Genomic DNA, 115,343 nt, shown 5'->3' on the forward strand with positions numbered 1-115,343 from the left:
ATGTAAATTAACTGAAGAGTTAGGAATTAAAACTATAGTAAGCTTAAACCCAATTATGGTTGATGGAACTGGAATGTGTGGTGCCTGCAGAATTACTGTAGGAGATGAAACTAAGTTTGCTTGTGTTGATGGTCCAGAGTTTGATGGACATAAAGTTAACTTTGATGAAGCTCTTAAGAGATTATCAATGTATAAAGATGAAGAGATAAACAAAGATACTATGAAACCTGGTTGTGGAAGAGGAGGAAATGCATAATGGATAGAATGAAGAGAACTCCAATTGCAGAGCAAGATCCAAAAGTAAGAGCTAAAAACTTCGAAGAAGTTTGTTTAGGATATACAGAAGAAGAAGCAGTTCAAGAAGCTACAAGATGCTTAAACTGTAAGAATAAGCCATGTGTTGGTAAATGTCCAGTATCAATAGATGTACCAGAGTTTATACAACATGTTAAAAATAAAGACTTTGCAGAAGCTGCAAAAGCGTTAGATAAGTACACAGCACTTCCAGCAGTTTGTGGAAGAGTATGTCCACAAGAATTACAATGTGAGAGCAAGTGTGTTCTTGGAATAAAAGGAGAGCCAGTAGCTATTGGTAAACTTGAAAGATTTGTTGCTGACTGGTCAAGAGAAAACAATGTAGACTTAACTAAAGAAGTTGAGAAGAAGAATAAAAGAGTAGCTGTAATAGGTTCAGGCCCAGCAGGAATAACTTGTGCTGGAGACCTTGCTAAAATGGGTTATGATGTAACTGTATTTGAAGCATTACATGAGCCAGGTGGAGTTTTAGTTTATGGAATTCCAGAATTTAGATTACCAAAAGATACAGTAGTTAAACATGAAATAAACAACCTAAGAAAATTAGGTGTAAAAATTGAAACTAACGTAATTGTTGGTAGAACAGTTACCATCGATGAGTTAATTAATGATGAGAAATTTGATGCAGTATTTATAGGTTCAGGAGCAGGTCTTCCAAAGTTTATGGGAATACCAGGAGAAAACTTAAATGGAGTATTCTCAGCTAATGAATTCTTAACTAGAAACAACTTAATGAAAGCATTTAAAGAAGAGTATTCAACTCCAATTAAATCAGGTAAGGTTGTTGCAGTAGTTGGTGGCGGAAACGTTGCTATGGACGCTGCAAGAACAGCATTAAGACTTGGTTCTGAAACTCATATTGTTTACAGAAGAAGTGAAGCAGAACTTCCAGCAAGAGTTGAAGAAGTTCATCACGCTAAAGAAGAAGGCGTTATCTTAGACCTTCTTGTAAATCCTGTAGAAATACTTGGAGATGAAAAAGGCTGGGTTAAAGGCATGAAGTGTGTAAGAATGGAACTTGGTGAACCAGATGCATCTGGAAGAAGAAGACCACAAGTGGTTCCAAATTCTGAATTTACATTAGAGTGTGACACAGTAATCATGTCTCTAGGAACATCACCAAACCCATTAATTCCTGCAACAACTCCAGAACTTGAAATCAATAAATGGAAATGTATAGTTGCTGAAGAAGAAACAGGATTAACTTCAAAATCTAAAGTATATGCTGGTGGAGACGCTGTAACAGGCGCTGCAACAGTTATCCTTGCTATGGAAGCTGGTAAGAAGGCTGCTAAAGCAATAGATACTCAACTTTCAGCAGAGTAATGTAAATTTAAAATTTAAGGTCGCCTTTGGGCGACCTTTTTATTTTAAATATATTTTCATTTTGAATATAAGTTGAAGAAGGATTTTTCAATCTATAAAACAAACTTAAAGAAGAGTACAATAGGTAAGATTCAAATCAGTATAGCAGTTGCTAATGAGTAGGTTAATATATTAGATAAATAGTAACTTTAATGGAATAATTTATATCAGTGATGTTGAGAATATTCATAGCATTACTTTTGATAGTTTAGCAACAATTCGGAAGCTTAAAGTATGTAATGTTCTTTAAAGGGTTGTTCACCAGCTTTGTAACTCTTTGGCCTAGATAAGTTGTGTTGATGTAACAAAGGCAGTTTGTTCACAAAAATACTTTTGTTTAGTCAAAAGCAGTTCCACAAAATGAACTTGTTCATTGTCTTATAAAAATTAAGTTTACTTAATCCATTTTGGAGATTATCATAGAAGTAATAATTAGAAATATTTGTATATGGAATGGAGTGATACCATGGACTTTAAAGAATTAATAGAGGAAGAAGGTAAAGTTATACTGAAAGGAGTAACAAGTTTTGAACTTCCTCATATATTTGATTGTGGTCAATGTTTTAGATGGCATAGACAAAGCAATGATAACTATATAGGGGTAGCCTTTGGCAAGGTTATAGAAGTAGAGAAACGTGATAAGGATGTTATATTGTACAACACCAATTTAGAAGATTTTAATAGTATATGGTGTGATTACTTTGATTTAAGAAGAAATTATAGTGATATAAAAGAAGAATTAGGCAAGGATCCACTTCTTAAAAAAGCTGTAGATTTTGGTTATGGAATAAGACTTCTTCAGCAGGAACCTTTTGAAATCTTAATATCCTTTATAACTTCAGCTAATAATAGGATACCTATGATAAAAAGAGCTATAGAAAATATAAGCAAAACCTATGGAAGTCAATTAGAGTACAATGGGAAAATTTATTACACTTTTCCTACACCAAAAGCACTGGAAAAGGCTACTATGGAAGATATAGAAGCATTAGGAGTAGGGTTTAGAGCTAAGTATATAGTAGATGGAATTAAAAGTGTAGTAGAAGGTACAAAGAGTTTAGAACATATTAAAAGTCTTAATGATGATGACTGCCATGAGGGCTTGAAAGACTTTAACGGAGTTGGTCCAAAAGTTTCTGACTGTATAATGTTATTTTCTATGCAAAAGTATTCAGCTTTCCCTGTAGATGTGTGGGTAAAAAGAGCTATGCAATTTTTTTATTTAGCTCCTGATGTATCCCTACCTAAAATAAGAACCTTCGGAAGAGAAAAATTTGGTGAGCTTTCTGGCTTTGCACAGCAATACTTATTTTACTATGCAAGGGAAAACAATATTAAAATAGACTAAAGTTTTTTATGCTTATATTAAATTTTATAAGTTTAATAGGAGAATATCTATGGAAAAAAGTAAAAACTGGCTACGGTTAACAAAGGATAAAATAAAAGAAAATAGGTTAAAAATTTTTTTAATACTTATTTCAATTCCCTTAATTATAGGAGCTTATCAATTGTTTTTTAGACATTCAACTATGTTTAGGAATCCAGAAGAATTTAAGCAGTGGATATTATCTTATGGATCTTTTAGCATAATAATGTTTGTGTTAATCCAAATCCTTCAAGTTGTAATATTTTTTATACCAGGTGAAGTAACTCAGGTGGCAGGAGGATACATATTTGGTGCCCTTTGGGGTAGTATATTATCTAGTGCCGGGATTTTGATGGGGAGTACCCTAGGATATTTATTTGCAAAATACTTTATAAAAAAATATGTAATAAGGATGATTGAGAAAAGAAATCTAAAAAGATTTAAAAAGGTACTTGATGCAGGAAGCAATAAAATTGTAATTCTCATAATCTACTTAATACCTGGAATACCTAAAGATGTACTGGTGTATGTAGCTGGGGTGTCAAATGTAACCCTAGTAGACTTTATACTTTACTCTTCAATAGGAAGATTTCCGTGGATACTTGCATCAGCATTTTTTGGTGAAGGAATACATATGGAAAACTACTCCTCCATGATAATGATTGCTATAGTAGCTATAGCCTTATTTATTCTTGGATTTTGGAAAGGACATAGTATTATTGACTTTTTTCATAGAATGCATAAAGAGAAAAAGTGATAATATAAGAAAAATAGAGATAATTTGAAATAAATCGGAATAATGGCCAAATTTGGGCTAAAGTATAATGTGATTGCACTTGATAATAATGGAAGTTTTCTTTATTATAAATATTGTAATTAGCACTCGATAGTGATGAGTGCTAACAAAGAGTATATTATAAAATTTATATAATTATAAACTTAAGGAGGTTTTTTTATGAACATCAGACCACTTGGAGACAGAGTTGTTATTAAAAGATTAGAAGCAGAGGAAATGACTAAAAGTGGAATAGTTCTACCAGGCGCATCAAAGGAAAAACCACAAGAGGCAGAAGTAGTAGCGGTAGGTCCAGGAGGCTATGTTGATGGCAAGGACATTAAAATGGAGTTAAAGGTAGGCGACAAGGTACTATTCTCTAAGTACTCTGGAAGTGAAATTAAATTTGAAGGTAAAGAATACATTATTTTAAGACAAGACGATATATTAGCAGTAATTGAGTAATAAAAGGCTACTGCACAGTAAAATTACTGAAAATGAGAAATTAAAGTTATTAGAATAATAAGAAGGAAGTAGGAGGTTTTTAATATGGCTAAGAGCATTTTATTTGGAGAAGAAGCTAGAAGATCTATGCAAAGAGGTGTAGATACTCTTGCAGATACAGTTAAGGTTACACTTGGACCAAAAGGAAGAAATGTTATATTAAATAAAAAGTTTGGATCACCACTTATAACTAATGATGGTGTTACTATTGCTAGAGAAATAGAGCTTGAAGATGCTTATGAAAATATGGGAGCTCAACTTGTTAAAGAAGTAGCTACTAAAACAAATGATGTAGCAGGAGATGGAACTACTACAGCTACAGTTTTAGCTCAAGCTATCATTAGAGAAGGTTTAAAAAATGTTACTGCAGGATCAAATCCGATGCTAATTAGAAATGGTATTAGAATGGCTGTAGATAAAGCAGTAGAAGAAATAAAGAAACATTCGAAACCAGTTAATGGAAAAGAGGACATAGCAAGAGTTGCAGCTATATCTTCTGCTGATGAGGAAATCGGTGCATTAATTGCTTCAGCTATGGAAAAAGTAGGTAACGAAGGAGTTATCACTGTTGAAGAATCAAGAACTATGGGCACTGAACTAGATGTAGTTGAAGGTATGCAATTTGACAGAGGATACTTAAGTGCATATATGGTAACAGATCCAGATAAAATGGAAGCTATTTTAGAAGATGCATACATCTTAATAACTGAAAAGAAAATTGCTAGCATCCAAGAAATTTTACCAGTTCTTGAACAAATTGTTCAACAAGGAAAGAAGTTATTAATTATAGCTGAAGATGTTGAAGGAGAAGCTCTTGCAACTTTAGTTGTTAACAAATTAAGAGGAACTTTCACTTGTGTTGCTGTTAAAGCACCAGGCTTTGGAGATAGAAGAAAAGAAATGTTACAAGATATAGCTACTTTAACTGGTGGTACTGTAATTTCAGAAGAATTAGGTCATGACTTAAAAGAAGCTACAATTGATATGCTTGGAAGAGCTGAAAGCGTTAAAATTTCTAAAGAAAACACAGTAATAGTTAACGGAAGAGGCTCTAAAGATGAAATAGAAAACAGAGTAAATCAAATTAAGAGACAAATTGAAGATACAACTTCAGAGTTCGATAAAGAAAAATTAATGGAAAGACTTGCAAAACTTGCAGGAGGAGTTGCTGTAATTAAAGTTGGAGCAGCTACTGAAACCGAACTTAAAGAAAAGAAATTAAGAATAGAAGATGCTTTAGCAGCTACAAAAGCAGCTGTTGAAGAAGGAATAGTTGCTGGTGGTGGTACTGCATACGTAAGTGCTATACCAGAGGTAGCAAAATTAACATCTGATATTTCAGAAGTTCAAGTTGGTATCAACATTGTAAGAAGAGCTCTTGAAGAGCCATTAAGACAAATAGCTACAAATGCTGGAGATGAAGGTTCAGTAATAATTGAAAAAGTTAAAGCTTCAGAATCACAAATGGGATATGATGCTTTAAGAGGACAATTTGTAGATATGATTAAAGCTGGTATTGTAGACCCAACTAAGGTTACAAGAAGTGCACTTCAAAATGCAGCATCAGTAGCTTCAACTTTCTTAACAACAGAAGCTGCAGTAGTTGATCTGCCAGAAAAGAACGCACCAGCTCCAATGGCACCAGGCATGGGAATGGACGGAATGTACTAGAATATAGGCCAAAATAAAGAAAGTCTAATAGTTTAAAAGCTATAAAAGCAAGAGCTATGTGAAAATTTATGTTTCACATAGCTCTTTTATAATGCAATTACAAGGTTAACTTAGATAAGTAGGTTTTAAAAACTTCTTTACACTCTAGAGAAATATCTTCAGGAGGATCAGTAGGTCTTTGAAGAAAGTATCCTTGGCCTCCATAGGCACCAAGGCATATGAGAGTTTCTAGTTCTTCTTTGCATTCAATGCCTTCTACAATTATTTTCATATTGCAATAGTTTGACATATGTATTAAACCTTTAATTAAGTTTTCTTTTAAAGTGTCCTTGTGGATATTATGAGTTAAATCCATATCTAATTTTAAATAATCTGGCATAACATTTAAAATAGTTTTTAGCCCAGAATAACCAGAACCTACATCGTCTAAAGCTACTTTTATTCCTAAGGATTTTATGTCCCTAATTATATTCTTATAATTATCTACTAAATCAATAGGGCACTGCTCTGTAATTTCTATTACTAGGTTTGAAGGATTTACATTATTGTCTCCTAAACATTTAAAGGTACTACTAGCAAAAAAATCATAGTTAGCCATGGCAAGAGGAGTCATGTTAATGAAAAGTTTATAATCCTTTAAAAAGGGGATAAAAGCTTCAATTGCTTTTTTTCTAGCGAGTTCATCTAAAGTAGTAACCTTATTAGAGAGTCTTGCAGTTTTAAAAAGCACATCTGGTAAATGAAGGGGGGATTCCTTAGGTCCTCTACAAAGTGCTTCATAGCCCAAAATTTTGCCTGTAGCAAGATTAACAATGGGTTGGAAAACCATGTTTATAGCTTCAGTCTCTATAATTTGGCTAAATTCCATGTTTAGATGGCGAGTTCTATATTTTAATTGCTTATCCATAATCTACCTCCGCTTAACTTACCTTCATTATTGACAAATATTAAGAAATTAAATACAGTTGAAATAATGTGTTGACAAAACCTATATAATTAAATAAAATATATATAATTAATAAAACAAACGAACATTGATTATTAATAATTTAATAACGTTAGCTCATATATACCTTGAATATGGCAAGGAGTATCTACCGGAAACCAATAATTTCTGACTATGAGTAAGATTACATTGTACAATGATGAAATTGGACATGTTAGTTTTACTTATAGAAGTATAGCTAACATGTTTTTTTGTACCCAAATTATGAATTAATTATTAGCTAATAACATTCATGTAAGAGTTGCATTTTAAAATTACATTTGTGAAAGTGAGCATAAAGAGAGATTGTGTGCTTAATTAGAGAGTTTTACTGCAACAAATAAAAAATATAGTAGAAAAGAGGATGACAATCATGGCAATAATATTAAAACAAGCATATACCTTTGATGATGTACTATTAGTTCCAAATAAGTCAGATGTGTTACCTAAGGATGTTAAGCTAGTAACTAATCTTACTAAAAAAATAAAATTGAGCTTACCATTAATTAGTGCGGGAATGGATACAGTTACTGAAGCTAAAATGGCTATAGCTATGGCTAGAGAAGGTGGCATAGGCATAATTCATAAGAATATGTCCATAGAAGCTCAAGCTAGTGAAGTAGATAGAGTAAAAAGACAAGAAAATGGAGTAATTAAAGATCCTTTTTCACTATCTAAGGATAGGACTATAGAAGAAGCACTAGGTTTAATGGCAAAGTATAGAATTTCAGGAGTGCCAGTTACTGAAAATGGAAAGCTAGTTGGAATCATCACTAACAGAGATACAGTATTTGAAACTGATTATTCAAAGAAAATAAGCGAAGTGATGACTAGTGAAGGACTTATAACAGCTCTTGAGGGCACAACTATAGAGGAAGCAAAAGAGCTTCTAAGAAAACATAAAATTGAGAAATTACCATTAGTTGATGAGAACTTTAATTTAAAAGGACTTATCACTATTAAAGATATAGAAAAAGCCGTTAAGTACCCCAACGCTGCAAAAGATGAAAGAGGCAGACTTCTTTGTGGAGCTGCCGTAGGAGTAACAAAAGATTTAATGATTAGAGTAGATGCTTTAGTTAAGGCTCATGTAGATGTAATAACAGTAGATACTGCACATGGACATTCTAGAGGAGTTATTGAAGCAGTTAAAGAAATTAAAACTAAGTATCCTGAACTACAAATTATTGCAGGAAACGTAGCTACAGCAGCAGCAACAAAGGAATTGATAGAAGCTGGAGCAGATTGTATTAAAGTTGGAATTGGACCAGGCTCAATTTGCACTACAAGAGTAGTAGCAGGAGTTGGTGTTCCACAGCTTACTGCAGTAATGGATTGTGTAGAGGAAGCTAATAAGTATGGGGTTCCTGTTATAGCAGATGGAGGAATTAAGTACTCTGGAGACGCAGTAAAAGCATTAGCTGCAGGAGCTAAGGTTGTTATGATGGGTTCTTTATTTGCAGGTTGCGAAGAAGCACCAGGAGAAATTGAAATTTATCAAGGAAGAAGCTATAAAGTATATAGAGGCATGGGTTCCATTGGAGCTATGGCTAATGGAAGTAAAGATAGATACTTCCAAGAAGATAACAAGAAACTAGTACCAGAAGGAGTAGAAGGAAGAATTCCTTATAGAGGTTCGGTAGTAGAAACCATATATCAACTTGTAGGTGGAATACGTTCTGGTATGGGATATTTAGGAGCAGAAAATCTAGAAGAATTATATAAAAATGCTACCTTTGTGGTTCAAACTTCCTCAGGACTCAGAGAAAGTCATCCTCATGATATAGTGATGACTAAAGAAGCACCTAATTACAGCGTAAATGTATAAGGATAAAAAGCTTTATAAATTACATTAAAAACAAAAAAATATAGCTTAAAATAAAGTTCTTATTTACAAAATACATTTACTAAAGAAAATAAAGGAGGAAGCTAATACCATGGATAGAGAATTAGTTTTAGTAGTTGATTTTGGCGGACAATACAATCAGCTTATCGCAAGACGAGTTAGAGAAAATAGTGTTTATTGTGAAATAGTTCCTTACACAACTTCAATAGAAAAAATAAAAGAATTAGCACCTAAGGGAATCATTTTTACAGGTGGACCTAATAGTGTATACGGTGAAAATTCACCTAAAATAGATGAAGAAATATTTAATTTAGGTATTCCAGTGCTAGGAATATGCTATGGAGCACAGCTTATGGCTCATACTCTAGGAGGAAGTGTTAAAACTGCACCTGTTAGAGAATATGGTAAAACCAATGTAGATTTAGTTTTAAATAGCCCGCTATTTGAAGGCATTGAAGAAAATCAATGTTGGATGAGTCATACGGATTTCATAGAAGGAAAGCCAGAAGGCTTTGAAATTATTGGATCTACAGAACAATGTCCAATAGCTGCAATGGGAAATAAAGAAAAGAAGCTTTATGGAGTTCAGTTCCACCCAGAAGTTCAGCATACTTTATTTGGAGAAAAGATGCTATCTAATTTCCTTAAGAACATATGTAATCTTAAAGGAGATTGGTCCATGGCTTCTTTTGCAGAAGAGAAAATAGCAGAGATAAAAAATCTTGTTGGAGATAAAAAGGTACTATGCGCCCTATCTGGAGGAGTAGATTCTTCAGTAGCAGCAGTACTTGTTCATAAAGCCATTGGAAAGCAATTAACTTGTGTATTTGTAGACCATGGTCTTTTAAGAAAAGATGAGGGAGATCAAGTAGAAGAAATCTTTAAAAAAGGTTTTGATATGAATCTTATCAGAGTAAATGCTCAGGATAGATTCTTAGGAAAGCTTAAAGGAATTTCTGACCCAGAGAGAAAAAGAAAAATCATCGGGGAAGAATTTATAAGAGTATTTGAAGAAGAAGCAAACAAACTTGGTAAAATAGATTACTTAGTTCAAGGTACAATCTACGCTGACGTAGTAGAAAGTGGTACAAATACATCAGCTACTATAAAAAGTCACCATAATGTAGGAGGACTTCCAGAGGACATCACCTTTGAGCTTATAGAGCCACTTAGAGAATTATTTAAAGATGAAGTTAGAGCAGTGGGTGAAGAAATTGGAATACCACACCACTTAGTTTGGAGACAGCCCTTCCCAGGACCAGGTCTTGCAATTAGAGTTTTAGGGGAAATTACTGAAGAAAAACTAGAAATAGTTAGAGAAGCAGATGCAATATTTAGAGACGAAGTAGCAATAGCAGGACTTGAAAGTGAAATATGGCAATACTTTGCTTGCCTTCCTAACATTAGGTCTGTTGGAGTTATGGGAGATGAAAGAACTTATTGCCACACAGTAGCACTAAGAGCCGTAACATCATCAGATGGTATGACCTCTGATTGGGCTAGAGTGCCTTATGAAGTTCTTGATAAAGTATCAAGAAGAATTGTGAATGAAGTTAAAGGAGTAAACAGAATTGTTTATGATGTAACTTCAAAACCACCTTCCACTATTGAGTGGGAGTAAAATAGCCTTTCTCTTACTAAACATATATTTTATTTGACGCATAGATAGCCTGTCTATGTGTCTTTTTTAGTATATAGTAAATTCAAGGGACTTCAACTTTTGGCTCAAAGAAACCTAGATAAAGTCTTGGCACTAGTAAATTTCAAATTAGATATAAAAGATAAAAGGGATACAAAGAAATAAAGGATATGAATGACACAAGTTGTTGAAGCTTCTTTAAAAAGGGGCGTGAATATGTATTTCTGGCTTTTAAGATAAAAAGTTAGCAATTTCTTAATTAAAGAAAGTTATTTTCATAAATTATTGTTATAATAATAGATAGTGATATTATTAATATTTAGTAAGAAGGGGAATGAAATGCAGTTTTTAACAGGTAGTGAAAAAATTAAAAGCTTAAGAAAAAAGTTTAAAATGACACAAGATGATTTTGCTAGTGAGAACTTTACAAGAGGATACTTAGGGCTTTTGGAGAATGGAAGAAGAAATATAACTGAAGATGCAGCTAAGATTATCACAGAAAGATTTAGGGAAAAAGCAAAGGAACTTGGATCTGATATAGAAATAGATGATAGATATTTTTTAAGAACTATAGAAGAAGAAGCAGAAAAATACTGTATGGAAAAGCTAGCCACTGACTTAGCCTATGAAGAACTAGAAGATATCATAAAAATTGCAGAACATTATGATTTGAAAAATGCCAAAGCAGAAGGGTATAAAGTACAAGGTGACAAGTATTACAATGAGAGCAAATATTTAGAGGCCTATAAAAATTATTTTTACTCCTTAGATTCATTAACTGATAATGTACACTTAAAGGAAAGATGCTATCTCTATAATAGATTGGGTGCATGTAAATATGCATTGTTAGATTATGCTGAAGCTATAGTTTATTTTAATAAAGCAATAGTTAATTCGGAAATTGCTAAGGAAATATTTACCTTGCAAAATGCATTATATAATTCAGCGCTTTGTTATCAAAGTTTATCTAATTTGGAAGAATCACTTAATTGTATTGAAAAGTTTTTAGTTATGTGTGATAAAGAAAAAGAATTAGAAAGATATATTTATGCAAGTAGTTTCAAAGCAAGTTGTTACGAAGATAAAGGGGATTTAAACACAGCAATTGAAATTTATAAAGAGCTAATATTATTGATTAGCAATACTGACGAAAAGGTGTCAGCTTATCTTTATAATAACTTAGGTTCATTGTATGTAAAGAAGGGTAATTTAACTGAAGCCTTAGAGTATTATAATAAATCTCAGCAAATTAGAGCTAGTATAGATAAGAAAAATTTATCTCATACTTTAATTGAAAAATCATCAGTTTACATGGCAAAAGAACTTTATGACGAAGCATTGCTTATAGTTAGCTTAGGGCTGGAAAATGCGAGAGAGAATAATGATTATGAGTATACCTTAAAAGCATACAAAATCATGGAAGAGATTTATACTAAGCTTGAAAAGGAAGATAAAATTAAAGAGATTATTAAAGAATTATTACTTTTATTGGATGAAACAGATAACAAATTAATAAGGATTAGCTACTATAATAAACTTCAAAGGCTTTATTTTGAGGATAAAGAATATGAATATGCTTACGATTGTCAAAAAAAGATACAAAAATTGTTGAATTAAGTAGCTATATGGGTTATAATGTAATCATGGGATGGAGGGGTATTATGAGAATGAGGAAATTTTCAAAATTAATATTATTAGTGTTAGTTGGGATATCATTGTATAGTATAGGAGGTAAAGTTATAGACGGGGAGAAACCACCTATACTTGTAAAAGGTACATATGAGATGGTTGAGTCAATTTGGTAAAGGGTAAGTAAAGTCAGGCTAGGTAGAAGTTAGAATTCTATCTAGCCTGACTTTTTTATTTTATGATTATTTTACAAAAACTAAACTTTATTGCTGTTAGCTACTGGTAATACAGCGTATAGCGCTAAACCTATGAGTACATTCATAATATGTGATAGAATACACAATGACACATACTTATTGAGAATTAATCACTCTAGTATAAATGCTTAAAGATAAAGGTAAAGTTAATTAGGTTTTTAAGTATTGAGGCAAAAGAGTTGGTAGATGTATTTATTTTAAATTCTTAAAAGTTACATAAAGGATAAAGAAAAGTATCCAATTTAAAAATAGCAGGAATAATCTTCTTTAAAACATAGAAATTAAGAATGGATATACAATTCATTCAATATAGTTGATTCCATATAAGGAATTGAATAATATAACATGATAAATAAATAGCTACCAAGGATATAACCTTGGTAGTTATTTGATTTATGTTGCCATGTGGTAAGAAGTTTACGGCATGTTTCTTAAGATTTAATGCCTAAGTTTGATAAAAAATATAAAATGGTTTATACTAAAAAGTGGAAATGAACTTGTTCGTTATTTAACTTAGTAGTAATGGATTGCTACTTAAGTGTAATTTATATAATTATAGAAAATATGGTTTACGGAGGCGTACTATGAAGTCACCAATATACTTAAATATTAAAAAAGCAGCACCTTTTGTTGATGCAGAAGATATATTAAAGCTAAAACCTATGGTTACTGATGCTCATCACACTTTACATAACAAAGATGGAGCAGGAAATGAGTTTTTGGGATGGCTTGACTTACCTGAGAACTATGATAAGGATGAGTTTCAGAGAATTAAAGTAGCAGCAGAAAGAATAAAGAAAAACTCTAAAATCCTTGTGGTAATTGGAATTGGAGGATCATATCTGGGAGCTAGAGCTGTAATTGAGGCACTAACTCATAGCTTTAATAACAATTTGCCTTATGAAAAGAGAAAAGCACCAGCAGTGTTATTTGCTGGAAATAATATAAGCTCTACTTATTTATCTCACCTTATAGATATTGTAAAAAATGAGGATTTTTCAATAAACGTAATTTCAAAGTCAGGAACTACTACAGAACCTGCTATTGCCTTTAGAATTTTTAAGGAACTTCTTGAAAATAAGTATGGAAAAGAAGAAGCGAAAAATAGAATATATGTAACAACTGATAAAGCTAGAGGAGCCTTAAAAAGTCTTGCTAAGGAGGAAGGTTATGAAAATTTCGTAATTCCTGATGAAGTTGGAGGTAGGTTTTCGGTTTTAACAGCAGTAGGGTTACTTCCAATTGCTACAGCAGGACTAAATATTGATGAATTAATGAAGGGTGCACAAGAAGCTAGAAATGAATATGCTTGTGAAAAATTAGAAAATAACAATTGCTATAAATATGCAGCACTAAGACACTTTTTATATATCACAGGAAAAACAACGGAGATCATTGTAAACTACGAGCCAAGTCTTCAATACTTTAGTGAGTGGTGGAAGCAGTTGTTTGGAGAGAGTCATGGAAAAAGTGGTAAGGGAATCTTTCCTGCTTCAGTGAATTTCTCTACAGATTTACACTCCATGGGTCAATATATTCAAGATGGGTTAAGAAACCTTTTTGAAACTATTATAAATGTAGAAACTCCTAAGGTGGAACTAACCTTAAAGGAAGACGATAAAAACGTAGATGGACTTAACTTCTTAAGTGGGAAAACCATAGACTTTGTAAATAAAAAAGCTATGGAAGGAACGGCTCTAGCTCATAATGAGGGGGGGGTTCCTAATATAGTAATAAATCTTAAGGACCTTACTGAATACAGTATTGGATACTTAATTTACTTCTTTGAGAAAGCTTGTGCTATAGGTGGATATATGTTAGATATAAATCCTTTTGACCAAGAAGGGGTGGAAGCTTATAAAAAGAACATGTTTGCCCTACTTGGGAAACCAGGTTATGAGGAATTAAAGGAAAAACTAGAAGAAAAGCTAGGGGAATAACTATGAGAATAATTGTAGATGCAGATGCATGTCCTGGAAAGCACATTATTGAAGAAGTAGCAAAGGATTTTGGACTAGAATTAATACTTTACTGTGACATTAACCACATACTAACAAGTACTTACGCTACAGTTAAGTACATGGATAGTGGGTTTCAAAGTGTAGATATGAAAATTGCCAATGAAGCAAAGGTTCAGGATATTGTAGTTACTCAAGATTATGGTGTAGCAGCTATGGTTCTTGGAAAGAAGGCCTATGCCATAAGTCCTAAGGGGAATATATACAATAATGATAATATTGATAAATTACTATTTGAAAGACATCTTTCTGCAAAAGTAAGAAGAGGTGGAGGAAAGACTGCTAGCCATAAAAAGAGAAGTAGTGAAGATGATACAAGGCTTAGGGAAAACCTTATAAGATTAATAAGAAAAAGTGAAGTTAATTTATAAGAAAGGATTTAGTAGGGTAATTTTTGGTTACCTTACTAAATCCTTTTGATCTCTTATTGAGTTTAATTTTAAAATTCAATCTTACTAATAAGCTTATCTTAAATAAGATAATTAACCATTTGCTCTAGCCATACATAATGGAATTTAATTCTAGTCACCTTCAAGAACCTTAAGAGATTCAAAGTAAGTTCAATGTATGAATTGGGTCTTAACTTTGGTTTCATACAACAGAAATGAAAATAGTAGGGTTAAAGTCAATTAATGACCAGGTTTAAATTGGTCCATATCAACAAAGGTTTTAGGGCCTTCAGGAAATAAAAGACCATTATTGGTTCTTTCAATTATAGGGTAACTATCCTCTGCTTTGTGAATAGTTATATTCTTTTTCTTATAAGTGTACTCAGGATCATAGTGAAAATCTCTATCATTTTTATCCATAATCATCACTGCTACTTAAAATATGGACAAATATACCCATATCAAGATTTTTCCTTTTTCAACGTGTCTACTTTGGCAATATTACTATTACTACTCATATTTGATATAACACTCCAAAGGCTTAAATTCCCGACTAGCCATCGGTACATATATACAATAGCTTGATTATGCTACTTTGTATATTTCACAATCCCTCAAATTAAGACTAGCATTTTTATCCCTATCATGAATTATACCACATTCAGAACATACCCACTCTCTATCAGAAAGTTTTAATCCTGTAAATATAGCACCACAATCATGACAAGTTTTACTTGAAGGATAAAATCTATCCACAATTCTTAATTCTACACTATATTCATTACATTTGTTTAATAGTTTAATTCTAAACATATTAAAACCTTGCTTTGATATAGCTTTTGAAAGATGTCTATTCTTCATCATTCCTCTAACATTTAAATCTTCAATGACTATAAAACTTGGTTTTTGTTTTATTAACTCATTTACTACTTGGTTTAAATAATTTTCTCTTATATTAGATAATCTTTGATGAAGTTTTTGTACCTTAACCATTTGTTTTTGGATATTTTGTCTAGTAGCATTACCTCCTTCTTTTTTATTATTTTTATTTCTTTCTTTTAAATTTTCATATTTCCTTGAAAGTTTTCTTTGTTCTTTTAGTAGTTTCTTTTCTAATCTTTTTACTTCTTTTGTTTTATTAATGTTTTTATAAGTTGTTTCATTAGAACATATAGCAAAATCCTTTAATCCTAAATCTATACCAATTCCTTCCTTTGTATTTTTTTGATATTTCTCTTCAACTTCTATTAAAACTGAAACATAATATCTATCTGCTTTTTTTGAAACAGTTCCGCTTATAATATTAGCATCTGTTGGAATATATCCTTTTTCTTTTAAATGCACCCATTTTAATGATGGTATATTTATTTTATTTCTTTCAACTCTCCAATCAGTTTTGTTGGTTTTAGGGAAATATAATTTAACATCTGATTTATTTTTCTTTTTAAATCCTGGAAACTTACTTTCACCTTTGAAAAATCTTTTATAAGAAGTTTCAGCATTACATATGGCTTTCTTCCTTGCCTTAGAGCCACAATTATTAATCCAATTATATTCTTCTAATATTTTAATCTCGTTATTTATATATTTGTCAAAATCATTTGCACTCATAAATGCTTGTTTTTTATCAATTAAGCCATCTTTATATTGCCTATATAGTTCATTATTCTTAGCGATGTATGAGTTATAAAGCCATCTGCATATTCCAATGGATTGATTAATCTTTTGTATTTGTTGCTTTGTTGGATTTATCTCCGTTTTGTATGCTTTTAGCAATATCCTCATCCTCCTTTATGGTATTTTTAGCATCTGGGGAAGTTTTTATTACCTTTAATTATAATTTACAAAAAATAAAGAAAAAACAGTATTTTGTTGTTACATATTATGGAATTATAGTATAATGTAAGTATTGTTATTAAATAAAGAGGTTTGCTTATGGGTTAAATGTTTTTTCAAGGTTCATAGGCGAAAAACCTGTCCATTATTTAAGGAGGATAACTGAAATGAATGAAATGAATATTATTACAAGTTTAGAGAGTCCTCAAGAAAAAAATAAAGAAATTAAGATATCTATTGAAAATAAAATAGAAGATGGATTATTATATAAATTTTTAATTGGAAATGATGGTAAGTGGAGCACCCTTAAGGATTTTCATAGGGATAGCTATGCCCTTTGGAGCCCTAAGGAAGATGGGAAATATATGATAATGGTACATGCTAAGAGGGAAGGTAGTAAAAAATCTCACGACTATACTTCTAAGGTGGATTTTATCATTGGAACCATAGAAGAAAAGTTAATTAAACACATAGCTTTAGATAAAACTGAAGGAAAAATTGGTGAAAAGATTAATATTACTGTTGAGCCTAATACCCTTCCTGTTATGTACAGGTATTGGATTAAGGAAGAAGCAAGATGGCACTTAATTAAGGATTACTCTATAGAAAATACCTTAGCTTATACAGCAAAAGTAGAAGGGGAATTTGAAATTTTAGTGGAGTGCAAAAAGGAACATTCGGCTAATATTTTTGATGATTTTGCTTCAGAGAAATTTAAGGTATTACCCGTAGAAAAGGTAGAAATTAAAAATTTCAAATGTCTTTGTGAGGAGCTTTTAGTAGGAGAAGAATTAACCTTTGAAGTAGAGGCTGCCTTTGATGAAAGCAGAACTATCTTATATAAGTTCATAAAACTTCATGAGGATGGTAATGCAGAAATAGTTCAGGATTTTTCAACAAAAAGACTAGTAAGCTTTTCGGAAGGAAAACCAGGGAAGTATAAGCTTCTATGCGTTGCTAAAGATATGTATTCTCAAAGCTTGTATGATGACAGAGCGGTAATGAATTATAAGGTGGATTTATATAGACCTATTAAAGTGATAAGTATAACTTCAGATTTAAGCTCTCCACAGGTAGAAAATACCCCTATAACTCTTAAAGGAATTGCAATAGGTGGTAAGAATCTTCGTTACAAATTTATAGTAGATGGAAATGACCCTTATTCTTCAGAGTATCAGAAAGAAAATGTCTGTACTTGGACTCCCAAAAAATCAGGAAAGTATATAATAGAGCTTTTAGTTAAGGATGAGAGCTTTCCACAGGAATTTGAAGCTAGAGAGACTATGGAATTTACCATAGAAGAAGATTTTATAGAAAATGTGATTATAGAGGATATAGTGCTAGATAAAAAGAAGGATTTATTAATAAATGAGCCTGTAAATATAAAGGTAGCTGCTAAAGGCGGATTAGAGTTAATATATGAATTCATAGTAACTAAGGATGAAGAAGTTATTGATAAATTGGAGTACAGTGAATATGATTGGGTGGATTTTACTCCAGAGGAAGTTGGAGAATATAAGCTGGAGGTAAGAGTTAAGGATAGACGGTCAAAACGGGAATATGATGTGCATTCAATAATTTATATTCAGTGTAGAGAGTATGTTCCAGCAAGAATAGATTATATCTTAACAGAAAATAAAAAGCTTTATCTTGTAGGTGATAGCTTTCAAATTGAAGTAATTGCTGAAAATACAAAAAATACCTTGGTTCAGTATAAAGTTAAAATTAACGGTCATGAAGTGGAAGAAACAGAGTATTCTAAGGAAAAGAAATTTAAGTTAACACCTAAATGTGCTGGAGAATATGTGATAGATATATATGCGAGAAATTTAAGCAGCACTAAAAATTATGACGCTAAAAAACAGGTTAGGTTTATTGTAGCTGAGGCACCACCTATAAACAATTGTAAAATAAGCACAGAGAGTAAGACTTTTAAGTGTAATGAAGCTGTGAACTTTACTGTAGGCTGTGAAGGTGGCAAGGATATAGTTTACGAGTTTTATTTAATGGAAAAGGGTGAGTGGAAGGTTATCCAAAAGTATAGCAAAAAGAATTATTATACTTTTATTCCCTTTACCAAAGGATATTACAAGCTACTAGCTTTATGTAAGAGCAGTTTTAGTAAGTTAACCTATGAAGACTACCACATTGTTGAAATTGAGGTTAATGAATAAACTTTTAGGCAATGCTTTAAGTAGGACTATGCAAATATATAAGCTTCAAAATTATTTCTACATCATAAAATAATTTTAGACAACTTATATTAAAGAGGATGTAAGATACAATTAGAGATATTTATGCAATAGCTTTATTGCATTCTATATATCAGTAAATCTATGAGTCGCTTTATGGTATACTTAAAGGGGTTTATAAATTTTTTATAGCATATCATAATATAAAGAAGAAAAGAATATAAATAGAAATCCAGGTACGTTTGAAGGTTTGCTATAACATTGATATGGAAAATAAGGGTGAGGTGAGGATATGAGATATGTTATAAATCAAAAGATTTTTACTTTTGGAGATGACTTTAGCATAATGGATTATACAGGAAGAGAAGTTTATTTCGTTAAAGGAAAAGTTTTTTCCCTAGGGGATAAATTAAAAATGTATGATAATCAAGGGCAAGAGGTTGTAAATATAAGACAGAAAATAATGGCTTTTTTACCAGAATATTATATTGATTTATATGGACAGGAAGTTGCTAGAGTTAAAAAGCAATTTACTTTTTTTTCTCAAAGGTTTAATATAGATAGCGCTCTTGGAAGTTATGAGATTTGTGGAAACATAGTTGCTCATAATTTTACTATCTATAAAAATGGAACCTTAATAGCAGAAGCTAGTAAGAAGTGGCTAGCAATTAGAGATAGCTATACTGTAGATATAGAAGAAAGTGAAAATCATGCCTTTATCCTTGCATTATGTATCATCATTGATCAGGCATTACATGATAACAATAGAAATAATAAATAGTTATTTTCAGTATAGGGTTAATATTAGAAAATATTAGCTCTATATTTTTGTTGGAAAATTTAATATAATTGATATTAAGAAGAATTTTAAATTAAACTTAAAGAAAAAGTAAATTTTGGTTTTAAATAATACATATTAGATTTAAACATAGGGGAGAAAATCATGAGCAATAATATAAGTGTCAATAATAATTTAAACAACTACAACATAAACACTAAAACTATAAAAAATACCTCAGCTAATAGTGTAAATCCTTTAGATGGATTAACTTCACCTAATCCCTTACAGGCTTTAGGTATGGGAGGGTTAGGTCTTGAGGAAATGTTAGGTGCCCAAAGTGGACAAGGAGATCAGGGCATGGCTCAAATTCTTCAAATGAGTATGCTGTCAAAGTTATTTGGAGGAGGAGAAGAAGGTTCTAATTCCGGTGGCTTTCAAATGGTTTTAGGAGCCTTAGTTAAGGCCTTAAATGAAAAACAACAGGCAAATAAGATTGGATTAGATAGTAATAATCAGTTTAGTGGAGTACATATTAATGAGTTAAATTTAAGATCTGTAGTGGCACCTCAAACTGTAAGTGCAACTAATGAGAACAAGACACAAGGAGAAAGAATAGAAGCTGCAATTAAGGCTGCCTCACAAAAACATGGAATTAGTGAAGAACTAATTAGAGCAATCATAAAGGTAGAATCTAACTTTAATCCAACTGTAAAGTCATCAGCAGGGGCTATGGGCTTAATGCAACTTATGCCTGGAAATGTTAAGGATTATGGTGTTAAGGACCCTTATAATATAGAGGAAAATGTAGATGCTGGTACTAGGCATATTAAGGATTACTTAAAGCTTCATAACAATAACCTTGATATGGCATTGGCTGCTTACAATTTTGGGCCAGGAAACATGAGAAGAAGAGGCATAAGCAGTGAAGCTGATTTTTATAAGCTTCCAACAGAAACAAAAAATTATTTAGTAAAAATAAGAAAATATTACAATCCATAAATTATCTTATTGGTACATTTAACGAAATAGCTATGGATTAGAGGAAATAGAAAAAACTTCTCATAGTAAAAGGTGAGAAGTTTTTTCTTTATATAAGGTTGTCATAATATAGTAAATCCTTTAGAATTAATAGGTATGTTAAATATGTTATTATGTAAATAATAAAGAAGGTTAAACAACAGTAGTAAAAACATCAGAAAACTTTAGAAAACAGTATGCTTTATTTACAAGGTGTGTATAATAGCGTTAAGAGGTGATTCTTTTGAAATATTATTCAATAGGAGAGTTTGCCAAAGCTAGAATGATACTGGGGAAGAGAGTTAGGTTATTTCCAACTAAAGAGCAAGAACAAAAACTGTGGCAATCAGTAGGTACTGCAAGGTTTATATATAATTGGACACTTACAAGGCAAGAAGAAAACTATAAAAGTGGTGGTAAGTTTATATCTGATAATGATTTAAGAAAAGAATTAACTATCTTAAAGAATACAGAACTTAACTGGCTTAACCAGGTATCTAATAATGTGGCTAAACAAGCTGTTAAAGATGGGTGTGAAGCTTATAAGAACTTTTTCAAAGGATTAGCTGATAGACCAAAATTTAAGAGCAGAAGAAAGTCTAAACCATCTTTCTATAATGATACAGCAAAGCTTAAAGTTAAAGAAAGTGACCTATTAATTGAAAAAGTAGGTTGGGTAAAAATAAAGAAAAATGCAATACCTATGAACTGTAAATATACTAATCCAAGAATAAGTTTTGATGGAAAGTACTGGTTTATATCAGTAGGTTTAGAAAGAGAGAAACCAATAATAGAACTAACTACTGAGAGCCTAGGAGTTGATTTAGGCATAAAAGATTTAGCTATATGCTCCAATGGAATGACTTTTAAAAATATTAATAAAACAAGAGTTGTAAAAAAGCTTGAAAAAAGGCTACGTAGATTACAACGTAGTGTGTCTCGCAAATACCTAAAAAATAAAGAAGGGAGTAAGTTTGTCAAAACAAGTAATATTATAAAAATGGAAAAGCAGATTAAATTACTTCATAGAAAATTAGCTAATATAAGAAGTAATCATAATCACCAAGCAACCAATAAGATAGTGAAAACCAAGCCATCAAGAGTTGTTATGGAAACACTTAATATTAAAGGCATGATGAAGAATAAGCATTTATCAAAAGCAATAGGAAAACAATGTTTATATGAGTTTAAAAAACAAATTCAATATAAATGTGAGTTCAATGGAATTGAGTTTGCAGAAGCTGACAAATGGTATCCCTCATCAAAAACTTGTAGTGAGTGTGGTCATGTAAAACCCAAGCTTTCATTATCAGTAAGGACATATATCTGTGATAATTGCGACTTAGTTATAGATAGAGATTATAATGAAAGTATCAACTTATCAAGATATGAATTAGTAGTCTAATCACTTAAAAGATACTACTAATATGTACCATGCGTTGTATGGGAATTTAAGCCCTCGGAGTGTTATATCAAACGAAAGTAGTATATTCTTTTGAATTACAAAATCGGACACGTTGAACAGGGAACTAAACAAGCTTTATAAGGTTTTATAAGGTTTTGGCAACGGTATATAAAATAAATAACAAGTCCAAGACTTGAGCAATAATTTGTGTGTGCAAGGGGAAGTAGGGTTACAGAAACAAATACTATTAAGCTGGAAGTAACAACTTTTGCAGACACATTGTAATGGGAGAGGTGCTAACCTATAGACTAGTTATTTTTGAGGATACTTAAGTATTTTGAAAGTGAGGAATAGTTATGGAACGTTTAGATAAAATATTAGCTAATTTAGGTTACGGAAGTAGGAAAGAAGTGAAGGCTCTTTGTAGAAAGGGAGAAGTAGTAGTTGATGGAACTCCAGTAAAAGATAGTGCTGAAAAGGTTGATCCTGTAAATTCAACTATTGAAGTTAAAGGAGAAAAGATTAATTATAGAAAGTTTATATACTTAATGATGAACAAGCCAAGTGGAGTAGTTAGTGCTACCTTTGACAATTATGATGAAACTGTAATTGATCTTTTAGACCCTGAATATCAAGTGTTTGAACCATTTCCAATAGGAAGACTAGATAAGGATACTGTAGGATTACTACTTATAACTAATGATGGGGAGCTAAATCATAAGTTAATTGCTCCTAAAAACCATGTAGATAAAGTTTATTATGCTGAAATTAATAAACCTATAGATGAAAGTGATATAGTAAAGTTTGCAAATGGAATTACTTTAGATGATGGATATCTTTGTATGCCAGCTAAACTAGAGGTTATTAACTCTAATGAGGATGGATCAGAAGTTCATGTAACAATCCAAGAAGGTAAGTTCCATCAAGTAAAAAGAATGTTTGAAGCTGTAGACAAGAGCGTGGTTTATTTAAGAAGAATCAGCTTCGGACCACTAAAATTAGATGAAACTGTAGAAGAAGGTAACTTTAGAGAACTTACAGAGGAAGAAATAGAACTTTTAAAAAATGTTTAAAGAGTGTTTGTAGCTTAGATTCAATGTGATTTAAAAACTTATATAGCTATATTTTAATTCATTTTCATGCAGGTAAATTAAAAATTTAGAAGCTTTAAGGAAAAGAATCTTGAAATAAACTTATACTTATTTACTTTTCAAGGTGTACATTTTATGAAAAAGGTTAAAAATTTGAAAATGAACTGAGAATGGAATGTAAAAATATGTTGAATTAACACTTTGTTTATACTTTATTTATAGTTTATTTTATAAATACACTTGAAAAAAATAAAAAATCTTATTATAATAAACTTGTTAAATAAATAAAGAGAATTATAGCCCCCTTTTTATTTATTCGTACAGTCCATCCCCAAGGGCTGTATACCCTTTAATACATGCCGAATTTTGTTGTAAACATAGTTTGTCATGAAAAAATTCCTCTGGGAGAGACCAGAGGAATTTTTTTGTTATTTTTTATTGTTAATATTATGTAATGTTAACAAATATTGTGGTTAAATAATATATAATAGATATATAAAGAGTTAAGCTAGAAGTTTTAGCTACTTAAATAGCTAATTAGTGAATAGTTATAACCTAGGAGTGAAAAAATACGAAGAGTACATAGTAAGGTATCTTCAAAAAATAAATAAGTCAGTATGTTGGTCTATTTTGTGTTATACTGCGTCAACAGAACCCTTAGATAGCTCCACTATCTAAGGAACCTGTTTCCTTGTCTAACCCCAAATATACTTCACATCCTTGCCTTGTTATTTGTTTTCAGATACCTAAAAAGGAGGTCAAAATGAATATTAGAGAAGTTTTAATTAACTTTATGAAAGAACAAGCATATAAGCCTATGAATATAAAAGAGCTTGCAAAAATCTTTAGTATAAATAAAAGAGATATGAAGGAATTTGAAAAGCTACTAGATGGAATGGAAGCTGACGGACAAATAATTAAAAATAGAGCAGAGTATTATGGAATTCCAGAGAGAATGGGAATGCTACCAGGAACCTTTCAAGGTCACCAAAGGGGCTTTGGATTTGTAATTGCTGATGAGGAAAGACCAGACATATTTATTCCAGCAAACAATGTAAATGGTGCTATGCATAATGACAGAGTTTTAGTTAAAATCCTAAGAGAGAAAGACAAGGGAAAAAAATGTGAAGGTGAGATAGTACAGGTTATTGAAAGAAGAAATACAAAACTTGTAGGAACTTATGAAGATAGTAAGAATTTTGGTTTTGTAGTTCCGGATAATCAAAAGGTTGCTCAAGATATATTTATTCCTAAAGCAGATAGAAATGGTGCCCAAAGTGGTCAAATCGTTGTGGTGGAAATAACTCGTTGGCCAGAGCAAAGAAGAAATCCAGAGGGAAAAGTTATCGAAATATTAGGAAATAAAGGTGATAAGGGTATTGATATCCTAACTATCATAAGAAAACACAACTTACCTGAAGAATTCCCAATAGAAGTTGAAAACTTTGCAGAAAGAATTCCAGAAGAAATACCTGAAAGTGAATACAAGAGAAGAAAAGATTTAAGAGATGTAAAAATGGTAACCATAGATGGAGAAGATGCTAAGGACTTAGACGATGCTGTTTCCATAGAAAGGCTTTCTAATGGAAATTACAAGTTAGGAGTTCATATTGCAGACGTATCTCATTATGTTAGAGAAAATAACCCACTAGATAAAGAAGCTTTCAAAAGAGGAACTTCAGTATATCTTATAGATAGAGTTATTCCAATGCTTCCAAGAAAGCTATCTAACGGGGTGTGCAGTTTAAATCCAAGAGTAGATAGATTAGCTTTAAGTTGCTTTATGGAAATTGATAATACAGGTAAGGTTTTAGATCATGAAGTCTTTGAAAGTATTATTAAAACCAATGAAAGAATGACCTATACTGATGTTACAAAAATCCTTAGAGATAAAGATGAAGAGTTAATTAAAAAATATGAGTACTTACATGAAGACTTTAAGCACATGGAAGAGCTTTATGAAATACTTAATAAGAAAAGAATGAGTAGAGGTGCCATAGATTTTGAGTTTGAAGAATGTAAAATAATCTTAAATGAAAATGGTAAACCAATTGATGTTAAGCCTTACGAAAGAGCAGTTTCAAATAGAATCATAGAAGAGTTTATGCTTATTGCCAACGAAACAGTGGCAGAACACTTCTTCTGGATGAATGCTCCATTTGTGTACAGAATTCACGAAGATCCAGATGAAGAAAAGCTAATGCACTTTAATGAGTTTGTTCATAACCTAGGATACTTTGTAAAATGGAACAATGATGTTCACCCTAGAATGCTTCAAGAAATTCTAGAGAAGGTAAAAGGTAAGAAAGAAGAAAATGTAGTAAGTACTTTATTACTTCGTTCAATGATGAAGGCTAAGTACTCACCAGAATGTGTAGGACACTTTGGTCTTGCGGCTAAATACTATTGCCACTTCACATCACCAATTAGAAGATACCCAGATCTTACAATCCATAGAATTATAAAAGAATTAATAAATGGAGGACTAGGGGAAGGCAGAGAGAAGAAGCTTAGAAAATTTGTAGACGAAGCCTCTAAACAATCCTCTGATACAGAAAGAATGGCAGTAGAAGCTGAACGTGAAGTAGATGACTTAAAGAAAGCTGAGTACATGTCAGAGAAAATTGGGGAAGAGTTCGAAGGAATTATTTCTTCAGTCACAAATTTTGGTATGTTTGTAGAACTTCCAAACACCATCGAAGGTCTAGTACACATCAGTGCCTTAGGAGACGATTATTACATCTTTGATGAAAAGCACATGGCTTTAATTGGAGAGAGAACTAAGAACATGTATAGACTTGGAGACTCTGTTAAAGTAGTATGCTCAAAGGTTGATATCGCAGCCCATGAAGTTTACTTTGATATAGTTAAAGAAGGTAATGAAGTAGAAGAAGAACTTACAGTGGGAGCATATCCAGTAATATCTTTAAGTGAATTTGAAGATGAAGACCAGGATGAAGCAAGTTATTTCAGACATGAAGATACCACTGAAGATCAAGATAGTGGAACAAATAACACTGTAATAATACAAAAAAGTAATATAGACAACTTAGATGAGTAAACTATAGATACCATAAAAGAATTAAATATTTATGATTTATAATCATAAAATAAACTGGAGCTGTTAAATTAACAGCTCCTTTTCCTCGAAGTAAATGATTTACAAATCTTTGGAAATATAGTATATTCTAAATTACAGGGAACTGAACTTAAAACCTTATGTATAGATAATATGAAATAGTTCTTTTAAGGCTTACTAGTAAAAGGACATGAAAATATTTTAGAAGCCTTTAATTTATAAATTAAAAGTAGGTGAAAATATGGCTAAGAAATTAGGAACTAAAACCGTAGTTGAAAATAGAAAAGCAAGACACGATTACTTCATAGAAGAGACCTTAGAAGCTGGTATTGAATTAGTTGGAACAGAAGTTAAATCCATAAGAGCGGGAAAAGCAAATCTTAGGGATTCCTATGCTGATATAGTAAATGGAGAAGTTTTCGTTAAGAATATGCACATAAGTCCTTATGAGCAAGGAAATATTTTTAATAGAGATCCATTAAGAGAGCGTAAATTACTTCTTCATAAAATACAAATAACTCAATTAATAGGATACACAGCTCAAAAGGGGTATACTCTTGTGCCACTATCTCTTTATCTTAAAGATGGAAGAATTAAAGTTGCTCTTGGTGTATGTAAGGGTAAAAAGGATTATGATAAGAGAGATGCAATGTTAGAAAAAGCTGCTAAAAGAGATATTGATAGAGAAATGAAGGAAAAGTATAGATAACACTAAACTTATTTCCAACATATGTAATCATTGTACCTTGCTATTATTTTAAATTTAGTGTAATATATATTTTGTAGTCACCGATTGCTAATAACAGCTGGTGGTTACAAAATATATGAACTTTGCATATTATAGTTTGTTCTTGCATAAAATAATTGTGCAGTATATAATATAGTAACTTCATATTTCAAAGAAAATTGAATATAGCATTGAAAGTTAACAACTTTGATCTAGTAAATTTAGATAAGCTAAAAAACAGCTTATGGGAATTTGCCAGAGATGCGAAATGCGTTTAAAAGAAGTTTATCATGGGGGCGTACTGGTTTCGACGGGGGTACGTGGCACCTAGGAAGCGAGTGGAGGGAACTCATGGGCCCGCCTTAAAAAACTATGGGAATAAAGATAAACGCAGAAGATAATTTCGCGTTAGCTGCTTAGTTCAGCTCGTTCTACCTTTGAGTCCCACGACTTAGGATAGAGCGTCATTTAGTGGGGAACCGAGCTTAGGAAAGCTTTGACTTAAGAACGGAATTAATGAAGCTACTGAAGTGAAAAGCCTGTTCGTCGGCGTTTCATGGAGGGAATGTTAAAAGATGAACTGCACTCGGAGATGCCTAGTTGTGATGGCTTTCGGACAGGGGTTCGATTCCCCTCGCCTCCACCAAATACATAGTGTTATCAATGGTTTATAGCACTTTAACGATTAAGATTACAAGTTCGATTCGGAAGAAATTCTTCTGTGTTCGATACCTGTAATCTTTTTTATTTGAGGTGTTAAAATGGCTAAAAGACTACAATTAACAAAAAATGTTACTCCGATTGGCTTTGATAACGAGGTAACAGCAGAATATTTCGACCTACAGGATTTTATTGAAAAGCAGAAAGACTTTATCATCTACAAGAGGTCACAAAACCTGTCTACAAGGACTTTGTACGATTATGACAGGGCTTTTCTTTACATGAATAATTACATTAATGAGTACTACTCGGACACCACAATTCGATACGACATTACATTGATTAGAGGGTATATTTCATTTATGTTAGAGAAGGTTTCTCCAAACACTACCAATATCAGAATACGCTATTTAAAGGTATATCTAGCGTTTTTAGAAGATGAAGGATTTGTTAAGGATAGAATCAACGAAAGAGTCAAAAAGGTTAGGGAGGTTAAGAACGAGAAGCAACCTCTAACTCAAACCGATATAAAGAAGTTACTCAAGGTAATCAACATGACTTCATACGCAGGATTAAGAGATTATGTTATAATACTTCTCATGCTATCCGTAGGTACAAGGGTAAATGAAACTGTCAATATAAGGGTTAAGGATGTGAATTTAAAGGATAAGTATATCATCATAAACGGAGAAACTGCAAAGAACAGGACACAAAGGATTGTACCATTGAACAATAAGTTACAACCATATGTTAAGAAGCTAGTGGAAATTGCTAATGATGTTAACAGTGAGTATCTTTTTCTATCAAGTGTATCACACAGTAAGGTAGCTTTATCTCATATCAAGAGTCAACTAATAGAGTACGGAAAGAAGGCAGGTTTGGATAAAAGTACCTCTCCCCATAAGTTAAGGCATACAGCATTAACCAACATGATAAAGAATGGCAGTAATCCGTTAGATGTCTGTAGAATAGCAGGGCATTCTTCTTTAGAAATAACCATGGCATACTACCATAACAGCATAAATGATTTACACAAGGCTATACAAAAGGATACTTTATCTGATTTATAATACAATAAAAGCTATAAAAAAGAGTGGTTAAGGATTTTATTTCCTCACCACTTTTTTGCTATTGCTATTACTATATATAAATTAAGTTTTTAGGACATACATTGACACTTGTAAAACCATTGGGAATAGTCATTCTAGAGGGGAATTGTGCTGATTTTATAGTGGTAAAAATAGGACATTGCTTAAATACAAATCCGTAAATTTTCCTCGTACCAATACCAATGACACAAAATGGAAGGGTTTAGATATCCCCCCACCCTAAAAAACAGTTCCATCAGAGAGATGGTTAATTTATAGTTCTATCACAAGTCATGTTTAATGCCTCTTCATAGTCATAATATATTGTAGCAAATGCATCATCATCATTCTTATTAACGTAACAGATAACGAAAAACTGGTCAAAGTCTTGAAGGTAATGACTGTGTATAACATAACCTTCATGACGTTCTTCCAGGATTTCTAACAATACTTTCTTAATTACTTCTACATCTTCAGTTTTCCTATTGGCTTTACTATTAATTGTCATTTAATTCACCTCTTTGTTTTTATTTATTATTTTTTAGTTGTGTTCTTGGTTATTATCTAAGATAAAGCTGATAACCACTCTGGATTTCTAGAAACCCCGAGGGTAATAACTAGTAAGGTACTTGTAGGGTAGTCGTTCAATTTAGTATAAATTCTTAATATGAAATATCCGTTACTTAATATGAGTTTATTATTTTATATCTATATAACGGACTGAATTTTAAAAAATTATAATAGATAAAGTAACAATCTGCTTTAGCAGATAAATTTCAATATATCTATATCAATTTAACTATTTCAATCTAACTATTAGTGTTATCAGCACTTCCTAAAGGGGGTTCATAGCATTACCTAGTAAGTGTTGTTAGAACTCCCTCACTCACACAGTAGCTTAAGATAATATTTAGTTGATTTACCTTTGTCCACCTTTTCGGTAAGCAGTTGTCTTTTAATGAGTGACTTCTTCAACTTTCTCCATTTTCTATTACCAATTCCCATAAACTTTGTTATTTGGTCTGCATCAAGAACAAAGAATATACCTCCATCATCTTTCCAATAAATATCGCCGTTTTGGTAACTGTATTGGCTTAATGTTTGTCTTGAATACATTATTGAATATAACTCCATCTCATCTTTACTCATTAAATATGGTGATTTCATTAAGCTTGTCCAGTATCTTATAAAAGGTTGATTGTTATTATCAATAAAAGTGAACCCAGTTCCTTTGACACTCATTTTTTCATTCCTCCTAAAATTATAATGTTGACTTATTTATCATTTTTGTACTAGAAGAGTCTTTAAAAACTCTGTATACTCATTAATCGATTTAGGTCACCAATTGGGGACATTTACAAAAATTGATGTGATGAATAAAACCCATACAAACCTTGGTGTAAAAAGGTTTAAAGGCATATATCAAAAAATTATGAACGGGTAGGTTTTTGTGAGTTTTTAAAAACATCTATACGTAGATAACAAGATAAATAGTCACAATGGGACATATGGTAATAGAATTGTTATAAGATTTTATCGAAAACACTTAATTGATAGATGTTTGTAATTACATGATGTATAATTACATTAATATACAATTGCAAAATATTACTTACATACAGACATAAAGACTTATGTTTAAGGAGTGGAACAAGAGTGCCTTTTAATGAATATCAAAGTTTGATGAATAATACAAAATGGGAAGAAATTAGATTAGCCATGTATGATTACCCATTAACAATACAATGGAGGGTAAAAAATATTGATAATGGATATATAAGCAATTGGGATGCAGAGTGGTTCTATCATTTTAGATTGGGAGGATATGATACTATTGAATGGTTAGAAATGAAAGTACATAATGTAGAAATGAAAAATGATATTATTAATATACTAAGAAGAATCCATGTAGCTGGGGATGTTTTGAAGGACTCTATAAAGGTATATGGCTATAAAAAGGATGGCTTTATTGATTATATATAATATTTCGTATTTTTATAAAGTGCCACAAGGGTAAAATAATATGTCTTATTAATGAAATTAAGAGTTTGAGAGGTATTATTATATGGAAAATAACTTAAATAGTAGTAAATATATAAAGATGAATGATTATAGCGGAAATTGGTACTTTTATGATGAAGAACTAAGAGTTTCAGATGAGGATATTAATAAGATAAAACCTCTATCTATAAATTTTAGCGAACTTCTATGGGAAAAGTATATTAGTAATCGCAATCGTCATTTTAAACTACTTGATAGTCATGATAAATTGTCACTCTTGGAGAAGCAAGGTTATAATTGGTTAGAGGATTGGAATAGTGGCACATACGATAACTTCACAAATTATTTGAGTAAAAACTTACCTTACAATCAAGAAGATACTATAATAGTGTTTTGGTCAAAGGAATCTGCAGTTGAAACAAATTGGAGTATATTTATAAAGCATTGGGTTAACTTCTTTTTTGATGACGAAGGGGTAGTATTAATTAATACATCAAATGAAAAGGTATTAGTATTTTGTTCGGATGGCGTTTTATTAAAAGGAAAGAGAACTTCTGAGTTATAACTCCTATGACGGAATATTCTTATGAAGCATCACAAGGGTAAATTATGAAGGAGTTAATTACAATAATAAAATTTATAAAGATAGGATGATTGTTTTGAATAAGATTTTAAAACTTAGAGATATTTTATTAAATAGTGAAGATTTTAAATGGAGTGACGCATTATTCTTAGTTAGGGATGAAGAGTGGACATTAGATTCAGAATGTGCTGTTCTTGACCCCGATGATGTAGAAGATGATGCAGATGAAGAACCAAGATTCGCAAGTGATAATAATATGAAATATGCTTTAAGCATGCAAGATATTCAAAGCATTGTTGATAATGCTAATCAACAGCATGAATACAGTTCAGAAGGTGAATTATTACAGGCATTTTTATATTACTATGACCATGATGCCTATATAGAGTTTGATACTAAGTAATTTTCTTTTTATACACCCATCTTTCCGATAGCCTACATCACTACCCTTCATAGAATCAATTCTATGCAAAGGGAATTGTCAAGGAAAGAACCCTCAATAAAGATACGGAAAATAAAAAATTGAAGGCTTAAATAGAATCAGAGAATGTGTTATTGAGTAACACCCGACTCCGATATACAACTATCTTTAAACACCCCTACCCCTTACGTATTTACAATACCTTTGAACCATATAAAGTTAGATAGAGTTAAACTGTTTATCAGAAGTGTACTTATAACAAATATATTAAAGTAATGCTAAAGTGTTTGTTATAAGTTAAATTCTAATTTTATAAACAAATGTTTGTTAATATTATTGATTACAAACAAACACTTTGGTATAATATATTCATGAAGTAAGTTATATCAAAGGGGTTGTTATAGTATGAATATTGGGTATGTAAGGGTAAGCACTGTCGAACAGAATGATGGTAGACAAGTTGAAGCATTGGCTAAGCACAATATAGAAAAGTGGTTCAAGGAAAAAGTATCAGCTAAAGATACGAATAGACCACAGTTACAAGCTATGTTAGACTTTGCTAGAGAAGGAGATACAATATATATACATGATTTTTCTAGACTTGCTAGAAGTACAAAAGACTTGTTAGAGTTGATTGAATTACTTCAAGCCAAAGGAATTAATCTAGTAAGTAATAAAGAGAATATTGACACCTCTACACCAACTGGTAAACTGATGCTTACTATGATAGGTGCAATAAATGAATTTGAACGTATGAACCTTTTAGAAAGGCAAAGAGAGGGCATAGCATTAGCTAAAGTTGAAGGTAAATATAAGGGTAGAAAGGAAATAGGCTATCCGTCTAACTGGGAAGATGTTTATAACCAATGGAAGAATAGAAAAATTACTGGTAATAATGCTATGGAATTACTTGGACTTAAACGGAATACATTTTATAAATTGGTGAAGGACTATGAACAATAGGTTTGTAGTTCTTTTTTTATTTGTAGTTGTCATATTTCGTTGCGATTTGTTTATTACTATAAAAAGGTATGTTATAATTTTTGATATGTGTTGTAAGTATTACAAATAATAAATCAGAAAGTGAAGTAATATATGAATTTTATGGGTGTCAATTGGGATGTAATATTTAATGCAAAAAACTATTTTGTACCATGTCTTATATTTTTAATTATATTTATAGTATTATTTATTAAATATAGAGAGGTTATATTTTTTTTAGGTATATTTATGATGTTAATAGGAATTTTTGAATATTCTCCTTGGGGGAAAAATATTAATTCTATAACTAAAACTGTTCTATTGATAATTCAATTAATATTAGGGGTCATAATAGCAGGATTAAGTAGTAGATATAATAACAGGAGGTAATATAAAAAAAATAATTTCTAAAATTGTAGTATTTTTATTTGGTAGTTTTCATGTAAGATGCATCAAAGTAGAATTGCAGAATAAAGCTGAAAAGTCTATCCGTCAATGGCTAGAGTAAAATGGGGGCGATTAACACTTCTCAATACGGAATGTTTACTGGGTGTTATATTCGACTTACTATACTTACATTTTTATAAGAGGTTTTTACACTTTTTAGGCCTATTTGTTTACTCCAAGTCTATATTATGATAAAATGAAAAATAACAGCAAATCGGATACTCCGAATGGGACTTTTGATGAATAATTGCTACAAGCATTGATATAACTGGAAAAACTAAGATAAGTGGAAGCTTTCGGACAGGGGTTCGATTCCCCTCGCCTCCACCATTGAAACCCTCGACTAATTAAATTAGTCGAGGGTTTTTTCCATTTGTAAGGAAGTTTAGAATTACATAAGGTGAACCGTATTATAAGTGACGTAGACTTTCTTGTTTAAGAATTATAAAATTTGAGGTTTAGTATAATATAAATGACTTCTTTATCATTGATACAGAAGAATTGCTCGTATTCTGTCATAGATTTCCTTGAACTGTTTATTGCATTTTAAAAGTAAGTGTGATATAATCTGAACAAATATGATGATTGGAGTTGGAAAGATGATTAAATTTTCTTGCTAGTTTTACCAAGCATAATAAAATTGTGGGTTCGTATAATGCCATTTTTTTGTTGTGCCTATGCAAGAGATTAATTGTTTTTCCGCTCAGAAAATATATACTCGTCATGCTCCTAATAGGGGTTTGTCTTTGCTGTATTTATGAGCTGCAAGAATAATAATTTCTTGCAGCTCATATTTTTTATAAATCGTGAGAATAAGTAGGAGGGATTATACAATGGATAATAAAGATACTTCGCTAACGCATGATAATCTTCATATAGAGCCGGATGCTTCGGGCGACATTTATATGGAGTAATACTAGTCGCCTATTGGTCCGACTTTGTTATTTGTACTTTTAATTACAAAGGAGGATAAAAATATGTCTTTAATAAATGTAACAAATCTGACCTTCGCTTATGAAGGCAGTTATGATAATATTTTTGAAAATGTAAGCTTTCAAATTGATACCGATTGGAAATTGGGCTTTACCGGAAGAAATGGACGAGGAAAAACTACCTTTCTGAATCTTTTACTTGGTAAATATGAATATACTGGAAATATCTCAACGAATGTAACCTTTGAATATTTTCCTTATGAGGTGCAGGAACAAGAAAATTTTACTATAGATATCATAAGAGAAATCAGTCCAAATTCAATGGATTGGGAAATAATGAAAGAATTATCGCTTTTAGATATAGATGATGATGTTTTATACAGACAGTTTTATACACTATCAAAAGGAGAACAGACCAAGGTATTGCTTGTTGCTATGTTTTTGAAGGAGAACTCCTTCTTGCTTATTGATGAACCTACAAATCATTTAGATGCTGAAGCTAGAAAAAAACTAAGTAGTTACCTTAGAAAAAAGAAAGGATTTATTCTGATTTCACATGATAGGAATTTTTTGGATAACTGTATTGATCATGTTCTTTCAATAAATAAGACGAATATAGAAATACAAAGAGGTGATTTTTCCAGCTGGTGGGAAAACAAACAAAGGCAGGATAACTTTGAGCTTGCAGAAAACGAAAAACTTAGAAAAGATATTAATCGCTTATCGGAGGCTGCTAAACAAACAAGTAATTGGTCTCATGAAGTAGAAAAATCAAAAAAAGGAACAACAAATTCTGGCTCCAAGCTGGATAAAGGTTATGTTGGACATAAAGCTGCTAAAATGATGAAACGTTCTAAGTCAATTGAAAGCAGACAGCAAGCTGCTATTGAAGAAAAGTCTAAACTTCTCAGAAATATTGAAAGCTCTGACAGCCTGAAGATTTCACAGCTTGTTTGTCATAAAAACAAGCTTGTGGAACTTGAGAATGTTTCCATATTTTACGGTGACACCATGGTTTGTAAAGATATTAGCTTTAGTATTGAGAAAGGTGACCGAATTGCACTTAAAGGTAAAAATGGTTCAGGGAAATCAAGCCTTATCAAGCTTATTTGTGGTGAGGATATAAACTACACAGGTAATTTCGATAAAGGAAGTCAGCTTAAAATATCATATGTGTCACAGGATACATCGCATCTTAAGGGAAATCTCACTGATTACGCTTCAAATAACAATATTGATGAAAGTCTTTTTAAGGCTATTTTAAGAAAACTTGATTTTTCCAGAGAGCAATTTGAAAAAGATATGTCATCCTTCAGCGGCGGACAAAAGAAAAAAGTGCTCATTGCAAAGAGTCTTTGCGAAAAAGTTCATGTGCATATCTGGGATGAACCACTTAATTTTATTGATATTATCTCTCGTATGCAGATAGAAGATCTACTTCTTGAATATGCACCAACCTTATTATTTGTAGAGCATGACAGTGAATTTTGCAAAAATATTGCAACAAAGAGTTTTGAACTTTAGCTTTATGAATGAGAATATGTTAAAAGGGGGAGTGACAGAACTCCTCTTTTTATTTGTCAAAATAGAGTAACAATCAACGGAGGAGATTGTATGGAACAAAAACAAAGGGCAATAATTGTAGGCTGTAATCTCAAGAGTGATAAGGAATTTTTAAATATGGTAGAGGAGCTATATAGTCTAGCTGATGCATGTAATATTGAGGTAGTTGGTGAAATTATTCAAAAATTAGAGCGAGTGTATCCGTCACATTATATAGGTAAGGGAAAAATCCAAGAAGTGATTACATTAATCCATAAGAAAGAAGTAGATATGGTTATTTTTAATGATGAGTTGTCTCCTTCACAAATTCGTAATTTAGATATAGCTTTAAAATGTAAAGTAATAGATAGAACGGTTCTAATTTTGGACATTTTGTCTAAGAGGTCTAAAAGCAAAGAAGCACATCTGCAGGTGGAAATAGCAAAATTACAATACATTCTGCCGAGAGTAACTGGACTTGAAGGATCATTAGGTCTGCAGGAAGGAAGTGCCAAGTTTATAAGCAGAGGCTCAGGAGAAGCAAAGCTTGAACTAGATCACAGAAAGATTAAGGATAAAATCAGTGGACTTCAAGCAGAACTGAAAAAACTTGTAATAGAGCGTCAAAATCAAAGAAAACAGCGAAAAAAATCAGGAATACCTGCAGTTGCTTTGGTAGGATATACAAACGCAGGTAAGTCAAGCATTATGAATTCCATGATTGATTTGTACAGCTCTTCAATTGATAAGAAGGTATTTGAAAAGGATATGTTATTCGCTACCTTAGAAACTTATGTAAGAAACATTAAACTGCCCAATAATAAATCCTTCCTGTTAACTGATACAGTAGGATTTATCAGTAAGCTTCCTCACCAGCTTGTAAATGCATTCCGCTCAACTTTAGAGGAAATTACTGAAGCAGATATGTTAGTTCATGTAGTTGACTATTCAATCCCTAATTATAAGCAGCATATTGAAGTTACAAAGAACACATTAAAAGAATTAGGTGCAGATAATATACCTATTATTTATGCCTATAATAAGACAGATTTAGTAGCGGGTGAAATCACAAAAGATGAGAAAGATTGCATATATATTTCTGCTAAAAATAAGGCTGGAATAGATGAGTTAGTAAATGAAATTTGCACGAGGGCTTTCATACAGAATGTTTGCTGCCAACTGCTAATCCCTCATGATAAAGGAAATGTATTGTCATACTTTAGGGACAATGCCAATATCAAATCAACTGAGTATAACAGTGATGGAGCGCTTATATCCATGGAATGTAAGGCAATAGATTATGAAAGATATAGGCAATTTGAAAGCATGATTAAAATATAGTTAGTGATTTAAAGTCAAATTAGTATTTATTCATAATTATTATAGAGTTTAGAATAAATCCATAAAATTGTATTATATTTTGTAAGGAATTTTAAATTATTAAAGGTGAGTTGTACATAAATGAACTAGACTTTTTAGGATAAGTATTGAATGATTTAAAGGTCATGCTACATATATAACAACCGCCTGTAAGTGGTTTAAATAGCTGTTTACATGCGGTTGTGGTTTTTGATAGGTATGGATAGCTCTACCTAATATATGGATTTAATGAAATGTTATAAAATCATTTTATTTGAGATGTTTTGGAAGTTAATCAAGAAGATCATTTGTATTTTATGTTATGTTTAGTATATTATATAGGGAATACGGTTTTGAGATAATAAATTTACACAAAGATCATCAATAAAGAGAAGTATTTAGAGGATATTACCTAAAGATTTAAGCTAATAACTCGATAAATAAAGAGCTGAAGAAAATCGAAACTTATTTTAGTTTTGGTCAGTGTAATATTTAATTTTCAAATAACTTTTGTGGGAAGGTAATTAAACATGAACAATGAAGTTGAGATAATTAAAAGAGAAATAAAAGATAATATAATAAATCTTATAAACAGTAATAGATTAGCAGAGGCTAAAGAATTGATAGGTCAGTACAAACTTAAAGTGATAGATGATTTGGAAATCAGTTCAATTATGGCAGTAATTTATATTAATGAAGGTAAATTTAATGAAGCAGAGCAAATATTGAGAGATGGATTAAAGCAACAAAGTAATAACTTTGATTTAATGTATAATTTAGCATATTTATATGAAAATACTGATTTAAAGTGCTTGCCACTGGCTTTAAGCTATTATAAAAGATGTTGGGCAATTACAGAAGATAACGATCATAAAACTGATATTTTAAACAAAGTTAATAACTTAAAAATGAAACTTGTAACCTTAAATGAATCTGATAGACCTCTAGTAAGTATAGTAGTGCTTGCCTACAATCAATTAGAGTATACAAAATTATGTATAGAAAGTATTTATAAGTATACTTCGAATACTAAGATAGAACTTATTACAGTTAATAATGGTTCGTCTGATGGTACAAAAGCGTATTTTAGTAGTTTGTCAAATGTAAAAAACATTAATATAGTGAATAATGTTAGACCCGTGGATGGATTTAATGCAGGGATAGAATCTGCTGAAGGAAAGTATACTGCATGTGTTTGTAACGATTTTATATTTACGGAAAATTGGTTAGATAATTTACTAAAATGTATTGAATCTGATGAATCAATAGGTTTTGTTTCTCCTGGTGCAAATTTGATAAGTAATAATCAACGTATAGATTGCAGCTATAGCTCAATAGATGAAATGCAAATGTTTGCAAAAAACTATAATATGTCTGATTCAAGTAAATGGGAAGAAAGAATTAAACTATTGCCTTGTGTTTTATTATGTAGAAGTAACCTTTTAAAAGATATTGGTGGATATGATCCAAGATTTTATTATGGTGAGTTTGCTGATGATGATATTAGTTTTAGAATTAGAAGATTAGGGTATAAGTTAATTTATGCAGGAGATACATTTACACATCATGCTGGTTCAATAACTACTGAAAAGGATCATGTAGAAAATAATTCAATAGCAGTAAGTAGAGAAATTTTTATTAATAAACACCACATTGATCCACCTATAGAGTCAACTTTTAATTCTAGTATTGTTAATACAGTAAATTATAAACGTAGAAAAAATATAAATATATTAGGAATTAATACTTTTTGTGGCGGAACACCCTTACAAGTAAAAAATAAATTTAAAAACTTAGGCTTAAGCTCAGTTAAAATAACAAGTTTAACAGAAGCTAATAAATATATGGAAGACTTAAAAACAGTTTCTGAAGAAGTATATTGTATAGGTAATGATAAGTTGGAAGAGAGCGTATCAAATAAGAATTTTGATATTATAATCTACGAAAATGGGATTGAAAATGTTAAGGATATTAATAATACAATCAGTATTTTAAAAAGTTGTCTAAATGAAGGTGGACAATTTATATTCGCTATGTATAACGAATCCTATTACCAAAATTTATTTTGTGTTGATGATTATGAGAAAAGTTTATATAGTGATGGATGTAAATCGTCTTACTTAAATCTACACAAAATAGTTGATATTTTATCGAATAGTAAATTTAGCAACATATCAATCGATAGATTTGTAATTAGATATAATAAAGAACTAGTAAAGAGTTTAGTGAGTGGTGTTTTACCTGAAACTCAAAAGAATTTTCAAGAAAATATTACAACGTATAAGTTTATAATAAGTTGTGAAGTGTAATGCTGTATATTAAGATAAATAGAAAGGTAGATGGTTCATATGAAATTGGTAATATTAGCAGGGGGTTATGGTACGCGCTTAAGTGAAGAAACAATAGTAAAACCTAAGCCAATGGTTGAAATAGGTGGACGTCCTATCATATGGCACATAATGAAGATTTATTCATATTATGGCATAAATGAATTTGTAATTTGCCTAGGGTACAAAGGATATATGATAAAGGAATACTTCGCTAATTACTTTCTACATCAATCTGATGTTACCTTTGATATTGCCAATAATTCAATGAAAATTCATGATAATAACAGTGAACCTTGGAAAGTAACTTTGGTAGATACAGGTGAAGGAACATTAACAGGTGGAAGACTTAAAAAAGTTCAAAAATATGTAGGTGACGAGACATTTTGTTTCACTTATGGAGATGGATTAAGTGATGTTAATATAAAAAAGCTTACAGAGTATCATTATGAGCAGAAAAAAAAAGGAGTAATTGCAACTTTAACAGCGATAAATCCACCTGGAAAATATGGAACTCTAGGCCTAAAAAGTGATAAGGTAATTAATTTTAAGGAGAAACCACAAGGGGAAGATAGTTGGATTAATGGTGGTTTTTTTGTGCTAGAACCAGAGGTTTTTAATTTAATAGAAGGAGATAAAACTTCATGGGAGTTGGGACCACTTGAGTATATTGCTAGAAATGGTAAGTTAGCTGCCTATAGACATAACGGATTTTGGCTTGCTATGGATACGTTAAGAGATAAAATTAAACTTGAGGAGCTATGGGATAGTGGAGAATCCCCATGGAAGGTGTGGTAATATGAAGGAATCATTTTGGAAAGGAAAAAGAGTTCTTATTACCGGTAGCACAGGTTTTAAGGGATGTTGGTTAAGTCTATGGCTTAATAAGTTGGGTGCTGACGTAATTGGGTATTCTTTGCAGCCTCCTTCTAATCCAAATATGTTCGAAACTATTAAATTAAAGCAAAAGATTACTTATATATATGGGAATATACTGGACATGGATAAATTAATGAATAACTTCGAAAAGTATGAACCAGAAGTAGTGTTCCATTTAGCTGCCCAACCACTTGTAAGAAAATCTTATGACGAACCATTTGAAACCTTCAATACTAATGTAATGGGCACCGTAAATGTATTTAATGCAGTTCGAAATTCAAAATCTGTAAAAGTAGTAGTTAATGTAACCAGTGATAAGTGCTACGAAAATAAAGAGTGGAATTGGGGTTACAGAGAAAATGAATCAATGGGGGGGCATGACCCATATAGTTGCAGTAAAGGGTGTGCAGAACTAATTACTAATTCTTTTAGAAAGTCATATTTTACTGAACAAAATATATACCTAGCTTCAGCAAGAGCTGGAAATGTTATCGGTGGTGGCGATTGGGCAGAGGATAGACTAATTCCTGATATAGTAAGATGCTTAGTTAATAATCAAAATCCTGTTATAAGGAATCCATATTCGATAAGACCGTGGCAGCATGTTTTAGAACCTCTTGGTGCTTATATGTTAATAGCAGAAAAAATGTGGGAACATGGACATAAGTATGCAGAAGGATGGAATTTTGGACCTGAAAATGAGAGCACTGTAACAGTAGCTGAAGTAGCTAATCAATTAATGACTTTATGGGGTATGGATGAAGGAATTATTCTTAATATAGATACTCAAAAAAAACTTCATGAAGCACAATTTTTAAAACTTGATTGTTCTAAAGCTAGATATAAGCTTGGATGGTCTCCTAAACTAACTATAAAGGAAACCTTGGATTGGACAATGAAATGGTATAAAGCTTTTGAGGATGAGGTTGATATGTACAGATTTTCACTATCACAGATAGAAAATTATGAGAAGTTAAGGAGCAATGAAAATGGAGTATAAAGCTTGTAGATTTTGTGGAACAGAACTGAAAGATACATTTGTAAACTTAGGAATGTCACCACTTTCAAATTCATATATAAAGTATGAAAATCTTAAGAGAAAAGAAAATTATTATCCTCTTCACGCTTACGTTTGTTCCAAATGCTTTTTAGTCCAACTTGAGGAGTTTGAATCTCCAGAAAATATATTTAGTGATTATGCCTACTTTAGTTCGTATTCAAATAGTTGGTTAAAACATGTGGAAGAATATGTTGATATGATGGCAAAGAGGCTCAAGCTCAATACAAATTCAACGGTAGTAGAAATAGCTAGTAATGATGGGTATTTGCTCCAATTTTTCAAAGGGAAAAACATACCTGTACTGGGGATAGAACCTGCTAAAAATGTAGCTTTAGAGTCAGAAGCAAAGGGAATAAATACAATTAAAGATTTTTTTGGTTTACGGTTAGCAGAGGATCTTAAAAGCAATAAAGTGGAGGCAGATTTGCTTATAGCCAATAATGTCCTTGCACATGTTCCGAATATCAATGATTTTGTTGCAGGAATGAAAAAAATATTAAAGAGTACAGGTGTTATAACTATTGAATTTCCGCATCTACTAAGATTAATAAAGGAAAATCAATTTGATACTATATACCACGAACACTATTCATATCTATCTCTTATTACAGTTACAAGGGTTTTAGAAAAGCATGGACTTGTTATATTTGATGTTGAAGAAGTGCCTACTCACGGTGGTTCTTTAAGAATTTATGCAAAGCATTTTGAAGATTCAGCTAAAGAACTTAATAATAATGTAGCTACGATTTTAAATGAGGAAATAGAATTTGGATTGGATGACCTAAACACATATAAAGCATTTTCTAAGCGTGTAGAAAATATTAAGAGAAATATATTAAGTTTTCTTATTAAGTGTAAAAGTGAGGGAAAGCAAATTGTTGGATACGGAGCACCTGCAAAGGGAAATACGCTTCTAAATTATTGCGGTATAGGAGTTGATTTCTTAGACTATACTGTAGACAAAAGTCCTCATAAGCAAGGGTTGCGCTTGCCAGGTAGTCATATACCGATATATTCTCCAAGTAAGATTATGGAAACAAAACCTGATTATGTAGTTATACTACCATGGAATATAAAGGAAGAGATAGTGGAGCAGATGGGAATAATCAAAAAATGGAATGGAAAATTTGTTACATTGATCCCTAATATAGAGGTTAATTAAATGATATTTAAGGAAACAAAATTAAAGGGTGCATATATAATTGAAATAGAACCAATAGAAGACGAAAGAGGATTCTTTGCACGTTCATGGTGCAAAGAAGAATTCGAAAGCATTGGGTTAAATCCTAATTTAAAGCAGTGTAATATCTCTTATAATAAACATAAAGGAACAATTAGAGGTATGCATTTTCAAACTGCGCCTTATGAGGAAGCAAAACTTGTTAGATGTATAAGAGGGGCAATTTATGATGTGATTATAGATTTAAGGGAGCATTCTGAAACTTTTATGAAGTGGATTGGAGTTGAAATTACTGCCGAAAATAGAAAAGCTCTTTATATTCCAGAAGGGTTTGCTCATGGATTTCAAACAATAGAAGAAAATTCAGAGGTTTTTTATCAGATGTCAGAATCTTATCATGCTGAACATGCTGCAGGGATTAAGTGGAATGATACTACCTTTGGTATAGAATGGCCGTTACCTATCATAAGTATATCTGATAAGGATAATAGCTTTCAATCTTTTAAAGTAAAGTGAGATGTAGATTTATGATAATTATTTCAAAAGATGCAGTAATAGCAAAGATGGCTGATATAGAAGATTCAGTGAAAGGCACTAACATTATAATTAATGAAGGAGTCCATATTGATTCTTTTGTAAAAATAAAACCTGTTGGTGGTGTTGGAGATGTGCATATTGGTAAGAATTCCTATATAAACTCTTGTACTGTAATTTACACGGGAAATGGAGTGGAGATAGGTGAGGACGTATTAATTGGACCCAATTGCACATTAGCACCTACAAATCATGAGTATAAAGTAAAAAACAAAACGATAAAGATGCAAAGGTTTAAAGAAAGCAAGGGTGGAATTATTATTGAAGACGATGTTTGGATAGGAGCAAACTGTGTTGTTCTAGATGGAAGTATAATAAAGAAAGGTGCGGTGATTGGAGCGAATTCTTTAGTAAATGGAGAAGTGCCTGAATATTCAATTTGTGTTGGCAGTCCGGCAAGAAAAATAGGAGAGAGGGAATAACATGTACACAATATTCGGAGGAAGAGGATTCATTGGTGGTAATATTGTAAAAAAGTTAAATGAAAATAAAATTGAGTTCTTCATTCCTGAAAAGAATGACGAGAGCATATATGAAAAAAACTTAGGCAAGGTGATTTATTGTGCAGGTGTAACTTCTGATTTTAGGGAACGACCTTATGATACAGTAGATGCTCATGTAAATTATCTATCTAAAGTTTTAAGATATAGTAGTTTTGAATCTTTTGTGTATATTTCCTCAACTAGGGTATATTTTAATTCAACTCGTGGGAGTGAAGATGTTGCTTTAAGTGTAAATCCACATAATTTAGATGATATATTTAATGTTTCTAAGTTACTAGGAGAATCATTATGCCTGAATTCAGGCAAAGATAATGTTAAGGTAGCACGAATTTCCAATGTTTGTGGTGACGATTTTACATCTAATAATTTTATTTATTCAATAATTAAAGATGCAATTGAGAAAAAGGAGATAATACTGAATACAACATTAGATTCAGAAAAGGATTACATAGGGATAGAGGATGTAGTAAATATGTTATTAAGATTAGGGCATAAAGGTAACAGTGGCATTTATAATGTTGCATCAGGTAAAAACATAAGCAATGGAGCTATCATAAGTATATTAAAAGAAATAACTAAGTGTAATGTGAAAATTTCAGAAAGTGCTACCACAATTAAATTTCCTAAGATAGAAATTGGAAAAATAAAAAGTGAATTTAATTTTATGCCATGTGAAACAGACTATTTAATAAGGGATTTAATAAACACATATATTTCAAGAAAGAGGTAAGTAAATGGTTTTATCCTTAGAAATTGATGAATTAATAAATTATGTTAATAGGCAGATGTATAATCTATTTCCAGATGGTAACTCAGGTAGTATATTAGAGTATAAAAAAGAGTTTAGTACAACAATTGAAAGATTAGAAAATTGTTTTAAAAATATAAAAAACAGCAATTATTGTAAAGATACAGTTTCGTATTTCAATCACTTGCATTCAGATCAATACACAATGTTTCTATGGTTTTTATCTAATACAATTTGGAAAAGCAAGGGTGACCTTAATGTGTGTAATAAGTTATTTTATATGAATAAAAGTCTAAATGGTTTTAGTTGTATGTATGATACTGAATTACCAGAGATTTTTTTACTCTTGCATACTGTTGGAACGGTACTAGGGAAGGGGAAATATTCAAATTATTTTATAGCTACGCAAGGTTGTACCGTGGGTGCACACAAAGGTATTTATCCTAAAATAGGACATAATGTGTCTTTACTTCCTAATTCATCAATAGTAGGGGATTGCTCAATAGGTAAAAATGTTTCTATTGGTATAAATGCAACAGTTTATAATACTAACATAGAAGATAATACTGTTGTTTTTGTAGATGATAAAGGAAAAACAAATTATAAATACAAAGAAGACCACTGGTCAAAACAGTGGTTTAAATAATCAGAATGACTTGATACTTTAAAGAGTAAAGATATCTTAGTTGTTTAAAATCTAGTTTAGTGGATATTAAAGGTCACGCCTTGCATTCACTAATGAAAGCCCTAATTATATCAATGGATAATATAGTTCATCTAATTGTAAAGTAGGGTATAATATTATTTAGGGGGGATACAATGAAACCAAAGATAAGTATTATAATACCATGTTATAATGTAGAAAAATATATTGAGAGATGTGCTAAATCATTAGTAGACCAAACTATAGGTATAGAAGATTTAGAATTAATTTTTGTTAATGATGCTTCTACAGATTCGACATTATCTATGTTATTAGAAATTGAAAAGGCATATCCTAATAATATTCTTGTTATTAATTCACTTAAAAATGGAAAGCAAGGTACTGCGAAAAATATTGGAATGCAATATGCAACTGCTGATTATATTGGGTTTGTTGATTCTGATGATTGGATAGAGTGTGATATGTACGAAAAATTATATTCAAAAATTAAAGAATATAATTGTGATTTTGCTGGTTGTTGCTTTGTTCAAGATTATAGAAATGGAAAGTCAATAGAAACAGCTAATGGAGAGGATATTTTTTTGAAAATTAATACAAATGAAGAAAGAAAAGATTTTTTAAATTTAGATTTGGGTGGTGGAGTTGTGAGTAAACTCTATCGTAAATCATTAATTACAGATAATCAAATTTTCTTTCCAGAACAGTTAAAATATGAAGATAATTATTGGTATTCCATGATAAAGCTATATGTAACTAGCGTTTATATATTAAAAGAAAATTTATATCACTATTGTATAAATCCAGGTTCTACAGTCCAGAGTGTAAATGCACCCCATCATTTAGACCGCTTGAAAATTGAAGTTATGAAATTAGATGCATATAAAGAAAAAGGTGTATTTGATACTTTTCATAGTGAAATAGAGCTAGAATTTTTAAATTTATTTTATATAAATACGTTATTTATATTGTTTACAAAATTTGCTCCAATACCAGTTGATGTAATATATATTATGCAAAAAACTGTACTAGAATTATTCCCTAATTATAAAAATAATTCGTATTTTATTGATACACCTAGTAAGTATCATCCATTTTTGAATACTATAGATATAAATTGGGATGAAGATCAATGGAATAAACTTGCTAATAAATATAAAGAAATTATTAATAATAGAACAATTATTAACAATAACTAATCTGAATTATTTATACAACAAAAAAGAGATTTGAAGGGAGTTATGAAGCAGTGGATTTCACCCACCACGCTTCGCCTACACCAACAAGACCCACGACAATTTTGTCGTGGGTCTTTAACTTTTCTTATGCTTTTATTGCCCAACGTAATTTAGCAGAACGTGCACGACTGTTAACATTACATTCTTCAGCTGATGGGCGAATAGGTTCCTTAGCTATTTCAGAATAAATGCCTTCGCGGAAAAAGTGCTGGAAGGATTTTTTCACGCGGCGATCTTCTCCTGAATGGAATGTAAGTATAGCAACACGACCACCCTTAGCAAGGACATTAGGAAGTTTTTCTAAAAACTCATCTAAAACTTCAAATTCTTTATTTACATTAATTCGTAATGCTTGAAAGGTCCTTTGGCAGGACTTTTTAATATCATCTTCTTTGATTTTTGGAACATACTTTAGATTATCTTTGATGATATTTCTAAGTTGTGTGGTTGTAGTTATATCAATTCCTTTTTTTATACTAGAAAGAATAGCACGAGCAATTACAGCAGCGTGAGGCTCATCAGAATTTTCTATGAGCATATCTTCTATTTCAAATAGGTTCAATTCTTTTAGAAGATCTGCTGCAGAGATACCCATTTTGGGATTAAGTCTTAAGTCTAAAGGCCCTTCAGCCTTAAAGGTAAACCCTCTTTCAGGATTGTCTATTTGCATAGAAGAAACCCCTAAATCTGCCAATACAAAATTAAAAGCCTCTGGTTTTGAGATAACCTCATCTATTTTGGCAAAGTTCATTTGCTTAATCTCTAAAATTTCTGGACCATAACCTAGTTTTTCTAAACGCTCTTTAGTCTTTGGTAATTCAATAGGATCTACATCAAGTGAATACAAGCGCCCTTTTGAATCCAAACACTTAAGCATTTCTAAGGTATGACCACCATAACCTAGTGTTGCATCTAGTCCAATTTGTCCAGGGGTGATTTGTAGAAAATCTAATATTTCCTTAACACAAATGGAAATATGCATACCTGCAGGAGTGTTGCCCTTTTTAATAATTTTTTCAATATCATCAGCATATTTCTCTGGATTCAGTTCCTTGTATTTTTCCTTAAAATTCTTAGGATGAGTTCCTTTATAGCGAGGACGACGCTGATGTTTAATTTCTTTTTCATCCAAAGTTTGATCTACACTCATTCTCTTCCCTCATTTTACAATATATTTTTACTGTTTTTATAGATTATATGATAGCAGATACAATTTGCTAAAGCAACACCAAGGGGTTGCATTCTAAAATCACCACTAATTGTAGAAATTAAATTACTCCTTAGAGCAGTTAAGTAAGTTAAGAGTTCCATTGAAGTAGAGGCTACTGATATACAGGGGGAAGGTAGTCAATTTTTATGGAAACATATTTAAGACTTTTACGGCAAAAAAAATGATGCCTACGGGCAAAAAAGAAACAACTTACTTAAAGGAATATAAAATAAATACCAGCATATACATTTAATATAAAGTATACTAAATTTTAATTAAGTACAAAGAAATTTACAGTTTAACCTGTTGTATTAATAAAATTTTTCAACTTTTAATACATGCTGGAGTTACAATTGATAAGTATCACCAATTGTAACAAAAGTGACAATAGTAAAGTCCTTAAGATTATTTATTGCTGTATTATAGTAATTATTAAGCTCTAGCATTTATGTTTTCCATTATCATTGTTGAATTGGCGTTTTTCAATAATAGAGTAACATGACATGCTAGGGCTTTTATATATGTAATTAATTCTAGTTCATTTACTAGCACAACCAGTAAATTTATCATTTTCATATTAAGAAACAACAGGTGAAAAATATATAAAAATATAATTAGAAACGATGATGCAACTTTTTTATTTGGGTACCTGAAAGTTGTTAAGTTAATGGTACAACCGGCTAATATAAATAAATTAGCCGGTTTTTATTATGGGAAAATTTATTTTTAGGAAGGGGGATCTTATGGATGAAGGTCATGTATGTTGGAGGGGACGATGAATTAGGGAAATCATTTATTGAGAGAATGGGGAAGGAAGGCTATGATGTGTACTTACTGTCAGATAACAAGTTTTCAGGAAAAATTTCTAAGACTATAAAATATAAGTACTATAAGTTATCTGGAAAAGCAGATATGACAGAAATAGTTTTTTCTTCTGTTCTACCTGACATTGTTGTATTTGCAGGTATTGACTATATGAATATCCCTAGCAGTGGAAGCAAAGGAAAGTATCTTATTACCTTAAATAATGTTTTAGAACAATGTGCAAAGTATAATGTTAAAAAGTTTATCTATCTTTCTTCTTACGAAGTATATGGAGCCCAGTGTGGAGTCATAGCTGAAGATAATAAAATTATACCTGATACTAGTAAAGGTCTTATGTATGCACAGGGAGAGTCAATGGTTTCTTTATATAAGGAGAAATATAAGTTTCAGAGCATAGTTCTTAGAGGGACAGAGGTTTATAGTGAAAAATGCAGTGATAAAAGCATGGATTTTTTAAGTAGTTTGATTAGAGAATTAAAATTGCAATCAAAGATTAACATTGAAAAAGATGAAATTTTCCAGCCGATACATGTTTCGGATTATGTAGATGCTATAAAACGTGTAATGGAATCAGGAAATCATGGAGTTTATAATGTTTCAGGAGACTTTAAGGTTTCTAAAGCAGAATTGTTACAGTTACTAGCTGAAAGCTTTAGCATTGAAGCAGATATAGAGTCAGAAGGTAATTCTAGGACAAGAGATGTCAGTAATGAAAAAATCCATAAAGAACTAGAATGGACAGACTTTAGAAATTTAACAAGTTTACTTAAGGAGAAGAAAATTATTTATTCGGAAGATAGGATTAAAGCTCCTAAGAAAGAAAAGAAAAAAATGCCTCCAGCAATTAGAAGAACCATAGAGAATGGTATAGTATTTATTATATTTTTCCTACTGTATTATATATGTGATTCTCATACCTTATTTTCAAAAGTTCATTGGCTTTTGATATATGTGGTACTTATATCCTTATTCATGGGTATACGTCAAAGTGCTATAGCTGTTATTTTAGCTAGTTGTGGTTATTTATTTATGCAAAATATTAGTATATTTGAAATGACTAACTTTTACTCTTATGCAGAATCAGTTCTTATGATTGTTGAATTTGTGTTTTTTGGTATTTGCACTAGTTATACTTCAGATATGCTAAAAGAAAATCTTGGGGAAAGTCAAAGAAACTTAAAAATGGTGAAATCTGAATATGAAGAATTAAAAGATATTAATAAAGAAAATGTAGCTATAAAGATGGAATATGAAAAGAGAATCTTAGATTCAAAATCAGGATTACCTAAATTGTATTCAGTTGTAAATAGGCTAATGGTTCTCCAGCCAGAGCGTATATTTATGGAAATTCTTAACGTTATATCAGAGATGATTAATACTAGAAGTGTGGCAGTTTATAAGGTAAACAAAAATAGCTCTTATTTAAGACTTGTAAATGCTTTAAATGAAGAGTCAAAAATAAGTGGTAAGTCATGGAACTTAGATAATTATCCTAAAATTAAGACTGCTATACAAAGAGGAGAATTATATCAAGGAAATGTATGGAATAAAGAACCAGCAGTAGTAGTGCCAATTTCTCATGAAGGAAAATCTATAGCAGTTATTTTAATTAAAGCTTTAGAGTTTGAAAGCCAAACTTTGTACCACATTAATCTTCTTAGAACTTTAGCTTTATTAATTACTGAATCTGTTGTACGTGCAATTGAATATGAAAATTATACACGTGGACAAAGATATATTAAAAATACAGACATATTAAATAGTAAGGAATTCAAAGGAATTGTTCTACTGGCACAGGAGAAGGAGGATAAGCAACTGGCTGAATACTGCATAATTAAGTTAGGCAATTCAAGAACCTTAGAGGACATATATGAAAGGGCATCAGCTTGTGTTAGAATGACAGATTATTTTGGAACAGATCATGAGGGTGCAGTATATATATTGCTTAATAATACTTCAGAAGAAGACTATAAAATTGTTTTAAAAAGGCTAGAAGAAAAGGGTGTTAAGGGAGAGCTAGTTAGAAGTTATGAAGGTATAGGTGATTAATATGGATAAGTTAATATTGACATTACTCCTTTTAAATCTAATGCTTTCTGTGCTTTGGTTTATATTGAAACTAAAGAAGAAACAAGTTGCATGGATGGCTTTATTTTTTATTTGTCTTCCAGGGTTAGGATATTTAATTTATTATGTTCCAAGAATCTTAGAAAAAATTATTTATGAATATAAATATGATAGAGAATCCCTTGTAAAAAGATTTGATTTTGAAAGATCACAAGAAAGACCCTACTTACAGGGAGAATTAAATGTAGTACCTGTAGAAGATGCTATGGTAGTAAGCACTAATACAGAAAAAAGAACCCTTTTATTAAGTCAGCTTAAGAAGGATATATTTAACAATTATAGAGCTTTACTTGCAGCGGAAAATGATGAGGATTCTGAGTCAGCTCACTATATAGCAGCTGCAAAAATGGAAGTGTATCGTATGCATCAACAAAGGTGGAATGAAGTGCTTGAAAGATATGAAGAGGAGTGCAATTCTATAGAGGTTTTTCATGAGATTATGGAAATACTTGAAGAGCTTATTGAAAGCCATGTACTTTCACTTAAAGAGAAAAAGTTATATAAGAAAAAGTACTGTGAAATTTTAGAAGGTCAAATGGAAAGTAAAGAAGGAATTATAAAAACTAAAGAATATAAAACTTATCTTACTTATTTAATAGAAGATAAATCTTATGAAAAAGCTGAGAAGTTTTGGGTTGATAATCGTGAAGCAGCTAAGTGTGAAGAAAGTTATATGATGATACTTAAAATGTATTTTCAATGTAAGGATAAAGAAAAATTTTATAGATGTATTCGTCAGCTAGAAGAAGATAAAGCAGTTAGACTTTCAGTAGATGGACTTGAAAAGTTAAGATACTGGATTTCAAAGGGTGAAGAAGATGTTATCAGTTAAGAGGCTGTTATATGTAATTCTTCTTGTTATAACTGTAAGCAGTATATTCATGATTTATAACATCAATGAAGAAAAAACAAAAAAAAATGAAATTTATAATAAAGCTGTAGAAGAAGAACCCTTAAGTAAAGAAATAAGCATAACTAAAGAAAATGAGCCTAAATTTCTTATTACAGGAAGTAATAACAAAGAAATTTATAAAGAGATATATAGAAATACATGTTTAATAATGTCAGATTTGAAACTTTTCTATGAAGAAAAAAATAAAATAGAAACTAAAGACTTAAATAAAAATACTGTTCTTATATTTTGTGATGACATAGTTAGTAACTATATAGACTTAAAGACCTTGGGACAATTTATCATTGGTGGTGGAAAAGTAATTTTTGCTGGTGGACTAGCTGAAGGAAATGAAGAATCATACTTATATCCTTTTTTAGGTATTAAGGAAAAAACTATTAAAGAAAACTATAACAAACTGAGCTTTGCAAAAGAATTATTCCCAATTCAATATGAAGAGATGAATTATGATGGATATAATGCTTCAATATGGATATCAATAAAAAATGATGCAGAGGTTTATGTAGAGGATGCCAATAAGAAAGTTCCAATTTTATATAGTTATGGATATGAAAAAGGAAAATCTTTTCTAATTAATGGAACCTTTATGGCAGATATAAATTGCTCTGGAATATTAACAGGAGCTATTGGAGCTATAATGGATGATTTCATATATCCTATAGTTGGAAGTACAGGTGTGTTTTTGGATAACTTTCCAATGGTAACTTATATTAACGATAAAATATCCATGAAGTTATATGGTAGAAATACTGAAGCTTTTGTTAGGGATACTGTATGGCCAGTTTTTCTTGGAATTTCCTTAAGACAAAATATTCCTTATACTTCTTCAGTATTAATTGAATCTTCCAAGGATAAAAGTTTTCCAGCTATTAATGATAGTTTGTTTAGCACAATAGGTAAATCAGCACTTCAGCACCAGGGAGAGCTTGTTTATGGGTCTAACTGTGAGGATGAAAATAAAATCTACTTAAATAAAGACTTTTTAGAAAGCTTTAATGAAGTTTTTCCAAGATATGATGTTAATGGACTAGTAATGATGTCTGATAAATTAAGCCGGAATATCATAAATATACCTAATGTAAAAATAAAAAATATAAGAGGACATTTAGGTTCTAGTGAGAGTAATAAAAGATTTAATAGTGGCTCTTCCTACAGTGTATTTCCAGCAGCCACCTTTGGAAATACACTAGAGGAAGGCAATCTTCTTGAGATTACGTCAGTTATAGCTTCTTATGGAATGATATCTCATGTGTTTGATATTAATACATTAATAGCTGAAGATGAAAATATCCCATCTTGGGATAAATATAAAAAACAAATTGGATTATTTGAAGAAAAGGTATTAAAGCCAGCTTCTTATTTAGAGGGAAAAACTCTTTCACAGATGAGGAGTAAAGTTAAGAGTTATGTAAATATGGAGTTTGGGTGGAGAAAAGAAGGAAATCGCATTGAAATAGACTGTAGCAAATTTATAAATGGACAGACTTTCTTCTATAAGACAAATGGTGAAATTGAAAGTGCTGAGGGGCTTTCTTTTGAAAAGATTGACAATGGATATTATCTTTTAAAGTTGGCAAATGAGCATGCAGTTATAGAGTTGAAAGAGAGGTAATGCTATGCGTATATGCATTATATGTGAAGGCTGTTATCCATATGTACCTGGGGGAGTTTCTAGCTGGATACAGATGCTTTGTAATCATTTTTCAGATATAGAATTTGTTATTTGGGCTATAGCAACTAATAAAAAAGAAATGTCAGAGTACAAATATAAAGTTCCAGACAATGTGAAAGAGATTTCTACAATTTATCTTGGTGAGGAGCAGTTTTCTCATAAATATAAAAAGGTTTCTTTATCAATAGATGAAAAGGAAACTTTAAAGAATCTTGTTGTTGGAGTAGCCAATGAGATTCATTGGGAAAAAACTTTAAAATTTATGAAAAGGCATAGGAAGTATCTAACAGATGTGCTTATGAGTGAAGCTTTCTATGAAATCTGCCTTCAGGAATATAAAAGGCAGCAATCTAAAAAAATATTTCAACATTTTCTTTGGAATATTCGTGGTATGTATTTTCCGCTTATGCATATCTTATCGGAGGATATACCTAAGGCAGATATTTATCATTGCGTATCTACAGGATATGCAGGAATACTTGGAAGTTGTGCCTCTTATGTAACAAAGAACCCACTACTTATATCAGAACATGGAATTTATACCCGTGAGAGGGAAGAAGATATCATTCGTTCTAATTGGGTGGAGGGAGATTTTAAAGAGCTATGGATTGAGTTTTTTAAAAAACTTTCTTACATTGCATATAATCAAGCCACTAATGTAACTAGTTTATTTGAAGTAAATAAAATGTTACAGATAGAGCTGGGATGCCCAAAGGAAAAAATTTGTATCATTCCTAATGGAATAAATCCTGAAGATTTCTTGAACTTAAAATCCTATAATAGGCTAGAATCAAATAAATTTAATATAGCAGCTGTACTTCGAGTAGTACCTATTAAAGATGTAAAAACAATGATTCTAGCTTTTGATATTGTGAAGGAAAGAGTGCCAGAAGCTAAACTATATCTTATGGGAAACCGCGAAGAGAATCCAGAGTATTATGAGGAATGCAGAAAGATGATTGAAGACTTAAACATTAATGATATTGAGTTTTTAGGTCAGGTGAATGTTAAAGAGTATCTTCCAGAGATTAATCTTCTACTTTTATCTAGTATAAGTGAGGGGCAGCCACTAGCTATTTTGGAAGCCATGGCTGCTGGGATACCAGTTGTGGCTACTAATGTTGGAGATTGCAAAGGGCTTTTAGAAGGTGAAGAAGGAGATAAACTTGGGAGAGCTGGAATAATTACCTCTGTAATGAATAGTGAAGCTATAGCAGAAGCAATTATATACTGCATAAGACATCCAAAGGAAAGAAAAAGAATGGGCCTTGTTGGACAAAAAAGAGTAGAAACTTACTATAGAAAGGATGCATTTCTTAAAGAATATAGTAAAATGTATGAAAAATTAGGAGGTGGACATAAGTGGCAGGAATAGGATTTGAACTTAGAAAAATATATGAAAGAAAAACACTAGCAGCTAATGTATGGGGAAGTATCTACGCAACTATGACAACCATTGGACCTTCAGTATTATTTGCCATACTTTTATTAACATTAAAGTTTCTCATGGATCATTTTGAAATTGAAGAGCTAAGGAGTATGTTCTTTATTTCCTCTTTTACCTATATTTTTTTAGTTGCTATATTAGTATCTTCTTTATTTAACACTATATTATCTAGATATATTTCTGATTGTATTTTTGTAAAAAAAGAAGCTGATATTTGTGCATCTATGTTTGGTGTTCTTGCCATGGGAAGTATTGTATCAGGGATAATTATTTTTGCACTTTGTTTAGGAATGTATTTCAATGATAAAATCCCAATTAGGTTTTTAATTGTATATTACTGGCTAGGAGTACTTGCCACAAACACCTATAATTTAATTACTTATGTATCAGCTTTAAAAGAATACAAGGAAGTAACAATAAGTTATTTAATAAGTTTAGTTGTAACAATTCCAACATTTTTATTATTATATAAAGCATTTAATGTAGAAATTGTGTTTGCTGCCTATATAGCATTATCAGTTGGATTCTTTCTTGCCAATATACTGCTTGTATATTTCTGTATAAAAGCTTTTGGTAAACCAAGTAATAACTATTTTTCTTTTCTATTATATTTCAAAAGGTTCCCTAAGTTAGTGCTAAGTGGATTTTCATATATGCTAGGATTTTATATTTCAACTATAATCTACTGGGTTTTCTCTGATATGAGCACTCAGGTGAGTATTTTTAGAACAGCTCCTGAGTATGATATGGCTATGTTCATGGCAATTGTTGTGAATATGCCTGCTTTAGTTATATTTGTAGTAAAAGTTGAAACAGAGTTTTTTGATAAGTATGTGGCTTATCTTTCAGCGCTAAACAATGGTGCTTATTCAGTTATTGAAAAAGAAAGAGAGAATATGATTAATATCATAAGGCTTCAATTGTTTTATGTTTATGAAGTTCAATTAATTATAGTAGTTGTACTTATATGCCTTGCCAATGTATTTTTCCCTTATTTAGGTATAAGTGCTCAATCTCTTAATATGTTTATGATTCTAAGTATGGGATTGTATTGTACCTTTTGCATGTATTTTACAGTTATTTTCCTTTACTACTTTGAAGACCATACCTTTGCAGCCATAGGGCCTGTTATATTTTTAAGTTTAACAGCAGTACTATCATTGATTTTTTCTGTCATTGGAAAGCCCTTCTATACTCTTCCTTTATTAATTGGAGGAATTATTGGATGGGTTATTACTTATATTTTATTGAAGAAAAGATTAAAAAGTTTAAATATGTTTCTTTTATGCAAATAAAGATAAAATCAATGGAGGTTAAAGCGTGTGAATAAATCTGATAAAAGTAATAATGGAGTACTAGGGATAATTATATTAGTTGCAGTGATTTTATTTGGAATTTTATATTTTAAGGATATAATCCCTAAAGAAGAAGCAATAAAAACACAAGAAACAAGTCTGGAGGAATGGAATATTGATAGTAGCTCTATGAATGGCATTCCTATTAGAGAAGATAAGAGTATTTATTCTAATGCTCCCAATACAAATATACATGATGTTTATATTAGTGTTTTTCCAACGAAGGCCTTAGACGGAGAAATCATTGATTTTTCTGCTTTTGGAATGCATGCATCAAGGGATCACACTTACAATCCAGAATTAAATTGTAATGTTCAGATTTTAAAGGAAGGAGAAACTTTAGATCCACTGACAGCCTTAGATAGTAAAAATGCAACTATTCGTGTCCGTGGTAACTCATCAAGAGGAGATACTTATAAAAGTTATAAAGTAAAGCTTGATGATGAGGCTAAAAGTTTTTTTGGACAAAGAAACCTTAATATTAATAAGCATTCCGAGGATATTACAAAGATTGCAACAAAACTTCAAACAGACTTATTAGCTTCTGTTGATAATATTATAAGTTATAGAACTTATTTTATGCGGGTTTGGATTAGAGATACATCTGTGCCAAAGGATAAGCAAGAGTTTAAGTATTATGGATTATATACTGAAATTGAACAACCAAATAAAACCTATCTAGAAGCTAGAGGCTTAAGTAGTAATGCATCTATGTATAAAGCTAGAGATTTTAGTTTTGAAAAAAGTGATGTGTTAAAAGATGTAGAGGATCCTAATTACAATAAAGAAGCCTTTGAGACGGTACTTACTATTAGAGAAGCAAATAGTCATAAACAGTTATTAGAGATGTTAAAGGCTGTTAATGATGAAAGTAGGGATTTTGGAGAAGTATTTAAGAAGTATTTTAATGAAGATAACTATTTAACTTGGTTAGCCTTTAACTTGCTTATGGGGAATAACGACACCATTAATCATAACTTTATTATTTATAATCCAGATAACTCTAACACATGGTATTTTGTACCTTGGGACTTTGATGGTACTCTTCGCTTTGGTGACCATGAAAGTAGTTTAATGAAATTACCACCATCCTTAAAGGGAATTCAAAAGTTAAATCAGTCAATATTGCATAGACGTTATTTTAAATTAGAAGGAAGTATAGAAAAAATTAAAGATAAGATGGATGAACTCTTAAAATATCAGATTACTAGAGAGAAAGTTACTGAGCTAGTAAATAGCTATAAACCAGTTTTAGAAAAAACCATTACTCAGTATCCAGACATAGGGCTTCTAGATGAAATGAATCCTAAAGAGTATTCTCAGTATTTAGACAAACTATATGATGGTATTTTAACCAATTATGAAGCTTTTAAGGAAGCTATAAAATATCCATCACCAATGTATATAGCACAGCCACAACAAAATGGAGACTCAGTTGTTTTAAGCTGGGAACCAGCTTATTCTTATGAAGGACTACCTGTAACCTATAATGTACAGATATTTAACGATTACAATATGGAAAGTAAAGTTCTAGAAGAAAAAAACATTGCTGAAACAAAATATACTTTAAATAATAAATTAGCACCGGGAACATATTATCTAAGGGTAACAGCATTAGATAGTATGGGACGGGAACAGCTTAGTATGGAAAGATTTGAAACTATGATTACAGAGGTTAAAGGATACAATGTAAATGGTCTTTTAGAAATTAAGATTAAGTAGGTGGTTTAATGCAGTACCAAGGACATACACTTAGACATGAAATGAAGTATTATATCAATAAAAGTGTTTATCATACCCTGAGAAATCGTCTTAAAACGGTGATTTTCACAGATTCTAATATGAAAAGGGAAGAGGGGTACTTAGTTAGTAGCTTATATTTTGATGATATGTATCAATCTGCCCTTGAAGAGAAACAATCAGGAATTAGGTTTAGGAAGAAGTTTAGAATTCGCTGTTATAATTTAGAAGATAATTATATAAGATTAGAATGTAAGAAAAAATATGATGAATTTATCTCAAAAACCAGTGCAGCTCTTACCAGAGCTGAATATGACTGTATTTTATCTGGCAATTATGAGTTTTTAGGACATAGAAAAGAGCAAGTATGTAAAGAACTTCTGGCATACAATAAAACTAGATTGATGAAGCCAAAGGTAGTAGTAGAATATATGAGGGAAGCCTATGTTCTACCTACTGGAAATGTAAGAATTACCTTTGATAAGGATATATCTTCATCTATAGGTAATTACGATATGTTTGCTAAAGACTATATCACAAGAAAAGTACTTAAAGAAGAGATTATGGTGATGGAAATAAAGTTTGATGATTTTTTGCCAACCCATGTTATGAGTATTTTGAAGACAGCAATGACAGACAAATGCGCTATATCAAAATATGTGATGTGTAGAGAAGAGAAGAGGAGGATACAACTTAGATGAATAATTTTTCTGATATATTTAAAAAGGGGTTTTTACAGGAAACAGGAAATCTCACTATAGGTGGATTCATCATGTCCATGTTAGCAGCTTTTATCTGTGGAATGATTGTTTATTTTGTCTATAGAAAATTTTTTAAAGGAGTTATCTATAACAACAATTTTAATATTTTACTTGTACTAACAAGTATGGTAACTTGCTTTATTGTTATTGTAATAAGCTCTAATGTAGTATTATCACTAGGTATGGTTGGTGCTCTTTCTATAGTACGTTACAGAACTGCTGTAAAAGATCCACTGGATGTGGGTTTCTTATTTTGGACAGTGGCTGTAGGGGTAACCTGTGGGGCTGGATTATATATAATTTCATTACTTGGAACTATTTTTATTGCTATAATCTATATTTTATTAGTAAATGTAAGAAGCAGAAAAAGAGTTTATATTTTCATTGTAAAATATGAAAATGAAGCTGGGAAGGCTGTCATGAGAGAAATTGAAGGTATCAATAAAGTTTTAAAAAATAAGACAACCTCTAAGGGATATACTGAGCTTACCTATGAAGTACGCCTAAATGGTGATAACACAGCTTTTGTTACAACTCTTTCAGAAATTGATGGTGTAGAAAATGCAGTGATTGTGGAATTTACAGGAGATTATTTTGAATAGAACTGTAATAAGAAACAGTTTGAGTACAGTTTTTATATTAGTAAGTTTAATTGGTGTTTTTAGATTGAGTAAGAAAAAGCTTTGGAATTTTGAAGAAGGTTCTCAAGTTTTAAATAGTCCTAACAGGGTAAGGGAAGTTAGTATAAGTTATTATAGAATGGATTCAACCTGCCTTCACATATATAATTGAAACCCAGGACAGTTTTGTCCTGGGTTTTTACTAATGGGTTAAATTTTTTATAGACTTATCAATATGGGTTTATATTCTTAGTTTTTTTTAATATAAAAAGTGTTATAATTAATTGAACTTTTGTGAGTTATATTTTCTATACAATGTATGTGGAGACAGTAATTTCATTAATAAGTGTAACAAGAAGACTTAGATTGAGTCTTCAGGAGGATAATTAGAGGAGGATACATTATGAAAATTTCAAAGAAAGATGCGTTGTTATGGTTTGAATTTTTTTCAATGTTGCCTGAAGAAGAGGAACTGATGACAAAACAAAAAGAAATCATTTACTCTACCTTTGCGCAAATTGAGGAAGCCATTGATCATAGAAATGATAAATTAATGTCAGAAATTAAAGGCTTAAAAACTTTGAAGAATAGAACTTATTTTGTAGGGAATGAAAGCAAATTCCCAAAGGGGTGTGGGTCTTGTCTAATGGGCACTGGCTTAAGTGCAATTAGAAAAACCAATAAATGTAACATTGAATGTAAGTTCTGTTACAATTATGGGGAACTAGATGATATTCCTCCAGTTGGGGAAGGTATGTGGGAAATTGGTGGTACAAAATTTTATGAGAAAGATATTGATTTACTTCTTTCTACCTACAAGAAACCTACTGGTATTTCCTATGTTTATTTAGAGCCATTCATGGAAATCGAAAAATACTATTCCGTAATAAAGAAGTTTAAGGATGCAGGGATTCATCAACATTTATATACAAATGGAATTTTAGCTACAGAGGAGACTTTAAAAGCATTAGGAGAAGCTGGCCTTGACGAGATACGTTTTAACTTAGGTGCTTCTAAGTGTTCAGATAAGGTTATTGAAAACATTGGAATAGCAAAGAAATATATTAAAAACGTAGGAATTGAAACTCCAATGACTCCTGAATTTTTCGAAGTATTCTTTAAGAAAAAGCAGGCAATCTTAGATACAAATCTTGATTTTATAAATTGTGCAGAATTACATTTAAATGAGAATAACATAGACAATTACTATGGAGAAAACATGTATATCGCTAGACACGGCTATATATCTCCAACTTGGAGTAGAGAATTAACTCTAAAGTTTATGAAAATAGCTGATGAAGAAAAATGGGATTTAGTAGTTCATGATTGTTCAAACCATACAAAGTTTGCTAGGGATTTAAACTTGAGCAGCAAAGAAGGTAAGTGGTTTGGAGCTAGTAGTTATGGCTGTGAGTTTCCAAAGATGCCATACGAGGCATTTTTACCAATACTACGTGATGACAGTTTCAAATTTTTAACTGAAGAAGAATTACCAGAGGGCTATAAACCAGGAGAACTTATTTTTTAGAAAGCCTTTCATGTCAACCTCCAAACTGATGTTAAATAAGCCATCAGTTTGGAGGTTTTTCCTATATATTTCTAAATTTATTATAAAATATCCTTTCAATAATAACTGCATATCTGAGTATCTTGAATTTCTGGGAGTGAGGTCTTTATATTTTAAAATAATAAGCTTTGCTCTTTTCCTTTTATTTTTTGTACTAATGGATTTCATAGTATATACTATTTATAAAGCTTAATACATAATATTCCAAAATAGTTAGTTTTAAGTTAAGGGGAGAATACCATGTATAAAATAGATAGTGATTTTGAAATAGTAAAAAATATATTTAGTTCAAGTAGTAAGAAGTTTGTTTTTCAGCCAATTATTGAAGGAAATACACCTGGAGAAATATACTTGAATAGCTTAATAAGTCCTGAGTTATATGTAATTTTTGATAAAGGAAATTTTGTAATATATGTTGGCGGTGATACTACTGCGCATGAAGAATATACTCGGTGCATCGAATACATTAAAGAGTATATATTAACTGAAGACTTGAAAAAAGAATTCTATGACTATATTAAAATTTCCTATACATCGGACTTATGGAAAAGTGCATTACTAGATGTATTTTATGATTTGAAGGTTCGCCAAGATAGAAGAGCTTTGTATAAATGTGATATATCAAATATTCATTATAAAACTCCAGACAGTTTCTCATATGAAATTAAGCCTATTAATGAAGAAGTGCTTAAGGATAGTAGCTTAGAGAATTTTGAATTACTAAAAGAAGAGGTATTGGGAATGTGGGGGAGTATTGAGGGGTTTATTAAAAATGGGTTTGGATATTGTGCTGCTCATGGTAGAAAATTAATATCATGGTGTACTGCTGAACTTGTAAGTAGAAATTACTGTGGAATAGGCATTGAGACTATTGAAACAGAACAAAGGAAAGGTGTTGGAGCAGTTCTTGCTGCAAACTTTCTTAAGGAATGTGCTACAAGAAATCTAGAACCCTATTGGGATAGTTGGACCAGGAATTTAGGTTCCGTTAAAATAGCCGAGAAGGTTGGATTTTATAAAGTTGAAGAATATGATGTGCTTATAGTTGAATTTTAGATAGTACAATACAAAGTATTATTGGAAAGCCAAGGTTTATATACTCATATAAATCTTGTTTCTTTTTATTGATAACCCCGTTGAGAGACTTGGAAGAAGTGCTATAAAATTATTTTTAAACATAATTTATCCATCCTCAATTAACAGTATAATACAATCAAATTTGCAAAGTTCCGAAATTGTTTCAAATAATCCTTGTGGATTCAGTGAAATATAATTCCTTTACACTATATAACAGTTATGTTAAATTTGTTCTATGGGTAGCATCGGAAGAGCTGCACCAGACTTTGAGTTTAAATATTTTAGGTATATATTTCATTTCAGGTATCATCATAACTTTAACGACACTTTGGAAGTGTAATTTTCCCATACTCATTAGTGATTAAACAAGTTTAAGGTGGAAATAAAATCTCCTTCCAAAATTGTTGAATAAAATGAACTTCGTCATTATTTAAAAGAGGTGATATCTATTAGAATTGGTTTTATTGGTGCTGGAAAGGTTGGTTTTTCCCTGGGCAAGTATTTTGCTGAGAAGGGATTAGAGGTTTCTGGATATTACAGTAAAAATCCGGATTCTTCAAAGGAAGCTTCAGTATTTGTAGGTACGAGGCATTTCTTAAATATAGGTGATTTAATAAATCATAGTGATATTTTATTTATAACTACACCTGACGATGAAATATATAACATTTGGTTAAAAATTAAAGAATTTAATATTCGGGGGAAGGCTATTTGTCATACCAGCGGTTCCCTTTCTTCAAACATTTTTTCTCATATTGAAAAGTCTGATGCATATGCTTATTCCATTCATCCCATATTTCCCGTTTCACATAAATATGAAAGTTATAAGTCTCTTAAGGAGGCTTGGTTCACAATTGAAGGTCATGAAAAATATATGAAGGAGCTTATAGGGATTTTTAAGTCTTTAGGAAACAATATCCTCCCTATAAAAACTCAGGACAAAGCTCTTTATCACTTAGCTTCTGTAACAGTAAGCAATATTTTTTGCGGGCTTATTAGTAGAGCCAGTGGATATTTAAAGGAGTACGGCTTTGAGGAAAAAGAGGCAATTGAGGCCTTATATCCTCTCATAAACTACAACATAAACAATATACGTAGTTTAGGTTTAACTGAAGCCTTAACAGGTCCTGTGGAAAGAGGAGACCTTAATACTATTAAAAACCACGTCAACTCAATGCCTGCAGAGCACGTAGGTACCTATAAGGATTTATCAAAGGAAATATTGAGCCTAGCTAAAGAAAAGAATCCAAACAGGGATTATGGTAAATTAGATGAATATTTGGGGGAATAGTTGATATGAAAAATACAGTGATGACTTTTAAAGAAGCAAAAACTAAAGGTGAAAAACTCACAATGCTTACAGCCTATGATTACTCAATGGCTAAGCTTATAGATGAATCAGAGGTAAATGGTATTCTCGTTGGTGATTCACTTGGAATGGTATGCCTTGGATATGAGGATACCTTAAGTGTTACTATGGAGGATATGATTCATCATACCAAGGCAGTAGCAAGAGGGGCAAAAAATGCTCTTATTGTTGGAGATATGCCCTTTATGTCTTACCAAACCTCTATTTATGATGCAGTGTGTAATGCAGGAAGACTTATAAAAGAAGGAAATGCAAATGCTGTTAAACTAGAAGGTGGGGCAGCTGTAGCTGAGCAGGTAAGTGCAATAGTTAAAGCTTCAATACCTGTAATGGGACATTTGGGTCTAACCCCTCAATCAGTGAATGCCTTTGGAGGTTTTAAGGTTCAAGGGAAAAGTGAGGATGCTGCTAGAAAACTTATTGAAGAGGCGCAGATATTAGAAGAGGCAGGGGCCTTTGCTATAGTATTAGAATGTGTTCCTGCTAAGCTTGCAGAACTTATTACAAGAAGAGTAAGCATACCCACAATAGGAATAGGAGCCGGAAAAGGTTGCGATGGTCAAATCCTTGTATATCAGGATATGCTTGGCATGTTTTCAGGCTTTAAGCCTAAATTTGTTAAGCAGTTCTCTGATGTAGGATATCATATGAGAGAAGCTTTTAAACAATATATTGAAGAAGTAAAAGCTGGGTCCTTTCCCGCAAAGGAGCATGAATTTAAAATAGATGAAGAAGTATTAGAAAAACTATATTAGTAAAGGGGATAAAACCATGAAGATAGTTCATAGTGTAAAAGAGGTTAGAGATATAGTTAAACAGTGGAGAAAACAAGGTCTTTCAGTAGGATTTGTTCCTACTATGGGGTATTTGCATGAAGGTCACGGTTCCTTGGTAGAAATGGCAAGTAAAGAAAATCACAAGGTAGTAGTAAGTATATTTGTAAATCCTATTCAATTTGGTCCAAAAGAAGACTTTTCAAGTTATCCAAGAGACCTAGAAAGAGATGGAAAAATTGTTGAAGCTGCTGGTGGAGATTTAATTTTTAATCCTTCTAATGAAGAAATGTATTTAGGGGATTTTTCAACCTATGTAGATATGAATGGAATAACTGAAGGGTTATGTGGCGCTAAAAGGCCAGGTCATTTTAGAGGAGTTTGCACCGTTGTAACAAAGTTGTTTAATATTGTATTGCCTGATAAAGCTTACTTTGGGGAAAAGGATGCACAGCAACTGGCTGTAATAAAGAGAGTGGTAAGAGACTTAGATATACCAGTAGAAATAGTGCCATGTCCTATAGTTAGAGAAATTGATGGCCTTGCTATGAGCTCAAGGAACACATATCTAAATACAGAAGAGAGAAAAGCAGCTCTTGTATTAAGTAAAAGCTTAAATAGTGCTAAAGAGGCTCTTTATAAAGGTGAGAGAAGTGGAGAAAAGATAAAAGCAATAATTATCGAAAGCCTTAGCACGGAACCTTTAGCAAGGATTGATTATGTTAATGTAGTTGATAGTTTATCTCTTGCGGAAGTAGCAACAATTGATAAAAGTGTGTTAGTAGCTATAGCTGTGTTTATAGGTAAAACTAGATTGATTGACAATTTTATCTTTGAAGTGTAAGGTAGATACATCATGATAATTAATATGTTGAAATCAAAGATTCATAGAGCAACAGTTACTCAGGCAGAATTAAATTATGTAGGAAGCATAACCATAGATAAAGATTTAATGGATGCAGCAGGAATTTTAGAATACGAGCAGGTCGCAATAGCAGACATAGATAATGGTGAAAGATTTGAGACTTATGTTATTGCAGGGGAAGCTGGAAGTGGAGTTATTTGCCTAAATGGGGCTGCAGCAAGATGCGTTCAAAAGGGAGATAAGATTATTATAATGTGTTACTGTGGGCTTCATAATGAGGAAGCAAAAACTCATAAACCTAAGGTTGTATTTGTTGATGAAAACAATGCAATATCTAAGGTAGGTAGTTACGAGAAACACGGGGAGATTTTATAGGAAAAGTAATAACCCTTTGATAAGGTATTTCAAAAATAAATAAGTCAGTATGCTTGTCTATTTTGACTTGTTATTTACTCTCAAATGCCTAAGGTAATAATTACAAGTGCAGGAGAAGGTTTATCCTAACCTAAATCTATAGTATAATATTTAAGGACAAGCTTTCGATTAATTAATTTATACTATAACAATTGGGTGAGGTATATAAACATATGACAATAGAATTAGAGAAATATTATAATAAGTTCTGTGAAGATAAAAGGTTAACAAGAAAATATGCACAAGTAGAGTTCTTAACTTCAATGAAATATATTCATCAGTATCTAGAAAATTATGACAACCCAAAAGTCTTAGATGTTGGGGCAGGTACAGGAAGGTATTCTGTACAATTAGCCAATGAAGGCTACGATGTTACAGCCATTGAACTTGTGAAGCATAATCTAGGAATTTTAAAATCAAAGGGAAGTGCAGTGAAAGCAATGCAAGGAACTGCCCTAGATTTATCAAGATTTGAGGAAAATTCTTTTAATATTACCTTAGTGTTTGGACCTATGTATCATTTGTACAAATTTGAGGACAAGGTGAAAGCTCTAGAAGAGGCTAAAAGAGTAACAAAGGTTGGTGGGATTATCTTAGTAGCTTATTGCATGAATGAATACAGCGTGTTAACTTATGGATTTAAGGAAAATAATATCCGTACATCTATTGAAAAAGGCAAACTAAGCAAAGATTTTCATGTTATATCAGAGCCAGAAGACTTATATGATTATGTAAGAATTGAAGATATTAATAAGATTAATGAAGAAGCTGAAATAGAAAGGTTAAAAATAATTGCAGTAGATGGACCAGCTAATTATATGCGCCCTATCATAAATGATATGGATGAAGAAACCTTTAAGCTTTTCCTTGAATACCATTTCTCCACTTGTGAAAGACCAGATTTATTAGGGGCTAGTGCTCACACTTTAGATATTTTGATAAAGAAAGAGGACAAAAGAGAAAAGGAAGAAACTTCATCTTTTGAAAGCTCAATTATAAATAAAAGTATTAATGATTAGTAGGCTGTGATTGCCAGAGTTATAAAGCCCAGGAAAATCTAACTTTTAGATTTTTCTGGGCTTTTAAGTTATTTGTTCATTGAAATTAATATATCCATTGCATTCATCAATACTTTGCATATATGATTATAAGAGCGGTATTAGTAAACAAAACTTATTTTGGGGGAATGTATAATGAAAATGGGAACGATTAAGAAGGGGAAAAAGGAAGTTACACTTTATTTTTTAATATTGGCGTTAACGGCTCTTGGCCTTGGACTTAGTGATGGGGTTTTTTCAAATTACTTTAAGGAAGCTTATAATGTAAATGCTTTTCAAAGAGGACTAATTGAATTTCCTAGAGAATTACCTGGAATAATTTCAATTGTAGTAATTTCATTACTGTCATTTTTAGGGGATGTGCGTATTGCAATCATTGCACAGCTGTTAAGTGCTATAGGACTTTTATTTTTGGGATTTTTAACTCCCCCTTTTGCAGTAATGTGTATATTTCTTTTCATCAATTCTATGGGGATGCATTTATTTTTCCCCTTATCTGATGGCATAGGAATGTCTCTTATAAAGGATGAAGAAGTAGGAAAGAGAATGGGTCGCTACAAGGGAGTTAGCACAGCTTTTAGTATGCTTGCTAGTGTTGCGGTATTTGTTGGGTTTAGGACTGGATTCTTTAGTTTAACAGCACCTGTAAAGATTATATTTCTTATTGCAGCAGTGATTTTTGTAGTAGTCTTTATATTGCTTCTTTATATGAACAAAATTGTAAAGGTTCCAATTAAGGAAGAAAGAAAACTAAAGTTTATATTTCGTAAGGAGTACAAATATTATTATATTTTAGCAATAATGACAGGAGTGCAAAAGCAGATAATGGCAGTTTATGGCCCTTGGGTACTTATTGATCTTTTAAGTAAGAAGGCTGATACTATTGCAATTTTGGGTATAATAGGATCCTTTATAGGTATATTTTTTATTCCTGCACTGGGGAGATGGCTTGACAGATATGGTATAAGAAAGATGCTTTATGTTGATGCCATATCCTTTATAGTGGTATATGTTGCCTATGGATTTTTAGCATCGGGATTTTCAACAGGAGTTCTTAGTAAGGTAGGTATACCTGTTATTTTAACCTTTGTATTAATTATACTTGATCGTATGTCTATGCAGATGAGTATGATAAAAACAATTTATCTTCGCTCTATAGCAGTGGACGAATCTGAAATTACGCCTACTTTGTCTTTTGGTATGAGTATGGATCATATTGTATCAATAATATGTGCATATATAGGAGGAATTATTTGGACTGCCTTTGGGCCTCAGTATATATTCTTTTTTGCAGCTGTAGCTTCTCTAGTTAACCTTGCTGTGGCAAAGGTAGCAGTAATAAACGAAGAAACAGGAGCAAAAATAGAAGTGAAAGTACAATCAGCCAATAGAAATTTAAGTTAGCAATTTTATAAAGGTGAATACAGATAGAGTTAAAAGAAGTTTTGTTGAAATGGAACAACATATTAATATTGAGATGATTTCTTATTAAAAGGAAGTCATCTTTTTTTAATTAACCTTATATAGCAAAAATCAATAAAAACTTATTGATAAACGATAAATGGTGTGATATTCTATATATAAATTAAAAGAAAAAGATTAATAGTAATACGAGATGCCACTTTATAATTATTAATCAAAAAAGAGGTGCTTTTTATGAAACGATATTCAACAATTTTCTTAAAGATAGTTGTTATTCTTATTGGGATTCCGGTTCTTGGGTTATGTATATTTTGGGTGCCTGGGTTTATAAACTATTTACATTTTTCTATTATAATGGGGGTTTATATAGCGGCAATAACCTATTTCTTTGCTCTTTATCAGGCTTTAAAACTTTTAAGCTATATTGATAAGAATAAAGCTTTCTCGGAATTATCTGTAAAGGCTTTAAAGAATATAAAATACTGTGCAAATACAATCAGCATTATATTTGCAGCACTTGCACCATTTTTATATCCTATAGCGGAAGCAGACGACGCCCCAGGGCTTGTAGGGTTTCCGATTATCATTATTTTTGCATCAGTTGTGATTGCAGTATTCGCTGCTGTTCTTCAAAGGCTTTTAAAAGAAGCTATTGATATTAAATCAGAAAATGATTTAACTGTGTAAGGCTAAACAATTAACAATTGTTTAAGGCAGAATTAGGAGTACAGGAGGGAAGCAGTATGGCAATTATAATTAATATTGATGTGATGCTAGCTAAAAGGAAAATGAGCGTCACAGAACTTACAGAAAAGGTTGGAATAACTATGGCAAATCTCTCTATATTAAAAAATGGAAAGGCTAAGGCCATTAGATTCTCAACTTTAGAGGCAATATGCAAAGCTTTGGACTGTCAGCCAGGCGATATTTTAGAATATAGAAATGACACATAAATCAGAGGGGAAAACTGAAAGCTAGTTAGTTAAAGGGTGAGTAAAGTTTATTTGGTGAGGTAATATATGAAGATTAAGTTAATTCAACCTGCAATGCTACCAAGGCCTATGGACACAAAGTTAAAAACAAGAATGTCTCCTTCCTTAGCTTTGTTAACAATAGCAAATCTTACACCTAAAGACCATGAAGTTATTATTGAGAATGAAAATATTGAAAGCATAAACTTTAATGAATCTGTGGATCTAGTAGCAATAACTGTTACTGTAGATGTTATGAATAGAGCAGTGGAGATAGCAAGGGAGTTTCAAAAACGAGGAATAACAGTAGTTGCTGGAGGCATACATATTACAGCGGATCCAGAGGGAACTTCTGATAGTTTCGATGTAATATGTGTTGGAATGGCTGAGAGAGTTTGGTGGAAAATACTTAAGGATAAAGAAAATAATTCACTTAAGAAGATATATTATGATATGGAAGGTATTTCTGGTGAGGAAATAATATCACCTAGTTATGGGAGTATTGATAATAAAAAGTACTTATATACTAATATAATTAGTACAAGCAGAGGATGTCCTTTTAAATGTGATTTTTGCTATAATAGTTGCAAAGATACACTTAAAACTTATATCAATAGACCCATAGAGGAGATAATTAAAGATATAAAGGCATTAAAAACAAGACATATAATGTTTATTGATGATAATTTTATTGGAAATCCTAAATGGACAAAAAAATTGCTGGAGGAAATAAAACCACTTAACCTAAAGTGGAATGCAGCGGTTACTTCTAATATAGTGGACATGCCGAAGTTATTAGATGAAATGAAGGATTCTGGTTGTCAAAGCCTATTTATAGGTTTTGAAAGTATAAATAGTAAATCCATAGATAGTGTCCATAAGGTGCAAAATAGTGTAAACAGATATGAAAAACTTGTAGGTGAAATTCATAAAAGGGGAATAATGATAAATGCAAGTTTTGTTTTTGGGTTAGATGAAGATGATGGCTCTGTGTTTAAGAATACATTAGAATGGATAGTTAAAAACAAGATAGAAACTGTAACGTCACATATCCTAACTCCATATCCTGGTACAAAGTTATACTCATCACTATTAGAGGAAAATAGAATTGTAGATTATAATTTATCAAATTATAACACTGCTCATGTGGTATATAAACCTAAGAATATCACAGCAGAGGAATTATATAATGGCTATCTATGGATATATAAAGAAGTATACACCTTTAAAAATATAATAAAGAGACTACCAAAAGCTAAAGAACAATGGATTCCCTTTCTAGCATTTAACTTATTTTATAGAAAGTTTGGAAAGCTCACCGAAGCAGTGTGCAATATAGTTTCTTTTAAAAATATAGGAAGATTTTTTAGGTGGTTAGCTTATTTTATAAAGTAGATGTGAAAATTTTGTGATACCATAAAACCCAGGAAAATCTAGCGATTAGATTTTCCTGGGTTATTTAAGTTTTTTCTTATTTAACCTAATGCACAAGAAGTTCCCTAACCTCTTAGCCTTCCTTGATCATGAAGTGAGAGCGTAGGTGAGTGGAGCATTTCATGAAAGCTTAATATAGATTTTAACCTAGGCTTTTAATAGAAATCTTACTTTTTTATTTTCAAAACACTTAATAAGACTAAAATAGCTTCCTTGAGATTTTTCAGGTTTTAGATAAGAACATTTGTAAGAATCCATGTGTCTTAAGGGCTAAAGTTCTGCAGTAATACCATTTACATTAGCTTGTTCATTATCTTCCACAGGAATAATAATACACTTTTTACCTTCGATTATTTCAGATCTTATTTGAGGTACTTTTTCAGGCTTTACCTTAAGTACAATATCATAGTTTTCAGCAGTAGTAGCAGTTTCTACTTCAGAGGCAGAGTCAGTGTTTTCTTCTGAGTTATCAGAAGAAGCTATTTCTAACAGTTCATCAGTGTCTGTTTCTAAAGCTGATTCCTTTTCTGAGTCTACCGCATTTTCTTGTTTTGTTTCCTCAAGTATTTCCTCAAGTATTTGTATTTTCTTATGAAGTTTTTCTTCTTTTTTTCTTTGTTCGTTAGCTGCAAGCACTTTTTTATCTATTAAATGCTCTACTACAGGAGGAGCATCACCAAATTCTTCTGTATAGGATTTTTCAATTTTTGCAGTGATTTCTTCAGAAAGCCCGCTTTCAATTAAAATATCCTGAATACTATCATTAGTCAAAATTATAGGCTCAGCATCTTTACCATTAATGGTATTATGCTCCTCCACTATATTATTAAGGGTTTCTTGAATTTCCATGAATAAACCTTCAGATTTATTTTCATCATCCCCAAGGGCTTCACGGATAATAGCAGTGAAGGCTTCCTTCTGCTCAGTAGCAGTTTGTTTTGAACTACAGCCTAAAGCTTTTTCCATTAATTCTGGATGGGGAGCTTTTGCGTTTTTTGTGTAGTACATAATAGAGTTAACATCAGTGCTCCGATCTGTGAAAGCTGGGAAGATAAAGCCTACTTCAGGTTGGCCAACTACCCAATCTCTAATTCTTGCACCAATTCGATTTTCATCTTCAAAGTATCCAAGACCTGGCTCAGTAAGAGATACTGGACATATTGCACATAATAGGTACTCATATACTTCTTCTGATTCATCTAATTTTGAATTATCCGTAGTTCTTGTAATAACATCATAAGCATCGTGAAAAATAAGTATTAGAAAATTGCCTGCATAGTCGTAACTGTCTATGATTAAATTATAAAAGTTATCAAGAAGTCCATCATTTTTTAGTTTACTATTTTTAAGTTCGAATAGAGAAAGTTGTCTACTATTTATATTTTCTTCATCAAGTGGAAAGTTAAGTTCTAAAAGATTATTACCCACAGTACCCGATAAGGTTTTTTTAGCAATCTCTAAATATTTAAAGAATTCTTCATCTCTTAAGTTTAAAAAAGTTTCTTTAATCCTTAATACAATGTTTTTCTCTCCGTCTACATAACAGCCACACATTTTAGTAAAGGTACATTCGGCTTTTTTAAAACGTCTTTTTAATTCTAGTATATCTTTCTTTTTCATAAGTCCCCCTTAAATTTCATGAGTTTACCAGAGAGAAAGAACTTCAACAGCAAGTAATTTATCGGAAGAAGTTGTTTCTCCAAAAATATGAATACTAATAAAAATCATTTTTTAAAATCTGAGTTACATAGCAAGTAGCTATTCTTCTAATAGTTAAATAGTGCCTCAGTAACTGAGAATAAATTATATCAAAGTATGATTATTTATGTATTTAAGCAAAAAATACATCACCTAATATAGTATAAAGTGCAATAAAAACCTCTGCAAGTGATTAAGGCATCTTCAAGAAATAAATTTGATTTTAGAATTTAAGCTTCATTTAAGAATGACCAAATATAATTATAACTGTAATAAGTTATTTACGTAATACTTAAAAGGAGCTGAAGGTAAATATTATGAAGAAGAAAGAACAAAACATTAGATATATACGTTATGCTGTACAAGCCTTAGGATTTTTAGCCACTATCCTAGGGTTACTTATCAACTATCCTATAGCAAATTCAATTTTATTGGGGATAACTTTAATCTTAGGACCTGTATTTTGTGGATGGATTTGCCCTTTTGGTACATTGCAGGATGTATTTGCAACCCTTGGACATAAGCTAGGAATAAAGAAGTATAAAATGCCAACAAAACTAAAAAAGATTTTCGTACCATTGAGATATATCCTATTATTTATCACAATACTAGTAAGTGCAGATTATATTTTTACCCTTATGACCTTAGATCCTCGCGGGAATTTTACTACTTTCTTAGGAGGTAATGCACTGACCATAATAGGGTGGAGTGTGATTTTTATATTCCTTGCTGCATCAATGGTGTTTGAAAGACCCTTCTGTAATTATTTTTGTATTGAAGGGGCAAAGTTAGGGGGATTCGGTACTCTAAGACCCCTAACTATTATAAGAAATGAAGAAACTTGTGTGGGGTGTAGTAAATGTAACGGTGTTTGTCCTATGAATATTGATGTAGCGTCTCATGGACAAGTGCGATCCTTACAATGTATAAACTGTATGGAGTGTGTAGCAGCCTGTCCTGTGAAAAACACTTTAAAGGTTGGTGTAATACCAGGTAAGAATATAACTAAGAAAGTAGTATTAGCCATTGCTGCCATGACTTTCTTGTTGGTGGTGTACACTGGAGTAAACTCAAATTCTATCATGGCTATGTTGGCAAGGGATAATTCAATTCCAGTTTCAACTGCCATAACTGGTGAAGCCGCTGCAGGCTATGGAGATGCAGCAGGTATAGCAGATGGAGTCTATGAGGGAACTGGTACAGGCTTTAGAGGACAGATCACAGTTGAAGTAACTGTGAAAAACCAGCAAATTACTCAGATAGAGGTAACAAAAAATAATGATGATGCTAAATGGTTTAATAGAGCTTACAGCATTGTAACTTCTAATATTATAAAAAATCAAAGTGCAGAGGTAGAGGTGGTGTCTGGAGCGACTTATTCTTCCATGGGTATAAAAGAAGGAGTAGCCAATGCTTTAATAAATGCAGGTGGTAAAAGTGTTAAGGCTATAGTTAATGATCTACCTAAAGAAGGTAAAGGACAGCATGGAAAAAGAAGAGAAAGATAATTTATATATGTGCTAATGCTGGAGTACTCCCTTACTAAAGAACCCTTTTCCTTTTATTAAGAATATGGTATCTTAGATATTATGAAAATTTAGGGGTGTTTTTTAAAGGAGTGCTTATAGTTGAAAACAGATAAAGTAACTGAGAAAGTAATAGGAGAAAAGAAAATTTATATTGTAGCTAATCATCATGAAGTTATAATTCCATGGTCAGAATACGCTTCTAACAATGAAACTGCGCCAGTATTATTAACTTTTGACCACCATATGGACACTCGTAGTGCATTTTGCAGGCATTCCCATAAGGTTGCTGGATTAGAGTGGAAAAAAGTAAGTGATGAATTGATAGCAGAAACAGATATAAATAAACCAAGTTCAATAAGTGCAGCATTAGAAAAACTTTGCAATGATGAACATATAGATTTTTCTTTGCAAACAGGGATGATATCAGAGGCAGTTGTGTTTAGTCTCCTCAGTGCAGGTATTTGTAGAGATTATGGCAATAGCAAGATATACTATATAGACCCCTGTTGCACCAGTAAGTGTGATAAAAGCTTACATGACGAGGAGTGTCAAATTCAGGTATATAATAAGGTAATAGAGGATGAGGAACTACTGTTTAAATTAAATCAGATGAATAAGTTTATACCTGATTTTTTTATGGAGAATAGAATAAATAAGAAGTTTATTTTAGACATTGATTTAGATTGTTTCCATACTAAAAAAGCTATCAATCCTGTAGATATGTGTGTTTTTAACTATTTAATAAATAATGCAGAAATAATTACTATAGCAACAGAAGGGGATTATGTTGAATTAGAAAAAAAGGACAATGACATAAATGAGAAGTATCTTTTGGAAAAGTTGTTAGTGCATATAGAAAATGCTAGCAAGTCTAAGGTGGCAGATAATTAGCCTAGGTAAATTATTTTGTTATAACAAACGTAGTTTGTTCACAAAGACACCTTTGTTTAGTTTAAAGCTACTTCCAAAGTTGCATTAAATAATGAACTTGTTCATTATTCAATGAATAATAGAATGAGAATCCTTAATTAAAGGATTCTCATTCTATTATTTTTGTAATTAAAGTTTAATTATAAGAAATCTTTGAATTTATGGCACCTAAATTAAGGCAGGACTTTTATAAATTTATTTTACCACCCTTGCCAAGGTCTAAAACTACAGAGGCTTCATTAAAGCTAATCTCATAAACATCTAACATTTCCCCTGCCTGTGCTATTAGCATTTCATAGCTTGGAAGTTTTTTTATAAATTCAGCTTTTAAATCAAAGATTGTCAAATCGCTTTTTTTAACTGTAGCATTCTTAACTCTAATATGTTCACTGTTTTCAATTGAAGCGGGAACTGTTGTAAAGGCTACTACATTGTTTTGTGAAAGTTCTAAGGTCTTTGGATTACCTCTAAAAGATGAAAAATAGATAACACCTTTATTTTCAGGATTATTACAAAAGTTTACCACTCTAACATTAGGTACATTACCTACACAAGTTGCTAAAGCAATTCTATTAGTTTCATCTATAACTCTGTTGAATTCTTTTATTAATTCCATTTTTTATTCTCCTTTTATAAGTTATTTCATTAGTACTAAGGCTCCTTGCTTAATACAAACTTATTCTAACATAGAACCTTGACAACAGTATGTCATATTTATATGATAAGTAAAAAAGAAAAAGGATTGATGAAATTTGAAAATAGATAGGCTAATCTCCATTATTATGGTATTGCTCCAACGTAAAAAAATTAGTGCAACTAAGCTTGCTGAAATGTTTGAAGTTAGTCCCAGAACTATATATAGAGATATAGAAACCATAAATTCTGCAGGAATACCAATAATTACTTATCCTGGGATTAATGGTGGCATTGGAATTATGGAAGAATATAAAATTGATAAGAAGCTTTTTACCACCTCAGATATCGAAACACTTTTAATTGGTCTTGGAAGCATCTCTAATGCAATAACTAACGATGAAATAATTAATACTCTTGCAAAAGTAAAGGGGTTAGTTCCAGATGAGCAGATTAGAGATATTGAATTAAAATCAAGCCAAATTACTATCGACCTTACGCCATGGATAGGAAATAAGAACCTGCAGCCAAATCTTGAAAAAATTAAAAAAGCATTGAATGATAAAAAAGTCTTATCCTTTGAATATTCAAAGAGTAGCGGTAAAAGAAGTAATCGAAGGATTGAACCTTATAGGCTGGTATTAAAAGAATCACATTGGTACTTACAAGGGTACTGTGATTTAAGACAGGATTTCCGTACTTTTAAACTATCTCGTATTTCAACACTTGAAATTCTTGAAGACACATTTATTCCCCGAGAATTTCATGCCAAAACATTAGGTTCATGGGGCTATATAGAAAAAAATATTATAACCATTAAACTTATAGTCCATGAATCCCTGATAGAGAAAATGGTGGAACACTGCGGAGAAGAAAACATCCAGCCCTATGAAGATAATAAATTCATTGTTAATTTTCCATTTATAGAAGATGATTTTGGATATAACCTTTTGCTTAGTTTTGGGGATAAATGTGAATGTTTGGAACCGGCGCGAGTGCGACAGGAGGTTATTAGTAGAATTAAAAACTTCCTAAAGGTTTATAACTACTAAAAGCTTCTAGGTAACTCTCTAAGATAAAATATAAGGTAAGCTCTAAATTTGATTCCCTATAAAATGCAGAAATAAAAATTCAGTAGGCTAGTAAAACCTACTGAAATTTTTATTTGAAGAAAATATAAAGTTGCTATTAGCTTTAAAAAATCTACCATATTTGTCAAAGAACTAGCCAGAATTAATATATTCTAAAAATAATATTTTGTTAGCATTACTACCTTAGTGAATAAGTTTTATATAGAAATTGAAACATTATATATTTTTAAGGAATTATTATGCTTACTTCTTAATATATTTTAGCAACGGCAGGAAAGTTGATACATATTATAGAGGGTTGAATTTAAGTATGGAATAATAATTCAGGGGGGCTTAGTTTATGGATAAACAAATAAGAGTTGATGAGGAACTGAGTAAGGTTATTGGACAAGAAAAGGATATTAATGAAAAAGAACAACTTCAGCAGGTGGAGGAAGAGGTTATAAATGTAATAGAAGAAACCATGCATGGGGTAGAAGGTTGCATTGAAGAGAAAAGTGAAGATATAAAAATAGATTCCAATATAGAAGGTGAAGATATAAATATAGAAAAATTAAATGCTGTTGAGGATGAAAGTATTAATCATGAGGAGAAAGATATTCTCCAAGAAGAACTTAACAGTAGTGAAGAAGAAAGTGAAGATATAAAAATAGATTCCAATATAGAATGTGAAGATATAAATATAGAAGAATTAAATGCTGTTGAGGATGAAAGTATTAATCATGAGGAGAAAGATATTCTCCAAGAAGAACATAACAGTAGTGAAGAAAAAAGTGAAGATGTAGAAATAGATTCCAATATAGAATGTGAAGATATAAATATAGAAGAATTCAATGCTACTGGAGATGAAACTATTAATCATGAGGAGAAAAATATTTTTCAAGAAGAACATGACATTATTGAAGAAAATAGTGATGATATAGAAACAGATTGTAATATGGAATATGAAGATATAAATATAGAACAATTGAATGCTATTGGGGATGAAACTTTTAATTATGAAAAGAAAAGTGTTTTTCAAGAAGAACATAATAGCATTAAAAAAAATAGTGATATCAAAGAAGAAAATAATGAAATAGATGAAAATGAAAATATAGAGGATAATGATGACATAAAGAAGAGACGTATTAGAAAAAAGAAAATCATGAAGTGGAGTGTAATTTCAGTTGCAAGCTTACTTCTAATATATTTAGGAGTTTCAACTTATTTTATGGACCATTTCTATTTTGGAACCTCAATTAATGCCGTTGCTGTCTCAGGAAAGACTGTAGAGGAAGTAAATGAAGAGCTGGCAGCGAATACTGAAAAATATACCTTAACACTAGAAGGAAGAGATGGTATTAAAGAAGAAATTTCTGCTTCAGAAATGGGGATAAAATATAATTCACAGGATAAGGTTCAGGAGTTAATAGATAGCCAGAATCCATTTAAATGGATTGTTGGAGTTTTTAATAAGACAGATTTTCAGATATCTGATATGTTTTCTTTTGACGAAAAACTTTTAAAGGAGTCTGTAGACAAACTAAGTTACTTTGATAAGGCAAAGGTAGTTGAACCTAAAAGTGCTAGCTTAAAAAGAACAGATGAGGGCTATGAAATTATAAAGGAAGTTAAGGGAAATAAAATTAATAGAGATATACTGTATGAGCAAATAGTAAGTGCAATCTTAGATGAAAAACAGGTGTTAAGCTTAGAAGAGATTAATTGTTATGAAAACCCAAAATATACTTCAGCTTCTAAAGAGATTATAGAGGCACAAGCTTCACTTAATAAATATATAGGTGTCACAGTTACTTATAACTTTACAGAAGGTAAAGAAGTTTTAAATGGAGCTACTATAAATAATTGGCTTAAAATTGATGAAAATTTCAATGTTAGCTTTGATGAAGAAAAGGTGAAAAGTTATGTAAATAAGCTTGGAAATACTTATGATACTTTAGGTAAGCCAAGGGATTTTAAAACCTCCTCTGGACGAATAGTTAAAGTTAGTGGAGGATATTATGGGGTATCTATTAATAGAACTAAAGAAACTCAAGAGTTAATTAAGATTATAAAAGAAGGTAAATCTATAAGTAGAAAACCTATATATAGTCAAAATGAAGAAGCGAATAGTGGCAATGGTATAGGAAATACTTATGTAGAAATTGATCTTACAAACCAGCATATGTGGTTTTATAAAAATGGAAAACTTATTACTCATGGAAATGTGGTTACAGGAAATGCAGATAGCAAGCACTCAACTCCAGCAGGGCTTTATAAGATAACATATAAGCAAAAGAATGCTGTTTTAAGGGGACCAGGATATGCAGCACCAGTAACCTTTTGGATGCCTTTTAATGGAGATATCGGTATTCATGATGCAACCTGGAGATCAAGTTTCGGAGGGAATATATACAAAAATGATGGCTCTCATGGATGTATAAATACGCCATACGGTGTAGCAGAAGCAATATTTAATAGTATTCAGGCAGGAGATCCAGTGGTTTGTTATCATTAGTTACTTTTACTATAGATAATTTTGCGCAGTTATTTATGGGGTTTTGTCGTTAAAAACTAAGGTTTTTGGCAATAAAGTATGTTTTTAAGGATTAGGCCTACTTGTAAGATTTATAAGTTGAACAGATTTTTTGTGATTAAAAATATAATAGAGAGAAAAAAATCCCTGGGGTAAATTAATGTCGGAAAAAGCAGAAAAAATATTTTATAAACTTTAAAATAAGTGAAACAAAATAGAGGAAAGTTTCGTCTAATAAGTATATGAATATAGATTTTAATACCATATAGGTTTGATTTCATAAACTTATTAAGAAAGGAAGATTAACTATGAAGTTGGGAATAGCATTTATTCTCCTAGCTATAATAATTCCGAAGGTTAAAACTTTGACCTTTTTAGCAATTGGAAGGAATCCTGATGAAGCGATAACATTATATGAAAATGGCCTAATAAATTTCCTTCTTACAAGAGCTAAGCTTTTAATGGCGAAAATATTTAATGATAAATCTATAAAAACCTCTAAAACCTCCTAGTTGAATTTTTTAATTATTTTAGGTATAAATTAAGTGAGCAAAAAATGTCAGGAAATTTAATTTTAATCTCATTATAATTAAATTATGCATCTTGATGAAATGGAGGTTTATAATGGAGTATAATGAAATAATTCAACAATCTATAGATTATATTGAAGATAATTTAAATGAAAAAATTTCTCTTGAGGAGTTAGCGCGTCAAACATATATTTCTAAGTACCATTTCCATAGAGTTTTTCATGAATTAGTTGGAGAAACTGTTATGGACTATGTTAGAAAAAGACGACTAACAAAGGCAGCACAAGAACTTATTCAAAGTAATGAAAAAATAGTTGATGTAGCACTAAAATATCAATTTAGTTCTCAAGAGGCTTTTTCAAGGGCATTTAAAAGAATGTTTAAGGTTTCCCCAAGGGAATTTAGAAAAGCTCAGGTTAATGTTTTAGTATTTAAAAAGGCAGAAATACATTATAAGCCTATGATTACTACAAAAGTGGTAAGTCCTATTTCTAAAGCTGCATAGTTTAGAGCTGTGAAAGGGAGAGATTATAATGAGTTATGTACCTACAGTAATAGAACAAACAGGTAGAGGAGAAAGAGTTTACGATATTTATTCAAGACTGTTAAAGGATAGAATTATAGTTTTAGGTGATCAAGTTAACGATACTACAGCTAGTATTATTATAGCTCAAATGTTATTTTTAGAAGCTGAAGATCCTGACAAGGATATAATCTTTTATATTAATAGCCCAGGTGGGGTAATCACAGCAGGATTGGCAATTTATGATACTATGCAATATGTGAAGCCAGATGTATCTACCATATGTTTAGGTATGGCTGCCAGTATGGGGTCCTTCTTGTTAGCTGGTGGAACAAAGGGAAAGAGATTTGCACTACCTAATAGTGAAATTATGATTCATCAGCCATCAATTTCTGGTGGGTTAAGTGGTCAGGCAACGGATATAAAAATATATGCTGAAAGAATGCTTAAAACAAAGCAAAGACTTATTGAAATATATAGTGAAAACACAGGACAATCACAAGAAAAGCTACAACAGGATATGGAAAGAGATAATTTTATGAGCTCAGCAGAAGCCAAAGAATATGGGCTTATTGATGGTATACTTTCTAGAGAAAAGTAGTTGATAACTACACTATAAATTATTATATTTAATAAAAATACTTAATAAAAGAAGGGGCTATCTCATGATGCATGCATTATGAGTAGTTCCTTTTATTTTTCTAGATATAAAATATCTGTAGGAATATTCTAAAATAGGACAAACAGTAATAATTTATAATACCAAATCATAATTTGAAAGTATATTACAAGATTAAAAAGCCATAGGACTAATTAGTGAACAGAAAGTGGAAGTAAAGGGGGAAACATTATGGGGATAAACTTAAATACAGGTGAGTATAAAGGACTGCTTAAGCTGCTGGAAGAAGGAAAAAAGGCTGTTATGATTACTAAGTTGGGTTGTAGTGATGGAGCCAGTGATTATAAAAGAACGCAAACACTTCTTACAGAAGAAGCTTTAGATATATGCAACAAGGACAAGCTAAACTTCAACGAAGAATTATTAGAAAAAGCTAATAATGTAATCTTAACTGGAGAGCTTCAGGTTATAGATGAAAAGGAATCAGGGGTTACTTTAATTGAACCTTACTTTCCAGAGCCAAAGCTAATAGTTTTAGGTGGAGGACATATCTCAAAGCCACTAGTAGAGTTTGCTTCGAAGGTTGGTTTTTCAGTAACTGTGGTAGATGATAGGCCATTTTTTGCTAATGCTCCTCGGTTTCCTGAGGCAGAAAGGGTAATTTGTGAAAGCTTTGATAAGTGCTTTAATAAGTTTAAACTTAATTCATCAACTTTTGTGGTTATTGTAACTAGAGGTCATAGACATGATATGGAATGTGTTAAGAAAGTCCTTAATTACGATACAGCTTATTTGGGGATGATAGGCTCAAAAAGGCGTATTAAAATTGTAAGAGAGGAACTATTAAGGGAAGGTTACCCAAAAGATAGATTAGATAAGCTGAATGCTCCTATAGGGTTAGATATTGATGCAGTTACTCCTGAAGAAATAGCAATTTCTATATTAGCACAGCTTATTAGCTATAGAAGAAGGAGCAGGGTAGTAAGTGGGGTTTCTAAGGCCAGTAAACCCAATATAGTAGAATTTAATGGGGATATAATTGAAGAACTAACAAAGGAGTGTAGTGAACCAAGAGCTATGGTTACTGTGATTGGAACTAAGGGATCAGTGCCAAGAAAAGCAGGGGCCAAAATGCTGGTTTATTCAGATGGAAGGACCTCAGGCAGTATTGGAGGGGGATGTGCAGAGGGAGAGGTAATTAATACAGCCCACCATATTATAAGAAATGGTGGATATGAAATTCAAAGAGTCGATATGACAGGAGAGGTGGCTGAAGACGAAGGTATGGTGTGTGGAGGCATAATGGAGGTTTTAATTGAGAGGTTATAATACTTTTAATTTTAAGGATTACTATGTCCATGGAATATGGAATAGTAATCCTGTTAATAAAAAATTATAAATTAGCACAACAAGTTAAATTAAATCTTATAAAGATACCATCTGCAAGTATTAATTTCGTATTTTAATTCTAGAAATTTTTCCGAATCATTAACAAGGGATAGGCAGTTAAATACTAGGATAGGGTTACCTGCAAACTTTTCTTTATCAGTAAACATTACTTTATTTATCCTTATGGTACATTTGGTATCATCATCATTTCTAATCCTAAATCTAACAGGATGGGGTGAGCCATCTTCTTCAAACCAACAAACTACTTCTATAGGCTTTGATACAATCTTCATAAAATATCACTCCATTACAAAATGCTACTCATAACAGGGTAATCATCCCCAACGCCACCCATCATTGGCTTTATTCCACTTTCTAAAAAGCAAGATCTTACTATTGCTTTATTTCCATACTTATATCTTATTTCATCTAGAGTCTTATCTAACTTTATCTTCTTTTCTGTATTTTTTTCATCAAAGAAGGTTAATTGAGTACATTCATCTTTACATAAGTGGGATACGGACACTCCTATATGCCTTATGGGCATACCATCCCAAAGCTCTTTGAAAAGCTTAAAGGCTATTTCGGCTAGGGAAGAGGTAACATTAGTAGGAGAAGTCAATTTCCTTTGTTTACTACAACCTCTAAAATCAGAGTATTTTAAGGAAAGAGAAACTAAATTACATAGATTTTGGGAGTTTCTCAGTCTCATTCCTAGGGTTTCGCAAAGTGAAAGAATAAACAGGTAAGCTTCTCGAGAATCTTCAATATTCCAAGGAGAAGTAGTGGAGTTTCCCATGCCTTTCATTTCTATAAAGTTGGATTTCCTAACCTCTGAAGCTTCTATGCCATTAGCATATTTCCAAATAAGTTCTCCGTGGCTTTTTAACTTATATTTCAAAAGCCCTAGGTCAAAATTAGCCAAATCACCTATGGTATTTATGCCAAAGTTATTTATTAATTTTGATTTTGTGCTCCTCCCTACCATAAACAAATCCCCAATTGGGAGTGGCCACATTTTCTCTTTAATTTCAAAGGGATAAAGGGTGTGGACAGAGTCTTTTCCAAATTCACTACAAGTTTTAGCTAAAAGCTTATTTGTAGATATGCCAACACTTACACAAAATCCGAGTTCTTTTTTAATTCTTTCTTTAATCTTGTAGCCTAAATCTACTGCATCAGAATAATCTTTATCTATCCCTTTAAATTCTAGAAAGCATTCATCAACAGAATATCGTTGTATAAGTGGAGTATATTCCTTCAAAAGTTCAATCATTGCATTTGAACATTGAAGATATAAATGGTAGTGAGGAGGCACAAGAACTAATTTCTCACCAACATTGGCACATTTTTGTTTTGCTGTAAATAAAGTTTCACCAGTTTTAACCCCTGCTTTTTTGGCAATTTCACTCTTTGCTAAAATAATTCCATGACGAGAAGCTTCATCACCTCCAACAGCAGAGCAAATATTCCTAAGATCCACCGTGCAGCCATTTTCCAGTCTATATACAGCCTCCCAGCTAAAGATAGGCGGAGTTACAATCAAGATGCATTATAAGTCTATCTTTGAATTCCTTCATGTTGTCCTCAATCCTTCCCATAAAAGTACTAATAATAGTATTTTACCGAACTTGTGTTCTTATGTAAAGAAAAATCTTCCTACAAAAAAATCTATAGAAATCTAAAGAGAAAGTAGGTATAATGTATTATAATGTTGAAAAATCAGCATAATATTTAAGAAAATATTGTAACAAAGGAGTTTATCATGAGACTAACCTATAAAAACCCAAAAGAATTGGCTACAGCAATAAAGGATTTAGTAGATTCTTACTTAGATGATGTAATGGAATATGAGGTGCTTAAAGAAAGATTAAAAAAGCTTATTGAAGCTAATAAAGAGAGAGTATATAAGGATGGTATAATGTCACTAAAAATAGCTAATGTATTAGGGGAAGAAAGAGTAAACATAGTAAATAAAATAATAAAAGAGCAAGAGTAATTTAATGTTTATCCATATTAGTTATAGCTTTAAAAAGCATTTAATTTTGTTTTCAAATTTATAAAGTAAATAATTTTAAGCTAACTTACAAATTTAATTATAGAAATACCTCAGCTAAAAGGCTGGGGTATTTTCATATAAGTCGTCTTGAAAAATAAATAAGCCAGTATGCTTATTATTTATTTTAAGATGCTTAACAGGCAAATAATTATAATGGATGAATTTGTTGATTATTTAATTAAGCTTAGTATAAGTATATAATATATTTATGGGACAAAGGTCTTTTTAACAGGCTAAAGATTTTTTAGAGTTATTGGGAGGAAGAATTTATGAAAATTTTTCACACAGGAGATTGGCATATTGGTAAGTTGGTAAATGGATTTTATATGACAGAAGACCAAGAATTTATAATAAATCAACTTTATGAGGCAATTGAGGAAGAAAAACCCCAGGTAGTGTTAATAGCAGGGGATCTTTATGATCGGTCTGTACCACCAGTCCAAGCTATAGAACTATTAAATAGGATTTTAGGCAAAATTGTAAGAGATTTAAACACTCCTGTTATAGCTTTAGCTGGAAATCATGATAGCAATGAAAGAATTGATTTTGCTAGTGAATTATTAAAGGAAAGTGGTTTATATATTAGTGGAAACTTAAAAAAACATATAGAAAAAATTACAATTCATGATGAGCATGGGCCTATTAACTTTTATTCTATTCCCTATGCAGACCCAGCAGTGGTTAGAGATTTATTTGAGGATAATGAAATAAAAAACCATGATGATGCAATGCGAAAGATAGTTGGGGTAATTAATGATTCAATGAATAGGTATGAAAGAAATGTAGCTATTGCCCATGGTTATGTTACATATATAAAAAATGATGAAGTGGCGGTAACCCTTGAAGAAAGTGAATCAGAAAAACCTTTAAGTATTGGAGGGACTGCCCTTATTAATGCAGAATGTTTTAATACTTTTAATTACACTGCTCTAGGGCATTTGCATGGTCCACAAAAAGTTGGCAGTGACAGGATAAGATATGCAGGTTCACTTTTAAAATATTCTTTCTCAGAGGTTAAACAAAAAAAGGGAATAACTATTGTAAACATAGATGACAAAGGGGAAGTTGAGATAGGTTTTCGTGAGTTTAAACCAAGAAGAGATTTTAGAATAATCACAGGGGAACTTAAGAGTTTAATGAATTTAGACATAGTTAATTCAGCAAATAAAGAAGATTACATAAAGGTAATACTTACGGATAAGGGAGAACTCTTAGATCCTATGGCTAAGCTAAGAAGTGTGTATCCTAACGTGATGGAATTAATAAGGGAGGAAAGAATAAAAGCTGCAGCTAACAACAAAACAGTAGCTACCAATATAAGGGAAAGGTCTAAACTAAGCCTTTTTCAGAGTTTTTATCAGGACATAACAGAGGAAGAATGTACTTTAGAGGGTATTGAAGTGATGAAAAAAGTTATAGAGAAGGCTGAGAAAGTTGGTGAGGAATAATGAAGCTTCAAAAGCTCATAATTAATGGATTTGGTCCCTATGCTACAAAGCAAGAGTTAGATTTTGAAGGAAATCTTAAGGGTAAAAATATGTTTGTTATCACAGGAAATACAGGAGCAGGAAAGACAACTATCTTTGATGCTATAAATTTTGCTTTGTATGGAGAACCTAGTGGCAGTGATAGAGATGGAAGGTCTTTAAGAAGCGATTTTGCAGATTCAGATACCCCAACAGAGGTAGAACTTTGGTTTTCTATAAGGAATAGGGAGTATTATATAAAGAGAGCTCCAAGCTATTTAAAGCAAAAACAAAGGGGCGAAGGATTTACAGAAAGTAAAGCTACAGCAGAACTTAGATTATCTAAGGACAAGACTATAACAGGGGCTAAGGAAGTAACAAAAGAGATAGAAAATATTTTAGGCATAACTACAGAGCAATTTAAGCAGTTAGTGATGATACCACAGGGAGAGTTTAAGAAACTCCTTAATGCAAAAAGTGAGGAAAAGGAAGATATCTTTAGAAAAATCTTTGGAACTGAGATTTTTGAAAGGATTCAAAAGGAAATAAAGGAAGAAGCAAATAAGTTAAGACGTAGAGTTGAACAGGTAGAGAGAGATAGATTAAATAAGATAAGAGCCTTTAGCTGTAAAGATAAGGATGAGGAGCTATATAGGCTTATTAGTGCTGAGAAACCCAATATAGAACTATTAATAACAAAGTTTTATGATTTTATAGAAGGGGATAAAAAGGAAGAGAAAACCCTTGAAGAAAATATAGTTTTAATAAATAACTCAATAGCCAAAATTAATGAGAATATAGCTCTTGGCGAAGAGACTAATAAGAAGTTTATTAATCTAGAAAAGTGTAAAGAGGAATTAAATAAACTTAATGAACAAGTAAAAAACTTTGAAGAGAAAAAAACTCAGTTAGATAGAGGAAGAAAAGCTATTACTGTAAAGGTATATGAAGATAAGTATGAAGAAAAGAAGAATGAATTTAAGAGATTAGATATAGCCTTAAAGAGCCTTGAAGAAAAGGTGCAAACTTGCAAAAAAGATTTAGAAAAGGCCACTGAAGAATTTTTAAAGCAGCAAGGGAGAGAAGAGGAAAAAAATTCTTTAATTAAGAGCATAGATGAAATTCAAAGGCTTAAAGTTAAGGCTTCAGAGTATGAAGATAATAAAAAAAAGGTAGAAATTTTAGTAGGAAAGGTAAAGGAAGTAAGAAAAAGAATAAGTGCCATAGAACTTGAAGATAGTGAAAGTGATAATAAGCTTAAGTTAGTTAATAAAGCCATTGAAGATATAAATAAGGCTAAAGAAGAAAAAGCATTAGTAGACATAAGTTTAATGGAAGGTATAGCTAAAGGGGAAAAATTATTTAAGCTTTCCAATGGAATAAAGCAATGGATTAAGGAAAAGGGGGATCATAGTAGAGAAATAGAGAGCTTTAAAAAACTAGAAGAAAAATTTAAAGTTGCAAAAGAAAACTATGAATTCTTAGAAGATACTTTAAGGAAAAGCCAAGCAGGAATCCTTGCCAAGCAGTTAGAGCAGGGAATGCCTTGTCCAGTGTGCGGTTCCACCCAACATCCAAAGATAGCTGAGGTAAAACATAGTGAGGTTACTGAAGAAGGGGTAAAGAATAGCAAGGAAAACTTAGAGATCCTTAGAAGTGAAAGAGATAAAAAGTTAAATGAGTTAACTCATATTAATGCAGGCTTAAGCTCTTTAAGAGAAAATACTATAAATCCACTTTTAAAAGAACTTTTTATGGAAGAAACCTCTCAAGATATTATGGAGATAAATAAAGTAGTAGAACAATTATTAAGAGATAATGACATTGTGCTACAACAATTAAAATTAAAACTAAACAACCTTAAGAACATAATAAAAGAGGAAGAAGAAAGACAAAAGGAAAAGGTGAAATTAGAGGACCGCATTGTAGAGTTAAGAAAGGAACTTCAAGATAGAAATAAGGAATTAGTAGAAGGTGAAGGGGTTCTTAGTGGAGCTAAAGAAAATCTAGAAAGCATATTAAAGGAATTTAAGGGTCAGGTTAAATCTTTAAAAGACTTAGAAGAGGAAGAGAAAGCATTAAACAAGAACTTACAACTTCTTAAAACTGCTTATGAAGTTTCTGAAAGGGCTTTTAATGAAGCAAAAAGTATTCTTGATAAAGAAGAAGGAAGACTTAACACCACAAGAGAAATGCTTATAAAAGTAGAGGATGATAAAAATAAAGCTGTAGAAGTATTTAAAGAAAAAGTTTTAGCTTTAGGCTTTGAAGGGTATAAGGATTACTCTAATAGCAGAGTTACAGAAGAACAACTTCAAGGATTAGATAAGGAGATAAACGAATTTAACTCTAGGCTAGAAGCAGGAAAAGCCCTATATGTAAATGCTATAAAGGAAACAGAAGGTCTAGCTAAAGCTGATTTAACAGAAGTAAAGGAAAAGTTAAATGAAGAGAATAGAGCAAAACTATCCTTAGAAAATCAGACCAAGGAAATCTTCTCTAGAATAAAAAATAATCAATTAATATTAGATAATTGCATAGCTTACAGCAAGGAAATAGAAAAAGATGAGAGAGAATACAAGATAGTAGGGAACCTAGCTAACATTATAAATGGGGACAATCCAAAGAAAGTAAGCTTTGAGAGATATGTGTTAGCTTCTTATTTCGAAGATATAATAGCTGCTGCAAATCTTAGATTTACTAAGATGACTTCAGGCAGGTTTGAGCTTTTGAGAAAGCAGGATATTGGGGATAAGAGAAAAGGTCAAGGTTTAGATTTAGAGGTTTTTGATAATTATACAGGAAAAGCTAGAGACGTAAAAACCTTATCAGGAGGAGAAAGCTTTAAGGCATCTCTATCTATGGCTTTAGGTCTTGCGGATGTAGTGCAAAGCTATGCAGGAGGCATACAATTAGATACTATGTTTATAGATGAAGGTTTTGGAACTTTAGATCCAGAATCCCTAGATAATGCAATAGAGTGTTTAATGGAGCTGCAAAATGACGGTAGGTTAGTTGGAGTTATTTCTCACGTAGCTGAATTAAAGGAAAGAATTGGTGCTAGACTAGAGGTAAGCTCAACAAATAAGGGCAGTAAGGCAGAATTTAAGATTTAGTAAGAAAATTTTAAGGAAAACTTATTTTACAAAGTTACCTTTAGAAGTTATAATTTTACTTATGACTGTAAATAGGTAAATTTATAAATGAAAATATAGGAGGATACAATGGAGAAGTTTGTTAACTTTTTTAAGGGTATAGTTGTAGGAATTGCTACCTTAGTTCCTGGTGTAAGTGGAGGAACCATGGCTGTAATCCTAGGAATTTACGATGACTTAATACATTCTATAAGTTCCTTTTTCGAGGATTGGAAGGGAAATACTTTATTCTTAATGCAAGTTGGTCTAGGCGGACTACTGGGAATAGTACTATTCAGTAAACTATTAGAAAATGCTTTAAATAAATATCCAGCAATAATGGGATTCTTTTTTATTGGAGTTATTTTTGGTGGAGTTCCAGTGCTATACAAAAAATCCACAGAAGGTAAAAAAGATATTAAGGATATATTATTTTTGATAATTGGATTTGTAATTGTACTTATTATGTCTAATGAACCTACTCAGACAACGGCCTTAGCTACACAAAAAGGATTTTTGAGCATCATATTTCTTTTTGTTATAGGTATAATTATAGCTATTGCGTTAATTCTTCCAGGAATAAGTGCATCTTTTATGATGCTAGCTTTGGGATTATATGGTGTTTTCTTAGGTGCTGTTAATGATAGGAATATAGCCTTTTTAATTCCAATAGGACTAGGAATAGTTCTAGGAACTTTAGGAACGGCTAGAACTATAGAAAACCTACTAAAAAAACAACCCAGAAAAACTTATATGATGATACTAGGTTTTGTACTTGGATCACTAATTCCAGTATTTTTAGAAATACCAGCAGGATTTAATATAGTTCCAGCAATTTTAGCATTGATAGTGGGATTTTCATTAATTAGATGGATAAGTAAAAAGGAATTAGGTTAGTTAAAAGAAATTTATAAAATGAAAAAAGTGATGGATTATTGTTTATGCAGTAATCTATCACTTTTTATTTTCTTAACTAAAGTTATTAAACTTTTGTATTAAAAATTTAGTAAATACTTAAAATAACCATGTATGCAAGGTCTTTACTATGAAAGCTATAGCATTAATAAACTTTAGTTATTTTAATTTTATACAAAGGAGTTGTATTCATGAACAATACTGATAACATGGTTAAAAGTAATGAGGAGAAGGAGTTTTCTAATAAGAAAGTAAATATGGTTCTTTTTAGTGGAGAATATGATAAGGCTCTAGCAGCATTAATAATGGCTAATTCTGCAAGGGAGCTGGGAGCTGAGGTTACTATGTTTTTTGCCTTTTGGGGTTTAATGTTATTAAGAGATCCGGAAAAGTTATCTTCTGAGGATAAAACCTTATATGAGAAGATGTTTTCAATGATGACACCCAAAGGACCAGAGGAACTACCATTATCTAAGATGAATTTTGCTGGAGTTGGAAAAGAAATGCTACTAAAAATGATGGATCAGGATAAAGCACCTCATTTAATAGATTTTTTAAATGGAGCAAGAAAAAAAGGTGTGAAATTCTATGGCTGTAAGATGTCCGTGGAAGTAATGGGTTTTAAAGAAGAGGAAATGATTCCAGAACTAGAAATTGTGGATGCAAAGGAATATTTAAAGGATGCTCTAAATTCTGATATGCAGTTATTTATATAGACCGGTTATGGACTGTAAATTAATAAAATCACTATGCTCTAAGAAAATATAGAGCATAGTGATTTTTAAAGTTTTCCTACATAGAATTTTAATTATTTCTAAAAGCTTTAAAATGCTAAAAAGAATTTTATATATGTTAGATGTAAGCTATACTTTCTTGAAAAACTAGAAGTCTATAAAGATTCTAAGTTTCTAAGCCACTACCATTTTTATAGGATAAATCTATTTCTTCTTCTACATCACTATTAGCTTTAGATGTATTAAGAGGATTTTTATCCTTCCCCCAGTTCATTTTTGAACTTAGTTCTAGAGGGAGTTCAGGGTCACTTTTAGTTTCATTAAACTTAACATAATCCTTCATATTTTTATTATCCATTTACAGCACTCCTTTCTTTAGTTTGATTTTTTCATCTATTGTTGTAACATAGGCTAATACACTAATGCTTAATTATTTTCTCCTCTTTAGAATTATTATATGTATAAATATAGTTGACTAATCAACTATATTGTTGTATTTTTATTATAGGAATTTAAGTATGGTATTTCATGTTTTAGTAATTTAATAGAGCTTTAAGATTTTAAAAATTAAGATTATGATTAGCACATTTCAATGGATAATCAGCTACATTTATAGTGGAATTACCTAAAATTAAAAAAACGTAAAGATATAATAAAAGTTAAAAAGTTACATTGAATTTTTAGGGGTGAAGGTATGTCAGAGGAAAATAGATCCTTAATTAAATTTGTAAACACTATTTCTAGAATTACACAAAGTTATACAGATGAGGTAATGGTGAAATTGAATTTAACAAGTGGAACTTATCCGTTTCTGCTTGTGCTTTATAGAAAAGAAGGAATAAATCAAAATGAAATTAGCAGAGAGCTTAATGTAGACAAGGCAATGTCAGCAAGGTCTATAAAAAAATTGATAGACCTTGAGTATATAGAAAAGAAGGAAGATGAGAAGGATTCACGGGCCTACAAGCTTTATCTTACTGAAAAGGGAAGAGCTATAGTTCCTGAAATAAAAAAAGAAATTCAGCAATGGATTAAAATAATAACTAAGGACTTTTCAAAAGATGAAGAGGCATTACTCGAAGAACTCTTAAGCAAAGTTTTGAGTAATGCAAAGAAACATAAGGAAAAAATAGAAAAAGGAGACTAATTTATGAGCAATTCAAGTGACAGCTTAATTAAAAATAGGTGGATTATTTTATTTAATGTGGTTTTGATGACCTTTATGTCTTGCTTAGATAGCAGTATTGTAAATGTAGCTTTACCAGTGATGGCAAATAAGCTTGGAGTAACCATGGCTTCCATAGAGTGGGTGGTTACAAGCTATTTAATAGTGATATCTTCTACCATTTTAATTTTTGGAAGATTAGGGGATATCAAAGGGAAAACCACTATATTTAAGTTTGGTATTATTTTGTTTACTATAGGTTCCTTATTGTGTGGGATTACAAACTCCTTAGGAGTATTAGTTATAGCTAGAGTTGTACAAGCTATTGGTGCAGCAGCAACTATGTCTACTAGTCAAGGAATAATTACTCATGTGTTTCCTAGTAATGAAAGAGGAAGGGCTTTAGGGGTTTCAGGAACCTTTGTAGCCTTAGGAACTATGGTGGGCCCACCACTTGGAGGCTTTATTATATCCTTAGTAAGCTGGAAATATATTTTCCTTATAAATCTTCCAATAGGTGTGTTTACTTTCTTTTGGGCAACGAAGAACTTTCCTAAGGATGTTTCATCAAGAGTGGAAAGCTTTGACTTAAAGGGAGCAGCATTATTTAATATTACAGTAATAGCTTTAATTTGTTCTTTAACCTTTGGACAACATCTTGGATACACAAGTCCTGCTATTTTATTAGGCTTTATTATATCGATTTTCTCCTTTGTATTATTTATTATTGTAGAGAGAAAACTTCAAGTACCTTTATTAGACCTTAAAATCTTTCATAATCCATTATTTTCTCTTAGTATATTCTGTGCCTTTACATCCTTTATAGCCATTGGAGCTTCTAATATAATGCAACCTTTTTATTTGCAAAATGTATTGAAGTTACCACCAGAAATTACGGGGTTATTTATGATGGTGTATCCATTAATCTTGTCTATAGTGGCACCTATAAGTGGATATTTATCAGATAAGATAGGATCAGAATTATTAACCTTCTTAGGACTTATTTTTACAAGTACAGGATTATTTCTTATGTCTACTTTAAATCAGTATTCAAGTCCTTGGGTTATGATAGGCTTTGTGGCTATCATGTCTATAGGTAATGGGTTATTTCAATCTCCAAACAACTCCTTGGTTATGTCAACAGTGCCAAAGCACAAGCTTGGTATAGCAGGAAGCGTTAATGCTTTAATAAGAAACTTAGGTATGGTTATAGGAGTGTCCTTGTCTACAAGTATTTTATATAATCGTATGAGTTACAAGATTGGATATCCAGTTTTTAGCTATGTTTCAGGAAGAGAGGATATATTTGTTTTTGGAATGACCTATGTGTATATTACGGCAGCAAGCATATGTGCACTAGGAGCTGTATTAACGGCAGTAAGATTATATGGAAGTAAAAATAAAAAAAAGTTATCAGCTGAAAGTTTTACAAAAGATATAGCAAGTTAGATATTTATAGAAGTTGATAAGTATATAAAATCCTTACTAATGCAATTTAGTAGGGATTTTCTTTTTAAATTGTTGTTGAAAGTGAAAAGATAAACTTCATGGAAGTATTATAGTAAGCTATTATCTATTAAAGAATATTGACAAATCTAGTATTTAATTTATGTTTTGAGGTTTTTACAATATAGATATAGTTATATAATTATAGGAGAGAAGAGTTATTGATGTATTTTATATTAAGGGGATGTGTAAATGGTAAATAATTTAATTATGGGGAAATCAAAACTACAATGGATAGAGAAATATCCTATATTAAAAGAAGTTATGGATACTAAAGAAGTACTTTGGCTAAATCCAGGGCATAAGAGTTTTAGCGAGGCTATGAAAAATATAAATATAACTGAAGAAGAGGTAAAGGATGCAGAGGCTAGATTAAAGAGGTTTGCACCTTTTATTGCTAAGGTGTTTCCTGAAACAGAAAGCACAAAGGGAATTATTGAATCGCCAATTCTAAAAGTTAGAGAAATGAAACATAGAATAGAAAAGCTGCATCATGTGCAATTATTGGGGGATTTATTGCTAAAGTGTGATAGTCACCTTCCTATCTCAGGTTCAATTAAGGCTAGAGGCGGAATTTATGAAGTCTTAAAACATGCTGAGAGTTTAGCGATAAAAGAAGGAATATTAAAGGAAGAAGATGACTACACAATAATTTCCAGTAACCAATTCAGGAGTTTTTTTTCTGATTATTCAATAGCAGTGGGTTCTACAGGAAACTTAGGGCTTAGTATTGGAATTATCAGTGCAAAATTAGGCTTTAAGGTTACAGTGCATATGTCTGCAGATGCAAAACAGTGGAAAAAAGATCTTTTAAGAAGCAAAGGTGTAACAGTAGTAGAGTATGAATCTGATTACAGTAAGGCTGTAGAAGAGGGAAGAAAGCTATCAGAAATGGATGTAAGTAGCTATTTTATAGATGATGAAAATTCTAAGGATTTATTTTTAGGTTATGCTGTAGCAGCTCTAAGACTTAAAAATCAATTAGAGGAAATGAAGGTATTAGTAGATGATAGTCATCCTTTATTTGTATACCTTCCATGTGGCGTTGGAGGAGGTCCTGGTGGAGTTGCCTTTGGACTTAAACTTATATTTCAAAATAATGTTCATTGCTTTTTTGCAGAACCCACTCATTCACCTTGTATGCTTGTAGGAATGAGTACAGGAGAGCATAATAAAATTTCTGTACAAGACTTTGGTATAGATAATGTAACTATTGCAGATGGACTTGCGGTAGGAAGAGCTTCAGGATTTATAGGGAAGGTCATGGAAGAACTTTTAAGTGGGATTTATACAGTAGAAGATAAACAGCTTTATAAATTATTAAGCACACTTGCAGATACAGAGAGGATTTATCTTGAACCTTCAGCCTTAGCAGGTATACCGGGGATAGTTAAGTTATTTAAAACCCAAGAAGGAGCTGCTTATATTAGAAATAATAATTTAGAAAGCAAAATGGAAAACTCTACTCATATAGCTTGGGCTACAGGGGGAAGTATGGTTCCTAAGAATGAAATGCTGAAGTATTATGGGGTAGGTAAGGAATTATTAAAGGAAGAACAGGTAAAATAAGAAAAGATGTAACCTCTGATAAGAAGTTTAAACACGACTTATCAGGGGTTTTTATTGTGCCCTGTTTTTATAACCATCATATAATGATAATATGTTTAACAATTATAGTAGGTGATTTTTATTGAAAAATATGGAGGATATGATATAAAAAAACTAGAGATTTTAGGGGAAGGTAGTCAAGGTAAGGTATATAAGATTGACTCTAAAACCTGCATAAAGATTTTTAAAAATCCGAATTCTTGTAGAAAGGAAATAAAGACTTTAAAAATGGCTCAAGAGGATCCTCATTTTCCTAAGCTCTACGACTATGGGAATAAATACATTATAAGAGAGTGCATTCATGGTATTGAACTTGATAAGTATTTAATACACAATCCTCTAACAAAGGAAATTTCACTAAAAATTATAGATGTATATGAAGCTTTAGGGAAGGTGGGATATAAAAGACAAGATACCATGTTGTTTCATATATTTATAACTTCCTGTAGTTATTTTAGAGTAATAGATACTGCAAGAGCAATGAAGGAAAAAACCACTTTTCCAAGAAGGATTTTAGAGGAGTTAGATAAACTTGGCTATAAGACAAAGTTTTTAGACCATGTTAAAGCATTAAGACCAGATTTGTATTGTAAATGGTTTAAGAAAAAATGATTTTCACTACATTATGATACTAATTTTAGAAGAAGGTTCATTGTGAAATTTTGTAAGGATGTAAATGCTCCAGTAGTTTTTTTGAAATTAAATTATTATATTAGATAAGGATATAAAGTATCATTTATAACAAAATTTAAAGATGGACTAAAAACATTAGAATTGTAAAAGTTTTTATATTAAAGCTAGATAAAAATAAATATTATGCATTATAACAATATGAGAGGTAGTTAAATGTTTGTAAAAGGGGATTTTCATATACATTCCACGGTCTCTGATGGCTGTCTAAAACCTTGTGAGGTAGTTCAATTTGCAAAGGAACAAGGGGTGGACATAATAGCATTGACTGACCATAATACTATGGCTGGAGTAGAGGAAGCAGTAATCGCAGGAGAAAAACATGGAGTTATGGTTATTCCAGGAGTAGAACTTTCAACTAGATATAGAGGAAGTCGTGTTCATATTCTAGGTTACTTTAATGAGGATGGATATAAAAGTGAAGTTTTTAAGAAGATTTTAAAGCTTGTAAAATCCAGAAAAACTAAACAAATACAAAGGTTATTAAGAGGAACTGTTGAAGTCAAATTAGATAGTGGAAAGTTATCAGTGGAAAGTGGCATAAAAATATTGAAGCATTTTGGTGCAACGGTGGTATTAGCACACCCAGTAATTATAAATAAAAAGTATGTTATGGATGTGATATCTATGGATTTTCAAGGAATTGAAGCAAAGTATTTTAGAAATACCAAGGAAAATACAAAATACTTCTTAAAGCTTTGTAGAGAGAAGAATTGTTTCTATACTGCTGGTTCAGATTTTCACACAAATAAGCAAGTAGATTTTAAACATGGTCTCATTGGGGTAGTCTGGTTAGAGGGGAAGGAAATAGATATATTTTTAAAGGAAATATCAACTAAAAAGTTAGTTAAATTAAGGAATTCTTCTTAGTTAGGGTTTATTGAAAATAAAGTGATATCCTTTAGGATAATCAGCATTATGAATTAATAATATTAAAGGACTGTTTCACAATTCACAAGAATACATGTTGAGCAGTTCTTTTTTTATAGGAAACGTATGAATTTAGAGTAAAAAATGAAAGAAAAACTTCATAAAAAGAATATATAGAGAGATATTTTTCATAAATATAGTTAAATTAGGTTTTAAGGAACTAAATCGCATTTGAATACAGCATTATTAAGTATTATACTGAAAATGGCGAAAATTCGAAATATTTTAGGAAAGAAGGAAGAATTTTATGTTTAAGAATTTTAACGAACTAGAAAGTTTTGTTAAAGAGAATGGAATTAAAATAATTGATTTTAAGGTAGTTACATTACCTGGAAGATGGAACCATCTTTCAATTCCTGTAGAAAGATTAAACGAGAAAATTTTTGAAGAAGGTATAGGTTTTGATGGTTCAAGTTATGGATATTCAAGCATAGAAAACTCAGATATGTGCTTTATACCAGACTTAACTACTGCTTTTGTTGATACATATTGTAAGGTTCCAACTGTAACCATGATTGCAAACATTTATACTGTAGGAAAAGAAGAAGGAAGATTTAGTGGAGATCCTAGATTTGTAGCAGAGAAAGCTGAGGAATTCTTAAAGAAAACTGGTATAGCTGATGAATTTGTAATAGGACCAGAGTTTGAGTTCTATTTATTCGATCACATTAGTTTTGAAGCTAAGAATAACCATCAAGAAGTAACAATTGATTCTAAGCAAGCTTATTGGAATACTAATGAAAAAGAAGAGAACTATGGATACAAAGTTCCTTTCCAAAGAGGATATCATAGAGATTTACCTTATGATTTAAATAATGATTTAAGAAGTGAAATGACTTTAAAGCTTGAAAGCATGGGAGTAGATGTAAAATACCATCACCATGAAGTAGGAGCAGCAGGTCAGCTAGAGCTAGAAGTAGAATTAGGCGAAATGAGAAGAATGGCTGATGCTACAATGATAGCTAAATATGTAATTAAAAATGAAGCAGTAAGACACGGAAAAACTGCTACCTTTATGCCTAAACCTCTTTATGGTGAAGCAGGAAGCGGAATGCATGTTCACATGCTTCTTAAGAAAAATGGAGGGAACTTATTCTATGATGAGAAGGGGTATTCAAAGTTAAGCCAAGAAGCATTATATTTCATAGGTGGTATTTTAAGACACTCTAAAGCTTTATTAGCTTTCACTAATCCATCTACAAACTCATACAAGAGATTAGTTCCAGGTTTTGAAGCACCAGTATCAATATGCTTTGCTACAGGAAATAGAAGTTCAGTTATAAGAATACCTGGTTATGTTAAGAATCCAGAAAAACGTAGATTTGAGTTCAGACCTTCAGATGCAACAGCTAACCCTTACTTAGCGTATTCTGCACTTTTAATGGCTGGTATTGATGGAATCTTAAATAAAATAGATCCAACAAAAGCAGGTTTTGGACCATTCGATATAAATGTATTTGATATGCCAGAAGAAGAAAGAAACAAAATTGAAGCTCTTCCAACTTCTTTAGAAGAAGCTCTTGAAGAATTAAAAAAAGATCATGAGTTTTTACTTAAAGATGGAGTATTTGATAAGCACTTCATTAACAACTGGATTAAGTTTAAATATGATAAAGAAGTTATGAAAATAGCTAAAGTTCCATCTCCAATAGAGTTTGAACTTTACTATGACTTATAGAAAATTTTAAGATTCTAGCAATTTAAAACAGCAGGATTTTTAAGTTCAGCTAAAGCAATAAGATCCAACCTGATTTTTATAGGTTGGGTTTTATTGCTTTACTAACTTTTAATTATTTTTAACTAAGCTTTTATAAATGAAGAAAGCAATGAAAAATATACCATGTAATATATAAGATGAAATAAAGAAAATTATGAAAATTATAGAAAAGAGTCTAAATTAAGTGTAAAATCAATATTAAGTATTATAAAAATATATAGGATAAAGTTCATTTTCGGAGGGGAAGTTATGAGTTTTAAGTTAAGTAATAATAGTATATTTAAATTTTCTAGTAAAAACACTCCAACACTTAAGGTTAATTCAGGGGATGTAGTAGAAATATATACCTATGATTGTTTTTCTAATCAATTACAAACTCAGGAGGATACCTTGGAAGCTATGGACTGGGAAAGAATAAACCCAGCTACTGGGCCAGTGTATATTGAAGAGGCAAAAGATGGAGATGTTCTAAAAGTTACCATAGAAGAGATAAGGCTAAATAGCCAGGGGGTCATGGTTGCAGGTGAAGGGTCTGGAGTTTTAGGACATATGTTAAAAGGCATGGAATCTAAGATATTGCCAATTAAGGATAATAAAGCAGTTTTTGATGAAAAGTTATCTATTCCTTTAAATCCTATGATTGGTGTTATTGGAGTGGCGCCATCAAAGGAGGAAATTAACTCAGGAACTCCAGGTAAGCATGGAGGAAATATGGATAACTTAATGATTACTACAGGAGCAACTATTTATTTTCCAGTGTTTACTGAGGGGGCTCTATTTGCTCTAGGGGATTTACATGCAGCAATGGGGGATGGAGAAATCGGTGTAACAGGAATAGAGATTGCAGGTAGTGTAAAAGTTAAGTTAGAAATTGTAAAAGGATTAAAACTTAATAACCCAGTTTTAGAGAATAAAGAAAGTTTTACAACCATTGCATCGGAGGTAAATTTAGAAGATGCAGTTAACCAAGCTACAATTGATATGGCAGAAATTTTAAGAGCAAGGATGCCAATGGGACTTCATAAAATAGCAATGCTTATGAGTGCAGTAGGACATACTGAAATATGCCAAGTGGTTGATCCTTTAAAAACAGCTCGTTTTGTTATGCCAAAGTGGGTTCTTGAAACTTATGATTTCAAGTTTTAATTAGTAAAAGGTAGTTTATAGCTGATAAAAAGCATTAAATATAAATTTCGAACAGTAAATCTGTTTAAAATATTTGTACTTTTAAGAACAATATAATATAATAGTGTATAATTTAGTTTATCTTACTAAAGCATGCATATTTAAACAGTGCATGTTAATTATAGAAGTATATAAATAATATCTAAGTAAATATAATATTACATATATTAATAGGAGGCATAATTATGAATGTAGATGCAAGAGTTAATAGCTTAAGAACTTTAATGAGAGAAAGAGGAATTGATGCTTTCATAGTTCCAAGTGATGACAATCATGGAAGTGAATATGTAAGTGAGTATTTTAGAGCAAGAGAGTGGGTAACAGGGTTTACAGGTTCTGCTGGTACTGCTGTAATAACTTTAGAGGAAGCTCATCTTTGGACTGATGGAAGATATTTCCTTCAAGGTGCTAAAGAGATAGAGGGAACAAGTTATATTTTAGAAAAGCTTGGAGAACCAGGAGTAAAAAATCATGTAGAGTGGTTAGCAGATAACCTTCAGGCAGGTTCAACAGTTGCATTCAATGGAAAAGTATTTACTGTAGCTGCCTTAAATAGCCTAAAATCTTTACTTTCAAATAAGAACATTAATATAAAGGCTGAAGAGGACTTATTTGAAAAAATATGGACAGAAAGACCAAGTATGCCTAAAGGGAAAATGTTTATTCATGAATTAAAATATACAGGAAAGTCTCTAAGTGAAAAATTAGCTATGGTTAGAGAAGAAATGAAGAAAGAAGGTATTTCTGATTTCATATTAGCTTCTTTGGATGATATAGCGTGGCTTTTAAACTTAAGAGGTGCAGATGTTCCATGTAACCCAGTATTCTTAAGTTATTTACTAATGAATGATAATGGTTGCACACTATACATAGACAAAGATAAAGTAACTCAAGAAATAAATAAGTATCTAGAAGAAAACAACGTAAATGTAAAAGGTTACGAAGAGATAGTAAGTGATATAGTAAAGATTGATGATAAGGCAGTTGTTACTTATGATCCAACAAAGACTAATGTTTGGATAAAAGATGCTTTAAGTGGAAATGTAAAGGTTGTTGAAAGAAGAAACATTACTACTGACTTAAAAGCAAGAAAAAATGAAGCTGAACTTAGCAATATAGAGAATGCCATGGTAAAAGATGGTGTAGCTATGGTTAAATTCTTTAACTGGCTAAAGAAAAACATAGGAAAAACAGAAATTACAGAAATTACTGCAGCAGATAAACTTACACAATTTAGAAGTGAAGGAGAAGGTTTCGTAGATATTAGCTTCTCTACTATTTCAGGCTATGGTCCAAATGGAGCAATTATACATTATCATGCTACAGAGGAAAACCATTCAAAATTAGAACCAAAGAGCTTGTATTTAATTGACTCAGGTGCACAATATTTAGATGGTACTACAGATATTACGAGAACTTTAGCCTTAGGTGAGCTTACAGAAGAAGAAATGGTGGATTATACTTTAGTATTAAAAGGAAATATATCATTAAGTATGGCAAAATTCTTATATGGAATCGCAGGATGTAATTTAGATATTCTTGCAAGAAAACCAATGTGGGATAGAGGAATAGATTACAAACATGGTACTGGACATGGAATAGGTTACCTACTAAATGTACATGAAGGACCACAAGGTATAAGAAAAGAAATATCAAATGTTGCTTTAGAAAAAGGCATGCTAATATCAAATGAGCCAGGAATATACAGAGAAGGAAAACATGGTATTAGATTAGAAAATATAGTAGCAGTTAATATAGAGGCTGAAACTGAATTTGGAAGGTTTATGAAATTTGATGTTTTAACTTATTGTCCATTTGAATTAGAAGCAATAAAAGTTGAGTTATTATCAAGTGAAGAAAAACAATGGCTAAATAACTATCATGAATTAGTTTATAACAAATTAGAAGGCTATTTAAACGATGAAGAAAAAGCTTGGTTAAGAGAAGCAACAAGAGCTATATAAAGAATGTAAATTTGAAACTTGTTTTCAGGTTACAAAATTTAAAATTCAATCAGTAAAATAAACAAGTTTATGAAACACATGGAGATCACTTCATGTGTTTTTTCATTACCAAAAACTATGTACATAAAAAATAAGTTTTGTGAAACAATATTTATAAATCATGGAAATTTTCAAGTTATAGCTAAAAATTATAAACTTAACTAATAGATTAATTTAACTAATAGATTAATTTAACTAGATTTGATTAATAGAATTAAGGCTTGATATATTGTGACATTACCAAGAAATACTGTAATAGAATATTGTTTTCAAAATATTAAAAACTGTAAAGGTTTTACACTAATGTTCAGAATTATCCCCTTATTTTTTATACTGAAACACTTTTAATAACTAAATATCAAGGAGCTAATATATTCATATTTGCACTTTGTAAACAAGTTACCTTGAAGGTAGTGAAGTATTAGCAGTTTTATAAATTAATATTTGGACTTGATTGAAAAAATTAAATATTAAAACTTTTTAAGAAATATTGATTTTTTTGTCGTGGTGTGTATAATGATAGTTGCGAGTAAGTTAAATTGAATTAATTTATTAAATTTCATTAAAAAGGGAGGATAAAAAAATGTCATCAAACAGTAACAGCACTCAAAAGTTAACACTGGTATCATTAATACTAATGATTTTTACATCAGTTTATGGATTTAACAACATGCCAAGATCATTCTACTTAATGGGATATGCAGCGATTCCTTGGTATATTTTATCTGCAATTACATTCTTCATCCCATTTGCATTCATGATGGCTGAGTATGGCGCAGCGTTCAAAAATGAAAAGGGTGGAATATTCTCATGGATGGAGAAATCTGTTGGACCAAGATATGCCTTCATGGCTACATTCATGTGGTATGCATCAAATATCATCTGGATGGTTAACGTTTCTTCAGGTATTTGGGTTCCATTCTCAAATGCTATATTCGGAGTAGACAAAAGTAAAACTTGGTCATTATTTGGCTTAGCGCCAACACAAACACTAGGTATACTTGCAATTCTTTGGATTTTATTTGTTACATACACTTCTTCAAAGGGATTAGATAAGATTAAAAAAGTTACTTCAGTAGGTGGTACTGCTGTTGCAGCTTTAAATATCGTTTTAATCGTTGGAGCAATACTTGTATTCATAGGTAATGGTGGACAATTACAACAGCCAATGTCATTAACAACTTCACCAAACCCTAAATATGTTGGTAGCCTTGTTGCTACATTCTCATTCTTAGTTTTCGCTATATTTGCTTATGGTGGAATAGAGGTTGTTGGAGGTCTTGTTGACCAAGCGGAAAATCCAGAGAGAGATTTCCCAAAAGGTATTGCAATTTCAGCTATAGTTATAGCAATTGGATATGCAATAGGTATCTTCTGCGTTGGTGTGTTCACAAACTGGCAAGCAGTTCTTTCAGGTGATAAAGCTCACATGGGTAACGTAGGTTATGTTGTAATGAACAACCTTGGATACCAATTAGGAACAGCATTCGGTGCATCACAAGCTGTAGCTGTTTCAATGGGTAACTGGGTAGCTAGATTCGTTGGATTATCAATGTTATTAGCATTAACTGGTGCGTTCTTTACATTATCTTATGCTCCATTAAAGCAGTTAATTGAAGGTGCTCCAAAAGAATTATGGCCAGGAAAAATGGGCGAAATTAAAGGCGGAATGCCAATAAATGCTATGTGGGTTCAAGGTGTTATAGTTATTATTATTATAGGATTAGTTTCTTTCGGTGGAGATGAAGTTGCTAAGTTCTTCGAAATTCTAGTTGCAATGACTAACGTTGCAATGACAGTTCCATATATGTTCTTATCAATGGCATTCATATCATTTAAGAGAAAGAAAGAAATTGAGAAACCATTCGTAGCATTCAAATCAGAAAGTTTCTCTTTAGTTGCTACTATAATAGTAACATTTACTGTAGGATTTGCTAACTTCTTTACAATCATAGAACCAGCAATGAATGGTGATGTTAAAACTACTATATTTAGTATAGCAGGACCAATAATATTTGCTGTAATTGCAATGATAATGTATGGTAACTATGATAGAAAATACGGAAAAAATAAAAAAAATAACGTAGCATAATAAGCTAAGTTTAAATATGAAATAATTTATAAATAAACTCGTATTAATTTAATTAATACGAGTTTATTTTTTATTTTTTGGAGGTTAATTTGTTAGTTATTTTTAAAAAAGTAAAGTAAAATTATATATTTATTTTTTAACATCATAGTTCCAATTAGATATTCCTCTATATAAATGATTAATGTTTGAAAACCCATTTTCCACAAGGATATTAACTGCTATAGGACTTCTTCCACCAGTAGCACAATAAATAATTACAGGTTTATCTTTATATTCATCTAAATCATCAATACTATTATGCAACTGGTTAAGAGGCATAAGCTTTGCATTAGGAATATGACCACTCATATATTCAGCTTTTGTTCTCACATCTAAAATAAGTGTATCCTCATTTTTATCTATTAACTCTTTAGCTTCTTGCGAAGTTATATTTTTTACATTATAGGCACTCATAGTTTTCCTCCTTCTACTTGCAGATATAATAACTATTACAATAACTAGTATAACTAAACTTACTTGAAACATAACACACATCCTTACATCGTTATAATTAAATATATTGATATATATATTATAGCACAGGATTCTTAAAATAAATATAATTATAGAAATAAGTTTTGGTATTCCCAATATATATTTTTATAATCAATGTGAACATCTTTACCTCAATAGAAATGAGTAATATGTAGGCATAAACTCAATTTGTATTCATATATATATTTATTTATACATATTATTATTTTAGAGAATAATTTTAGGAGAATTTTTATGGATTTTCAAACTAATTTAAAAGAAATGTATAAATATTTTACAGAAATTAATAAAAAGATTTATTTAATTCAATGGGAATATAAAGATAGATTTGCTGTAAGAGAGACAGCTCCAAGTAATAATTTATCTACAAATGACAGGGTATTTACCGTGGAAGAATTAAAGCGGTATGATGGTTCAAATAATAACCCAGCTTATGTTGCTGTAGATGGAATAGTATATGATGTGACCTTAGTAGCAGGATGGGGAGGAGGCACCCATTTTGGAGTTAAGGCAGGAACAGATGCTACTGAGCAATATCATAAGTGTCATGGTTTAACTTATGTAGTAAATAAGCTTCCGAAGATTGGAGTTCTTCAAAAATAGGAGGATATATAGTGATAGAGTGCGGGATTAATAAAAGAGTAAGGTATCATGTACAAGAATTAATAGGTAATGCTGTTAGAGAGATAAATGATAACAGGAGAAATAAAATAAATTTAGTATGGATAGAAGCAACAGGATGTTCTGGAAATATTATTTCTTTCTTAAATGCAGATGCACCCTCCTTTAACTATTTTATAACAGAGGTTGTAAATTTAAGATATACAAATAGTTTGATGTTGGCTCAAGGTGCACAAGCGTTTTTAGAATTTAATGATGTAATCAATGAGGAGTTTATATTGATTGTAGATGGAGCTATTACTGTAAAGGATAATGGTGCTTACACATATGCGGCCTATTATAATGATGAACTAATTTCAGCAGCAGATAAGGTTTTTGCAGCGGCACAAAAGGCGCGATATATCTTGGCAGTTGGGACTTGTGCAGTGTCAGGAGGGATTTCAGCAGCAGCACCTAATCCATCAGGTTGTATGAGCTTACAGCAATTTTTAAAAGGAAAAAAAGTTATAAATCTACCTGGATGCCCTTGTCATCCAGATTGGGTTATGGGCACAATAGCAAATTTACTATTATATGGAGAACCAGAACTAGATGACTTAAATAGGCCAAAAATGTTTTATGGAAACACTATCCATGACTATTGTGAAAGAAGGTCTTTTTTTGAAAATAGAATTTTTGCTGAAGCTGTTGGACAGCAAGGATGTATGTTTAAATTAGGATGCCGAGGTCCAGTAACTAGAACAGATTGTCCTACGAGACGCTGGAACGATAGAGTTAATTGGCCAGTTGGAGATAATACGCCTTGTATAGGTTGTGCACAAGTAGGGTTTCCAGATTTGATGGAGCCTTTTGTAAGAATGGAGTAAGGAGGGAGGGTTTTGGCTACAAAAGTAATAATAAATCCTATTACCAGAATAAGTGGTTATTTGCAAATAGAAGTTGAAATTGAAAACAATGTAGTGGTAGAGGCTAAAAGTCAAGGAATGATGTTTAGAGGCTTTGAAAAGATGCTAAAGGGTAGGGTACCTACCGATGCAATATATTTTACAGAGAGAATATGTGGTATATGTTCTACAGCTCATGGGCTTGTATCGGCTAGAGCTTTGGAAAATGCTTTAAAGATTACGCCATCATTAAATGAAAGAATTTTAAGAGATATAATGCATAGTAGTGAATTTATTCAAAATCACTTAAGGCACTTTTATCAATTTGTACTTCCAGATTATGTAGGGAATATTGGGGTAGATCCGGTATTTGAAGTAATAAGTAAGGATTATAGAATCCCAGAAAAAGATAGTGAGAGACTTCGAGAAGATTACTTTTTATCTATAGAAGTAAGTAAAAAAGCACATCAGCTATTAGCGCTCCTTGGAGGTAAGGCACCTCATACCCATGGGGTTTTTGTTGGCGGAGTCACTTGCACAATAAATGCTGAAAAAGTGTTAGAGGCCCAAGGAATAGTTGCAGAATTAATAGATTTTATTGAAAATAGGATGATAACAGATGTTAACACCATAGGCAAATATTATGGGGATTATTATGAAATCGGAGAAAGTAGCGGAAATTTTATGTCTTACGGACTTTTTGATAGTTACGCGGATATAAAGTATGTGCCAAGAAAAATTATTTTGAATAACGGGAAAGAGTTAGATATCGAACCAGAAAAAATAACACAAAATATTTATAATAGCTGGTATTCCTCAGAGGAAGAGCAATTTGGCGTGGGGAATGATAATTGGCAGGCTAATCCACAAAAAGCTACAGGGTATAGTTGGATTAAAGCTCCAAGATATGACGGCATGCCAATGGAAGTAGGGCCTTTGGCAAGGATGTATATTTCAGGATTATATAGAGAAGGGAGTTCCACAATGAATAGGCTCATGGCTAGAGCTCTAGAAGCAAGAGAAATAGCTGAAGGGATAAAGATGCTTCTTCAAAGGGTAAGAATTGAACCTCTAAGTTTCAAGAAATTTTCCATGCCAACAGAAGCCTTAGGATTTGATCTTCATGATACTACAAGAGGAGCATTAGCACATTTTGTTGGAATAAAAGATAAGGTTATTGACAGGTATACTATTATAACGCCTAGTGGATGGAACTTATCACCTACAGATTCTATGGGAGTAAAGGGAACCTTAGAGGAAGCACTGATAGGAACCTTTATAAATAACCCTAATGACCCTATAGAATTAGGAAGGATAGTAAGAAGTTTTGATCCTTGTGTATCCTGTGGTACGCATGTAGTATCTAATAAAGCATCAGTTGTGGAGATTAGGGTGGTTTAATGAAAATTAAGGTAGTTGGTATAGGAAATAGAATTATGAAGGATGACTCTATAGGTATAAGAATAGCTGAAGCTTTAGAAGGAGAGTTAAAGGATTTGGGTATAGAAGTCATTATTGGAGAAACGGATATAGAATACACTTTAAACTCTATTAATGCAGGTGATTATGTTGTAATTCTTGACTCAAGTATTTTAGATTTAAAGCCAGGAGAAGTTTCTATTTTTGATATAAAGAAATTAAAGCAATTTAGTCATAAAGGCTATTCCATGCACCAAATGAGTTTAGTTAAAATATTAAGTTGTTTTACATTTATGCAAGTCGAGGGTATTCTCATTACTGTTGAAGCAGCAGAAATTGATTTCGGTATAGAATTAAGTGAGGTGTTGACTCAGAGATTTCATGAGATTAAAGGTCAGGTTTTTGAGGAAATAAAGCTACAAGTTAAGGGAGGAATGTAAATGCATGATTCATTTCTTATGCAAAATATAATTAAAGCTCTTAAAGATATCTGCAAGAATAATAATTTTGTAAGAATAAAAAGTGTCCAAATTACGGTTAATTGGGATAGCCATATAACTCAACAGGATTTAAGAGAGCATTTAATGGAACTATGTGATGAATATATTAATAAAGATACTATAGTAGTAGTAGTCTTTGGAGATGTGCCAGAACTTATAGCAAAGATAGATTATATAGAAGGAGAAGAAGGTTAGTTGATTTATAGATATGTTATTAAAATATATGGAATAGTCCAAGGTGTGGGATTTAGGCCCTATGTCTATAACTTAGCTATAAAAAACTCTGTAAAGGGATGGGTGAGTAATGAAGGCTCATCCCTTGTTATAGATATAGAAGGAAGTCGAGAGAAAATAAGAAAAGTGCTATTGGCTATAGTTAAAAACCCACCAACAATGGCAAAAATAAAAAGAGTTAAAGGTAAAAGACAAGAAGTTGTTAGTTATTCGAGCTTTATCATAAAAGAAAGTGAAATAAGTGAAGACGGTGAAAAATATTTGTTAGGTGATATTGCAATTTGTGGAGATTGTCTTGAGGAAATTAATAATGAAAACTCCATTTGGTATAACTATCCCTTCACAAGTTGTACAAACTGTGGACCTAGATATTCCATTATGAATACTTTTCCCTATGATCGAGATACCACAAATATGGAAGAGTTCGTAATGTGTGAACGGTGTAGGGAAATGTATAAGGCTCCAAAGAATAGGAGGTTTCATGCACAAACTATTTCTTGTCCAAATTGTGGTCCAATTATTACTGTAACTAATAATAAAGGTGACATTGTAAAATGCAAGGATGAAATTCAATACACTAGAGAATTGATTAAATGTGGCAAAATACTAGTTATAAAGGGAATAGGAGGTTTTCATCTATGTTGTAATGCATTTGATAATATGTCGGTGGATAAGCTTAGAAACAGAAAGAATAGACCACATAAACCTTTTGCGTTGATGATGAAGGATATAGATACGGTTAAGCAGTATGTTGAAGTTTCATATATAGAGGAAGAATTATTAAAATCACCGGCAGCACCTATTGTTTTACTAAAAGTTAAAGAGGATAAATCTATAAGAAAAATTTCAGAAAGTGTTGCTCCTAAGATGAAGTATTTAGGGATAATGTTACCCTACACTCCACTACATCATTTGCTTTTTAAGGAAGGTGTGGAGTGCTTGGTGATGACAAGTGGGAATATCAGTGGAGGAACTGTTGAATATAATAACTCTAAAGCTTTAGATAATTTAAGCCACATTGGGGATTACTTTTTAATTCATAATAGAAATATAAATATACCTATAGATGATTCCGTTGCAAAAGTAATTAAGGATAAGGTTTTAATCAGTAGAATAGGAAGAGGATATGCACCTTATTACATAGATTTAGATATAGAAAAAAATATTTTAGCTTTAGGAAGTGAAATGAAAAATACTTTTGCATTAAGTAGTAATGAGGCAGCTTTATTAAGCCAGTATACGGGAGATTTAAAGAACTTTGGTGTATATGAGGAGTACATTCATAGTATAAATAATATGAAAAAGATACTTAACTATGAACCAAATTATGTAGTAGTAGATAAGCACCCCGGATTTATTTATCGGGGATATAAACAGAAAAATTTAACTAAGATATTAGAAGTTCAGCATCATTTTGCCCATATGGTAAGCTCCATGGTAGAGCATCACATCAACCATGAAGTTATTGGGGTTATATATGATGGAGTAGGTTATGGTGATGATGGACAACTTTGGGGAGGCGAATTTTTCATAGGAGACAGAAAAAACTACCAACGGGTATGTCAATATAAATACATTAAGATTCAAGGTGGTGATAAGGCTACAGAAAAAATATATAAGATTGCTTTAAGCTTTATTGAGGAAATTCAACATAAAGAAATAAAGGCTTATGTCATGGAAGAAGTGCGTAAGTATTTAAAAGAAAGCTTACATGATAAAGAAATAGAAGTACGGTTGAAAAATCATAAGCTTTCTCTAGTTAACAATGTTAATTGTTATAGAACTTCTAGTGTAGGTAGAATTTTTGATGCTGTAGCTTCGATTTTAGGGGTTAGACAAGAAATAAGTTATGATGGACAAGGTGCCATAGAGCTAGAAGCTCTAGTTATAAAAGGCATTAAGGAAAGTTATAACTATAGTGTTTTTGAAGAAAAGGGCTTTAGGTATATAGATATATTACCTGCAATTGAGGAGATTATTATGGATAAGAGTAGTGGGATTTCAGTAGAAATTACTGCTACCAAGTTTCATAATACCTTAATTAATATTACTGTAGATATGGTAAAGATAATTAGCAGTTCAACAGGACTATACTCTGTGGTGTTAAGTGGTGGAGTTTTTGAAAATAGATACCTACTAGAGAGTATAACTAATAAACTAGAAGATGAAAGCTTTAAGGTATATTTTAATGAAAAAATTCCAATTAGTGATAGTGGAATGTCAGTTGGACAGTTGGCTATTGCAAAAGAAATAATAGAAGGGTGATTTTATGTGCTTGGCAGTATCAGGGGAAGTGTTAGAGGTTAAAGAAAATAATGCCTTAGTAAATATCAGGGGGATTCAGATAAAGGTTGATATAAGTTTAATAGATAACCCTGAAATAGGAGAGTATATTTTAATTCACGGAGGCTTTGGAATACAAAAAATTAATGAGGATTATCATAATTTTCTCCAAGAAACCATAGAACACATCTATTATGAATTTGGGGGAGATATGGATGAATGAAAGGCTAAGCCTACTAATAAAAAAAATATGGGAACTAAGCAGTAAAATCTCAAAGAGGGAAATTAATATAATGGAGGTTTGCGGGACTCATACTCATGTTATATATGAAACTGGAATAAGGGAACTACTACCTAAAAAATTAAACCTTATATCAGGTCCAGGTTGCCCTGTTTGTGTAACTCCTGGAAGCTTTGTAGATAATGCTATAGAAATAGGGAAGTCAGGCACCACTATAGTAACTTTTGGAGATATAGCTAAGGTGAGGGGAACAAGTACTTCTCTTTGGGAGGAAAGAAAAAATGGGGTAGACTTAAAAATTATTTACTCTTTGGACAATGTGATGCAGCTATGCAAGGAAAGTAAGGAAAAAGCATTTGTATTTTTGGGCATTGGCTTTGAGACTACAGCACCCTTAATTGGAACTATAATAGAAAGAGCATACAAGGAAAACATTAAAAATCTTTACTTTTATAATTCTATAAAAACAATGCCTCCCATATTAGAGGAAATTCTTACAACTACGTCATCAATAGATGGCTTTATTTTACCAGGACATGTGGCGGTTATTCAAGGTGAAAATGACCTTGCTAAGCTATTTAGTAATAATAATATACCGGGTGTTATAGCAGGCTTTACCTTTGAAGATATGGTACTCTCCATATACTATATTCTAAGAGCATTGTATAGCTTAGAAAGGAGAGATAATGATATAACTTTCTATAATATATATAAGTCCTGTGTAAGTGTTGAAGGAAATGTAAGGGCTAAAAACATATTAAAGGAAGTTTTTAAAGTGGAGGATGGATTGTGGAGAGGCATTGGTTATATAAAAAATTCAGCTTTAGTTATGAACCCTAAGTATAAGAATTTTAATGCTATAGATAAGTTTTCTCTTCATAATACAATTCACCTAAAGGAAGGTAGTACTTCAGGGTGTAGATGCACAGAGGTAATAATGGGTATGATTCAACCCAATCAGTGTACTCTTTTTAAGCATGTATGTAATAGTGAAAACCCTCTGGGTCCCTGTATGGTATCTATAGAAGGGTCTTGCTATTGTGCATATAAATTTGAAGCTTAGGCATCTTCAAAAAATAAACAAGTCAGTATGTTTGTCTATTTTGAGTTATACTTCGTCAACAGAACCCATAGATAGCTCTACTATCTATGGAACCTGTTTTCTTGTCTAACTCAAAATATCCTTCACATCTTTGACTTGCTATTTATTTTCAAATGCCTTAGTTTATGGAGGAATTATGGATAGAATTGGTTTAATTCATGGAGAAGGTGGAAAGCATACACAAGAATTAATAAAAGAGCTTTTTTATAAGGAGTTTTTTAATGAAACCTTGATTAAGGATAAGGATTCAGCTATTTTAGCAGTAACATCAAATAAGATAGCATTTACTACAGATTCTTTTGTGGTAAATCCAATATTTTTTAGTGGTGGAGACATAGGTAGGCTCTGCATATCAGGAACTGTAAATGACTTAGTGACTTCTTTTGCTGTTCCAAAGTTTATAAGCTTAAGTTTCATTATAGAAGAAGGGTTTCCAGTTGCAGAATTAAGAAAAATAGTAACATCTATAAAGGAAGCTGCTGAAGAAGCTGAAGTTATAATTGCTACTGGGGATACTAAGGTAGTGGAGAGAGGAAATGCTCAGGGAATTTTTATTAACACTTCTGGCATAGGTTTTGTTGAGTATGAACTTAATGATAACATAGAACCTGGAGATAAGGTGATTTTAACTTCTAATATTGGAGAGCATGGAACTGCTATTGCTGTGGAAAGGTATGGGTTCCAAGTGGTAGGAGATATAAAAAGTGATGTAAGACCTTTGAATAACTTAATTAAAGTTTTATGGGAATATAAAGAGGATATAAGGCTTTTAAAAGATCCAACTAGGGGTGGAATTGGACAGTGTTTTAATGAAATTTCATCAAAATATAAAATAGGGTTAAATATTAATGAATGGAATATTCCTATAAGAAGTGAAGTTAGAACCCTAAATGAAATTATCGGATTAGATCTATACTATCTGGCATCAGAGGGAGCTATGCTTCTTATAGTAAAAGAAAAAAGTGCTAATAAAGTAATTGATAAACTAAAAAAATGTGAAGATTATAAAGAATCATCTATTGTTGGTGAAATTACTGTGGAGCATGAAAAAGTTGTTTTAAAAAATAAATTTGGAGGAAAACGAATATTACAAGAATTAGATTCTATAATGCTGCCGAGGATATGCTAATAGGAAATAAGAGGTTGTTTCAATATTATAGAAACAACCTCTTACCATTACATAGTATAGCTAATAATTAAATTTATTTGAACTCTGTAAATTCAGGAATCATATTTTTTGCTTTTAAATTATAATAGTGTAAATTATTTTTTATGTAATCTACAATAATTTCAAGTGAGGTATCTTTATCATATCCATCAATATTATTTGTAACCTTCATCAATAATCCTTCAAAGAAAATAATTATAGTTCTACTTAATTCCTCTAAATCTTCTTTTCTAATATAGCTATCATCAACACAAACCTTAAGAATTGCAATATCTCGGTCGATTATACAATCTTTATTTAGCATAGGTAGTAAAACCTGTGGTAATTCGTGAAACTCATCAGGATAAAGATCATAGTAGTGCTTCATTGTATCCTGAACACTATGAGGTTTTTGGTCAAGAAATAAAGATTTAAATATTCTTGGATTGCTAAAGGCATGAATAGAAAAGCATCTCCAGATTTCTAAATAGTTTCTTAATGAAGAGTATCCTTCGTTTATATAGTTAGGTAAATCATGAATGTATTCATTGTAATACTTCATGCTAGCAAAAAAGATTATGTGATTTAAGTTGTTAAAGTACTTATATGCAGTTGCCACATTATAGCCCGTAAGTTGAGCTACACGTCTCGCAGTTACATTTTCAATACCTTCTTCGGCTATGAGTTTCTTTGTTGCATTAACAAATGAAAGCATCATTTCTTTTTTTTCCATTGCTGACTTAGTCATAAGAATATCCCCTTTTCCCATAATATATATAGCGTTTATTATAGCACAAGTTGTGAGCGGAATAAATTATTATTTTTAAGAATTTGAGAAATTTTTAACACATTTTATATAGCTTGAAAATATACATCATTATATAAAGACAAATAGTATTGTTATATGATGATTATGGTGTAAAATTAGAGATAGATATGTATATACGCACTAAGGTAATTTAAAATAAAAGTTAGTTAATGTATGAACATATGTATTTTAGTGCATGATTAAAATATTTAAAATTGGAGCTAAACAAATGAAAAAAGATTTTAAATTAAGGTCATTGAAAAGTAAACACCAGCATATAAAGAAATTTCATCAAGGGCTTCCTATAATACTTGGAGTATGTTTAATTTCTCTTACGGGTATATTAAAGCAATTTAATTTCAAAGAACTAATTAACAATATGATGGAGTTAATTAGTGATAAGTTTGGAATACTTTACTTAGTTTCTATGAATCTTTTCATTGTAGTTTCCTTCATATTAGCCCTAAGCAAACTTGGAACAATTAAGCTTGGGAGTGAAGATACTAAACCAGAGTATACCTTTGGAGCTTGGTTTGCTATGCTATTTGGAGCAGGAATGGGGATTGGTTTAGTATTTTGGGGTGTTGCAGAACCTATTTTCCACTTTACCTCGCCTTTAGGAAATACAAATGAAGGGTCTATAGAAGCAGCAAATTTTGCTTTTGTAACATCTTTTATGCATTGGGGAATTCATCCTTGGGCTAGTTACAGTATTGTAGGTCTTGCCATTGCTTATTTTCAATTTAGAAAAGGTAAACCAAGTTTAGTAAGTAGTATTTTTATTCCTTTAATAGGGGAAGAAAGAGCAAGCGGGTTAACTGGAAAGACAATAGATTATTTTGCGGTATTTGCAACAGTTGCTGGTGTTTCTGCATCCTTAGGAATGGGGACAATGCAAATTAATAGTGGACTTAATTACATGTTTCATATACCAGAAAATATAAAAGTTCAGCTAATTATTATAATTCTTATTACCTTCATGTTTATATTGTCAGCTGTTAGTGGGATTAATAAAGGTATAAGTATTATATCAAATATAAACCTAATTTTAGCATTTGGTATTATGGTTGGTTGTTTTTTTATAGGACCAACAAAAGATATTATGGAGAACTTTTCAAAAGGAACATTAAGTTATTTAAAAAGCTTTTTGGGAAGTAGTATACAGCTTCAAGGGTTAAAGGATAGGTCGTGGTTGGGAAACTGGACTATATTCTATTGGGCCTGGTGGATATCTTGGACTCCTTTTGTAGGAATGTTTATTGCAAGAATTTCTAAAGGAAGAACTATAAGAGAATTTGTATTAGGAGTTATTTTGGCCCCTACTTTAGCATCAATATTGTGGTTTTCTATTTTTGGAACTTTAGGAATAAATTTAGGGATTAATAAGATAATAACAATGGAAGCTTTGAAAACCATTGCGGCTTCACCGGAAATAGCCTTTTTTAAAATTATAAGTTATTATCCTTTTCATAATGTAATATCCATAATAACAATGATTTTACTTTGTACGTTCTTTATTACCTCAGCAGATTCTGCCACCTTTGTGCTAGCTATGCTTACATCAAAAGGAAGCCTAAACCCTTCAAATAAAAAGAAAATATGCTGGGGAATCATTGAAGCTTTATTAGCTATAATATTGCTAATTTCAGGAGGATTATCTGCTCTACAAGCTATGGCTATAATAGCAGCTCTGCCATTTGTGATAATTATAATTATAGGTTTTATATCTTTATGTAAAGAATTAAGAAAAGATAAATTAGACCTATAGATTAAAAAGGGTATCTCAAAACATTTTTTGAATTTGTTTTGAGATACCCTTTAAATTAGAGAAAAACACTATTTTTCTCTAGCTTTCTCAATCTTTACAGACTTACCTTTAAGATTTATTTCTTTCATAGCTTTTAAAAGTTTAGTTCCATCACCGTTGAGAATATGAGCATGGCTATAATTATCAAAAACTTCAATGACTCCAATAGATTCACTAGGAATATTACCGCTATTAACTAAAGCTCCTAAAATATCCCCTCTACGAATTTTCTTTTTCTTTCCAGCATTTATATACAATTTAAGCACCTGAGAAGGTGTCGTAGGTGTCTTTGTAATAATAGGCTTTTCTAAAATTTTAGGTGCTTTTTCAAGGTCTTTTTCCGTTGGAGCATTAGCTCTTGGAATTTGAAGTCCAATGAATTCCTCAATAGATTTTAAAAACTTATCCTCATAAGGAGTTACAAAAGTTATTGCTTCTCCAAAGTTTCCAGCTCTACCAGTTCTACCAATTCTATGAACATAGGCTTCTAGTTCAAGCGGTATATCATAATTTATAACATGACTAACGCCTGTTACATCTATGCCTCGAGAAGCTACATCTGTAGCAACTATAAAGGTATACTCACCCTGTTTAAAGGACTTCATAGCTTTAAGCCTATCTTGTTGAAGCATATCACCATGAATTTCAGTAACAGAGTAATTTGAAGCTCTCATTTTTGAGGCTAGCTCGATTACATTTTTTTTAGTTCTGCAAAATAATATACATTTTTCCATAGACTCAACAACAATTAAATCTTGTAGAAGTTTATACTTATCATTGTCGCTAACAAAATAACATCTTTGATTAATTTTCTCTACTGTTAATTCTTTAGGTGTAATTTGAATTACTTGTGGAGACTTCATATAGGTAACTATATGCTGCTGAATTTCTTCAGATAAGGTAGCAGAAAACATAAGAGTTTGCCTAGCTTTAGGAACCCTTTTTATAATTGCTTCTACTTGGTCTAAAAAGCCCATATTTAGCATTTCATCTGCTTCATCTATTACCAAGTATCGGATATGGTCTAAATTTAAAGTTCTATTATTTATATGATCTATGGTTCTGCCAGGGGTGCCAACTACCACATGGACCCTTTGAGAGAGCTTAGTTTTTTGTATAGTCATAGGCTGTTTTCCATAGATTGAAACTGCATTAATTCTTTTATATAAACCTAAAGTGGAGAAACTCTCAGCAACTTGAACAGCAAGTTCCCTTGTTGGTGTAAGCACAAGTGCTTGAACGGCATTTTCTTCAACTTGCAGATTCTCAAGAATAGGAATTGCAAAAGCAGCAGTTTTACCACTTCCAGTTTGAGCCTTAGCAATTATGTCCTTGCCCTCAAGAGCTATAGGAATTACTTCAGCTTGCACAGGAGAAGGGGTATCATAGCC

General features: G+C 31.5%; 100 protein-coding genes, 1 other RNA gene, 1 pseudogene and 2 riboswitches (2 of these 104 running past the window's edge). Of the genes and pseudogenes, 87 read left to right on the forward strand and 15 right to left on the reverse strand.

Annotated elements, in window-relative coordinates; genetic code table 11:
- From B3040_RS07020 to groL, 6 genes are all read left to right on the forward strand, one after another.
- Positions 1-256 carry the final stretch of a sulfide/dihydroorotate dehydrogenase-like FAD/NAD-binding protein gene (locus B3040_RS07020; RefSeq protein ID WP_021281230.1) on the forward strand. Its footprint begins 611 nt before the window's first position, so the window shows 256 of its 867 coding nt (coding positions 612-867); the start codon falls outside the window, past its left edge; it ends in the stop codon at positions 254-256.
- A complete protein-coding gene (gltA, locus tag B3040_RS07025) occupies positions 256-1,641 on the forward strand; it encodes an NADPH-dependent glutamate synthase (protein WP_291571607.1) in 1,386 nt (461 codons plus the stop codon). The genes B3040_RS07020 and gltA overlap by 1 nt, the downstream gene beginning before the upstream one ends.
- 505 nt (positions 1,642-2,146) lie before the next feature.
- Positions 2,147-3,028 carry a DNA-3-methyladenine glycosylase family protein gene (locus tag B3040_RS07030; protein ID WP_291571609.1) on the forward strand — a complete coding sequence of 294 codons (882 nt, stop codon included), beginning with the start codon at positions 2,147-2,149 and terminating at the stop codon, positions 3,026-3,028.
- A 49-nt stretch (positions 3,029-3,077) separates the two neighbouring features.
- Complete coding sequence (locus B3040_RS07035; protein ID WP_291571611.1) at positions 3,078-3,803, forward strand: TVP38/TMEM64 family protein; 726 nt, start codon at positions 3,078-3,080, stop codon at positions 3,801-3,803.
- A 198-nt stretch (positions 3,804-4,001) separates the two neighbouring features.
- The gene (groES, locus tag B3040_RS07040) at positions 4,002-4,286 is read left to right on the forward strand and encodes a co-chaperone GroES (protein ID WP_017413396.1); all 285 of its coding nucleotides are present in this window, start codon (positions 4,002-4,004) and stop codon (positions 4,284-4,286) included.
- An 84-nt stretch (positions 4,287-4,370) separates the two neighbouring features.
- Positions 4,371-5,996: a chaperonin GroEL gene (gene groL / locus B3040_RS07045; protein ID WP_291571614.1), complete on the forward strand. Its 1,626-nt coding sequence runs from the start codon at positions 4,371-4,373 to the stop codon at positions 5,994-5,996.
- Positions 5,997-6,093: 97 nt separating this feature from the next.
- On the opposite strand, the gene B3040_RS07050 is transcribed toward groL, so the two are convergent.
- Positions 6,094-6,903, reverse strand: coding sequence for an EAL domain-containing protein (locus tag B3040_RS07050; protein ID WP_291571616.1), 810 nt, complete (start codon positions 6,901-6,903; stop codon positions 6,094-6,096).
- A gap of 136 nt (positions 6,904-7,039) precedes the next feature.
- A riboswitch (purine riboswitch) is annotated at positions 7,040-7,137 on the forward strand.
- 217 nt (positions 7,138-7,354) lie between these two features.
- Between B3040_RS07050 and guaB the strand changes: the two genes are divergently transcribed.
- The 6 genes from guaB to B3040_RS07080 all read left to right on the forward strand — a co-directional run bounded on the left by guaB (position 7,355) and on the right by B3040_RS07080 (position 14,741).
- Positions 7,355-8,809 carry an IMP dehydrogenase gene (guaB, locus tag B3040_RS07055; protein WP_291571618.1) on the forward strand — a complete coding sequence of 485 codons (1,455 nt, stop codon included), beginning with the start codon at positions 7,355-7,357 and terminating at the stop codon, positions 8,807-8,809.
- Between the two features lie 109 nt (positions 8,810-8,918).
- A complete protein-coding gene (gene guaA, locus B3040_RS07060) occupies positions 8,919-10,448 on the forward strand; it encodes a glutamine-hydrolyzing GMP synthase (protein WP_291571620.1) in 1,530 nt (509 codons plus the stop codon).
- A gap of 357 nt (positions 10,449-10,805) precedes the next feature.
- Complete coding sequence (locus B3040_RS07065; protein ID WP_291571622.1) at positions 10,806-12,083, forward strand: helix-turn-helix transcriptional regulator; 1,278 nt, start codon at positions 10,806-10,808, stop codon at positions 12,081-12,083.
- 44 nt (positions 12,084-12,127) lie between these two features.
- Positions 12,128-12,271: a hypothetical protein gene (locus B3040_RS07070; protein ID WP_291571624.1), complete on the forward strand. Its 144-nt coding sequence runs from the start codon at positions 12,128-12,130 to the stop codon at positions 12,269-12,271.
- Positions 12,272-12,936: 665 nt separating this feature from the next.
- Positions 12,937-14,292, forward strand: a complete 1,356-nt coding sequence (locus B3040_RS07075; protein ID WP_291571626.1) for a glucose-6-phosphate isomerase — start codon at positions 12,937-12,939, stop codon at positions 14,290-14,292.
- Between the two features lie 2 nt (positions 14,293-14,294).
- Positions 14,295-14,741 (forward strand): YaiI/YqxD family protein, encoded by a 447-nt coding sequence (locus B3040_RS07080; protein ID WP_291571628.1) that lies wholly within the window; start codon positions 14,295-14,297, stop codon positions 14,739-14,741.
- A gap of 258 nt (positions 14,742-14,999) precedes the next feature.
- Here the strand turns inward: B3040_RS07080 and B3040_RS07085 are convergent, their stop codons facing one another.
- Both B3040_RS07085 and B3040_RS07090 read right to left on the reverse strand, forming a co-directional pair.
- Entirely contained in the window at positions 15,000-15,179 is a 180-nt protein-coding gene (locus B3040_RS07085) for a hypothetical protein (protein WP_291571630.1), read from the reverse strand.
- A 165-nt stretch (positions 15,180-15,344) separates the two neighbouring features.
- Positions 15,345-16,535: an RNA-guided endonuclease InsQ/TnpB family protein gene (locus B3040_RS07090; RefSeq protein WP_291571632.1), complete on the reverse strand. Its 1,191-nt coding sequence runs from the start codon at positions 16,533-16,535 to the stop codon at positions 15,345-15,347.
- 227 nt (positions 16,536-16,762) lie between these two features.
- Between B3040_RS07090 and B3040_RS07095 the strand changes: the two genes are divergently transcribed.
- The 9 genes from B3040_RS07095 (at position 16,763) to B3040_RS07135 (ending at position 28,617) form a co-directional block, all read left to right on the forward strand.
- Positions 16,763-18,769: a triple tyrosine motif-containing protein gene (locus tag B3040_RS07095; protein WP_291571635.1), complete on the forward strand. Its 2,007-nt coding sequence runs from the start codon at positions 16,763-16,765 to the stop codon at positions 18,767-18,769.
- 310 nt (positions 18,770-19,079) lie between these two features.
- Positions 19,080-19,568: an LURP-one-related/scramblase family protein gene (locus B3040_RS07100; protein ID WP_291571637.1), complete on the forward strand. Its 489-nt coding sequence runs from the start codon at positions 19,080-19,082 to the stop codon at positions 19,566-19,568.
- A 162-nt stretch (positions 19,569-19,730) separates the two neighbouring features.
- A complete protein-coding gene (locus B3040_RS07105; protein WP_291571639.1) occupies positions 19,731-20,567 on the forward strand; it encodes a lytic transglycosylase domain-containing protein in 837 nt (278 codons plus the stop codon).
- Positions 20,568-20,868: 301 nt separating this feature from the next.
- Positions 20,869-21,990: an RNA-guided endonuclease InsQ/TnpB family protein gene (locus B3040_RS07110; RefSeq protein ID WP_291572019.1), complete on the forward strand. Its 1,122-nt coding sequence runs from the start codon at positions 20,869-20,871 to the stop codon at positions 21,988-21,990.
- 356 nt (positions 21,991-22,346) lie between these two features.
- The gene (locus B3040_RS07115; RefSeq protein WP_291571641.1) at positions 22,347-23,063 is read left to right on the forward strand and encodes a pseudouridine synthase; all 717 of its coding nucleotides are present in this window, start codon (positions 22,347-22,349) and stop codon (positions 23,061-23,063) included.
- Positions 23,064-23,844: 781 nt separating this feature from the next.
- Positions 23,845-26,142: a ribonuclease R gene (gene rnr / locus B3040_RS07120; RefSeq protein ID WP_291571643.1), complete on the forward strand. Its 2,298-nt coding sequence runs from the start codon at positions 23,845-23,847 to the stop codon at positions 26,140-26,142.
- A gap of 259 nt (positions 26,143-26,401) precedes the next feature.
- A complete protein-coding gene (gene smpB, locus B3040_RS07125) occupies positions 26,402-26,869 on the forward strand; it encodes an SsrA-binding protein SmpB (RefSeq protein WP_291571645.1) in 468 nt (155 codons plus the stop codon).
- Positions 26,870-27,179: 310 nt separating this feature from the next.
- Positions 27,180-27,533, forward strand: a transfer-messenger RNA (tmRNA) gene (ssrA, locus tag B3040_RS07130).
- Positions 27,534-27,648: 115 nt separating this feature from the next.
- Positions 27,649-28,617 (forward strand): tyrosine-type recombinase/integrase, encoded by a 969-nt coding sequence (locus tag B3040_RS07135; protein WP_291571647.1) that lies wholly within the window; start codon positions 27,649-27,651, stop codon positions 28,615-28,617.
- A gap of 286 nt (positions 28,618-28,903) precedes the next feature.
- Here B3040_RS07135 and B3040_RS07140 read toward each other — a convergent pair whose 3' ends face one another.
- Entirely contained in the window at positions 28,904-29,143 is a 240-nt protein-coding gene (locus B3040_RS07140; RefSeq protein ID WP_291571649.1) for a hypothetical protein, read from the reverse strand.
- A gap of 374 nt (positions 29,144-29,517) precedes the next feature.
- Entirely contained in the window at positions 29,518-29,877 is a 360-nt protein-coding gene (locus tag B3040_RS07145; RefSeq protein WP_291571651.1) for a hypothetical protein, read from the reverse strand.
- Positions 29,878-30,291: 414 nt separating this feature from the next.
- Here B3040_RS07145 and B3040_RS07150 point away from each other — a divergent pair, with 414 nt between their 5' ends.
- The 15 genes from B3040_RS07150 to B3040_RS07220 all read left to right on the forward strand — a co-directional run bounded on the left by B3040_RS07150 (position 30,292) and on the right by B3040_RS07220 (position 46,052).
- A complete protein-coding gene (locus tag B3040_RS07150) occupies positions 30,292-30,618 on the forward strand; it encodes a DUF6678 family protein (protein ID WP_349679164.1) in 327 nt (108 codons plus the stop codon).
- An 82-nt stretch (positions 30,619-30,700) separates the two neighbouring features.
- Positions 30,701-31,201 (forward strand): DUF2947 family protein, encoded by a 501-nt coding sequence (locus B3040_RS07155; protein WP_291571655.1) that lies wholly within the window; start codon positions 30,701-30,703, stop codon positions 31,199-31,201.
- A gap of 94 nt (positions 31,202-31,295) precedes the next feature.
- Positions 31,296-31,622 (forward strand): DUF7716 domain-containing protein, encoded by a 327-nt coding sequence (locus B3040_RS07160; RefSeq protein WP_291571657.1) that lies wholly within the window; start codon positions 31,296-31,298, stop codon positions 31,620-31,622.
- A 423-nt stretch (positions 31,623-32,045) separates the two neighbouring features.
- Positions 32,046-32,603: a recombinase family protein gene (locus B3040_RS07165; protein WP_291571659.1), complete on the forward strand. Its 558-nt coding sequence runs from the start codon at positions 32,046-32,048 to the stop codon at positions 32,601-32,603.
- Between the two features lie 1,442 nt (positions 32,604-34,045).
- Complete coding sequence (locus tag B3040_RS07170) at positions 34,046-35,524, forward strand: Lsa family ABC-F type ribosomal protection protein (RefSeq protein WP_291571661.1); 1,479 nt, start codon at positions 34,046-34,048, stop codon at positions 35,522-35,524.
- Positions 35,525-35,614: 90 nt separating this feature from the next.
- The gene (gene hflX, locus B3040_RS07175; RefSeq protein ID WP_291571663.1) at positions 35,615-36,883 is read left to right on the forward strand and encodes a GTPase HflX; all 1,269 of its coding nucleotides are present in this window, start codon (positions 35,615-35,617) and stop codon (positions 36,881-36,883) included.
- A 548-nt stretch (positions 36,884-37,431) separates the two neighbouring features.
- Positions 37,432-39,210 carry a glycosyltransferase gene (locus B3040_RS07180; protein ID WP_291571665.1) on the forward strand — a complete coding sequence of 593 codons (1,779 nt, stop codon included), beginning with the start codon at positions 37,432-37,434 and terminating at the stop codon, positions 39,208-39,210.
- Between the two features lie 39 nt (positions 39,211-39,249).
- Positions 39,250-40,026: a glucose-1-phosphate cytidylyltransferase gene (gene rfbF, locus B3040_RS07185; RefSeq protein ID WP_291571667.1), complete on the forward strand. Its 777-nt coding sequence runs from the start codon at positions 39,250-39,252 to the stop codon at positions 40,024-40,026.
- A gap of 1 nt (position 40,027) precedes the next feature.
- Complete coding sequence (rfbG, locus tag B3040_RS07190; RefSeq protein ID WP_291571669.1) at positions 40,028-41,107, forward strand: CDP-glucose 4,6-dehydratase; 1,080 nt, start codon at positions 40,028-40,030, stop codon at positions 41,105-41,107.
- Positions 41,097-42,329: a class I SAM-dependent methyltransferase gene (locus B3040_RS07195; protein WP_291571671.1), complete on the forward strand. Its 1,233-nt coding sequence runs from the start codon at positions 41,097-41,099 to the stop codon at positions 42,327-42,329. Before rfbG ends, B3040_RS07195 begins: the two co-directional genes overlap by 11 nt.
- Positions 42,330-42,863 carry a dTDP-4-dehydrorhamnose 3,5-epimerase gene (gene rfbC, locus B3040_RS07200; protein ID WP_291571673.1) on the forward strand — a complete coding sequence of 178 codons (534 nt, stop codon included), beginning with the start codon at positions 42,330-42,332 and terminating at the stop codon, positions 42,861-42,863.
- An 11-nt stretch (positions 42,864-42,874) separates the two neighbouring features.
- On the forward strand, positions 42,875-43,363 hold the full coding sequence (locus tag B3040_RS07205) for an acyltransferase (protein ID WP_291571677.1): 489 nt from the start codon (positions 42,875-42,877) through the stop codon (positions 43,361-43,363).
- Position 43,364: 1 nt separating this feature from the next.
- Positions 43,365-44,174 (forward strand): NAD-dependent epimerase/dehydratase family protein, encoded by an 810-nt coding sequence (locus B3040_RS07210; RefSeq protein WP_291571679.1) that lies wholly within the window; start codon positions 43,365-43,367, stop codon positions 44,172-44,174.
- Positions 44,175-44,178: 4 nt separating this feature from the next.
- On the forward strand, positions 44,179-44,838 hold the full coding sequence (locus B3040_RS07215; protein WP_291571681.1) for a transferase: 660 nt from the start codon (positions 44,179-44,181) through the stop codon (positions 44,836-44,838).
- 173 nt (positions 44,839-45,011) lie between these two features.
- On the forward strand, positions 45,012-46,052 hold the full coding sequence (locus B3040_RS07220) for a glycosyltransferase family 2 protein (protein WP_291571683.1): 1,041 nt from the start codon (positions 45,012-45,014) through the stop codon (positions 46,050-46,052).
- 124 nt (positions 46,053-46,176) lie between these two features.
- Here the strand turns inward: B3040_RS07220 and rsmH are convergent, their stop codons facing one another.
- Both rsmH and B3040_RS19565 read right to left on the reverse strand, forming a co-directional pair.
- Positions 46,177-47,241, reverse strand: coding sequence for a 16S rRNA (cytosine(1402)-N(4))-methyltransferase RsmH (gene rsmH, locus B3040_RS07225; protein WP_349679165.1), 1,065 nt, complete (start codon positions 47,239-47,241; stop codon positions 46,177-46,179).
- Positions 47,242-47,628: 387 nt separating this feature from the next.
- Positions 47,629-47,747, reverse strand: a pseudogene (locus B3040_RS19565) (IS982 family transposase); the annotation flags it as partial.
- 161 nt (positions 47,748-47,908) lie between these two features.
- Positions 47,909-47,992, forward strand: a riboswitch (cyclic di-GMP riboswitch).
- 56 nt (positions 47,993-48,048) lie between these two features.
- On the opposite strand from B3040_RS19565, the gene B3040_RS07230 reads away from it, so the two are divergent.
- The 19 genes from B3040_RS07230 to B3040_RS07320 all read left to right on the forward strand — a co-directional run bounded on the left by B3040_RS07230 (position 48,049) and on the right by B3040_RS07320 (position 69,672).
- Positions 48,049-50,175 (forward strand): NAD-dependent epimerase/dehydratase family protein, encoded by a 2,127-nt coding sequence (locus B3040_RS07230; protein WP_291571685.1) that lies wholly within the window; start codon positions 48,049-48,051, stop codon positions 50,173-50,175.
- Position 50,176: 1 nt separating this feature from the next.
- A complete protein-coding gene (locus B3040_RS07235) occupies positions 50,177-51,085 on the forward strand; it encodes a hypothetical protein (RefSeq protein ID WP_291571687.1) in 909 nt (302 codons plus the stop codon).
- Entirely contained in the window at positions 51,072-52,778 is a 1,707-nt protein-coding gene (locus B3040_RS07240) for a DUF2194 domain-containing protein (RefSeq protein ID WP_291571689.1), read from the forward strand. Before B3040_RS07235 ends, B3040_RS07240 begins: the two co-directional genes overlap by 14 nt.
- A 4-nt stretch (positions 52,779-52,782) precedes the next feature.
- On the forward strand, positions 52,783-54,213 hold the full coding sequence (gene pelF / locus B3040_RS07245) for a GT4 family glycosyltransferase PelF (RefSeq protein ID WP_291571691.1): 1,431 nt from the start codon (positions 52,783-52,785) through the stop codon (positions 54,211-54,213).
- Positions 54,201-55,580, forward strand: a complete 1,380-nt coding sequence (gene pelG / locus B3040_RS07250) for an exopolysaccharide Pel transporter PelG (protein ID WP_291571693.1) — start codon at positions 54,201-54,203, stop codon at positions 55,578-55,580. Before pelF ends, pelG begins: the two co-directional genes overlap by 13 nt.
- Before the next feature lie 27 nt (positions 55,581-55,607).
- Positions 55,608-57,362: a CotH kinase family protein gene (locus tag B3040_RS07255; RefSeq protein ID WP_291571695.1), complete on the forward strand. Its 1,755-nt coding sequence runs from the start codon at positions 55,608-55,610 to the stop codon at positions 57,360-57,362.
- A gap of 8 nt (positions 57,363-57,370) precedes the next feature.
- Entirely contained in the window at positions 57,371-58,081 is a 711-nt protein-coding gene (locus tag B3040_RS07260) for a polyphosphate polymerase domain-containing protein (protein ID WP_291571697.1), read from the forward strand.
- Entirely contained in the window at positions 58,078-58,743 is a 666-nt protein-coding gene (locus B3040_RS07265; protein WP_291571699.1) for a DUF4956 domain-containing protein, read from the forward strand. Before B3040_RS07260 ends, B3040_RS07265 begins: the two co-directional genes overlap by 4 nt.
- Before the next feature lie 421 nt (positions 58,744-59,164).
- A complete protein-coding gene (locus B3040_RS07270; protein ID WP_291571701.1) occupies positions 59,165-60,289 on the forward strand; it encodes a radical SAM protein in 1,125 nt (374 codons plus the stop codon).
- A 279-nt stretch (positions 60,290-60,568) separates the two neighbouring features.
- Positions 60,569-61,384 (forward strand): GNAT family N-acetyltransferase, encoded by an 816-nt coding sequence (locus B3040_RS07275; RefSeq protein ID WP_291571704.1) that lies wholly within the window; start codon positions 60,569-60,571, stop codon positions 61,382-61,384.
- A 460-nt stretch (positions 61,385-61,844) separates the two neighbouring features.
- Positions 61,845-62,696 carry a Rossmann-like and DUF2520 domain-containing protein gene (locus tag B3040_RS07280; RefSeq protein WP_291571706.1) on the forward strand — a complete coding sequence of 284 codons (852 nt, stop codon included), beginning with the start codon at positions 61,845-61,847 and terminating at the stop codon, positions 62,694-62,696.
- A gap of 5 nt (positions 62,697-62,701) precedes the next feature.
- Positions 62,702-63,529, forward strand: coding sequence for a 3-methyl-2-oxobutanoate hydroxymethyltransferase (panB, locus tag B3040_RS07285; RefSeq protein ID WP_291571708.1), 828 nt, complete (start codon positions 62,702-62,704; stop codon positions 63,527-63,529).
- Between the two features lie 16 nt (positions 63,530-63,545).
- Positions 63,546-64,391: a pantoate--beta-alanine ligase gene (panC, locus tag B3040_RS07290; RefSeq protein ID WP_291571709.1), complete on the forward strand. Its 846-nt coding sequence runs from the start codon at positions 63,546-63,548 to the stop codon at positions 64,389-64,391.
- A 12-nt stretch (positions 64,392-64,403) separates the two neighbouring features.
- Positions 64,404-64,787, forward strand: a complete 384-nt coding sequence (gene panD, locus B3040_RS07295) for an aspartate 1-decarboxylase (protein WP_291571711.1) — start codon at positions 64,404-64,406, stop codon at positions 64,785-64,787.
- A 212-nt stretch (positions 64,788-64,999) separates the two neighbouring features.
- Positions 65,000-65,845 (forward strand): class I SAM-dependent methyltransferase, encoded by an 846-nt coding sequence (locus tag B3040_RS07300; protein ID WP_291571713.1) that lies wholly within the window; start codon positions 65,000-65,002, stop codon positions 65,843-65,845.
- Positions 65,846-66,019: 174 nt separating this feature from the next.
- Positions 66,020-67,288, forward strand: a complete 1,269-nt coding sequence (locus B3040_RS07305; RefSeq protein WP_291571715.1) for an MFS transporter — start codon at positions 66,020-66,022, stop codon at positions 67,286-67,288.
- A 252-nt stretch (positions 67,289-67,540) separates the two neighbouring features.
- A complete protein-coding gene (locus B3040_RS07310; RefSeq protein WP_291571717.1) occupies positions 67,541-67,993 on the forward strand; it encodes a DUF2975 domain-containing protein in 453 nt (150 codons plus the stop codon).
- A 56-nt stretch (positions 67,994-68,049) separates the two neighbouring features.
- A complete protein-coding gene (locus B3040_RS07315) occupies positions 68,050-68,259 on the forward strand; it encodes a helix-turn-helix domain-containing protein (RefSeq protein ID WP_017413346.1) in 210 nt (69 codons plus the stop codon).
- A gap of 66 nt (positions 68,260-68,325) precedes the next feature.
- On the forward strand, positions 68,326-69,672 hold the full coding sequence (locus B3040_RS07320) for a B12-binding domain-containing radical SAM protein (protein ID WP_291571723.1): 1,347 nt from the start codon (positions 68,326-68,328) through the stop codon (positions 69,670-69,672).
- Positions 69,673-69,981: 309 nt separating this feature from the next.
- Here B3040_RS07320 and B3040_RS07325 read toward each other — a convergent pair whose 3' ends face one another.
- Positions 69,982-71,331 carry a DUF4317 family protein gene (locus B3040_RS07325; protein WP_291571724.1) on the reverse strand — a complete coding sequence of 450 codons (1,350 nt, stop codon included), beginning with the start codon at positions 71,329-71,331 and terminating at the stop codon, positions 69,982-69,984.
- Positions 71,332-71,726: 395 nt separating this feature from the next.
- Between B3040_RS07325 and B3040_RS07330 the strand changes: the two genes are divergently transcribed.
- On the forward strand, positions 71,727-72,917 hold the full coding sequence (locus tag B3040_RS07330) for an FMN-binding protein (protein WP_291571726.1): 1,191 nt from the start codon (positions 71,727-71,729) through the stop codon (positions 72,915-72,917).
- Between the two features lie 120 nt (positions 72,918-73,037).
- Entirely contained in the window at positions 73,038-73,829 is a 792-nt protein-coding gene (locus B3040_RS07335; RefSeq protein WP_291571728.1) for a UPF0489 family protein, read from the forward strand.
- A gap of 226 nt (positions 73,830-74,055) precedes the next feature.
- On the opposite strand, the gene B3040_RS07340 is transcribed toward B3040_RS07335, so the two are convergent.
- Complete coding sequence (locus B3040_RS07340) at positions 74,056-74,484, reverse strand: pyridoxamine 5'-phosphate oxidase family protein (protein ID WP_291571729.1); 429 nt, start codon at positions 74,482-74,484, stop codon at positions 74,056-74,058.
- Between the two features lie 136 nt (positions 74,485-74,620).
- Here B3040_RS07340 and B3040_RS07345 point away from each other — a divergent pair, with 136 nt between their 5' ends.
- The 6 genes from B3040_RS07345 (at position 74,621) to B3040_RS07370 (ending at position 81,108) form a co-directional block, all read left to right on the forward strand.
- Positions 74,621-75,553, forward strand: coding sequence for a helix-turn-helix transcriptional regulator (locus tag B3040_RS07345; RefSeq protein ID WP_291571731.1), 933 nt, complete (start codon positions 74,621-74,623; stop codon positions 75,551-75,553).
- Positions 75,554-75,932: 379 nt separating this feature from the next.
- On the forward strand, positions 75,933-78,089 hold the full coding sequence (locus B3040_RS19485) for a L,D-transpeptidase family protein (protein WP_349679166.1): 2,157 nt from the start codon (positions 75,933-75,935) through the stop codon (positions 78,087-78,089).
- 326 nt (positions 78,090-78,415) lie between these two features.
- Complete coding sequence (locus B3040_RS07355; protein WP_291571733.1) at positions 78,416-78,619, forward strand: hypothetical protein; 204 nt, start codon at positions 78,416-78,418, stop codon at positions 78,617-78,619.
- 112 nt (positions 78,620-78,731) lie between these two features.
- Positions 78,732-79,142 carry a helix-turn-helix transcriptional regulator gene (locus tag B3040_RS07360; protein WP_291571735.1) on the forward strand — a complete coding sequence of 137 codons (411 nt, stop codon included), beginning with the start codon at positions 78,732-78,734 and terminating at the stop codon, positions 79,140-79,142.
- Between the two features lie 28 nt (positions 79,143-79,170).
- On the forward strand, positions 79,171-79,761 hold the full coding sequence (clpP, locus tag B3040_RS07365) for an ATP-dependent Clp endopeptidase proteolytic subunit ClpP (RefSeq protein WP_291571737.1): 591 nt from the start codon (positions 79,171-79,173) through the stop codon (positions 79,759-79,761).
- Positions 79,762-80,010: 249 nt separating this feature from the next.
- Positions 80,011-81,108 (forward strand): XdhC/CoxI family protein, encoded by a 1,098-nt coding sequence (locus B3040_RS07370; RefSeq protein ID WP_291571740.1) that lies wholly within the window; start codon positions 80,011-80,013, stop codon positions 81,106-81,108.
- Between the two features lie 89 nt (positions 81,109-81,197).
- Here B3040_RS07370 and B3040_RS07375 read toward each other — a convergent pair whose 3' ends face one another.
- Together B3040_RS07375 and B3040_RS07380 are read right to left on the reverse strand one after the other, a co-directional pair.
- Positions 81,198-81,461, reverse strand: a complete 264-nt coding sequence (locus B3040_RS07375; protein ID WP_291571742.1) for a hypothetical protein — start codon at positions 81,459-81,461, stop codon at positions 81,198-81,200.
- A 14-nt stretch (positions 81,462-81,475) separates the two neighbouring features.
- Positions 81,476-82,714 carry a DNA polymerase IV gene (locus tag B3040_RS07380; RefSeq protein ID WP_349679167.1) on the reverse strand — a complete coding sequence of 413 codons (1,239 nt, stop codon included), beginning with the start codon at positions 82,712-82,714 and terminating at the stop codon, positions 81,476-81,478.
- 219 nt (positions 82,715-82,933) lie between these two features.
- On the opposite strand from B3040_RS07380, the gene B3040_RS07385 reads away from it, so the two are divergent.
- The 5 genes from B3040_RS07385 (at position 82,934) to B3040_RS07405 (ending at position 89,458) form a co-directional block, all read left to right on the forward strand.
- Positions 82,934-83,167 (forward strand): TIGR04540 family protein, encoded by a 234-nt coding sequence (locus B3040_RS07385; protein WP_291571744.1) that lies wholly within the window; start codon positions 82,934-82,936, stop codon positions 83,165-83,167.
- Between the two features lie 329 nt (positions 83,168-83,496).
- Positions 83,497-84,675, forward strand: coding sequence for an exonuclease SbcCD subunit D (locus tag B3040_RS07390; protein ID WP_291571746.1), 1,179 nt, complete (start codon positions 83,497-83,499; stop codon positions 84,673-84,675).
- Positions 84,675-87,809 carry an AAA family ATPase gene (locus B3040_RS07395; RefSeq protein ID WP_291571748.1) on the forward strand — a complete coding sequence of 1,045 codons (3,135 nt, stop codon included), beginning with the start codon at positions 84,675-84,677 and terminating at the stop codon, positions 87,807-87,809. Before B3040_RS07390 ends, B3040_RS07395 begins: the two co-directional genes overlap by 1 nt.
- Positions 87,810-87,917: 108 nt before the next feature.
- A complete protein-coding gene (locus tag B3040_RS07400; RefSeq protein ID WP_291571750.1) occupies positions 87,918-88,724 on the forward strand; it encodes a DUF368 domain-containing protein in 807 nt (268 codons plus the stop codon).
- 209 nt (positions 88,725-88,933) lie between these two features.
- On the forward strand, positions 88,934-89,458 hold the full coding sequence (locus B3040_RS07405; RefSeq protein WP_291571752.1) for a DsrE/DsrF/DrsH-like family protein: 525 nt from the start codon (positions 88,934-88,936) through the stop codon (positions 89,456-89,458).
- A gap of 184 nt (positions 89,459-89,642) precedes the next feature.
- Here B3040_RS07405 and B3040_RS07410 read toward each other — a convergent pair whose 3' ends face one another.
- The gene (locus B3040_RS07410; protein ID WP_291571755.1) at positions 89,643-89,834 is read right to left on the reverse strand and encodes a hypothetical protein; all 192 of its coding nucleotides are present in this window, start codon (positions 89,832-89,834) and stop codon (positions 89,643-89,645) included.
- Positions 89,835-90,170: 336 nt separating this feature from the next.
- Here B3040_RS07410 and B3040_RS07415 point away from each other — a divergent pair, with 336 nt between their 5' ends.
- The 9 genes from B3040_RS07415 to yjeM all read left to right on the forward strand — a co-directional run bounded on the left by B3040_RS07415 (position 90,171) and on the right by yjeM (position 102,372).
- Positions 90,171-90,623: a MarR family winged helix-turn-helix transcriptional regulator gene (locus tag B3040_RS07415; protein ID WP_291571757.1), complete on the forward strand. Its 453-nt coding sequence runs from the start codon at positions 90,171-90,173 to the stop codon at positions 90,621-90,623.
- A gap of 3 nt (positions 90,624-90,626) precedes the next feature.
- Positions 90,627-92,090, forward strand: a complete 1,464-nt coding sequence (locus tag B3040_RS07420; protein WP_291571759.1) for an MFS transporter — start codon at positions 90,627-90,629, stop codon at positions 92,088-92,090.
- A gap of 249 nt (positions 92,091-92,339) precedes the next feature.
- Complete coding sequence (gene dsdA, locus B3040_RS07425) at positions 92,340-93,716, forward strand: D-serine ammonia-lyase (RefSeq protein ID WP_291571761.1); 1,377 nt, start codon at positions 92,340-92,342, stop codon at positions 93,714-93,716.
- A 111-nt stretch (positions 93,717-93,827) separates the two neighbouring features.
- The gene (locus B3040_RS07430; protein WP_291571763.1) at positions 93,828-94,367 is read left to right on the forward strand and encodes a hypothetical protein; all 540 of its coding nucleotides are present in this window, start codon (positions 93,828-93,830) and stop codon (positions 94,365-94,367) included.
- Between the two features lie 234 nt (positions 94,368-94,601).
- Positions 94,602-95,315: a PHP domain-containing protein gene (locus B3040_RS07435; RefSeq protein WP_291571765.1), complete on the forward strand. Its 714-nt coding sequence runs from the start codon at positions 94,602-94,604 to the stop codon at positions 95,313-95,315.
- Positions 95,316-95,622: 307 nt separating this feature from the next.
- Positions 95,623-97,053 carry a type I glutamate--ammonia ligase gene (gene glnA, locus B3040_RS07440; RefSeq protein ID WP_291571766.1) on the forward strand — a complete coding sequence of 477 codons (1,431 nt, stop codon included), beginning with the start codon at positions 95,623-95,625 and terminating at the stop codon, positions 97,051-97,053.
- A 288-nt stretch (positions 97,054-97,341) separates the two neighbouring features.
- Complete coding sequence (locus B3040_RS07445; protein WP_291571768.1) at positions 97,342-98,238, forward strand: acetamidase/formamidase family protein; 897 nt, start codon at positions 97,342-97,344, stop codon at positions 98,236-98,238.
- 224 nt (positions 98,239-98,462) lie between these two features.
- Positions 98,463-100,241, forward strand: coding sequence for an aminopeptidase P family protein (locus tag B3040_RS07450; RefSeq protein ID WP_291571770.1), 1,779 nt, complete (start codon positions 98,463-98,465; stop codon positions 100,239-100,241).
- A gap of 622 nt (positions 100,242-100,863) precedes the next feature.
- Positions 100,864-102,372: a glutamate/gamma-aminobutyrate family transporter YjeM gene (yjeM, locus tag B3040_RS07455; RefSeq protein ID WP_291571772.1), complete on the forward strand. Its 1,509-nt coding sequence runs from the start codon at positions 100,864-100,866 to the stop codon at positions 102,370-102,372.
- Between the two features lie 129 nt (positions 102,373-102,501).
- Here yjeM and B3040_RS07460 read toward each other — a convergent pair whose 3' ends face one another.
- Positions 102,502-102,825: a rhodanese-like domain-containing protein gene (locus tag B3040_RS07460; RefSeq protein WP_291571774.1), complete on the reverse strand. Its 324-nt coding sequence runs from the start codon at positions 102,823-102,825 to the stop codon at positions 102,502-102,504.
- Positions 102,826-103,140: 315 nt separating this feature from the next.
- On the opposite strand from B3040_RS07460, the gene B3040_RS07465 reads away from it, so the two are divergent.
- The 9 genes from B3040_RS07465 to hypE all read left to right on the forward strand — a co-directional run bounded on the left by B3040_RS07465 (position 103,141) and on the right by hypE (position 111,319).
- Positions 103,141-103,509, forward strand: coding sequence for a cytochrome b5 domain-containing protein (locus B3040_RS07465; RefSeq protein WP_291571777.1), 369 nt, complete (start codon positions 103,141-103,143; stop codon positions 103,507-103,509).
- Positions 103,510-103,520: 11 nt separating this feature from the next.
- Entirely contained in the window at positions 103,521-104,393 is an 873-nt protein-coding gene (locus B3040_RS07470) for a hydrogenase small subunit (RefSeq protein WP_291571778.1), read from the forward strand.
- Between the two features lie 12 nt (positions 104,394-104,405).
- On the forward strand, positions 104,406-105,812 hold the full coding sequence (locus B3040_RS07475; protein WP_291571780.1) for a nickel-dependent hydrogenase large subunit: 1,407 nt from the start codon (positions 104,406-104,408) through the stop codon (positions 105,810-105,812).
- Entirely contained in the window at positions 105,812-106,270 is a 459-nt protein-coding gene (locus tag B3040_RS07480; protein ID WP_291571782.1) for a hydrogenase maturation protease, read from the forward strand. Before B3040_RS07475 ends, B3040_RS07480 begins: the two co-directional genes overlap by 1 nt.
- Complete coding sequence (locus tag B3040_RS07485; RefSeq protein ID WP_291571784.1) at positions 106,271-106,525, forward strand: hypothetical protein; 255 nt, start codon at positions 106,271-106,273, stop codon at positions 106,523-106,525.
- A complete protein-coding gene (gene hypF / locus B3040_RS07490) occupies positions 106,526-108,829 on the forward strand; it encodes a carbamoyltransferase HypF (protein WP_291571786.1) in 2,304 nt (767 codons plus the stop codon). It begins immediately after the preceding gene.
- A 4-nt stretch (positions 108,830-108,833) separates the two neighbouring features.
- Complete coding sequence (locus B3040_RS07495) at positions 108,834-109,070, forward strand: HypC/HybG/HupF family hydrogenase formation chaperone (RefSeq protein WP_291571788.1); 237 nt, start codon at positions 108,834-108,836, stop codon at positions 109,068-109,070.
- Complete coding sequence (gene hypD / locus B3040_RS07500) at positions 109,063-110,151, forward strand: hydrogenase formation protein HypD (protein ID WP_291571789.1); 1,089 nt, start codon at positions 109,063-109,065, stop codon at positions 110,149-110,151. Before B3040_RS07495 ends, hypD begins: the two co-directional genes overlap by 8 nt.
- 175 nt (positions 110,152-110,326) lie before the next feature.
- Positions 110,327-111,319, forward strand: coding sequence for a hydrogenase expression/formation protein HypE (hypE, locus tag B3040_RS07505; RefSeq protein WP_291571790.1), 993 nt, complete (start codon positions 110,327-110,329; stop codon positions 111,317-111,319).
- Positions 111,320-111,392: 73 nt separating this feature from the next.
- Here hypE and B3040_RS07510 read toward each other — a convergent pair whose 3' ends face one another.
- Positions 111,393-112,085: a TetR/AcrR family transcriptional regulator gene (locus tag B3040_RS07510; protein ID WP_291571792.1), complete on the reverse strand. Its 693-nt coding sequence runs from the start codon at positions 112,083-112,085 to the stop codon at positions 111,393-111,395.
- A 289-nt stretch (positions 112,086-112,374) separates the two neighbouring features.
- On the opposite strand from B3040_RS07510, the gene B3040_RS07515 reads away from it, so the two are divergent.
- Entirely contained in the window at positions 112,375-113,913 is a 1,539-nt protein-coding gene (locus tag B3040_RS07515; protein WP_291571794.1) for a BCCT family transporter, read from the forward strand.
- 68 nt (positions 113,914-113,981) lie between these two features.
- On the opposite strand, the gene B3040_RS07520 is transcribed toward B3040_RS07515, so the two are convergent.
- Positions 113,982-115,343: the 3' portion of a DEAD/DEAH box helicase gene (locus tag B3040_RS07520; RefSeq protein ID WP_291571796.1), read on the reverse strand. 66 nt of this gene lie beyond the right edge of the window; only the last 1,362 of its 1,428 coding nucleotides appear in the window; the start codon falls outside the window, past its right edge; it ends in the stop codon at positions 113,982-113,984.

This window comes from Clostridium sp. UBA4548, assembly GCF_002387895.1.
Classification (GTDB): Bacteria; Bacillota; Clostridia; order Clostridiales; family Clostridiaceae; genus Clostridium_J.

Coding starts and splice junctions, on each gene's coding strand:
- gltA (WP_291571607.1), top strand. CDS start 256: ATGGATAGAATGAAGAGAACTCCAATTGCAGAGCAAGATCCAAAAGTA.
- B3040_RS07030 (WP_291571609.1), top strand. CDS start 2,147: ATGGACTTTAAAGAATTAATAGAGGAAGAAGGTAAAGTTATACTGAAA.
- B3040_RS07035 (WP_291571611.1), top strand. CDS start 3,078: ATGGAAAAAAGTAAAAACTGGCTACGGTTAACAAAGGATAAAATAAAA.
- groES (WP_017413396.1), top strand. CDS start 4,002: ATGAACATCAGACCACTTGGAGACAGAGTTGTTATTAAAAGATTAGAA.
- groL (WP_291571614.1), top strand. CDS start 4,371: ATGGCTAAGAGCATTTTATTTGGAGAAGAAGCTAGAAGATCTATGCAA.
- B3040_RS07050 (WP_291571616.1), bottom strand. CDS start 6,903: ATGGATAAGCAATTAAAATATAGAACTCGCCATCTAAACATGGAATTT.
- guaB (WP_291571618.1), top strand. CDS start 7,355: ATGGCAATAATATTAAAACAAGCATATACCTTTGATGATGTACTATTA.
- guaA (WP_291571620.1), top strand. CDS start 8,919: ATGGATAGAGAATTAGTTTTAGTAGTTGATTTTGGCGGACAATACAAT.
- B3040_RS07065 (WP_291571622.1), top strand. CDS start 10,806: ATGCAGTTTTTAACAGGTAGTGAAAAAATTAAAAGCTTAAGAAAAAAG.
- B3040_RS07070 (WP_291571624.1), top strand. CDS start 12,128: ATGAGAATGAGGAAATTTTCAAAATTAATATTATTAGTGTTAGTTGGG.
- B3040_RS07075 (WP_291571626.1), top strand. CDS start 12,937: ATGAAGTCACCAATATACTTAAATATTAAAAAAGCAGCACCTTTTGTT.
- B3040_RS07080 (WP_291571628.1), top strand. CDS start 14,295: ATGAGAATAATTGTAGATGCAGATGCATGTCCTGGAAAGCACATTATT.
- B3040_RS07085 (WP_291571630.1), bottom strand. CDS start 15,179: ATGGATAAAAATGATAGAGATTTTCACTATGATCCTGAGTACACTTAT.
- B3040_RS07095 (WP_291571635.1), top strand. CDS start 16,763: ATGAATGAAATGAATATTATTACAAGTTTAGAGAGTCCTCAAGAAAAA.
- B3040_RS07100 (WP_291571637.1), top strand. CDS start 19,080: ATGAGATATGTTATAAATCAAAAGATTTTTACTTTTGGAGATGACTTT.
- B3040_RS07105 (WP_291571639.1), top strand. CDS start 19,731: ATGAGCAATAATATAAGTGTCAATAATAATTTAAACAACTACAACATA.
- B3040_RS07110 (WP_291572019.1), top strand. CDS start 20,869: ATGATACTGGGGAAGAGAGTTAGGTTATTTCCAACTAAAGAGCAAGAA.
- B3040_RS07115 (WP_291571641.1), top strand. CDS start 22,347: ATGGAACGTTTAGATAAAATATTAGCTAATTTAGGTTACGGAAGTAGG.
- rnr (WP_291571643.1), top strand. CDS start 23,845: ATGAATATTAGAGAAGTTTTAATTAACTTTATGAAAGAACAAGCATAT.
- smpB (WP_291571645.1), top strand. CDS start 26,402: ATGGCTAAGAAATTAGGAACTAAAACCGTAGTTGAAAATAGAAAAGCA.
- B3040_RS07135 (WP_291571647.1), top strand. CDS start 27,649: ATGGCTAAAAGACTACAATTAACAAAAAATGTTACTCCGATTGGCTTT.
- B3040_RS07140 (WP_291571649.1), bottom strand. CDS start 29,143: ATGACAATTAATAGTAAAGCCAATAGGAAAACTGAAGATGTAGAAGTA.
- B3040_RS07145 (WP_291571651.1), bottom strand. CDS start 29,877: ATGAGTGTCAAAGGAACTGGGTTCACTTTTATTGATAATAACAATCAA.
- B3040_RS07155 (WP_291571655.1), top strand. CDS start 30,701: ATGGAAAATAACTTAAATAGTAGTAAATATATAAAGATGAATGATTAT.
- B3040_RS07165 (WP_291571659.1), top strand. CDS start 32,046: ATGAATATTGGGTATGTAAGGGTAAGCACTGTCGAACAGAATGATGGT.
- B3040_RS07170 (WP_291571661.1), top strand. CDS start 34,046: ATGTCTTTAATAAATGTAACAAATCTGACCTTCGCTTATGAAGGCAGT.
- hflX (WP_291571663.1), top strand. CDS start 35,615: ATGGAACAAAAACAAAGGGCAATAATTGTAGGCTGTAATCTCAAGAGT.
- B3040_RS07180 (WP_291571665.1), top strand. CDS start 37,432: ATGAACAATGAAGTTGAGATAATTAAAAGAGAAATAAAAGATAATATA.
- rfbF (WP_291571667.1), top strand. CDS start 39,250: ATGAAATTGGTAATATTAGCAGGGGGTTATGGTACGCGCTTAAGTGAA.
- rfbG (WP_291571669.1), top strand. CDS start 40,028: ATGAAGGAATCATTTTGGAAAGGAAAAAGAGTTCTTATTACCGGTAGC.
- B3040_RS07195 (WP_291571671.1), top strand. CDS start 41,097: ATGGAGTATAAAGCTTGTAGATTTTGTGGAACAGAACTGAAAGATACA.
- rfbC (WP_291571673.1), top strand. CDS start 42,330: ATGATATTTAAGGAAACAAAATTAAAGGGTGCATATATAATTGAAATA.
- B3040_RS07205 (WP_291571677.1), top strand. CDS start 42,875: ATGATAATTATTTCAAAAGATGCAGTAATAGCAAAGATGGCTGATATA.
- B3040_RS07210 (WP_291571679.1), top strand. CDS start 43,365: ATGTACACAATATTCGGAGGAAGAGGATTCATTGGTGGTAATATTGTA.
- B3040_RS07215 (WP_291571681.1), top strand. CDS start 44,179: ATGGTTTTATCCTTAGAAATTGATGAATTAATAAATTATGTTAATAGG.
- B3040_RS07220 (WP_291571683.1), top strand. CDS start 45,012: ATGAAACCAAAGATAAGTATTATAATACCATGTTATAATGTAGAAAAA.
- rsmH (WP_349679165.1), bottom strand. CDS start 47,241: ATGAGTGTAGATCAAACTTTGGATGAAAAAGAAATTAAACATCAGCGT.
- B3040_RS07230 (WP_291571685.1), top strand. CDS start 48,049: ATGAAGGTCATGTATGTTGGAGGGGACGATGAATTAGGGAAATCATTT.
- B3040_RS07235 (WP_291571687.1), top strand. CDS start 50,177: ATGGATAAGTTAATATTGACATTACTCCTTTTAAATCTAATGCTTTCT.
- B3040_RS07240 (WP_291571689.1), top strand. CDS start 51,072: ATGTTATCAGTTAAGAGGCTGTTATATGTAATTCTTCTTGTTATAACT.
- pelF (WP_291571691.1), top strand. CDS start 52,783: ATGCGTATATGCATTATATGTGAAGGCTGTTATCCATATGTACCTGGG.
- B3040_RS07260 (WP_291571697.1), top strand. CDS start 57,371: ATGCAGTACCAAGGACATACACTTAGACATGAAATGAAGTATTATATC.
- B3040_RS07265 (WP_291571699.1), top strand. CDS start 58,078: ATGAATAATTTTTCTGATATATTTAAAAAGGGGTTTTTACAGGAAACA.
- B3040_RS07270 (WP_291571701.1), top strand. CDS start 59,165: ATGAAAATTTCAAAGAAAGATGCGTTGTTATGGTTTGAATTTTTTTCA.
- B3040_RS07275 (WP_291571704.1), top strand. CDS start 60,569: ATGTATAAAATAGATAGTGATTTTGAAATAGTAAAAAATATATTTAGT.
- panB (WP_291571708.1), top strand. CDS start 62,702: ATGAAAAATACAGTGATGACTTTTAAAGAAGCAAAAACTAAAGGTGAA.
- panC (WP_291571709.1), top strand. CDS start 63,546: ATGAAGATAGTTCATAGTGTAAAAGAGGTTAGAGATATAGTTAAACAG.
- panD (WP_291571711.1), top strand. CDS start 64,404: ATGATAATTAATATGTTGAAATCAAAGATTCATAGAGCAACAGTTACT.
- B3040_RS07300 (WP_291571713.1), top strand. CDS start 65,000: ATGACAATAGAATTAGAGAAATATTATAATAAGTTCTGTGAAGATAAA.
- B3040_RS07305 (WP_291571715.1), top strand. CDS start 66,020: ATGAAAATGGGAACGATTAAGAAGGGGAAAAAGGAAGTTACACTTTAT.
- B3040_RS07310 (WP_291571717.1), top strand. CDS start 67,541: ATGAAACGATATTCAACAATTTTCTTAAAGATAGTTGTTATTCTTATT.
- B3040_RS07315 (WP_017413346.1), top strand. CDS start 68,050: ATGGCAATTATAATTAATATTGATGTGATGCTAGCTAAAAGGAAAATG.
- B3040_RS07320 (WP_291571723.1), top strand. CDS start 68,326: ATGAAGATTAAGTTAATTCAACCTGCAATGCTACCAAGGCCTATGGAC.
- B3040_RS07325 (WP_291571724.1), bottom strand. CDS start 71,331: ATGAAAAAGAAAGATATACTAGAATTAAAAAGACGTTTTAAAAAAGCC.
- B3040_RS07330 (WP_291571726.1), top strand. CDS start 71,727: ATGAAGAAGAAAGAACAAAACATTAGATATATACGTTATGCTGTACAA.
- B3040_RS07340 (WP_291571729.1), bottom strand. CDS start 74,484: ATGGAATTAATAAAAGAATTCAACAGAGTTATAGATGAAACTAATAGA.
- B3040_RS19485 (WP_349679166.1), top strand. CDS start 75,933: ATGGATAAACAAATAAGAGTTGATGAGGAACTGAGTAAGGTTATTGGA.
- B3040_RS07355 (WP_291571733.1), top strand. CDS start 78,416: ATGAAGTTGGGAATAGCATTTATTCTCCTAGCTATAATAATTCCGAAG.
- B3040_RS07360 (WP_291571735.1), top strand. CDS start 78,732: ATGGAGTATAATGAAATAATTCAACAATCTATAGATTATATTGAAGAT.
- clpP (WP_291571737.1), top strand. CDS start 79,171: ATGAGTTATGTACCTACAGTAATAGAACAAACAGGTAGAGGAGAAAGA.
- B3040_RS07370 (WP_291571740.1), top strand. CDS start 80,011: ATGGGGATAAACTTAAATACAGGTGAGTATAAAGGACTGCTTAAGCTG.
- B3040_RS07375 (WP_291571742.1), bottom strand. CDS start 81,461: ATGAAGATTGTATCAAAGCCTATAGAAGTAGTTTGTTGGTTTGAAGAA.
- B3040_RS07385 (WP_291571744.1), top strand. CDS start 82,934: ATGAGACTAACCTATAAAAACCCAAAAGAATTGGCTACAGCAATAAAG.
- B3040_RS07390 (WP_291571746.1), top strand. CDS start 83,497: ATGAAAATTTTTCACACAGGAGATTGGCATATTGGTAAGTTGGTAAAT.
- B3040_RS07395 (WP_291571748.1), top strand. CDS start 84,675: ATGAAGCTTCAAAAGCTCATAATTAATGGATTTGGTCCCTATGCTACA.
- B3040_RS07400 (WP_291571750.1), top strand. CDS start 87,918: ATGGAGAAGTTTGTTAACTTTTTTAAGGGTATAGTTGTAGGAATTGCT.
- B3040_RS07405 (WP_291571752.1), top strand. CDS start 88,934: ATGAACAATACTGATAACATGGTTAAAAGTAATGAGGAGAAGGAGTTT.
- B3040_RS07410 (WP_291571755.1), bottom strand. CDS start 89,834: ATGGATAATAAAAATATGAAGGATTATGTTAAGTTTAATGAAACTAAA.
- B3040_RS07415 (WP_291571757.1), top strand. CDS start 90,171: ATGTCAGAGGAAAATAGATCCTTAATTAAATTTGTAAACACTATTTCT.
- B3040_RS07420 (WP_291571759.1), top strand. CDS start 90,627: ATGAGCAATTCAAGTGACAGCTTAATTAAAAATAGGTGGATTATTTTA.
- dsdA (WP_291571761.1), top strand. CDS start 92,340: ATGGTAAATAATTTAATTATGGGGAAATCAAAACTACAATGGATAGAG.
- B3040_RS07435 (WP_291571765.1), top strand. CDS start 94,602: ATGTTTGTAAAAGGGGATTTTCATATACATTCCACGGTCTCTGATGGC.
- glnA (WP_291571766.1), top strand. CDS start 95,623: ATGTTTAAGAATTTTAACGAACTAGAAAGTTTTGTTAAAGAGAATGGA.
- B3040_RS07445 (WP_291571768.1), top strand. CDS start 97,342: ATGAGTTTTAAGTTAAGTAATAATAGTATATTTAAATTTTCTAGTAAA.
- B3040_RS07450 (WP_291571770.1), top strand. CDS start 98,463: ATGAATGTAGATGCAAGAGTTAATAGCTTAAGAACTTTAATGAGAGAA.
- yjeM (WP_291571772.1), top strand. CDS start 100,864: ATGTCATCAAACAGTAACAGCACTCAAAAGTTAACACTGGTATCATTA.
- B3040_RS07460 (WP_291571774.1), bottom strand. CDS start 102,825: ATGAGTGCCTATAATGTAAAAAATATAACTTCGCAAGAAGCTAAAGAG.
- B3040_RS07465 (WP_291571777.1), top strand. CDS start 103,141: ATGGATTTTCAAACTAATTTAAAAGAAATGTATAAATATTTTACAGAA.
- B3040_RS07480 (WP_291571782.1), top strand. CDS start 105,812: ATGAAAATTAAGGTAGTTGGTATAGGAAATAGAATTATGAAGGATGAC.
- B3040_RS07485 (WP_291571784.1), top strand. CDS start 106,271: ATGCATGATTCATTTCTTATGCAAAATATAATTAAAGCTCTTAAAGAT.
- B3040_RS07495 (WP_291571788.1), top strand. CDS start 108,834: ATGTGCTTGGCAGTATCAGGGGAAGTGTTAGAGGTTAAAGAAAATAAT.
- hypD (WP_291571789.1), top strand. CDS start 109,063: ATGAATGAAAGGCTAAGCCTACTAATAAAAAAAATATGGGAACTAAGC.
- hypE (WP_291571790.1), top strand. CDS start 110,327: ATGGATAGAATTGGTTTAATTCATGGAGAAGGTGGAAAGCATACACAA.
- B3040_RS07510 (WP_291571792.1), bottom strand. CDS start 112,085: ATGACTAAGTCAGCAATGGAAAAAAAAGAAATGATGCTTTCATTTGTT.
- B3040_RS07515 (WP_291571794.1), top strand. CDS start 112,375: ATGAAAAAAGATTTTAAATTAAGGTCATTGAAAAGTAAACACCAGCAT.